Raw genomic sequence first — 112,300 nt, forward strand, 5'->3', positions numbered from 1 at the left:
GAGCAGCAGCAGGCCCCAGCGAAGTAGCGTTGATTTCATGAAATCAGGGAGTGAAAGCGTGAAAGATGCCGTGCGTAAAGTGCCTAAAAGGACCCGATGCCGCCCTGGTTGCCGCCGCGCTCCAACTGCTGGCCCACGTTGCGGGAGCTGGCCAGAAAATCGGTGGCTACGCCGATGGCGTAGGTGGCGGTTTCTTCAATTATCTCGGCTTTGGGCTGCAGCGGTAGCTCCAATAGCTCATTCTCATTCACCTCTACCGAAATAAGGGTGCTGGTGCCGCGGGCCGGCTTTTCGCGGATGATGATGGTAAAATCGCCCACGCCGGGCGGGGCTTCCCACTGGCTGTAGAATACATCGTAGAAATCGTGGCCTACTTTCGTGATGGTCTGATCCATCACCAGCCCTTCTATCTCGGTGGGGCGGAAGCGGCGACGCTGGCCGTTCTGGGTGGTGTCGCGGGTGGCTTTGATGAGCAGCTGCAGGGCCTCTTCCAGCTTTTTAGCGGGCAGCGGCGAAGCTTCCGATTCCTTTTCAGGCTTCGGGGCTGCTTCTTTGGCCGACGTCGGCTTACGGCCTGCTTGCTGGGCCCGGCCCGGCGCGGCGGCCAGTAGCAGTAGCAGCAGGCAGCCCAGCCCCATCATCCAGGGTCGCCACCACAGCACCAGCACCGGCGCGGGCACAGGCCGTACCGGACGAGCAGCATTGTTTTTGGTCGAAGAAGCCATAGAAGAGCAGCCCAGGGCCAGCTTTAGCTTTTGAAAAGAATCGATTAAACTATAGTAAGCTGTCATTTTCAGACGAACCACCACTATATGGCATAAAAGTAATTATTTAAAAGAATAATGCAAGCTATAAAACACCTATCAAGTAAAATATTTAACAAAATGTTTATATAAAATGGGATTACTAGCACGCGTTGACGCTTAGCAGACAACTACTTACCGCAAACTGGTTTAAGCATAGCATGAGTGGTTAGTGCCCATTATGGCCGTTTAGCCGGCCGGGGCGTAGTCTTCGTGGCCCTGACATGTAAGAGCGGGCAGGCGTGAGTCGGGCAGTGCCTTGGCTCGGCGGTGTGGCTTCACCCTAACGGGTAGGAACTCGCTTTGCTCGTCGCGAAACGGATTTCCGCACTGCTAGCGAATGATATGGGGCACAAATTCGGATAGGTTTGTAATCAGGCCCTGGGCGCGGCGGAAGCTGATGGCGCAGCCGGTGCCGGCCCAGAACACGCCGGCCTGGTACTGGCGCTGCTGCGCATCGGTGGGCAGCTGGGCCCAGCGCTGCCGCACCTGGGGCTGGTGCGCGAAGCCACCGGGCTGCTGCTCCCGCGCCTGGCCGGCCTGCATTTCTACCACGTTCTGGCCTTCGCGCCCCAGCAGCGGCTTGCGCACATAATGGCCGCTCAGGTCTTCCAAGGCGGCTTCCAGCAGCAGCGGGTGGTGCGGATAAACCTGCCAGAGCCAGGCCAGCATGCCTTTGCTTTGGAAGATCAGCGAATACGCGGGGTTAGCGATAATCACGTCGCGGCTGAGCAGCAGCTGAGTCAGGTCGGCGGTCAGCTCCGGCTCCTCTTCGGCCAGTATTTCCCAGGGCACCAGCTTAAATACGAAGCTGAAGCGCTGCCACTGGCCGGCCGCCACCTCGGCCCACACGCCCCGCTCCTCGCCCACCACCGATACCTGCATGGCATCGACCGGACAAACATGAATGCTGGTAAAGCCGCTGAGCCGGGCCGCCTCACCGATTACGGCGCAGTTGGCGGCATCCTCGGCGCTGTCGGGCAGGCTCACGAGCAGCAGGCTGGGGTCGAGGTCGGAGTTGAGCTGCCGCCATTGGGTGAGCTGAGCTTCTAGGCCTTCAAACAAGCCGTTGGCCTGCCGCTCGTCTTCGGCCTGCTGGGCGGCCACCAGGCTGGCCCACTGCACCACCGCCGTTTCCGGGATGCTGGTGGCGGTGTCGGCATTAAACTCAATCAGCTTGGGGCCTTCCGGGGTGCTGGCTAGGTCGAAGCGGCCGTAAAGGTGCCAGTGCCGGTCGTCGTTCCAGGAGTGGCGCACGGCGGCCCACAGGTTGGGCGGAATGGCCAGCAGCGTGAGCAGCTCGTCGGGAATGGGGTCCGGAATCGACTCAACGAACAGGCTGTAGAGCGTGTCGGCGGCGGCCAGCAGGGTATCGGCTTCGGCTTCCGGCAACAGCACGGCTTCGCGGGCCACGTAGTTTTCGCAGGCCTCTTCTACGGCCCACTCCCAGCCCAGCGCCCGCACGGCGGGAGCCACATCCCCGGTCAGGGGCAATAGTTGAATCGTATTCATAGCCTGCCGGACCGCTTAGCCGCCAAACCCACGCCCACCGCCGCCACTACGGCTGCCAAAGCCGCTGCTGCGGCCAAACCGCGGCGCACTGCTGCGCACGGCCGCACGCGACACCGCCGCAGCGGGCCGGATGCCGGCCGTGGGCGACGTGCGCGGCCCCGTGAAGCCCCGCCCGAAAAAGCCCCGCCCCTGCTGCCGCTCCCGATCTACGCCCTGCCGCCAAGCCCCGGTGCGCTGCATGATGCCGGGGTTGGCGTAGTAGCCGGCGTTGGGCATCAGAAAGCGGCCGGCCATGTAGCCGATGCCGCTCCACATGAGCACGTCCATCATGCCGGTGCCGGCCACGCGGTTTTCGGGGTGCTGGCGGCTGTAGTTTTGCATTTGCTGCTGCAACGCCGCGCCCTGCAGCGTGTCGGTTTTGCCATCGAAGTGGTGCAGAATGGCGGCCACTTCTTCCTTGCCAGCGGGCTTCTCGGCCGTTATTTTCCACTGACCGGGCTGGGTTTCGGTCATTTCCGTAATCACGCCCTGCGAGTAGCTTTCGCCGTTGCCGCTGGTCCATTCCTGGTCGGCGGAGTCGTTGGTTCCGTTGGTGGCGCGGTCCGAATCGGAGGTGCAGGCGGGCAGCGCGAGGCCCAGGCTGGTGGCGGCGGCGGCCAGCAGCAGATTGCGCCGCCAGTCGCCCAGCATGTAGTACTTCTTATTCATGGCAGAGAGACGAACCAGGTGGGTAAGATGTTGCAAACGCGCCCTTGGGGTGGGCCAATGGGAAAGATAGGGTTTTCCCGGAGCACATGATCCGGCCTTACTCCCAGAGCGGATAATGCTCCAGATGCACCTCCTGCCCGAAGAAAATGCGGGTGCTTTCCTCGAAGGAGCGGGTGAAATCGGAGACGTAGAACTGATGCGTGGGGGCCGTTTTGCTGGCTTTGGCGGCCAGCGCATTGGCTTCCAGATACTGCTTTACGTGGCTGGCTACCACATCGGAAGCATCCAGCACGGCCACGCCGCCATCGTAAAAATCCTTGATCTGGCGCTGAATAAGCGGGTAGTGCGTGCAGGCCAGCACCAGCGCCTCGATGCCATGCAACGCGGGGTTCGAAAGGTAGGTGCGGATGATGTTGTCGCTGATGGTGTTGTTGAAGAATCCTTCTTCCACCATCGGGGCCAGCAGCGGCGTGGCCAGTGATTTCAGCTCCACGCCCGCATCCAGGTCGTCAATCTTCTTTTTATAGACGTTGGAATTGACTGTTTGCTTGGTCCCGATCAGGCCCACCGTGCGGTTAGCGTAGGCCTCGCCGATGTGGGCCACGATGGGGTCGATGACGTTGAGCACGCGGGCTTTGGAGCCCACGTATTCGCGCACCAGCTCATAGGCCGCGGCCGAGGCCGAGTTGCAGGCAATGAGAATGACTTTGCAGTGCTGGCGCAGCAGCAGGTCGCAGATTTTGATGCTGTAGGCCTGAATAGCAGCCGTGGATTTGTCGCCGTAGGGCAGGTGGGCCGTGTCACCGAAGTACACGAGCTGCTCGTGGGGCAGCACCCGGTTCACGGCCCTGGCCACGGTGAGCCCACCGATGCCGCTGTCGAATACGCCGATGGGACGGCGGGTAATATCTGCGGGAGAAGATGCCATACGGAAGCGAAGGTAAGGGCTTTTGCGGCACCTGAGCGGCCGGCAAAGAAAGTCGGACTATGCTATATTATTTCTGTAAAATTCTATATTACGCCTCGTCTATGTATCCTCCATTCCTGCCCATGAGTGAGATTCTGGAAGAAATTGACCGTGCCCTCCTGTCCTTCGATTCCGGCCGGGGCCGCCCCGTCGCCATCGAGCTGGGCGAGCGAAAATACACCCAGCTGGTGCTCGACGTGGCCCACCAGCACAGCGCCGGTGGCGAGCTAACCACCAACACCGGCCGCCCGCTGGCCTACCGGGGCCTCGAAATCCTGCGCGACGACCGCAACATGGACCGCGTACGGGTGATATAGGTTAGGAGTTAGGAGTTAGGAGTTAGGAGTTAGGAGATAGGAGCTGGGAGATAGAAGTTGGAAGTGGATTTGTCGCTACCAACGATTCTAACTCCTAGCTCCCAGCTCCTGACTCCTAGCTCCTATCTTTGCCCCATGAATCTGCTTTCCGGAGAAAACCTCTCAAAAAATTACGCCGACCGCTGGCTGTTCCGCGAGTTGAGCTTTGGTCTGAACTTAGGGCAGCGCGTGGCGCTGGTCGGCATCAATGGCACCGGCAAAACCACCCTGCTCAAAATTCTGGCCGGCCTGGAGCAGCCCGATACGGGCTCGGTGAGCGTGCGCAAGGGCATTCGGGTGGCCTTTCTGGGCCAGCAGCCGGTGTTCGATGAGAACCTGACGGTGGAAGAAACCATCTTCGCCAGCCAGAACGACACGCTGGCCGCCATCCGCGACTACGAGCACGTGGTGAACGATGCGAACCACAAATCCGACGATCTGCAGCGGGTGATGGAGCAGATGGATGCCCTGAACGCCTGGGACTACGAGGCGCAGGTGAAGCAGATTCTGGGCCGCCTGGGCATTCTGGGCGAGCTTTTGGAGCGCAAGGTGAGCATGCTCTCGGGCGGGCAGCGCAAGCGCGTGGCCCTGGCCCGCGTGCTCATCGAGGAGCCCGAAGTGCTGATTCTGGACGAGCCCACCAACCACCTCGACCTCGACACCATTGAGTGGCTCGAAAGCCGGCTGGCCTCGCCCTCGCTCACGCTGCTGATGGTAACCCACGACCGGTATTTCCTGGATAAAGTCGCCAATGAGATTGTGGAGATGGACCAGGGCAAGGTGCACCGCTACCAGGGCAACTACTCCTACTTTGTGGAGAAAAAGGCCGAGCGCGAGCAGATAGAAGTGGCCGAAGTGGAAAAAGCCCGCAACCTGCTGCGCAAGGAGCTGGACTGGATGCGCCGCCAGCCCCAGGCCCGCGGCACCAAGCAGAAAGCCCGCATCGACGCCTTCTACGAAACCCAGGAGAAGGCCAAAACCAAGATCAGTGGCCCGCAGATGGAGCTGAGCGTGAAAACGACGCGTCAGGGCGGCAAAATCATTGAGGTGGAGCACCTGCACAAGCAGTTCGGCGACCATGTGGTGCTCGATGATTTCAGCTATGTGTTCAAGAAGAAGGACCGCATCGGCCTGATCGGGCCCAACGGCGCGGGCAAATCGACGTTGCTGAACATGCTCACCGGCAAGCTCCAGCCCGACTCGGGCACCGTGGATGCCGGCCAGACCACCGTATTCGGCTACTACACCCAGACTGAGCTGGAATTCGACGAGAGCCAGCGCGTAATTGACATTGTGAAAGAAGTGGCCGAGGTGGTGGAAATGGCCAACGGCGAGGTGGTCACGGCCTCGCAGTTTCTGCAGCACTTCCAGTTTCCGCCGGCCCAGCAATACACGATGGTCAGCAAGCTGAGCGGGGGCGAAAAGCGCCGCCTGCAGCTGCTGCGCGTGCTGATTAAGAACCCCAACTTCCTGATTCTGGACGAGCCCACCAACGATCTGGACATCATCACGCTGAATATTCTGGAGGATTTCCTGCTGAATTTCGCCGGCTGCATCCTCATCGTGTCGCACGACCGCTACTTTATGGATGCGCTGGTAGAGCACGTATTCGTGCTGGAGCCCGGCGGCCAGATCCGGCAGTTTCCCGGCAACTACACCGACTACCGCGAGTGGCAGAAGGAAAATAACTCGGAGGAGTACGCCCGCGAAAAGGCCAAAACGGCGAAGGCCGCCGCGGGCGTGGCTCCCTCCGCCGCCATAGCGCCCGCCCCAGCCGCCCCGTCCGCTGCCCCCAAGCGCAAAGCCACGTTCGCCGAGAAAAAGGAATACGAAACGCTGGAAAAGGAGATTGAGCAGCTCGAAACCCGGAAGCTGCAACTCATCGAAAAGCTCAACGCCGGCACCGGCTCCCACCAAGAGCTGGCCGACTGGGCCGCCGAGCTAAAGCGCACGGACGCCGCGCTGGACAGTAAAGGCGAGCGGTGGCTGGAGCTGGCCGATTTCATGTAAGCAGCGCCTGGAGACAGGCTGGCCGCAATAGGTTAATCCAGGTTGCGAAGTAGCCGCAGCGCGGCGGCAGGTTTGTAGCATTGAACGCAGTAGCAAGACAAAGCCGCGTAGCGGTGACAGAAACGCCCGAACGGCTCTGTCACCGCTACGCGGCTTTGTCTTTTAGCTTATTCGGATTCTACAAACCTGCCGCCGCTACGCGGCTGTATAGATTAGGGTAATTGACTGCAACGAAGCGGTAGAGATGCTTCGACAAGCAGACGCCAGATGGAGCATGACCGTTCGTTTGCCTGTTTTATCCCTTTGGGGCCGGCTGATGCCTCAATACTGCTTCCGCTGCTGCTCGAAGTCGAAGGTAAAATTGTGGGGGCCAATGGGCGTGCTCAAGCGCAATAAAGCCGATTGGTCGAGGGCGGGGAATACGATGTAGCCATGCATCAGCTCGCCCGGCTGGAGCAGGTAGCGGCGCAGCATCTTGCGTTGCCACAGCTCCAGCTCCAGAGCCGTGCGGTCGGCGGTTTCGGCGTGGCGGGCGCGGGTGTCGTCGAAGCTCTGCATACTTTGGTCATACTGAACTTTGCGCTCATACTCCTGCTTCGGCGTTTCCTTGCGCTTGGTAGCGGTTACGTCGGCCGTCACGTCGCTCAGCATCGTCAGCCATTCCCAGACGCTGGTGCCGGTGGCTTTGCGGTCGGCGGTGCTGAGCTTGGTGGCGAGCTGCTCCACTTTTAACTCAGGGTCGAAGGCGGCTATTCGGCTGGGGCCATAGGCCGCATTGGCGGTGGAAGCCACGCCCTGCGCTAGTGCGGGCTGGTAGTAGAACTGCGCCGGATCGACCAAAACCGCCCGCCCGGAGCCATTCCGGATTTCGGCTTCAAACAGCAGCTCCTTATCCCGCTGATGCGCAAAGCGCACCGTCATTTCGATGCTATCCAGCGCGGCGAACAGCGTCTGCGGGCCGTCCGGCCCTTTTTCGGCCGCCTCACTGGGCCGAATAGAAAGATAGTAGGAAGGGGCGCAACCCGTCAGGAGCAAACCCAAAGCTACCGCCGGCCAAGCCGCGCGGCTCATGCAAAAGCCGATTTTCATAGCACACCCGTTAGCCTATATACCCAGGAGCCGATACTGGCCAAAAGGTTGCACGTTGCGTCCGGCGTGGTGTATTTCTCAGGCCAGCTCGTCCAACTCCGGCGGCAGCGCGTGGCCGCCCTCTTCGGCCAAGGCGAAGGGCAGCGCCCGCACCACGGCGGCCAGCGGAATGGGGGCTAGGATATGCGGAAAATAGTCGTCGTGCTCTGCGGCGTACTCGCGCTGCACGGGCACGGCCGCCACCCACAGCTCCGCCTCATCCAGCTCCAGCAGCACAATATCTTGGCGACCAGCATAGTAGCGGTTGGCGGTGCCGAGCACCTGGTACAGCTCGGAAGCATGAATGAAGCCTTCCGTTTTGAGGTCGGCGCTGGCGAAAAAGCCGGTTTGCTGGGCGGCAGTCCAGTCGGCCAATTCGGCAATGCGGTAAATCATTCGGGCAGCGTTATGATTTTCGGGAGTGGGCCGGCGGCAGCCAGTATTTCTTCTCCAACTCCTGCACGCGGCGAATAGCTTTTTCCGAGTACACGTATGGCCGGGCCTTGTCGCGCTTCGCGGCTTTATTGTAGAGATACACGAACTCGAACGGGTTCTGGATGCTTTTCAGCAGCTGCTGGCTAAAACCATTGCGCACGATAATATCGGCCATGTAATAGCCCGGGCAGTGGCCGCTCGTCCACCTGATCAGATTGCGGTAGTATTTTTCATCCTGATAGCCCGCCTGGCTTTTATCCGCCATCAGCTCAAGGTTCTCCCCTATCTTACCCACAATGCTATCTGCCTTGTTCAGTAGAAAGTCCTCGTACTGGAACTCAAACGGCATTTTATCCTTATTGATGAGGCTGTACTTTTTATCAATCATATCGGCGCTGCCTTCATTCAGAATGCAGCTCAGCGTGTAGAGGATGCCCTGGTCGCCTTGCGCCACGTTGCGAAATGTAACGGGCCGGCGCAGGATGTGGTGCATTTCGTGGGCGGCCAAGATGCCCGGCTTGAGCTTGTCCTGGTTGTAAGCGCTCCACAGCGTGAAGATCATCACGTCGCCGCCGGCTATGGCGTCATTTTCAATTCCGAGCAGGTAGATGGTGGTCGTGGTATCCCGCTGCTGCAGCCGGCCGGGCAGCCACTCCCAGGTGGCCTTGTATAGAGCAGTAAGATACTCCGGCCGGGTGAGCTGCTGCTGGTATTGCTTTAATTCTGCCTCGTGGGCTTTGTACTGGTTCACCTTGTAGGTTTTCCAGTTTTTCACCGGCTCCTTCAGGCGCTCCTGCAGCTCCGCCGCGTGCTGGGGCATATACACCACCTCAACCGCCTTGCGCAGGTTGGCCAGGTACCGGGCATCGAAGCCCTGATTCTCGATGTAGATTTTGTTCGCTTCAATAGCCAAAAACGCCTGCCAGTCTTTCACCCGCAGCGAATCACCCTGCTTCAGGCGGTCCACTAGTTGCCAATAGGCATTCAGGGGCGTGGCATCTATTTTCTGCGCCTGGGCCTTTGGAGTAGCAGCGCCCAGCAACAGTAGCAGCAGGATAATTTTCGGCAGTATTCTCACGGCTATGCATTAGTAATAAGCCTTTTTTTACCAGCTGGGTTCCGGCTGGCAAAGCTGCCATGCCGCAACGGGCGTTGCGGCATGGCAGTTGCACTGGTTAGCTCAGGTAGGCGAAGGCCCGGACCAGCCTACGCCTTCCACACTTCCTTGCGCACGCTCTTGCCCACAGACAGGATCAGGCGCGTAGGGTTGGGCACGAGCACTAGGCGGGCTTCCTTGCCGGGAAATTCGTCCGAATCGACCCAGACGCCTTCCTTGTGCGAGGGCAGGTAGCCGGTGTCGCCGCCGAGGTCGTTGGGCAGGTAGGCGGTGGGCAGCAGCACATCGGTATCGGGGCAGAGCTTCTCGTGGACTTTCTCCAGCATTTCCTCCAGATACGTGCCGTATTCCTCGTTGAAGCTGTCTTCCAGGTCGTGCAGCTCTTCCTCCACGTCGTCGTAGCGGGTGTCGTCGTAGGATAGCTTGTGCAGTTCCTGCTTCTTCTCAATCAGCGAGACGAGGGCGCGGTTCAGGTCCTCTTTATTCATAGCCACGGGGTGCAAATGGTTAAGGCGCAAAGGTGCGTAGGATTCTGCAATTGTACGAAACCGCCGCCCGCAAATCCCCATCCCGGCCCCGGAATCGGAAGGGCCGCGCCGGGTGGCGGAACGATTTGGTGCAAACCCGTATTTTTACCCTCACATTCCCATTTCCACCCGTCATCCTATTCTTTCCGCCATGCAAACCATGACTTCGCCCGCGGTGCAGGCCCACCCCGCCCACGATTTCCTCCCCCTGAAAGGCACGGACTTCGTGGAGTTTTACGTCGGCAATGCCAAGCAGGCGGCCTACTTCTACCAAGCCGCGTTCGGCTTCGAGCTGGTGGCCTACGCCGGCCCCGAAACCGGCCTGCGCGACCGGGCCAGCTACGTGCTGCAGCAGGGCAAAATCCGCTTCGTGCTCACCACCTCCCTCCTGCCCGACTCCGACATCACCCGCCACGTAGCCACGCACGGCGACGGCGTGAAGGTGATGGCCCTGTGGGTCGACGACGCCCGTAAGTCGTGGGAGGAAACCACCAAGCGCGGCGCGAAGTCGGCTTTCGAGCCCTACACCATCGAGGATGAGTTCGGCAGCGTCACGCTGTCGGGCATTTATACCTACGGCGAGAGCGTGCATACCTTCGTGGAGCGCACCAACTACACCGGCCCGTTTATGCCGGGCTTCGTGGCCAAACGCGGCCTGGTGCCGCAGGACAAGCCCGTCGGCCTGATGCACGTGGACCACTGCGTGGGCAACGTGGGCTGGGGCGAGATGAATCAGTGGGTGAAGTTCTACGAAGATGTGATGGGCTTCAAGCTCCTGCTCACCTTCGACGACGAGGATATCAGCACCGAGTATTCGGCCCTGATGAGCAAGGTGGTCAGCAATGGCAACGGCTACGTGAAGTTCCCCATCAACGAGCCGGCCGAGGGCAAGAAGAAGTCGCAGATTGAGGAGTACCTCGACTACTACCACTCGCCCGGCGTGCAGCACATCGCCATTGCCACCAACGACATCCGCACCACCGTCACCGAACTGCGCCGCCGCGGCGTGGAGTTTCTCTCGGTGCCCGGCACCTACTACGAAGACCTGCTGGACCGCATCGGCGCCATCGACGAGGATCTGGAATCATTGAAAGCCCTGAACCTGCTCGTGGACCGCGACGAGGAAGGCTACCTGCTTCAGATTTTCACCAAGCCCGTGGAAGACCGACCTACGGTGTTCTTCGAAATCATTCAGCGCAAGGGCGCTAAAAGCTTCGGCAAAGGCAACTTCAAGGCCCTGTTCGAGAGCATCGAGCGGGAGCAGGCGCTGCGCGGGAATCTGTAATACCCTGTCATTGCGAGGAGGCACGACGAAGCAATCCGTCCTCTGAAATGTAAAAAGCCCTGTTTTATCACAAAGCCCTGACGCATGCACACGTCAGGGCTTTGTGTTTAATCAGGGCTCAACTCATTGTTCAGGACGGATTGCTTCGCTCTGCTCGCAATGACAGCCGACAGGCTTTTTGCTTAATCAAGGTTTCGCTCATTGTCCAGGACGGATTGTTTCGTCCTTCGTCCTCGCAATGACAGGCGGGTGCGCAAGTCCAGCCAAAACCTCTTTTCTTTACGCCCGTTCTTTACCCCTTTCCTCTCCTATCCCGCCCTTTCGCATGGCCCTGACCCCCGAAATCCAGACCCGCGTTACCTCCTGGCTCACCGGCAACTACGACGCCGACACTAAGGCCGCCATTCAGCAATTGGTGGATGCCGACCACGAAGAAGCTTTGAGCGACGCCTTCTACCGCACCCTCGAATTCGGCACCGGCGGCCTGCGCGGCATCATGGGCGCGGGCTCCAACCGCATGAACCGCTACACGCTGGGCATGGCCACCCAGGGCCTGTGCAACTACCTGCTAAAGTGCTTCCCCGGCCAGGAAATCAAGGTGACCCTGGCCCACGACTCGCGCAACAACAGCCGCGAGTTTGCCCAGATTGCGGCTGACATCTTCTCGGCCAACGGTATCACGGCCTACCTGTTCGAGGCCCTGCGGCCCACGCCGGAGCTGTCCTTTGCCATCCGCCACCTGGGCTGCCAGAGCGGCTGCGTGATTACCGCCTCCCACAACCCTAAGGAATACAACGGCTACAAAGTGTACTGGCAGGATGGCTCGCAGGTAGTAGCCCCCCACGACAAGAACATCATTGCCGAAGTCGAGGCCATCCAGAGCCCCGACGAGGTAAAGTTCACCGCCAACCCGGCCCTGATTCACTCCCTGGGCGCGGATATGGACGAGGCCTACCTCACGGAAGTCCACAAGCTCAGCATCAACCCCGCCGCCATCCAGCGCCAGCACGATCTGAAAATCGTGTACACGCCCCTGCACGGCACCGGCATTACGATGGTGCCCAAGGCGCTGGCCAAATTCGGCTTCACCAACGTGAGCATCGTGGAGGCCCAGGCCACCCCCGACGGCAATTTCCCCACCGTGCTGTCGCCCAATCCCGAGGAGAAAGTAGCCATGCAGATGGCCCTCGACCAGGCCAAAGCTCAGGATGCCGACCTCGTGCTGGCTACCGACCCGGATGCCGACCGCATCGGCATCGGGGTGAAGAACACGGCCGGCGAGTGGGTGCTGCTCAACGGCAACCAAACCGCCGCCCTGCTCACCCAGTACCTGCTCTCGGCCCGCAAGGAAGCCGGCAAGATGACCCCGAAAGACTACATCGTCTACACCATCGTGACCAGCGACGTGCTCGGCGACATTGCCCGCCACTACGGCGTGAAGGCCTACCAGACGCTGACCGGCTTTAAGTACATTGCCGGCATCATCCGCGACCTGGAAGGCCAAGAAAATTACATCGGCGGCGGCGAGGAAAGCTACGGCTACATGATCGGCGACTTCGTGCGCGACAAGGACTCCATCTCGGCCTGCGCCATCATTGCCGAAATGGCGGCCGTGGCCAAGGACCGCGGCCAGTCGCTCTACGAGGCGATGGTGCAGATGTACACCGAGTATGGCCTATACAAGGAAGACCTGATTTCGCTCACCAAAAAGGGCCAGCGCGGCGCTGAGGAGATTCAGGAGATGATGCGCAGCCTGCGGGCCAATCCGCCCAAAACCATTGCCCAGCAGCAGGTAGTGGAGCTGCGCGATTATAAAACCGGCCTCATCAAAAACCTGCAAACGGGCCAGGAAACGCCCACCGGCCTGGAAAGCTCCAACGTGCTCCAGTTCATCCTCGCCGACGGCAGCAAGGTATCGGCCCGCCCTTCGGGCACCGAGCCCAAAATCAAGTTCTACTTCAGCGTGCGCAACCCGCTCAAGTCCGCCGTGGACTTCGACCAGGTGAACGCCAAGCTCGGCGACTACATCAACCTCATTATTGAGGATATGCAGCTGAAATAGGCAGTTTTGTACTTCAAGAAAAAGCCTGGTTTGCGCAAGCCAGGCTTTTTCTTTGGAATATACCCAGGCTAAAAGCTTACTCAATCTGAAGGTGCGGAATACGGACCAGTAGCCCCGGAGGGGCGACATATCGGTAGTAAAACGGGCCGGAGGTCGTACCAAAGCCCCCGCGGGGCGACACCTCTTCAACGATTGGTGCCGCCCCTCGGGGGCTCCGGCTGGGTTGTGCCGGTTATGACTACCGACATCTCACCCCGCTGGGGCTGTGGTTCCATACCATACGCTGCAATATGATCTACTTCCGCTCCCGCTGCGTCCCCAGAATCAGCAGGATCAGCAGCAGAAAGCCCGTGATGCCCAGGCTCCACCAGGTGAGCACCGGAATGCCCTGCACGTAGCGCATTTCCGGGGAGTAGCGCCCGAGCAGGCTCAGGCCCGAAAACAGCAGAAACGCCACCGCCAGCGCCGCGATGATGGAGCGCGACACGAGCTGGTCGGCTTTGCGCAGCAGGCCCTGATAGCCGCCGTGCTCGATCTTGAGCCGCAGGTCGCCGCGCGAGATTTTGCGCATAATCTGGCGCACGTCGGTGGGCAGCGTGGTGAGCAGGGCCAGCAGCTGGGAGCCGGTGTACTGGGCCTCGCTGAGGATATTCTCGGTGGAATACTGCTCGGCGATGATGCGGGCTCCGTAGGGCCGCACGAACTCGAACGTATTGAAGTGCGGGTGCAGCACCTTGCCGATGCCCTCCAGAATCACCAGCGCCCGGAGAATCAGGAACACCGCGCCGGGCACTTGCAGCTTGTAGTTGTAGATAATCACTTGGAGGCGGTCGGCCAGGTCGCCCATACTCATTTCCTTCACGTCGAGGGTCGTGAAGTCTTCGATGAGGTCGTTCAGGTCGGCCTCGAAGCGGCGCATGTCGGGGATGTCGGCCGTGACGGCGAGGCGGCGGAAGTTCAGGGCCATGCTGCGGGCATCCTGCCGGGCCATGCCAATGAACACGCCCGCAAACGCATATTTCTGCTGCTTGGTGAGCTTGCCCACCATGCCGAAGTCGATGAGCACTAGCGTGCCGTCGGGGCGCACCAGCACGTTACCGGGGTGCGGGTCGGCGTGGAATATCCCGAACTCGAAAATCTGGGTCAGGTAGATGTCCATGCCCGTTTCGGCCACCGTGGCGGGGCTTAGGCCCCATTCCAGCAGTTTTTCCTTGTCGGAAATCTTGCAGCCGCTCACGAATTCGATGACCAGGATTTTGGCCGTAGACAGCTCCCGATAGGGCTTCGGAATGTAGAAGGTTTCGTAGTTCTCGTAGAGCTTGCGAAACTGGTCCATGCTGCGGGCCTCGGACGTGTAATCCAACTCCTTCATCATGCTGCGCTCGAAGGCATCCACAATGTCTTCGGGGTTGCCCAGGCCGTGGTTGCGCAGAAAGCCGGCCGTGAGGCGCACCAGCTCGTGCAGCAAACTCAGGTCGGTGCGCACCTTTTCCTGCACGTCGGGGCGCTGCACCTTCACCACCACCAGCTCGCCGGTGAGCAGCCGCGCCTTGTGCACCTGCCCGATACTGGCCGAGCCCAGCGGCACGTCGTCAAACTCGGTGAACACCTCGGAAATAGGCCGGCCCAGCTCCCGCTCAATGATCTGCTTGGCCAGCACCACGTCGAAGGGTGGCACGTCGCTCTGCAGCTTCTCAAACTCGTCGATGAGCGGTTGCGGGAGCAGGTCGGCGCGGTTGCTCAGGGCCTGGGCCAGCTTGATGAACGTGGGACCCAGCTCCTCAATCACCATCCGGATTCGCTCCCAGCGCGTGGTTTCAAACACGGTTTTTTCGGCGTGCTGCCACGAAACCCGCCGCTTCTGCGTGATGAGGCGGCGCAGAGCCGTGTTGGTCACCACATCCTCAAACCCGTAGCGCGCCAGCACTTCCGCCACCTGCCGGATGCGGTTCAGATTGGAAATCGTATTCTTGAACATAGCGGGCGCGAAAGCGGGAACGGTGGAGGAAACGCTGCAAAATAAGCAGTTTCAGGGCGCGGCCGGCATCTGCCGCCGCACGCACAAAAAAGCCAGTGCCCGCGCAATCGGGGCACTGGCTTTTCGGGCCGAAACCGGCTGCTTACGAGGCGCTGCCGCCGCCGTTGCTGCCGCTGTCCGAAGCCTTGGGAGCCGCGGGCTTCGCCGCCGACGAAGAGGATTTGGACGACGAAGACTTGGCCGCGCCAGCCTTGGCCGCCGCCGATTTCTGGGCCGTGCCCGCGGCGCTACTCACCTTGTCAGCCGCCTTTTTGGTGGCACCGGCGGCTTTGGCCGTGGCGCTCGAAGCGGGCTTGGCGCTGCTTTTGGAAGCGCTGCCTTTGCTGGCCGACGAAGACGAAGATGACGAGGCCGACTTGGAGCCGCCTTTCACGCTACGCTTCAGGTCTTCCACATCGGAGTTAGAGGCCACGCCCACGCTCTTCATGAGCTTGGAGGCGATGCCGCTGAACTGCTTTTCCAGCTCTTTGCGCTTGGTTTCGGAGTTCTTTTTCAAGTCGTCCATAATCTTCTTCCCCTCCTGCTCCGACAGCTTGCTCTCCTTCACCAGCGCATCAATGGCGCTCTGCACCCGGTCACTGGTCAGCGACGCGAAACCGACGCCGGCATTGATGAATTTCTTAAACAAATCTTCCATGGCGTTGACTGATTAAAAGGGTTAGAGAGAAACGAAAATGAGGGTTGAGACGCTGCTGATGGCCTAAAGTAGTATGCAAGCCGAGTAATTTCGACAAACCTACAAAAACATAGCTATATAGTTGGTGGTGAGGAAAGAAATTTTCGTGCTCGTCCGTTTCACCGCAGGTTTCATGGCTTAAAACAATAGAAAAAATCCTTGTCGCTCCCCGGCCAGCGCCGCTTTGCGGGCCGCTGCTACAGCCGGGCCCGCAGCCGGGGGGCGGCGGCTTTTGGTGGGCGGGTGCTTCCAAGAATGCGGGCTGCTTCGGCCTGCGCCGCCCAGATGCCGTGGGTGAAGGCGGCTACTTTATCCAGGGCCAGCCGGGCCTCGGGCACCAATCGCCAGAACAGATGCCACCAATGAATGAGGCCCTCAAACGTCTGGAGTGTGACGGGCACGCCGGCCAACTGCGCCTTGCCGGCAAAGCTGAGCACGTCGTCGCAGAGCACTTCGGCATCGGAAACCTGGAGCAGCAGCGGCGGCAGCTCGTGCAAATCGGCCTGAACGGGCGACAGCAGCGGGTGCGCCAGCGGCACTGCATTGGCGTAGTGGCCGCCCCAGCCCCGAATGGTAAGGGCTTCGAGCAGCTGCAGCTCCTCGTGGGCTACGCGGCGGATGGTGGCCGTGGAGAGCACCAGATCGGTCCAGGGCGAGAGGCCGATGGCGGCGGCGGGCAGCGGCTCCCGGTTGTCGCGCAGGGCAATGAGCAGCGCCAGGGCCAGCCCGCCACCGGCCGAGTCGCCGGCCACGATGATATCGTGGGGCTGATAGCCCTGGGTTAGCAGCCAGCGGTAGGCCAGCCGGGCATCGTCGAGGGCGGCCGGGAACGGAAAATCGGGTGCCTTGCGGTAGTCGATGGCCAGCGCCTGCAGACCGCAGCGCCGGGCCAGCTCGCCAATGAAGCTGCGGTGCGTATTGAGCGAGCCCAGCACGTAGCCGCCGCCGTGCAGATACAGCAGCACGCGGCCGACCGGGGCATTCTGCGGCCGAATCCACTCGGCGGCCATGCCCTCGATGCGCACACTTTCGAGGTGCACGCCCCAGGGCAGAAACTGAAACAGACTGCCCACTTCCAGCCCCAGGCGCAGGCCGTTCAGGCTGGGCCGGCGGCGGGCCAGCGGACCGGTAGCGGCCGTCAGAAATTGTTTGAGAAGTAAATGCTGGGGGGAAGGCATTGGGGTGGGAAACAGAGCGCGGAAATTGGAAGAAAAAGTGGCCGACCAGGAGCTACAGGACAGCTTGACGGCGAGCCTCACGTGCAGCAGAAGTCTGGCTACACGGGCTTCGACTCCTTTTACTGCCTGAAACAGTATGGGTTACGACGTTGGGGCAGAAATTATAGTTTCCGAAGAGCCCTACCGTTTGTTCTCGCTCAGCCGATGGCCTTTGTAGCCGCGGATGGCAATCGGAATCCAGCCCAGAATCGGAATGAAAAAGCTCAGCGTGAAGGGGTTGCGCCAGATCATGCGCAGCCACGCGCCGGGGCGGGCCAACTGCAGGTCGATGGGGCCGCCGGGGCTTTTGGTGTATTGCTGCTCAAACTCGGTGAACAGGGCCGGCCAGGAAAAGGGCAGGAAAAAGGGGAAATAGCGCCAGTTGGCGCGGATGCGCTGCCACATTTCCTTCCAGCGGTACGGGTGGCGGCCGTAGCGGTGCACGGCGGCATCCATCTCGGCCTGCATCTGCTGGCGCACCTGGTTGGAAAGCGCCTCGTATTCGGCGCGGGTCAGCTCGTCGTGGGCTTTGTCGGTCAGCTCGTAGGGCTTGATGCGGGTGCCCAGCACGAAGGTGAGCTTGGCCGGATAGGCCATGTAGAAAAACCACGGCTGCAGCAGCACCATGATGACGATGGGGCCGAACGGAATGAACGGAATGCCGATTTTCTTGCTCAGATTGTTGAGCCAGTCCCAGCTGTAGGCGTAGGGGTTCAGGTATTCGCCGTTGATGGTGTAGAATGGCACAATATCGGTGCGGTGCTGGATGCCGAGACGGATGATGCTGGTGGCCAGGCGCTGCAGCTGGTACTTACGGTTGAACCCCTTGCCAATGCCGGGCACGCCCTCGGGGTACAGCATCAGGTTGTGGTCGTTGTAGTACATCATCGTCTCGAAATTCAGCGTGGTGGCATCCACGCAGCCGCAGCGCTTCCAGAAGTCGCGGATCAGAAACGGATTCATCAGGGCCGACTGCGAGAGCATGGGCGCGGAAAGCGGGCGGGGCAGGTCGCGCAGGTCGGGCAGCTTGCGCCACAGGTGCGAGAGGGCCACCATAGCATCCCAGGGGAAAGCCATGCCCGAGTGGTTGGAGGCAAAAATCAGTGGCTTGTCGGGGTCATTGCGCTGCGGATAGTCGTCGAAGCCCACCAGCTCGGAGCGAAACCAGACCCGGTCGAGCAGCTGCAGAATGTGCTCATCGAGCTTCCAGACGAAGTTTTCGTCGAAATAATCGGAGTAGATGTGCTGATTGGCCCGGATTTCGGGCGGCGGGGTGGGCAGCGCGGGCGAAGGGGCCGTGGGCATCGGAGAGAAGGGGCGCGGGAGGTGGAAGCTCGGCTAAGACGGGCTCCTAATGTAGGAAAAATATCAGGCGGTTGATTGAATAGAGGGCACTTTGGGCCAAAAACCCGGCTATAAATACGGGCTTGGCCGACGGCCCCGGGCCTGCCGGCCGCGCTGGGGCTAAATCTGGCGTTTCAGCTGGATCTTAGCTATATATAGCTCCCCATCGGCGCGGCGCACTACCAGCATAATCTGGCGGCCGTCGGCGGAGTGAAAAACACGGCTTACCTGCGTGAGGGTGAGGCTGTTGCTGGGTGCCATGTTGATAAACACCAGCTCATCGTCGGAGCGCAGGCCGGCCAGGGCGGCCGGCGAGCCGGGCTGCACCTGCACAATAACATAGCGCCGGTAGTCGGGGCCGGTGGCCAGCAGCTCGAAGCCGCACATATCATGCTCGAAGGGCTCCCGAAAAAGGGCGTTGGGCCGCAGCAGCAGGTAGTTTTTATCGTAGTTAATCACCATGTCGAACCGTTTCAGCAGCTCGAAGCCGATGTTGCCGTTGCGGGGCACGCCGGCCCGGAGCGCCACGTTGTCGGCATCTGGAAACGAGGTGAGCAGCGTTTTGAGCCGGTAGCGGCCCAGCTGAATGGCCGCCACGCGGCCCAGGTAGCCATTGATGAAGCCGTTCAGCCCCCGGCCGAGCTGGGTGCGCAACCGCTGGGGCGGCAACACCAGCCGCGGGTCGGAAGTGGTTTCGATGGAGAGGGCATGGCCCGCGCCGGTATCCAGAATCAGCTTGAGCGGCAGCGTGAGCGAGTCGGACAGGGATACCGGGGTCGTGATGTAGGTTTTGCTGCCTTCCAGCTCCAGCGGCAGATGGGCCCAGCGCTGGCTGAGGGGCTTGCGGTAGTGCGCAGGGTCGGAGAAGATAAGGGAGGCCTCGGCCGGCCGCACGGTCACCACGAAGCTGCGAAACAGATCGTACCCGAGTATGCCGTGAATGGTCGTACCCACGTAGTTCGACAGATTCAGCACATCTTCGGAGAGTACCAGAAACGGAATATTGGGCCCCACAACGCCCGGCAGCTCTACCCGCACGCTGTCGGTGTGAAAAGCTTCCAGCGCCGCCTCGCTGCCCGCCCCCGCCACCCGGAAGCGCTGCCCCACGCGCAGCTTCAGCTCGTCGCGCAGGCTGGGGTCGGTGATCAGCGATATGCCCACGCCCGTATCGAGCAGAAAGTTATACGGCCCTTTGCCGTTCAGGCTGGCCGTGAGCACAATAAGGTTGCGCTGCAGCACAAAGGGCCTTTTTAGCCGATGGAGGCGTTCATTGGTGAACCGAAAAGGCAGCGACTGCGCCGGCCCGGCCAGCGCCGACAGCACCAGCACCAGGCACACGAGGCCGCGGGCGTACCAGCGCCGGGCTGGCTGAGCAACGTTCAAGGAGGGGCAGAGCAGCATATTGGGAGGGCGGGCAGGCAGGTAAGATAGACAAAATTCTATTTTACCGGATGCACCGCCCCGCCCCTTATTCGCCCACTATTCCCCAGATTTCCCCCGGCTCGTAGTGCAGCGTCCCGCGGCGGATGTGCAGCGGGGCCGTCACGTTATTGTGATAAAGCTGCCCCGTGCCCAGCCCCTGCGGAAAGCCCGGCCGGGCATAGCTGCCCGCAAACTGGCTGATGGCATTCAGCCCTACGTTCGACTCCAGCGCCGACGTGAGCCACCAGCCGATGCCCCGCGCCTCCGCCGCCTCAATCCAGCGCAGCGCGGCCCCCAGGCCGCCAACCAGCGTGGGTTTCAGAATAACGTAGGCGGGCTGAATCTGCGCCAGCAGCGCGGTCTGCCGGTCAGATTCGGTTACGCCAATCAGCTCCTCATCCAGCGCCACCGGAATGGGCGAGGCCCGGCAGAGCGCGGCCATTGCCGGCCCTTGTCCGGCCGCAATGGGCTGCTCGATGGAATGCAAGTCGAAGCGGGCCAGTTGGTTGAGCTTGCCCAATGCTTCGGCCAGGCCGAAAGCGCCGTTGGCATCTACGCGCAGCGTAAGCTGGTCCGGCCCGGCCACGGCCCTTATTTCGGCCAGCAGCTTTAACTCAGTGGCAAAATCGAGGCTGCCGATTTTGAGCTTCAGGCAGGAGTAGCCTTCGGCCAGCTTTTTCTCGATTTGTGCGCGCATGAAGGCCGCGTCGCCCATCCAGACCAGCCCGTTGATGGGAATGCCGGCTTGGCCCCGGCTGAAGTCGTTGTCGTAGATACAGTGCCGGCCGCCGTGGTGCCAGTCGAGGGCGGCGGTTTCGAGGGCGAAGCGTAGCGCGGGCCACTCGGGGCCGACCAGCGTAGCAGCTTCGTCGGCCGGCAGTTCCTTGATTTTAAGACTATTGAACTCGGCGCAGAACCCGGCGACTTTGGCCTCGAAGCCGGGCCCGAAGTCGGGGCTGAGGCCGGCCAGCGGCGCGGCTTCGCCCAGGCCCTGGCGGCCGGGCTGCCCGGTATGGGTGAGGTGCAGGTAGTAGGCGGCGTGCTCGGCCAGCGCCCCGCGCGAGGTGCGGGCCGGAAAGTTGAAGCGCAGCACGCGCCGCGACCAGGTGAGCTGAAGCATAGGGAGAAAAACCAGTTGGACTGGCAAGTAACAGGCAAACCCTGAATTTGGCCGCGACCCCGGCCAAGAGCAGTGATTTTAGCTTGCCGCTTTGTTGAGCTGCGCAAAGCGGCTTAGCGGGCAGGCTAATCAGTTCTGCCGCCAAATCGCCACTAAAAAAACAAGCCCCCATGCGTTGCATGGAGGCTTGGCGGCAATAGGTGTAAAAGCTATCAGATTGGCGGGCAGGGGCTAGCGAACGGCGTTGGCTGAGCCAGTGCGGCGGCTGGCCTGGCCGCCTTTGCGGCCTGCGGCGCGGGCTTCTTCGGAAGTGAACCGATGCCCACGGCCGCTTTCGTGCGAGGCCCGGCCGCCTTCACTGGCAATGCGCCGCTGCTCGGCGGGGTCCATGGCGGCGAAGCCCCGAACGCTTTTCCCATTTACGCTCGTAGCCTTGCCCTGGCTGGCTAGCCGGCTGCCTTCAGCAGAACGGGGGGCAGTGGTTTTCTGGGCCTGATTGTGTGTGATCATAGCGTTTTTGTGTTGGAGGTTGGAAAAAATGCAGAGCGTGTCGCAGCAAGCCCGCTGCTAAGTAATGATAGGCATAATCGACTGAAAAACAGGCCAAAAAGGCCAAAATACCAACTTTTACGGAGGTAGTCTACGTAGTTAAACGCAGACTGCGCGACAAATACGGATGAGCTTTGTCAGCCACTGCACTTGCTTAAGCGGCCGCCCGCCGGGCGGGCCCGTTACCTGGGATCCGCGGAACCTGAAAACCCGCTCAGTGCTTTTCCAGTTACCTTGGTGCCCCTTGCTTTTCCGCCCATGCTCGCTCCACAACCCTATCCGCTGAATGCTGTGCTGCCCGGTCTGCAGCAGCGCTACCAGGCCGTGCGTCGCCAAACCGCCGATCTGTGCCGCCCGCTGCTGCCCGAAGACACCGTGGTGCAGCCCATCATTGATGTGAGCCCGCCCAAGTGGCATCTGGCGCACACCACCTGGTTTTTCGAGACGTTTATCCTGAAGGAATACCAACCTGGCTACCAGGTTTTTCACCCCGACTACGCCTTTCTGTTCAACTCGTACTACAACTCGCTGGGCAGCCGCGTGAACCGCGCCGACCGAGGCACCCTTTCGCGCCCGCCGCTGGCCGACGTGTATGCCTACCGCGCCCACGTAGACGAGCACATGGCCGCGCTGCTGCACACGCTGCACGAGGCCGAAACGGAGCTGCCAGCCGCCTTTGCCGGGGTGTTTGAGCTGGGCCTGCAGCATGAGCAGCAGCACCAGGAATTGTTAGTAACAGATATAAAGTACATTCTGAGTACCAGCCCGCTGGCGCCGGCTTATATAAATGAGCAATCAGCAGTGAGCAAGGAGCAGGAGTTTCGTAGCTCATTGCCCCCAGCCACCTGGCTGCCCGTGCCCGGCGGCATTCACCGCATTGGTCACCAGGAAGAAGGCTTCTGCTTCGACAACGAACAGTCCCCGCACGATACCTACGTGGCCGATTTCAGCCTACAAAACCGCCTCGTGACCAATGCCGACTACCTGCAGTTTATGGCGGCGGGCGGCTACCAGGATTTCCGCTACTGGCTGGGCGAGGGCTGGGACCTGGCGCAGCAGGCCGGGTGGGAAGCGCCGCTGTATTGGGTGCGTCGGGGCGAAGCATGGTTTCGCTTCACCCACCACGGGCTGCAGCCGCTGAATATGGCCGCACCCGTCACGCACGTCAGCTTTTACGAGGCCGATGCCTACGCCCATTGGGCCGGGGCGCGGCTGCCCACCGAACAGGAATGGGAAATTGCGGCCCGCCACTTCGAAGCCGAGGCCACTGGCACTTTCCTGGAAAGCCAGCGCTTCGACCCGCAGCCTTTGGCCCCGGATGCTGCTCCCGACCAGTGCCATCAGCTGCTCGGCGAAGCCTGGGAATGGACGTATTCGGCCTACCACCCCTACCCCGGCTACCAGCGGGCCGCCGGGGCGCTGGGCGAATACAACGGCAAGTTCATGCTGAACCAGCTGGTGCTGCGCGGCGGCTCCTGCGCCACGCCGGCCAGCCACATCCGCCTCACCTACCGCAATTTCTTCCACCCCGATAAGCGCTGGCAGTTCACCGGCATCCGGCTGGCCCGCTAGCGGCTGCGGAGCCGCGTTGTTCTGTCGGGCTGCTTCGGCGGGCCCTTTTTCTCTCCCTCATTTGCTCTATGGCTGCTCTTTCGCCTTCTGCCGCTGATACCTCCGTTTTGCCTCCGAAGCCCGCTGCCCCGGCGGCCGACGCTACCGATGCCCTGGCCCGCCATGTGGCCCAGGGCCTGAGCCGACCCCAGAAAACCTTGTCGTCGATGTATTTTTATGACGACGAGGGCAGCCGGCTTTTTCAGCAGATTATGGCGCTGCCGGAGTATTATCCTACCCGCACCGAGTTTGGCCTGCTCACCACGCACCGCGCGGCCATTGCCGCGGCGCTGTGCCCGGAGAGAGCCGATGAAGAGTTTTTCCTGCTGGAGCTGGGAGCCGGCGACGGCCTGAAAACCAAGATTCTGCTGCGCGAGCTGCTGGCCGGCGGGGCCAATTTCACCTACGTACCGGTCGATATTTCGGCGGCAGCGGTAGAAGGGCTGGCGGCCAGCCTGCGCCAGGAGCTGCCGGCGCTGCGTGTGGAGGGCCTGGTGGCCGAATACGCGCAGGCGCTGGCCCTGATGGCCGCCCGGCCCGGCCGCAAGGCGGTGCTGTTTTTGGGCTCTACCATCGGCAACTTCCTGCCCACCGACCGTCTGGAGTTTTTGCGGGCCCTGGTGCGCCCCCTCACCCCCCACGACCGGCTGCTCATCGGCTTCGACCTGCAGAAGGACCCGCGCCTGATCCGGGCCGCCTATGACGACAGCCAGGGCGTGACGGCCGCCTTCAACCTGAACCTGCTGCGCCGCCTGAACCGGGAGCTGGGCACCGATTTCGACCTCGCCCGCTGGCAGCACTACACCGACTACGACCCGCTTAGCGGGGCCGTGCGCTCTTTTCTGGTGAGCACCCAACCGCAAAGCGTGACGGTGGCAGCCTTGGGCCAAACCTTCGATTTCGCGGCCTGGGAAGCGATTCATACCGAAAACTCCTACAAATTCACGCCGTCGCTTATCACCAGTATTGCGGCGGAAGCGGGGTTGGAAGCGCAGCGGTTTTTCACGGATGAGCAGCAGTATTTCGCCGACGTGATTTTGAGCCCGCAAGGTTAAGCACTGCCGTGCTGCTCGTTGAACGGTGTAGAGACGCATACCTGCGTCTCGTCGTCCGCGCCATTCAACGGGTTCGTTCAACGACGAGACGCAAGTATGCTTCTCTACACCATTCGGCCAGCCCACCTTCGCTTTTCCGCATGAGCACCGCTTTTCCCGCTCTCATCAGCCTAGCCTCGGGCTATGGCGACTTTCCAACGCCGGCCGTAGCCTCGGTGCGGGCGGCGCAGGCGCTGTCGGGGCAGCTGCCCATCAGCCCGATTCAGGGCCTGCCGGAACTGCGGGAGGCGCTGGCCCACCGCTTCCGCGCCCAGGGTGCCACGGTGGCCGCCGAGCAAATCGTGGTAACGCCGGGGGCCAAAGCTGCCTTATTCGCGGTGCTGAAAACACTGCTAGAGTCCGGCGACGAGGTGTTGATGCCCATGCCCAACTGGTTCGGCTTCGCGGCTTTGGTAGAAAAGGCCGGCGGCACGCTTCGCCCTTTGCCTCTCGACCCCGCCGATAACTACGCCCTGACGCCGGAAACGCTGCGCGCCGCCCTCACGCCCGCCACCCGCGTGCTGCTGCTCAGCAACCCCAACAACCCCACCGGCCGCGTTTACCACCGGGCCGAGCTGGCCCAGCTGCTGGCCGTGACGGGCGAGTTTCCGCGCCTGAAAGTACTTTCGGATGAGATTTACGACCACATCAACTTTGGGCCGGTGCCGGTGCCCTCACTGTTGGAATGGCCTGATCCGTTGGGGCAGCACATTGTGGTAAATGGCTTTTCCAAGTCGCTGGCGCTTATTGGCTGGGGCGTGGGCTACTTAGTGGCCCCGGCAGCAGTGGCTGAAGCCAGCGCCGCGTGGCAGTTTGCGACCAGTGCGGCCGTGCCCGTGCCCAACCAGCTGGCCGCGCTAGCCGCTACCGAAGCTACTGCCGGCATCACGGCGGAGCTGCGCACGCGCCTGGCCCCGGCCAGGGCCCTGCTGCTGCAGGCGCTAGCGGACCTGCTCCAAGTGCGCTGCTCCGTGCCAGAAGGCACCTACTACGCCTTCCCTGACTTCACCGCCTACCTCGACCCCACTTTACCTCCCGTTCAGGCTTCCGCCCGCCTTTTCTACCAGCTGCGGGCTGCGGGCGTTGAGCTGGTGGATGGCGCTACATGTGGAGCGGCGGGCTTTGCCCGCATCTCGTGCGCCGTGCCGGAACCACTGCTGCGCGAGGCCCTGCGGCGGCTAGCGGCGGGACTGGCGGCGCTGGGGCCTATTGAGACACTGCAAGTCAAATAGTTAGTTAACTAACCGCAACGCGGCGACAGGTTTGTAGTAATTGGCAAGAATGACGAACAAAGGCGCGTAGCGGTGACAGAATAGCCCGAACGGCTCTGTCACCGCTACGCGGCTTTAATTCTTTCTGCAATTGGACGCTACAAACCTGCCGCCGCGTTGCGGCTTGTTTGTCACTTGCAATGGCTGCTATTTGCCCAAGTAGCGGGTAGGACGTTTGGCGGCTAACTTTTACCCCCGCCCCGCGCCGGAGCATCGTACCTTTGCGGCTTCATTTTGCTTTTCCGTCATGCCGCTCAATGCCATTCGCCCCCATATCAAGCCCATGCTGCTGCTGGCCTATCCGGTAGTGCTGAGCCAGTTAGGCCACGTATTGGTAAACGTGTGCGACAGTGTGATGGTGGGCCAGCTGGGCAAAGTGCCGCTGGCGGCCGTGTCGTTGGGGGTGAGCGTGAATACGGTGGTGCTGGTGCTGGGCCTGGGGATGTCGATGGGCATCACGCCGCTGGTGGCCGCCGCTAACGGCAAGCGCGACGTGCCGGCGCTGGGCAGCCTGCTGGTGAACGGCGTGTGGTTGAGCGTGCTGGCGGGCGTGGTGCTGGCGGCGGGCGGCCTGCTCATTGCCCCGCTGCTGGGCTACCTCAACCAGCCCGCCGAAGTAGTGGCGCTGGCCGCGCCGTGGGTGCGGGTGCTGTTTTTGTCCTTGCTGCCGCTGATGGTGTTTCAGGGCTTCAAGCAGTTTGCCGAAGGGCTGGGCCTCACCCGGCAAGCCATGGTGCTGTCCATTCTGGCCAACGTCATCAACGCGCTGCTGTGCTACGTGCTCATTTTCGGGCGCTTCGGGCTGCCGGCGCTGGGGCTGATGGGCTCGGCCTGGGCCACGCTCATCGCCCGCGTGCTGATGGCCGCCCTGATGGCGGCCTACGTGCTGCGGGCCCGGCGGCTGCAGCCCTACCGCGCGGCGGCCGGCTCGTGGCTGCAGCCCGCCCGCGCCACGCTGGGCCGCATTTTCGACCTCGGCGCGCCCATCGGGGTGCAGATGATGTTTGAAATGGGCGCGTTCAGCTTCTCGGCCATCATGATTGGCTGGCTCGGGGCCACTTCGCTGGCCGCCCACCAGATTGCCATCAACGTGGCTTCCGTCACCTACATGGCGGCCAGCGGCATTGCGGCGGCGGCTACCATCCGGGTGGGCTACTTCCGCGGCACCGGCGATGCGCAGGGCGCCCGGCAGGCCGGTTTCACGGCCTATGGCCTCACGTTCGTGTTTATGGGCACTATGGCCCTTATCCTGATTATGGCCCGGCACGCGGTGCCGCACTTCTACAACCACGACCCGGAAGTGGTGGCGCAGGCGGCCACGCTGCTGCTCATCGCGGCCCTGTTTCAGGTGTCCGATGGCCTGCAGGTGGTGGGGCTGGGGGCGCTACGGGGGCTGGAAGATGTGAAAGTACCCTCGGTGGTGGCGCTGCTGGCGTATTGGGCCGTGGCCTTGCCTTTCGGCTACTGGCTGGGGTTCAAGCTGGATCTGGGCGCTATCGGGGTGTGGGTGGGGCTGCTCACGGGCCTCACGCTGGTGGCGGGCGTGCTGCTGTGGCGCTTTCGCCAGCATAGCGCCGTGCCGACCGTGGTGCCGGAAGCCGCCGTTAGTCGCTAAGCGGGGCCATTTGCGTAGCGCCCCGCGGTTTGGGGAACCAAGCCGGGCGTTGCGGCCTTTGCTGAGGCAGAACCGTCCATTCGTATCGTTTCCGCTGTAGCCTTCATGCACTTTTTCTCCTTTCTGCTTCCGCTGCTGGCCTGGCTGCCGGCCCAGGGTCCGGCCGGCCAGACGGCTCCCGCCGCCGCCGCTCCCGCCGACAAAATAGCCTGGACGGCCAACCGGCCGCTGGCCTGGGCCGATTTCAAGGGCCGCCCCCTGCCCGCCGATCAGCTCGCCGCCCTCACTTCCGCCACCATCGATGTGCAGGTGGGCTGCCAGGACTACGTGTTTTCGTCGCAGGTGAAAGCCGTGTTCATTCCGTCCGAGTCGTGGGTGCGCGATGCCAAAAAGGCGTCGCCCGGCCTGCTGCGCCACGAGCAGCTACACTTCGACATCACGGAGCTGCACGCCCGCATGTTGCGCCAGAAGCTCACCATCGTAAAGCTGGACTGTGAGCATCTGCAGCCGGCCTTCAAAAATCTCTCGAACGCAGCCTTTTCGGCCTGGAAGCGCGAAGAAGCACGCTACGACAGCGAAACCAATAACGGCCTGAACGAAGCGAAGCAGAAATTCTGGGAAACTCAGGTGCAGCAGCGTCTGGCATTGCTCGATAAATTTGCCGCGGTGCCGTAGGGTTGGGGAGCTGGTGTTTACCTGTCATCCTGAGCTTGCGAAGGACCTTATGGGATGAGAATGAGTCGTTGGTACGAATATCATTCTCATCCCATAAGGTCCTTCGCAAGCTCAGGATGACAGTCCCATTTCACAACTTCAACCACCTCAAATGCCCCCCTCTTCCCCCATTACCTGGGCCGATTTTGAGCGCATCGACCTGCGCGTGGGCACCATTCTGGAAGCCCGCGACTTTCCGCAGGCCCGCAAGCCCGCCTACCAGCTGCTGATTGACTTCGGCCCCGAAATCGGGACTAAGCGCTCCAGCGCCCAGATTACGCATCACTACACGCCCGCCAGCCTGGTAGGCCGGCAGGTGCTGGCCGTGGTCAACTTTCCGCCCAAGCAGATTGGGCCTTTCCGGTCGGAAGTGCTGGTGACGGGCACTCCGGATGCCGCGGGCCACATTGTGCTGGCTGCGCTGGCCGCGCCAGTGCCCAACGGCAGCCGGCTGGCGTAGCCGGTTTTCGGGCAACTACTCCGGGGTGCTTCCTACCACTTGGGAATCTCCTTTTCGGCCGCCGCGGCTGCCGGGTTGGTGAGGCGCAGCTGCCGGAAGGCCAGGCTGTCAATCACGGTGCCGTAGATTTCGTCCAGGTCTTTTTCGTGGGCGGCGTAGTAGCGGTAGCTGTGCACGAAAAGCGAGTCCGATACATCGTGGCGCCACAAAATATCGTTGTGCAGGCGCAGATACAGCGCACGGGCCGAGTCCGGGGGCAGGGCCGCGCCTTCCACCCGCGACTCGGTCAGGTGCAGCTCCACCAGCAGGCGCACCATTTTCTCTTTGGGCAGCAGCGGCTGGGGCGGCTGCGCTTCTTCCGGCCGCTGACACTGGGTCAGCAACCCGGTCAGCAACAGCAGCAAAGGCACACGCAGGAAGGCAGGGAGCTTTTTCACGCCGCAAAGTTAGGAGGAAGCCGTAGTTTAGCTGAAATGAATTCGCCCACCGCTACCCCGTTCCAACAAATCGTGCGCAAGCTGCGGCAGCTGGAGATACGCATTCTGAAGGCGGCGGATGCGCAGCTGCAGGGCGATTTTCACTCCGTTTTCAAGGGTACGGGCCTCGAATTCGACGATGTGCGCCTGTATCAGTACGGCGACGAGGTGCGGGCCATCGACTGGGCCGTATCGAGCAAAGGCCACGGCACCTTCGTAAAAACCTACAAGGAAGAGCGTGAGCAGTCGGTGCTGCTGCTGCTCGATGTGAGCGCCTCGCAGCAGGTAGGGGCCGCCGGCCGCCGCAAGCTCGACGTGGGCCGCGAAATCTGCGGTATTCTGGCCCTGGCCGCCGCCCGCCAGGACGCGCAGCTCGGCATTATGGCCTTTTCGGACCAGAAGGAGCTGTATCTGGCCCCTGGCAAAGGCATCCGCCACGCCTACACGCTCATCAAGCGGCTGTTTGAATTGGAGCCCAAATCGAGGCAGACGGCCGTGGGGGCGGGCATCAAGCAGGCGCTGGGCGTGCTGAAGCGGCGCAGCATTATCCTGCTGATTTCTGACTTTATCGACCAGAACTACGAGCGCGAATTGACGATGCTGGCCCGCAAGCACGACCTGGTCGTGATTCAGCTGCTGGACCAGCGCGAGCGGGAATTTCCGCCGCTGGGCATCATTCCGCTGCTCGATCAGGAGTCGGGGCGCACGGTGTGGGTCAATACTTCGGCCGAGGCGTTTCGGGCGCGCTACCGCGCCACCTACGAGCAGAATCGCGAGCAGATCGGCCGGATTTGCCGCCGCCACCGCACCGAATATCTTTCCATTGCCACCGATGCCGACTATGTGCCTCAGCTGGTGAAGCTGTTCCGCCAGCGTAATCAGCGGGGCGGCCGTGCGTAAGCGGGGGCTGCTGCTGGCCGTGCTGCTGCTGACCGGCGTTGCGCAGGCCCAGGTGCCGGCCACGGAGCTGACCAGCCGCTTCCGTCGCTCCACTACGCGCGTCGGCCAGCCCATCGACTACGAGCTGAGCTACCGCCACGCGCCGGCCCAGGAAGTCATCTTCCCCGACTCCACGGCCGACTTCGCGCCCTTCGAGTTCGTGGGCAAAACCTACGTCCCTACCCGCACCCGCCACGGCCGCAGCCTCGACCGCACGGTGTACCACTTGCGCACTTTCGCGCTGGATTCGGTGCAGCGGCTGCGCCTCTCCATTACGGTGTTGCAGGGCCGCGACACGCTGCTGCTGCCCGCTCCGGAAGCCACGGTGCGCCTGCTCCGCACGGCCCCGACGCCGGAAGGCCCGGAGCCGCCCGCGCTGCGCCAGAATACGGCTCTGGTTCCCGTGCAACCCGAATTTAACTGGCCGTATTGGGTGGCCGGCGCGGGGCTGCTGGGGTTGCTGGGGCTGGCCCTGGTGGTGGGTTTCGGCAGCCGGCTGCGCCGCCGCTACCAGCGCTACAAGCTGCGTAAAAACCACGCGTATTTCCTGGCCCAGTACGCCCGCCACGTGGAGCGCTTCACGCTTTCCCGCTCGCTGGCCAACATGGAGCGGGCCATTACGCTCTGGAAAAACTACCTCTCCGTGCTGGAAAACAACATTATCAACAGCCTGACTACCAAAGAGGTAGTGGCCCACTTTCAGAACGATGCCGACGTGAGTATGGCCCTGCAGATTGCCGACAAGGTGATTTATGGCAACCAGCTCAGCGAGGAAGAAGCCGAAACCGATCTGGCCTTCGTGCTGCTGCGTAACTTTGCCGAACGCCGCTACGCGCTGGTAGCCGAGCAGCCTGTGGAGTAGACTGTGAATCGGTGCTGTCCTGCTGAGCGAAGTCGAAGCATCTCTACCGCTTCGTTGCAATAGTGAGCCAATCAAAGCGGTAGAGATGCTTCGACAAGCTCAGCATGACAATACTGTTGCAGTAGAGGTCCTTCGCAAGCGTACCCCAGATGAAGGATGACAGAACGAAAAACTCACCATTTCACCATCTCACCATTTCACCAATGCTGGCCCCGATTGCGGAAAGTTTGCGCTATGCTACGCTGGCCAGCTACACCTGGGAGCAGCCGCGCCTGCTGCTGCTGATTCCGCTGATTCCGCTGCTGTTTGGGCTGCGCTGGGCGCTGGCGCAGCGGCGGCGGGCGCGGCTGGGCGTGGCGTTCGTGGCCGGGCAGGTGCGCCGCGACTGGACGGCCCTGCTGCGCTTCGTGCCCGATGTGGTGCTGGCTCTGAGCCTGGCCTTTGGCGTGGTAGCCCTGGCCCGGCCGCAGCGCACCGACGAGCGGGTAGTGCAGTCGGGTGAGGGCATTGATATTCTGCTGCTGCTGGATGTATCGGGCTCGATGGAGCTGCAGGATCTGCGCCCCAACCGCCTTGAAGCGGCCAAGCGCGTGGCCCGCGGCTTCATCGACGGCCGTGCCGGCGACCGGATCGGGCTGGTGGTATTTGCCGGCGACGCGTATTCGCTGGCCCCGCTCACCACGGACTACGATTTGCTGCGCGAAAACATCGAAAGCCTGAAGCTGGGCATGATTGCCAACGACGGCACGGCCATTGGCACGGCCTTAGGCGTGGCCACCAACCGCCTGCGCGAGTCGCGCAGCCGCACCAAAGTCTGCATTCTGATTTCGGACGGCGAAAACACAGCTGGCAGCCTCGACCCGGTGACGGCCGCCCGCTTGGCCCACGCCTACGGCCTGAAAATCTACACCATCGGGCTGGGGCAGGATGGCTACGTGCCCCATTTCACCGACGCGGCCGGCCAGATCCATTACGTAGAAACCCGCCTCGACGAAACCACCATGCGCGAGCTGGCCCAGGCCGGCGACGGCCAGTTTTTCCGCGCCACCGACAACGAAAGCCTGCGCCGCGTGTTTCAGCGCATCGACCAGTACGAGAAGTCCGAAATCAAGCAGACGCGCTACCGCAACACCAAAGACTACTACCGCATCTACCTGCTGTGGTCCGTGGGGTTGTGGCTGCTGTGGCTGGCGCTGAAAAATACGTTTCTGACCAACGCGCTGGAAGACTGATTTCTTAATGTGCTGATGTGCTAATGTGGAAATGTGCTGATGCATCAATTAAATTTTCCACATCAGCACATTTCCACATTAGCACATTAACCTCACATTTTCACATTAGAAATGGCTATTGCCGATAACCTTCACTTCTTCCAGCAGCAGCTGGCGGGCACCGGCTGCCGCCTTGTCACGGTGACCAAAACGCACCCCGTAGAAAAGCTGCGGGAAGCCTACGATGCCGGGGCGCGGCTGTTCGGCGAAAACCGGGTGCAGGAAATGACCGCCAAGCAGCCCCTGCTGCCCCCCGACGTGGAGTGGCACCTCATCGGGCAGCTGCAGACCAACAAGGTCAAGTACATTGCGCCGTTCGTGCACACCATTCAGAGCATCGACAGCCTGAAGCTGCTGCTGGAAATTGAGAAGCAGGCCGCCAAGCACGGCCGCGTGGTGCGCGGCCTGCTCCAGTTTCACATTGCCGATGAAGAAACCAAATCGGGCCTGAGCCTGGCCGAGGCGCACGAAATCCTGCAGTCGGAGGCTTTCCGGGCGCTGCGCCACGTGCGGCTCACCGGCGTGATGGGCGTGGCCACCAACACCCCCGACCAGGAGCAGCTGCGCCGGGAGTTCCGCGAGCTGCGCGGCTACTTCGACCAGATCAAAGCCCAGTACTTCGCCGACCAGCCCGAGTTCCGCGAAATTTCAATGGGCATGAGCGCCGACTACAAGCTGGCCATCGAAGAAGGCAGCACGCTGATTCGGGTGGGCAGCGCTATTTTTGGGACCCGCCAGTAGCCACTGGCCGTCATCCTTCATCTGGCGTACGCTTGCCAAGGACCTCTCCCGCCACAGTATTATCATGCTGAGCTTGCCGAAGCATCTCTCCCGCTTCGCCTGAGTAGCATCACAACGAAGCGGGAGAGATGCTTCGGCAAGCTCAGCATGACAGTTCTTCTCACCACTTAAAAACTCACCATTTCCAAAAATGAACGCGCGCTTAATTATTCAGATTGCGGCCCTGCTGGGCGGTTTGGGCGTGGCCATCGGCGCTTTTGGGGCGCACGGGCTGCGGGCCATGCTGGAGGCATCCGGCCGCTTCGATACGTTTGAAACCGCCGTGCGCTACCAGTTCTATCACACGCTGGCGCTGCTGGGCATTGGGGTGCTGCTGGCTGTGCGGCCCGAGCTGCGGGCGCTGCACCTCACGGCCTGGCTGTGGTTGGGCGGCGTTATCGTGTTCAGCGGCTCGCTCTACACGCTGTGCTTCACGGGCATCACCAAAATGGGCGCCGTGGCTCCTATCGGCGGCCTGCTGCTCATCGCCGGCTGGATCAGCCTGCTACTGGCCGTACGCAAGCTGTAACGGCACCGGCTGTCATTGCGAGGACGAAGGACGAAGCAATCCGTCCTGGACATTGAGCTAAACCTTGATTCAGCAGAAAGCCCTGACGTAATGGATACGTCAGGGCTTTTTAGGTTAACAGAGCTTTCTGCATTTCAGAGGACGGATTGCTTCGTTCCTCGCAATGACAGGGCCGCAACGTCGTTTATTACGACTTCTTCTTGGCTTTCATCTTGCTGTCGCCGAGCTTCATTTTCTGCTTGCCGTTGGCGTCCATCGGGGTTTCGGTTTTCGATTCCACCGTCATGGTCGGAGTGGCGGTGCTGGCGGCGGTGGCGTCTTTCACCTCGCCTACCAACGATACCATGGCGTTGCCGGAGGCCGAATTCGACTCTACGGTCAGCACTTTGTTCTGCATGCCCATTTTGCCGGTGCTGTTGAATTTGGCCGAGATGGTGCCGGTTTTGCCGGGCATCACGGGGTCTTTGGTCCACTCCGGGGTGGTGCAGCCGCAGCTCACGCCAATGTTGGAAATCACGAGCGGCTGGGTGCCTACATTCTTGAATTTGAAGGTATGGTCTACCACGTCGCCCTGCTTGATGGAGCCGAAGTCGTACTTCATTTCCTCAAACTGGATTTGGGGACCAACCACTTTTTCCTGGGCGTTGGCGGGCTTCACGGCCGCTGACTGCGCCTGCGCAGCAAAGCCGGCCAGCGTGAGCGACAAGGCCAGAACGAGTGCTTTTTTCATGATGCTGATTCGTTAAAAAAGTTGAGGTAAACAAATTTAAGGCTTTTGCGCTGGCAGCCAACTATCCTGCCAGTTTTCGGCGGAAAGGCCGGTTTGGGGGCGCACTAGTCGCGCTCTACCGGCGCATCGCCCACCAGCTTCTGGTTGAAGTTGAGCAGGAAAAGCCGCTCCGAGGCCCGCGTGACGGCCGTGTAGAGCCAGCGCGCAAACTCGGAGTTCACCATCTCGTCCTTCAGAAAGCCGTGGTCCACGAACACGGCCTGCCACTGGCCGCCCTGGGCTTTGTGGCAGGTGAGGGCGTAGGCAAACTTCACCTGCAACGCATTGAGGTACGGGTCTTTGCGCATGGCGGCCGTTTTGTCCTTCTTGGTGGTGAGGTGGGCGTAGTCGGCCATTACGGCCTGGTACAGTTCGTTGCTGCGGTCGGCGGGCAGGGCGGGGCTTTCGGTGTGCAGCGTGTCGAGCAGCAGCTTTACTTCCTGCTCCTCCTCGTCGGGGTAGTCCACGAAGCGCACGCGGGCATCGGCGAAGCGGAAGCCAAACTCTTCCTGCCGCCGCACGATTTTGGTTACCTGCACGAAGTCGCCGTTGGCCAGAAAGCCCATTTCCGAGTCTTTGGGCAGCCAGAAATAGTTGTTGCGCACCACCATCAGGTAGTCGCCGGCCTCAATTTCCTCCTCGGCATCAAACAGGGTGCGCCGGATCATCTGGTTGTAGAGATTGGCGTTTTTGTTGGAGCGGCAGATGATGGTCGTGTTTTCGTGGCCGAAGTTCTTGTAGGCCCAGCGCAGGCCGTCTTCGAGCTTATCGCCGCCCACGCGGAAAATATCGGGGTAGCCTTTGGTAAAAAACTGGATGTGGGGCGCTTCCTGCCGCAGCTCCTCACGCAGGGCCGTGGCATTCATCAGAATGCCCGATTCTTCGGCCTGGCGCATCACCTGGCGCAACTCCACGCCGCCCACTTTGGCCCGGAAGCGGTGCATGAGCAGCTCCGGATCAAGCGCCGGCGAGAGCAGCTGGCCCACGGGCGGCAACTGGGCTGTGTCGCCGATGAGCAGCAGGCGGTTGGTGGGCTTCTCGAACACGTAGCCCATCAGGTCATCAAGCAGGCCGTTTTCGCCGAAGGCTTTCTCGTCCGAAATCATGGACGCCTCGTCCACGATGTAGAGCATGTCGGCGGTGCGGTTGGGCTGGCGCTGAAACGAGAGGCCCGCGGCCGGCGTGCCGGAAGTCTGGCGGTAGATTTTCTTGTGAATGGTACTGGCCGCCACGCCCGAGTAGGCGCTCATTACTTTGGCGGCGCGGCCGGTGGGGGCCATCAGGGTGTATTTGCGCTGCATGCGGTGCAGCCACTGCACCAGCGCACTCACCACGGTGGTTTTGCCCGTGCCCGCGTAGCCGCGCAGCACAAACACCTTGCGCCCCGGCAGGTCATCTTCCAGAAACTCATCCAGCTTACGAAACAGCGTAGCCTGGTCCTGGGTGGGGTCAAAAGGGAAATAGTCGCGGACGGACGGGGTTTTCAGAGAAAGCACAGCGGGATATTTTAGAAGGCTAAAGCTAGCAAACTAGCTCCCCTCCTTTTTTCAAGGAGGGGTTGGGGGTGGTTCAATCGTTGGAGTTGGCAGAACTAACTAGCAGAAGTGAAACTATGATCCGATTCCATATCCAGCAGGCCGACGCAATTCGGCAGAACTAACTAGCAGAAGTGAAACGCCGGATGCTGGCTATTCAAACACCATTTTGTCCGCAAAGCGCACCAAACGAAGAAAGTGATTTTCGTCAGGAGCTGTAAAACTATTGCGTCGCAAGACCAACGACTGCAACGACAGGGCGCTTTTAGCCTTAGTTATCCTAACGACTGCAACGACGGAACCACCCCCAACCCCTCCTTGAAAAAAGGAGGGGAGCTTAGACCTAACTCCTAGTTGTAGTTACTGCGGCTCCACCACGGCCATCGTGGCCGAGGCTTTGGCTATCAACTTATCATCGCACCACACCTCCGACTCGCAGAAAAACAGCCGCTTGCCGCCTTTCAATACCCAGCCCACGGCCCGCAGCTTTTCGCCCACGCCGGGGTGCAGGTAGGAGGTTTTCAGCTCCACCGTCACCACGCCCACGCCGTCGGGCACGAGGGTGACGGCGGCAAAACCGGCCACCAGGTCGGCCATGGTGGCGACCAGGCCGCCGTGGGCAAAGCCACGGTGCTGCTGGTGGCGCTGCTCCAGCGTCAGCTCGGCTTCCACGCGGCCGGGCTCGATGGTGGTCAGGTCGGCCCCGATGAGGTGCATGAAGTGCTGGCGGGTGAGCTTGCGGCGGATGCGGACCTCCAAAGATTCGGGGGCGGCGGCGGGGTTGGGCACGGTAGTCATTGGCCCAAAGGTACGCACGCGGCCGGCCCCTACCCTACTGCCCGGCATTGCGTATCTTCCCCGCCGGACGTGTTTCGGCCCTCTTTTCCCTGATTCCGATGACGACAACCCTGACGACGATGAACTACCTGGTGGCCGGCGGCCTGGGCCTGGCGCTGGCCGCGTGCAGCGGCTTTCGGGTGTTTGTGCCGCTGCTGGCCGCCAACCTGGCTTACCTCACCGGCTTCATGGCCCCGTCGCCGGGCTTTGCGTGGCTGGGCACCTGGGCCGCGTTTGGGGTGCTGGCCACGGCCACGGTGGCCGAAATGCTGGCCTACTACGTGCCGGTGGTCGACAATCTGCTGGATACCATCACCACGCCCGCTTCGTTCATAGCCGGCACGCTGCTGATGACCTCGGCCCTGCCCAACCTCGACCCCATGGTGCGCTGGGGGCTGGGCATTCTGGTGGGCGGCGGCACGGCGGGGCTGGTGCAGTCGGGCACGGCGTTGCTGCGGGCGGGCTCCACGGCCACCACCGGCGGTCTGGCTAATCCCGTGCTGGCCACCGTGGAAAACATGCTGGCCATCGTGGGCTCGGTGCTGGGCCTGCTGCTGCCGCTGGTGATGGCCGGCCTGGTAGTGGTGCTGCTGGTGTATCTTGGCCGCCGCGTACGGACCCTGGCGCGGCGCCGACCCCGCACGCCAGCCAGCTCTCCCGAAGCGTGAGGTCGTTTCTCTTTGCCTGATTATTTTTTTCTATGTCCGAAGCTACTTCGTCTACTGCTGAGCTGCTGGCTCCTTATCTGGGCCAGGTTCGGGTGCGCGTGTGCGGGCTGCTGGTGCGGCAGGGAGGCCTGCTGCTGGTGGCCCACCGCGGCCTGCTGCCCGCCGATGTGCCGTTCTGGTCGCCGCCGGGCGGGGGCTGGGAGTTCGGTGAAACCCTGAAAGAGTGCCTGATGCGCGAGTACCGCGAAGAAACCGGCCTCGCCATTTCGGTAGGCCGCTTCCTGCACGTGCACGAGTTCAAAACCGACGACCTGCAGGCGCTGGAGCTGTTTTTTGAGGTGAAAGCCGTGGATGCCGCGGCCCTGCCCCGCCTGGGCACCGACCCCGAGCACCCCACCAACCCGCTGCTGACCGAAATGGCCTTTCGCACGCCCCGCGAGCTGTCGTTGCTGCCGCCCGCGCAGGTGCACCCGGTGCTGCGCCACCTCATCAGTCCCGACGATATCTACATTCCCTACAACATCTTTCGCTGAGCCGGCGGGCTGCCTTTCGTACCTTTAGCGGCCCTAACAGTGCCTATTGCCCCTTCTGCCGTGTCCGTCTCTGCTTCTGCCTCCGTTGTTTCTTCCGTAGCGCCGCCCCTTGCCCAACAAGTCCTGCGCGACGAAACGCTGACCCCCGAAAATCCGGCGGCCTACAACCTCTACCTCACGGCCGGCCCCGCCGGCCTGCGCGTGGGCGTAGCCGATGTGCGCCGCAATAAATTCGTGGTGCTGGAAGACTACGCCGCCACGCCCGCCACGTCGTTGGCGGGGCAGTTTCGGGCCCTGGCCGCCCAGCACGACCTGGTGGGCCAGCCCGGCTGGAACAGCGTGCGGCTGGCCGTGCAGAACCGCGCTTTCACGCTGCTGCCGGCCCCTCTGTTCCGTGCCGGCGATGAGGCCGCCTACCTGCGCCTGCACCACCGCCTCGACAGCGCCCACGAAACCGTGCAGCACTACCGGCACTCCACTTTGGAAACGGTGAGCGTTTTCGCGGCCGAAAAGGCCCTCACTGACTGGTTTCTGGCCCTCTACCCCGCCGGCAAGCTGGTGCACCAGACCAGCGCTCTGCTCGAAGGCGTGATGCACCAAAGCGAGCAGGCCGCGGCCCGGCGCGTTTACCTCAGCATCAGCCAGCAGGATCTGACCATCGTGGCCGTGCGCGACAAGCGGGTGGAGTTCTGCAATGTTTTCGCCTTCACCTCGGCCGAAGACCTGATTTACTACACCATCCTGGTAATGCAGGAGCTGCAGCTCAACCCCGATCAGGACCCGGTTATCGTGTGGGGCGACCTGACCCACGACTCCGAGTTGTTCACCATTCTGCGCAAGTACATCCGCCACATCCGCTTCGGCAACCGTCCCTTCGACCTGGCCTACAGCTACCGCCTGAACGAGGTATTCGAGTACCGCTACTTCGAGCTATACGCGTTGCATTTGTGTGAATGAGGTGGATTTGTGGAGTTGTGACAAGTCGTCTGTCATCCTGAGCTTGCGAAGGACCTTCCTCTTCGCCAGTGCAAAGTTCATTTAAATGAGCAAAGCCCTTCACTAAAGCGCTGTAGAGCACTGAAAAGCATTTTTCAGGACGAAAAGAGGCAGGTCCTTCGCAAGCTCAGGATGACAGTTCCGTTGCACAACTTCACCCTTCACAATTCCACACTTCACCGCCTCACCAATGAAAACCGCGCTTTTCCCCGGCTCCTTCGACCCTTTTACCAATGGGCACCTCGATGTGGTGCGGCGCGGGGTGGGACTGTTTGATAAGATTATCATTGCCATCGGCACCAATACCAGCAAAACCCGCTACCTGCCCGTGGAGCAGATGGTGGGTCTGATTGAAGAGGTTTTCCGGGACGAGCCGCGCGTGTCGGTGCAGACTTACAAGGGCCTCACCGCCGATTTTGCCCGGCAGGTAGGCGCGAACTTCCTATTGCGCGGCCTGCGCAACACCACCGACTTCGAGTACGAAAACACCATTGCCCAGGCCAACCGCCACGTAAATCCGGCGCTGGAAACCGTGTTTCTGATTACCGCGCCCGCGCTGGCCGCCATCAGCAGCACCATCATCCGCGAGATTCACCGCTTCGGCGGCAACGTCGATGACTTCGTGCCTTTCGCGCTGCCGCCCTACGATACTACCTCGTAGGTCATTACCGGCTGGGCCTTGTTTTTCAGGGTTATTTCCCCGATCGGCTTGCACGCAAACGACTCCTTCACTTTCTGGTACGTGGCTTCGCTGATGACGATCTGGCCGGCCTGGGCCACCGACTGCAGCCGCTGGCTCATGTTTACCGTGTCGCCGATAACGGTGTAGTCGAGGCGGCGCAGCGAGGCCGAGCCGATATTGCCCGATACCATCTCGCCGGTGTTGATGCCAATGGATACGTTGGGCTTGTAGTCCAGGCCGGGCGGCAAATCGTGGTTGGCCTGCAGCGTGGTGCGCACGGCCAAGGCCGCGTCGATGGCGCGGTCGAGGTGATATTCGCCCCGGAACACAGCCATCACGGCATCGCCCATAAACTTATCTACGTGCCCGCCCTGGGCAATGACGCTCTTCACGATCTGGTCGAAGTACGAGTTGAGCATCTGCACCACCGTGGCTGGCGGCAGCTTCTCCGACAGCGAAGTGAAGCCGCAAATGTCGATGAAGGCCACCGTGGCATCCACGGTTTCGCTCACCAGCAGCGTATTCTCGAAGCCGGGCCGGGCCATGAAGTTGATGACCGTCTCATCCACGTACATCTTCAGGATGTTGTTTTCCTGAATGGCCCGCAGCGTGTCGCGCAGCATGCGCACCTGCTGAATGGTTTTTTCCATCGTCACCTCCAGGTCGGTGAAGTCCACGGGCTTGCACACAAAGTCGAAGGCCCCGCGGTTCATGGCCGTGCGGATGTTCGTCATATCGCCGTAGGCCGATACGATTACGGTTTTGATGGTCGGATTGCTTTCGTGCACCTTCGAGAGCAGCGTGAGCCCATCCATCACGGGCATGTTGATGTCGGTGAGGATAATGTCGGTATCGGCGTGCTCGGCCACGCGCTTCAGCGCCTCCTGGCCGTTGCTGGCAAAGGTGAACTCATATTCGCCCTCGCGAATCTTGCGGCGGAATTTCTGCTTGATCAGCAGCTCCAGGTCCGCTTCGTCGTCGACGACCAGTATTTTCGTTTTCATGCGTTGTTCAGCAAGTGAAGCTTTTCTTTCAGCGCCGCAAAGTCTACGGGCTTGGTGAGCAGGTCGTCGGCCCCGAGCCGCAGCGCTTCCTCGTAGCTGTGCTGGCCGCCGTAGGCCGTTATCATCATCACGGTGGGCGGCGGGGGCGGCGGGTTCACCGGGTAGTCCTGCCGGATGTGGCGCAGCAGCTCCAGCCCGCTCATGCCGGGCATGTTAATATCGGACAGAATCAGGACCACTTCCGAGAAATGCTCGCGCAGGTAGGCCAGCGCCTCCTCGCCCGAATAAGCGAATGAAAACGCCACTTCGCCGTTGCGGATTTCGCGCCGAAAACGCTGCTCAAATAGCACCCGCACGTCTTTTTCGTCGTCAACAACCAGTATTTTCATCATGGCAAAGCTACTATAATCGACAGGGAACCGCGCCTTTTAGATGGGCAGGGTAATGATAAATTCCGTGTATTGGCCCAGGCAGCTATCCACCTGCAGCGTGCCGCCGTGGCCTTTCACGATGATGTCGTGGCTGAGCGAGAGGCCCAGGCCGGTGCCCTCGCCGGTGGGCTTGGTGGTAAAAAACGGCTGGAATACCTTGGCCTTCACGCTGTCCGGCATGCCGGTGCCGTTGTCGCGCACCCTTATTTCCACTTCCTCCGCCCGCTGGTGGGTACTCACGCGCACTTCCGGCGCGTAGCCGGGCTGCCCCAGCTTCTGGCGCTGCTGCACGGCATAAAAAGCGTTGGTGAACATATTCAGCAGCACCCGCCCCACTTCCTGCGATACCACCGAAACCGGACTCAGGCCAGGGTCGAAGTCGGTGGTGAGCGTGGCGTTGAAGCTCTTGTCTTTGGCCCGCAGGCCGTGGTAGCTCAGGCGCAGGTATTCGTCGGCCAGGGCGTTCAGGTCGGTGGGGCGCCGCTCGCCGCTGCTGGCGCGGCTGTGCTCCAGCATGCCTTTCACAATGCTGTCGGCGCGCTTGCCGTGGGTGGTTATCTTCTGCAGGTTCTGCACCAGGTCAGTCAGCAGCTCGTTGGCGTACGTTTTTTCCGCGTCGGGCAGCTGTTGCAGCGGGCCTTCCTGCAGTTCGTGCAGCAGCTCCACGCTCACCTCCGAGAAGTTGTTCACGAAGTTGAGCGGGTTCTGAATCTCGTGGGCGATGCCGGCCGTCAGCTCGCCTAGGGAGGCCATTTTCTCGCTCTGCACCAGCTGGGCCTGGGTGGTTTTCAGCTCGGTGAGGGTTTCGCGCAGCTCCTCCGCCTGCCGGGTCAGGGCCGAGGTGCGCTCGGCCACCAGCCGCTCCAGCTCCACGTTTTGGGCCGCGATGCGCTGCCGCTCCTGCTCTTCAGCCTCGCGCTCCAGCCGCTCTTTTTCCAGCGTTTTCTTCTGGCTGCGGGCAATGAGAAAAAACGTGAATAGCCAGAGCAGCGCAAAGCCCTCCGAGTTGTTCACTATATCATCATACTTCTTACCCAGCTTAATACCGCCGGCCGTGAGCATCAGCTCAATGGCCAGGTAGAGCACATAGGGCAGCGCCGCCAGCAGCACCGTGCGGGCCGGCCGGTAGTGGCGCAGCGCGGCCAGCACCAGCACCCCTACCGTGTAGGCGAAGAGGCGGTAGCCATCGTCGAGCAGCTTAGTGTGAAACCGAAAAATCTGGTCGGCCACAAACAGCACCGCCATCGGCACCCAAATCCACCCCAGCGCCTGGCTCACGCGCGGCAGGCGGGTGGGCAAATCAAGAAAACGGCGCAGCACTCGCACCATAATCAGCGCGGGCACCACGCTGAACAGCAGCTCTCCGTCGATATCCATAAAGGGCGCGTACTTGGACTTCAGCCCCCGGGCGTCCACGTCCACTATAATCGACTTGCCTTTGTTGGCTTTCTGCGCAACGATGGAGTCGTTGCCCTCGCGGATAGTGAAGGTACGGGTCGGCTGCTTTTCCATAATCAGCCCCAATATCGGAGCTTTTAGCTGGTATCAAACAGAGACGGGGCGGGCTGAGGCGGCCCTGGCCAATAAGCCGAACGGGCAGAGCCAGCCCGCCCAGGGGCAGGTGCAGCTCTGCCCGTTGGCCAGAGAATAGCGGAGGGAGCAGGCTATCAGCGGCGCGACACTACGCGCAGGCCGGAAATCTTGTTGGCATTTTTGGGGTCGGCCACGGGCAGCACCAGGTAGTCCGGGGCCGTCAGGCTGAGGTTGCCGCGGCGCATCAGCTCGTCCTCTTCCGCGCCGATGAGCACCATGTCTAGCACTTTGCGGGTGCGGGCATTGAAGGTAACCACCACCGTAGAGCCGTTTTTCTCGAACGTGTTGATCCAGTCTTCGCCCTTCGTGGAGCGCATCTGCTCGGGCGTGGGCTCTATGCCGATGGCCTGGGTTTTGGTTTCGGTGGGCGGCCCCAGCGCCCGACGCACCTGGTCGATGTTGCGGCCCATTAGGGCGGGCATATCCAGCATGGCGGGCCGCATGGCGCTGGGCTGCGAGGCGTTGGGCGCACTCTTTTCAACGGCGGTCTGGGTGCCGGTGCAGGCGGCCAGGCCGCTCAGCAACAACATAAAAGGCAGGTAGCGGTACGGGCGCATAAGCAACTCGAAAGGGGAAAAAGTAGGTTTATTTGGCAGGCTCCTTGGCCGATTCCTTACCGGCTGCCTCACCCAGATAATGGCGCACCACCAGGGCAATGGAGGCGTACGAATCGTCGAGTACGGCCAGGGCTTCCTGCGGATTCATCCAGCGCACTTCTTCGATGTACTCTTCGGCCTGGGGCTTCATGAGTGAATCGTCGAGGCAGCGCATAATGTACCAGTTCGTTTTTTTCAGGATTTTGTTGCCGTTGTAGGCGTAGGAGTGCCAGGTGCTGGGCAGCTTGTCGCCCAGCTCAATCTTGATGTTGCACTCCTCCTCCACTTCGCGCAGCGAGCCAATGGCCGGATCTTCGTCCTTCTTGAGCTTGCCCTTGGGCAAATCCCACTTGCCCAGGCGGTAAATCATCAGAATCAGCCCGTCTTTCACCACCAGCCCGCCCGCGGCCTTCACAATGCGGAACTGATCTTTGAGGTGCAGGATGAGGCGCGGCTTCTTGCGGGCCAGCATGGTCAGCGACTTCAGCTTTTTGAGCTTCTTCACCTCCATCAGGCGCAGCAGCCGGTCCACGAATACGTCCGTCACGTCGCGCACCAGCACATCGCCGATCAGGTCTTTGGACGTAAACTCGTCCTCGGCGCTTAGCACCAGGTCGTAGCGGTGCTTGTACACTTTGTCGCTGGTCTTCTTGATGATCAGCGGTATATCGTTGATGAACACATTCATCGCAGGGTAATCAGGAGGGGCAAATGGAAGAAACCTGTGCCGGGGCACGCCGCAAAACACAATATAAATATTGGCAAACGGAAATCGGCAGAAGACGGGCAAGATACGGGATGTAGCCGGTTCCGTTGCCGGTTTAAGCTGAACGATATATTTTAAAGCCAGCGAACGGGCCCCTAGCCCGCGCGGCCCGCTACCTTTGCCCGAATATGAAAAAAATCGGCCTGCTTTCCGATACCCACGGCTACCTCGACGACCGGATTCTGCACCACCTGCGCGGCTGCGACGAAATCTGGCACGCCGGCGACTTCGGCACTGCCGCCGTAGCCGAGCAGTTGGCCCAGGTAGCGCCTCTGCGCGGCGTATACGGCAACATCGATGGCCGCGACGTGCGCCTGACCCAGCCCCTGGTGCAAAGCTTCGAGCTGGAGGGCCTGCGGGTGCTTATCACGCATATTGGCGGCTACCCTGGCCACTACGCCCCCGCCGCCCGCCCGCTGCTGATGCAGGAGCGCCCCGGTCTGTTCATCACCGGCCACTCCCACATTCTGAAAGTGATGCCCGACCCGAAGCTGCACCTGCTGCACCTCAACCCCGGTGCCGCCGGCCGCCACGGCTTCCACCAGGTGCGCACGCTGCTGCGCTTCGAGATAGAAAATGGCAAGGTGCAGCAGCTGCAGGCCATTGAGCTGGGGCTGCGGGGTGGGGAAAGGTGAAGTTGTGAAATTGTGAATCGGCTGTCATCCTGAGCAAAGCGAAGGACCTTCCTCGTAATTTACTGCAAACCTCTTTCAACGCACAAAGCCCTTGACCATGCAAATGGTAAAAGGGCTTCACTCGTTTTAAAAGGCTTGTCGCTTAACCGAGGAAGGTCCTTCGCAAGCTCAGGATGACAGAACGATTCACAATTCCACCTTTCACAACTCCACAAACCAAAAAAGCGCCTCTCCCAGCCGGGAGAGGCGCTTTTTTGATTCTATCTGAAGCCAACCGACTCGGATGGCAAGCTATTTAGAGGGCAATTTCCGGCTTGGGATGCTCGCCTTCCTGACCGTCTTCGTTTACGGGCTTGGTTACGGCCTCCGCCTCATCGAAGGCAGCGGCGTTGTCCTTGGCAGTGTTGGCGTCAGCCTGCTTTTGCGAGCGGGCGGCGGCTTTCTCAGCCTTGGTTTCAGATGGGGCGGGGGCAGCACCGCCGTTGAAGCTGGCCTTCAGCTCTTCAATATCCACGTTCTTCAGAACGGGCGTGAGGAGCAGTTGCTTGATGATGCGCTGCTTGTTGTTGGCGCGCGCAATGTTCTTGCGATGCTTGCGCTTCAGTCGGGTGACACTCATATCCGGGTCGGTTAAGTCTTTTTGTAAAGGAGGGGCAAAAGTAAGTCTTATTTTTGAAACCCAAAATAGTCCTGCCGTCTTCCTTACCTTCCCGCTCCCTTAAGTGCCCCCAGTTATGTCAGAACCCCTGATTGATTTACGCTCCGATACCGTTACCCGGCCCACGCCGGCCATGTTGGAGGCCATGTTCCGCGCCCCCGTCGGCGACGACGTGTATGAGGAAGACCCCACCGTGCGGGCCCTGGAGCAGGAAGCTGCCGCTCGTTTCGGGCTCGAAGCCGGCCTGTTCTGCCCCTCCGGCACCATGACCAACCAGATTGCCATCAAGGCCCACACCGAGCCGCTGAGCGAGGTCGTCTGCGAGCAGACTTCGCACATTTACCTCTGGGAAGTGGGCGGTATTGCGTTCCACTCCGGGGCTTCGGTGGCGCTGCTGCCCGGCGAGCGGGGCCGCCTCACGGCCCCGCAGGTGGAGGCCGCCATCCGGCCCGTCAATGTACACTACCCCATTACCAGCCTCATTTCGCTCGAAAACACCCACAACCGCGGCGGCGGCAGCTGCTACGAGCTGGCCGAAATCGAAGCCATTGCCGAAGTAGCCCGCCGCCACCAGATTCCGCTGCACCTCGATGGGGCCCGCATTTTCAACGCGCTGGTGGCCACCGGCCAGGAATCCACGGAATACGGCCGGCTGTTCGACTCCATTTCGGTGTGTCTGTCGAAAGGGCTGGGGGCGCCGGTGGGCTCGGTGCTGCTGGGCAGCCGGGCGTTCATTCAGAAAACCAAGCGCATCCGCAAGGTGATGGGCGGCGGCATGCGCCAGGCCGGCTACCTGGCCGCCGCCGGCCTGTATGCGCTGCAGCACAACGTGGAGCGCCTCGCCGACGACCACCGCCGCGCCCGGCAGTTGGCCGCCACGCTGGCCGCGCAGCCCTACGTCGATTTTGTGCTGCCCGCCGATACCAACCTGGTTATTTTCCGCCTCCGCGACGAGATGCCAGCCGCGCAGTTTCTGGCCCGGCTGGAAGCCCAGGGCATCAAAGCCTCCGCCTTCGGCCCGCAGATGATCCGCTTCGTGACGCACCTCGACGTGGATGATGCCATGATCGGGCGCATTGAGGCGGCGCTGGCTGCCGTGCGGAGCTAGGCTTCTATTTCTTCCAAAACCGGCCCCATGCCTGCTCCTCTCCCACTTCCTGACCCGTATACCGCGGCCCGGCACCACTTGAGCCAGGCCGATCCGGTGCTGGCGGCCATTATGGCCACGGGCCGGCCGGTAGAGCCCTCAGCACACGAAGACCTCTACCTGGCGCTGCTCCGCGCCATCGTCAGCCAGCAGATTTCGACCAAGGCGGCGGCAGCCATCTGGCGGCGGGTGCAGGCGCTGTTTCCACCCGATGGCTACCCTGAGCCGGCCGCCCTGCTGGCCCTTACCGAGGATGATCTGCGCACGGCCGGCATCTCGCGCCAGAAAGCCGGCTACCTGCACGACATTGCCCGCTTTGCCCAGCGCGACCAGCTCGACCACGCCCACCTCAGCCAGCTCTCCGAAGACGCTTTCACCCAGCATCTTACCCAGATAAAAGGCGTCGGCCGCTGGACGGCCCAAATGCTGCAAATGTTCAGCCTGGACCAGCCCGACGTGTTTCCCGAAGGCGACCTGGGCATTCAGAACGCCATGCGCCGGCACTACGGCCTCGAAGAAACCGGCCGCGCCCTGCTGCGCCGTATGACGGAAATAGCCGAATCTTGGCGCCCTTATCGCACCATCGCCAGCAAATACCTCTGGCAGTCGCTGGATGGCTGAGTTGTTGGTTATTTAGTTGTCAGTCCATAGTATTTCGAAGAACGAACTGACAACTGACAACCAGCAACTGACAACTAATAACAACTAGCGGTAGGGCTCCGGCACGTAGGCCAACTGGGGCTCGGGCTGCCAGTCGGCGGGGCGTAGCTTGGGGTAAAACCACGCGGCCCCGCTTTGCAGCCAGTTCAGGCGGTAGCGGCGCACGCTGGCGGGCGTATAGTCGTCGTAGCCGAACTCGGCACCGCAGCACTCGCAGATGGTATAGTCGGGCGTGCGGTCGTCCAGGCCCCACGGCGATTCTTCATAATCCAGGCCGCAGACGCGGCAATGCCAGATAGTCATTGTTTGATAAGCTTCCAGTGTTTCCATAATCGAATTAAGTTTAATTACCGCTGCGCAAATGCCGCTGGCTAACGCACCTTGCGGCGCTTTACTAGGTAGGCATACAGCACTTTGTCAAACGGCTCGCGGATATCGACGGGCACGAAATCAATCTTGAACTGGCCGCAGCGGAGTGCCAGCTCGTGCTCATACTTCTGCATGGCCGCGCGGTATTGCTCCCGCACCTGCCCCGGCTGCAGCTTGATCTGCTCGCCGGTTTCCGCGTCTTCAAACAGGTAGGGCCGCTCGGCAAACTCGAAATCCGCCTCCGTGGCGCGGTCCATGATGTGAAACAGCAGCACCTCGTGGTGCTGGTGGCGCAGGTGCTGCAGGGCCGCCAGACTTTGGGTCTGCTCTTCGGGGCTACGGCCCAGCATATCCGAAAACAGCACCACCAGCGAGCGTTTGGGAATTTGCTGGGCAATTTGGTGGATGACGCCGGCCACATCGGTGGTGGCGCGGCGCGGCGCGGGCGGGCGCTCCAGCAGCTGCTGGAGCGTGAGCAGCAGCGTGTGGCGGTGGGCCGTGGTAGAGCGCACCGGCGTTTGCAGCTCCACCTGGTCGGCGAAGGTGACGAGGCCCACCGCGTCGCGCTGCTTCTGCAGCAGCGTGGTGAGGGCCGCCGCGCACAGCACGGCAAAGCGCAGCTTGTCGTGGCCGGGGGCGGGGTAGTACATGCTGGGGCTTACATCCAGCAGCAGGTGGCAGCGCAGGTTGGTTTCCTCCTCGTAGCGCTTCACGAAGAGCTTATCGGTGCGGGCAAACACCTTCCAGTCGAGGTGGCGGGTGCTCTCGCCGGGGTTGTAGAGGCGATGCTCCGAAAACTCCACCGAAAAGCCGTGGTAGGGCGACTGGTGCAGGCCCGTGATAAAGCCTTCGACCAGCTGGCGGGCCAGAAACTCCAGGTTCTCAAACGAGCGAACGGCAGCCAGATCGAGCGGTTGGGCCATGCGTCAGATACCAGAAAAAATGAATACAAGCCCGCGCCGTTGGGACGGAACCGGCCAGCTAAACGATAGAATTGACAGGCAAAACCAGCCGCCGGAAAACAGCCCGATTTCGGACGGCGCGCTGCCAGTATAATTAGCCCACCGTCTAACAAATATAGTCAGGCCGGGGGCAAAAAAATGAGACCTTAAAATTTTTATATCTGATTGGAACGGTTTACTTTAGCAGGCAATTCAATCATCTTGGAATAACTCAACCATTTGAAGGCCCGTGGAAGACCGTCACGATCAGGAAGAAATTTACTCCCAACGCATTAAAGCTGGCAAGCGCACGTACTTTTTCGACGTGAAAGCAACGCGCGGCCAGGACTACTATCTTACCATCACGGAAAGCAAGCGTAAGCTGCGTGATGACGACACTTTCTCGTACGAGAAACACAAAATATTCCTGTACAAGGAAGACTTCATCAAGTTCGTAGATGCCCTGCAGGATGCTGTGGAATATGTGCGCGAAGAGCTGCTGAGCGAAGAGGAAGTAGCCGAGTTGGACCGCCCCCGCGTGCCCTACGACGACCAGCCTTATAACGGCAACGGTCATGTGAACGGCAACGTGAGCGACGACAACTACTAACCCGCCTCGCCTAGCGAAAACAACCCCTACTTTTCTCCCTCTGCTCTTTCTCAATGTTGTGCGCGGCACGCTCTGGTTTCAGGCCAGGGCGTGCCGCTGCCGTTTTCTCCCGGCGCGAAGCTTGGCAGAACTGCTGTTTTCCCCAAAAATCGGCCGTACCTTTGCCCCTCGAATTGCGCCACTAGGTCGCAACTCACCATTTCACCAACTCACCATTTCACTATTATGGGTCTCCGCTGCGGAATCGTCGGTTTGCCGAACGTGGGTAAGTCCACGCTGTTCAACGCCCTTTCGAACGCCAAGGCCGAATCGGCCAACTATCCGTTCTGCACCATTGAGCCCAACGTGGGCGTGATTACCGTGCCCGACGAGCGGCTCCAGATTCTGGAGGCGCTGGTGAACCCCAAGCGGGTGCTGCCTACTATCATCGAGTTCGTCGACATTGCCGGCTTGGTGAAAGGGGCTTCGAAGGGTGAAGGCCTGGGCAACAAGTTTCTGGCCAACATCCGGGAAGTGGATGCCATCATTCACGTGGTGCGCTGCTTTGATGACCCCAACATCGTGCACGTAGCCGGCGGCGTCGATCCGGTGTTTGATAAGGACGTGATTGACACCGAGCTGCAGCTCAAGGACCTGGAAAGCATTGACAAGAAGCTGCAGAAGTCGGAGCGCTCGGCGAAGGCGGGCGACGCGGCTGCCAAGAAGGAAGTGACGGTGCTGCAGCGCTTTAAGGCGGCGCTAGAAGCCGGTCAGAACGCCCGCGCCGTAGTGGCCGACGAGCTGGAACTGGAAGCCGTGGCCGATTTGCAGCTGCTCACCATCAAGCCCGTGATTTATGTGGCCAATGTGGATGAGGCCAGCATCAAGACCGACGGCAACCACCACGTGGCGGCCCTGCGCGAGCATGTGAAAGCGGAAGGAGCCGGCGTGGTGCTGGTTTCGGCTGCCATCGAGGAGCAGATTGCCGACATGGAAGACCCCGAGGAAAAGGAAATGTTCCTGGGCGAGTACGGCCTCACCGAGTCGGGCCTGAACAAGCTGATCCGGGCCAGCTACGAGCTGCTGAACCTGATTACCTACTTCACCGCCGGCGTGCAGGAAGTACGTGCCTGGACCATTCATAAGGGCGACAAGGCGCCCGCCGCCGCCGGCGTCATTCACTCCGACTTTGAGAAGGGCTTCATCCGCGCCGAAGTCATTAAGCTGCCGGATTACCAAGAGTATAAGACCGAGGTAAAGATTAAGGAAGCCGGCAAGATGGCCGTGGAAGGCAAGGACTATGTGGTGCAGGATGGCGACATCATGCACTTCCGGTTTAATGTGTAAAGCTACCTAGTCCCCATCTTTTTTTGGTACTTCAAAGGTTTGGGGCAAACGTAAAAAGGCCACCTGTGCAGGTGGCCTTTTTACGTTTATGGCTCTGGACCCAGCTTTGGGTAGCTACTGCCCTACTACTTTAAACAGCTGCCCAGTGGTTAGCTTATCACTAAGCTGCATTCCGTTCAGAATGGCCATTTCTTCGCGGCGGGCGCTGGGCACGCCGTTGGCGGCCAAGGCCGAGGCCAGCGTCTGGCCGGCTTTGGCGGTTTTGATGCGGATGCGCTCGGGCTGGCGGTTTAGTTTGCTGGCTTCCGTGAGGCGGGCGAAGCCTTGGGCGGTGCGCTGGAACTGCGGCGCGTAGGTATCGAAGGTGGAGGGCGCAGTGAGCCCCACCAAGGCGTAAATGGACTGCCCGTCCTGGATTAGGTAGGTGAGCGTGCGGGCCGTGACGCCCTGCTGCCCCTGCTGATCCTGCCCGATTTGGTCGCCCTGGATGGCGATGGCGGGGAAGCTGTTGATGGTGGTGCGGCTGGCCTGCGGCGACTGCAGATTCAGCTGCTTGGCCAGGGCCTCGGCGGCGGCATCGAGGGAGCCCCCGCCGGCGGGCACCAGTACGATAACGGCTTTGCCATTAGGCTCGGCCATCTGAAACTGCGACGGGGAGTTCTGCGACTTCCAGCCCGCGGGAATTGGGAAGCGGAATTTCAGGTCGGGGTGGTAGAACACGCCGCCTTCCACGTAGCCCTCGCGCGGGTTGTCGCCGTAGGCCAGGCCGTCGATAAGGCGCAGGTACTGGTCGCGGTTCACGGCTAGCTGACGGCCGGCCTGCTGCTCAGCCTGCACGGCCATCTTTTTCACGTTCTGGTAGCGGTCGGCGGAGTTGGGGTGCGACGACAGGAACGTGGGAATGGTGGCGGCCCCGCTGCTCTGCTGGGTGCGCTGCAGCGTCAGGAAGAAGTCGGCCATGGAGGCCGGGTCGTAACCAATTTTAGAAGAATACTTCACGCCCAGCTGATCGGACTCATTCTCGTCGTCGCGGCCATATTTGAGCAGGCCCAGCCCCACCACCTGCGAGGCCGGCTGAGCCAGGGAAGCCACGCGCTTGGAAAGGATGGAGCCCAACAGAATAGCGCCGTTGGCAATGGTGGAGCGGGTTTGCTGCTTCTGGCCATGCCGGGCCGTAATGTGGCCTATTTCATGCCCCAGTACGCCGGAAAACTGCGCCTCATTGTTGAAATACGCCATAATGCCGCGAGTGAAGTACACATGGCCGTCGGGGGTGGCAAAGGCATTGATAATGGGCGAATCGACGATGGTGAAGCCTTTCACGTCGGCCGGGCGGTCGGAGGCGCGGCCCATCTGCATGCCTTTCTCATCGATGAAGCGCTGCAGAGTGGGACTATTGAGCAACCCAAACTGAGCAATGACCTGCGGATCGGGCTGGGCACCCTGCACTGGTAGCGCAACAGTGGTTTTGGCTTTTTTAGGGGGTGCTTCCGCCAGAGGCGTCGCACTGGCCAGGGGCAAGAGCAGCAGCGCTAGCGCGCCGGTTTGCAAAGGACGAAAACGGGGAAAATTCATGGCAGTGGAAGGCGGCAGAAGCCACGTAGAATGAAAAGGATGAGCTTGCAACGGCCCGGCCCCTGGGCAGGTTGCACCTGGCTACGCCGAAGCCCGTGGGTAGCGGATGCCGGCCGGGCCGTGGGCAACAGTCCAAAAAACCGGCCAATCTGGCGTCAGAGCAATGCGCCGCATTTGGTTTCTATTTGCCCACTATCTTAATCAGGGAGCCCGCATTTACTTGCTCGTTGAGCTGCATTCCGTTCAGAATGGCCATTTCCTCCAGCCGCTTCTCGGGCACGCCTTGGCTTTTCAGGGCCTGACCCAGGTTGCTGCGCAGCTTCAGGGTTTTGACGCGTACATGCTCGGGCTGGCGGCCCAGCTTGTCGGGGTCGGTGAGGCGGGCGAAGCCTTCCATAGTACTGCTGAAGGTGGGCTGGTAGCCGGGAAAATCGGCTGGGGCGGCGGCCCCGAGCAGCGCGTAGATGGTTTTGCCGTCCTGAATGAGGTAGACCAGCGTGCGGATGCCGGCCACCTGCTGGCCGGTTTGCGGGTCCTGCTGCACTTGGTCGGCCACGAAGGCGACAGCCGGAAAGCCGTTGACGGTGAGGCGGCGCGAGTCGGTGGGCTGCAGACTGAACTGCTTCACCAGCGCCTGGGCGGCCTCATCCAGCGAAGCGCCGGGAGCCAGGGCCAGCATCATGAGGGCCTTGCCGGCGGGGTCGGCCATCTGAAACTGCTGGGGCGTATTCTGGTGCTTCCAGCCGGCCGGCACCGGAAAGCTGAACTTCAGCTCGGGATGGTAAAACGCGTTGTTTTCCACGAAGCCCTGGCGCGGATCTTCGCCGTACACGATGCCGTCGATGAGGCGCAAGTACTGGTCGCGGTTGATTTTGAGGTCTTTGGGGTTGCCGTTCTGCTGCTTCCATTGGTCGGCCAGCTCGTGCACGCGGTTGTAGCGGTCGGCGGGGTTGGGATGGGTGGAGAGGAAATCGGGGATGGCGGGGGTGCCGCTCTGCTGCTGCTGGCGCTCCAGGGTGCGGAAGAAATCGGCCATCTGCGAAGCGTCGTAGCCGATTTTGGAGGAATACTGCACGCCCAGCTCATCCGACTGGCTTTCGTCGTCGCGGCCGAATTTGAGAAACAGCAGCTGCAAGCCCTGCGAAGCCTGCTCGCCGAACTCGGCCAGGCGCGGCGAGGCAATCATGGCCCCCATCAGCCCCACCTGCCCGATGATGGCATTGGTCTGCTGCTTGGCCGAGTGCCGGGCCGTGACGTGGCCGATTTCGTGGCCCAGTACGCCCGCAAACTGTGCCTCATTGTTGAAATGGGCCATAATGCCGCGGGTAAAGTACACGTAGCCGCCGGGAATGGCAAAGGCATTTATCACCGGCGAATCGACGACCCGGAACTGGTAGCTCAGCTCGGGGCGGTGCGAAACGGCCCCCATAGCCTTGCCCTTGTCGTTGATAAACTTCTGGATTTTGGGGTCGGCATACAGCCCGAACTGCGCCGTCACGGCCGGGTCGGACTGCTGGCCCATGGCCAGCTCCTGCCCTTTCGAAACGAGCATAACTTCTTTTTTTCCCGTTACGGGGTTCACGGAGCAGGAAGCGGCCAAAAGCAGCGCGGCCAGCGGCAGAATGGATTTCATGAGTCGGAATGAGGAGGGCAAGTGGTTTCCTGCAACGCTCCACCGGGGCTTTGGTTGCGGCGCTTCCTCGGGTAGTTTTCAGGCGGGTTTTCGCGCAGGGTTTCGCAGGGTCAAACCGCAGGGTTTCGCAGTGGTCGTGGTAGCGCCTCCTGGCTGCTCGAACCAACCAAACGGTGCGCACGACCAGACGCAATTATGCGTCTCTACATCGTGCATTGGCGCTCCCAAACCCGCTCAACCTGCCGGCTCAGGGGCGGCGGCCGTTGACGGTGACGGTCTGGTAGCCGATGAGCAGGTCGGCGCGGGTGCCGGGCGGGCGGTAGTACACCAGCAGATCATACTGGTTTTCGGTTTCGCGGTGGCTGCCTTCAAAGTACACGTTATCCGGGGCCGCGCCGGGCTTGGCCACCACGTACTGATAGTTGTAGTAGCCCTGCTTGAGCAGCACGCGGGTGCTGTACTGCCGGGTTTCCGGGTCGTAATTCAGCTTAAACTCGTCTTTAAGCTGCCAGTCGGTGAGGGCCCCGAGTACATACACGGGGCCGGGGGCCTGCTGCTCGGCCTGCAGCTGAAACAGGACGCTGGCGTAGTCGCCGTTGGTGGCCCCGTTGCCGAATTCGCGGTTTTCAAACACGCGCTGCCCGTTGATGTCGTCGTACTGCGAGTAGTTTTGCCCGGTGCGGGTTATCTCGGGCGTGAGCGTTACGGTGCGGGGCGAGGCGTTGGGGTCGAGCAGGGCCATGCCGGCGCCCATCACGCGCAGGGAGCGCAGATCGAAGAAGCGGAACTCGTTGCTGGCTGCGAAGGCGTTTTCGAAGTTGAAGTACTGGTATTCGAGCCGGCGGTCGGCATCGCGCACGAAGGTAGGGCGCAGGTTGTAGCGGGCATTGTCCCAGCGGAAATTCTGGCGCAGCACCACCTTCACCTCCTGCACCGGGTTCACCAGGTTTAGGCCGCCGTAGCCAATGCTGAAATCGACCTGCTGCAGGGTGTAGCGCTCGGCACCGGCCACCGGAATTCCCTGACGCAGATCTATTTCCACCTGATTCTCATACACCAGCACGCGGCGGCTGAGCACCGGCACGCCGCCCGCGCTTTGCACCAGCAACAGGTAGTTGCCGCTGATCTTCACGCGCGGCATCTGCATTCTGTAATGATAGTAGGGCACTTTGGTGCCCACGCCGGTGCGGTAGTCGGTGAGCAGAAACTCATTTATCTCGCTCAGAAACTGCATATCCGTCAGCACCGAGGGCTGCCAGCCGGCATCGCAGTGCACCAGCTTGGCGGTGAGGCGCTGGGAAGCCGCGCCCAGCACATCAAACTCCAGCGTGACGGGCTGACCCTGCGAAAGCGGCACTACCGGCGGCTGAAACACCTCCGTAGGCTGCCCCGTGGCTACGTAGCACTGCACCGAGCGCACATCGGGGTTGTAGATATAGTCCTCGTAGCGGATGGTTTTGTCGGCGTAGTACTCCGGCGCGCGCTGCTGGCCGGCGGGGCGGCGAGCGGCGTTGGGGTCGGTGATGGGCGTGCCCAGCGGAACGCAGCCGGTGGTTAGCAGAAGCAGGAAGGCCGGGGCCAGACGGTAGAGCATAAGCACGAATGTAGGCGGTAGCGCGAACTTTCGCGTGGGCAGTGGCGGCTGGTGGCGGCCGGCCGCAAGCGGCCGGACCGCGGCACAATTAGAGTTGGCGGCGGGAAGGCAAGCGGAAATAATCCCACATATAATTATATTATTTAAATATTTTTTATAGTTTTATTTATTCATTTCAATTTCACCATTTTTCCACTTTTACCAGACACCTTATGAAAAATCCTATCAAAATTGTCCTGGGGGCCAGCCTGTTGCTGCTGGGAGCCGGTAACTCGTATGCGCAGAGCAACATCAGTACACTGCAGCAGATCGGCGACGCCAACCGCGCCCAGATTTTGCAGCCCGGCACCCGCAACACGTCGGCCGGCACCCAGACGGGCAACGAAAATGTGCTGGATGTGCAGCAGCTGGGAGCCAACAATACCGCCACGGCCGATCAGCTGGGCAACCGCAACGACATTACGCAGCTGCAGGATGCCAGCGCGAGCAAGGTAGTAGCTACGCAAACCGGCAACCGCAACAGCATCAGCCAAACCCAGGAGCTGGGGCCATTCAACAACGCCACGGCCACCCAAACCGGCAACGACAACGACATCACCCAAGCCCAGCGCGGCACCAACACCGCCACCGCCACCCAGACCGGCGCGCGCAACACGGGCTATCAGGAGCAGGTGGGCCGGGCCAATTCGGCTATCATCGCGCAGGTTGGCAACGATAATGATGCTTACCAGAAGCAGTCGGGGCTGGGCAATAGTGCCCTCATTACCACTACGGGCAACAACAACAACTCGCGCCAGACGCAGGGCGGCACGGGCCTGAACGGGGCTACCGGCACGCAGATGGGCAACGGCAACAGTCTGCTGCAGAACCAGGACGGCTCCCAGAACATGGCCACGGCCACGCAGAACGGCAACCGGAACGAGGCCGTGCAGCGCCAGCAGGAAGGCGGGCTTTTTATCGTTAATCAGAACACGGCCACCATCGAGCAGGACGGCGACGACAACGAGGCGCGGCAGTATCAGGGCGGCGGGCTCACGGCCAACAACACGGCCTACATCGACCAGGACGGCGACGACCATGTGGCGCGGCAACGGCAGACGGGCATTGGCAACAACGCGCAGACGTACCAGGGGGCAGATTCGCAGTTCAGCAGCGTGATTCAGGATGGCATGAGCAACCGGGCAGTAGTGCGTCAGAATCATCCGTAGCGCCGGCATTCTGGCTTTGTTAAATGCCAAAAAGCCTTCCGGCATCCCGTTTTGGGCGTGCCGGAAGGCTTTTTGGCTGAAAGTATACCGGCGGAAGTCGTATTCCGCTACGCTCCATTTCAGACTTCCGCCAGTTACTCGGAGCCTTACCGCGCCGCCGGATGCAGCAGGGAGTAGTAAGCGGTGTCCAGAAATTTGCCGTCGAAGAACTCATTTTGCCGGAAATGGCCTTCCCGCACGAAGCGGTTGCGCTCCAGCAGCCGGATGGAGGCCGCGTTTTCCGGGTCCACGACGGCCTCCACGGAGTGCAGGTTCATTGTTCCGAAGCCGTAGTCCAGCACGGCCGCTACGGCTTCCTGCATCAGCCCGGTGCCGTGGTGGCCGGGGTGCAGCAGGTAGCCGATTTCGGCCCGGAAATGCTCGGGCTTGAGTCGGAAGTAGCCGATGGTGCCAATCACCCGGTCATCGGAGCGTAGCGTCAGGCCCCAGTTGAGCAACTGGCCCTCGGCCATTCGCTCGTTGCTTTGCACAATGTATTCTTCTGCATCGGCCACCGTTTGCGCCAGCGGGCGCGGAATAAACCGCATCACCTGCGGATCGGCGCGGAGCACGAACAGATCGGGCGCATCAGCAGGCCGCAGGGGCCGGAGCATGAGGCGCGCGGTGGTGAGAGTAGGCAAGACTCTGGGCAGGTTGATGGGCAACATGGCGGGAGTTTTGGGGAGCGGAAATGGCAAAGCTTGCCGGCAAATGACTGAAACCGCAGCCGGAGCCTTCGTCAGGGGCGCGCAAGCACCAAGGCATGGCGGTAAATGTAGCATACGCTTTAACTTTACCAGCTCACGCCGCTATTCCTGCCCGTTTTGTCAAAATTATCCTCGCTGCTGCCCCTGCTGGCCCTGCTCGCGCCAACCGCCGCCCGCGCCCAGACCGCCTGCCCCACCCTGCCCACCGACCACATCAGCCGCTTCACCTCGGTAGCGCCCGGCCCCCAGACCCAGCAGCTGCGCCTGCCCGCCACGCACACGTTTCAGCTGCTGGCCCAGGGTGGCGATGCCTATTCCAACCCCGCCGACGGCCAGCTGCGCGACAGCTTCGACTTCACCGGCTTCGTGGCGGCGGGCGGCAGCGCCAGCAATGGCTACATCGCGCTCAACCACGAAGGCACTACCGCGGCGGCCTCCGGAGTCAGCATTCTGGATTTGAATTTCAGCGCCGGCAGCCGCCTTTGGAGCGTTGTGGCCCGCAATCCGGTGAATTTCGCGCCGGTGGTGGGGGCTTTCAACAACTGCTCCGGCGGCCTCACACCCTGGAACACGGTGGTAACGTGCGAGGAAAACACGCCCACCTCCCCCACCGATTCCAACGGCGACGGCTACTACGATTTCGGCTGGGCCACCGAAATTGACCCCGCCACCCGCACGATAAAAGACCAGGACGGCGACGGCCGCCCCGACAAGCTCTGGCACCTGGGCCGCTTCAAGCACGAAAACGTGACCGTGGCCGCCGACCAGCGCACCGTGTACCAGGGGGCCGACGAGGGCGCGACGTACAGCTTCGTATATAAGTTTGTGGCCACCACCGCCGGGCAGCTCGGCGCGGGCCGCCTTTACGTGCTCAAGCTAGATGGCGCCATCGGCACGGCCACCACCGGCACCTGGCTGCCGGTGCCCAACACTACGCCCGCCGAGTGCAACAGCACCGCCACCGCAGCCCTGGCCCTGGGCGCCACCAGCTTCAACGGCGTGGAAGACACCGACATCAGCCCCCTCACCGGGCAGGTGTACTTCGCCGCCAAGGGCCCCGGCACCGTTTACCGCTTCACCGACGCGGGCAGCACCGTCAGCGGCTTCGAGGTGTTCGTGGGCAACTCTGCCGCCACCCCCGGCCAGAGCTACCCCATCACTACCGGCTCCGGCACCGTACCGGAGCTTTGGGGCCTGGGCAACGACAACCTGACTTTTGATGCCTACGGCAACCTCTACGTGCTCCAGGACGGTGGCCGCAACCACATCTGGCTGGTGCGGGCCTGCCACACCCAGGCGGCCCCCGCCGTGGAGGTTTTCGCCCTCACGCCCGCCGGCGGCGAGCCTACGGGCATGACGTTCTCCCCGGATCAGCGGTTTCTGTTTCTCTCCTTCCAGCACCCCAGCGCCGCAAACACGCTGGCAGCTCCCGATGCCGCCGGGCAGTCCGTGGTGTTCAATAAAGCATCGGCGGTGGTGATTGGCCGCAAAGGCACGCTGGGCGCACTGGCCACGGCCGCCACGCCCGGCCGCCCCACCCCGGCCCGCCCGGAGGTGTACCCCAACCCCGCCACCGGCCCCACGCTGACCGTAGCCTTACCCCACGACCGCACGGAAACCGCCACGCTGCTGGTCTACAATAGCCTCGGGACGCTGATGCTCAGCCAGCCCGCCGCCCTGCGGCCCGGCCCTAATCAGTTGTCAGTAGCCGTGGCGCAATTGGGTCGTGGGGTGTACCAGCTGGTAGTTCGCACCGAGGCCAGCACGGCTTGGCGGGCGTTCAGCCGGATGTAGCGATGAAAGCCTATCGTTTGAGATGCTGCAAATATTGCGCTAATTCGTATAAATATAATTCCCACTATCAACAACATTTATATGGAAAACGCACTAAAGGATTGGTCTGAAATAGCAAAAAACTTTTTAGAAGGAACTGCAATCCTCGTAGCGGCAATCTGGACTATTTTTCGTTTTGGAATATTTCGAGAACGATTCGCGAAAATTGAGTTTAATCTTGATTGCCGATATATAGGACAAACAGAAGAAAATCATATAATTGAGCTAATAGCAGTTATTGAAAACAAAGGATTAGTTAGGCAAAATATAAAAGAATGGACATTTGATTTATTAGTATTCAAAAAAGGAGACAAAATCGATGAAACCGAATCCTCAATCAACTATCAAGTTAAATTTTTCGATAAAAAAATTTCTAAGAGGCCTTGGGTTCCCACCATTTGGTATACAACTTTTATCGACGCCGGCACAAAACAGGTGTATACTTATTTAACTTCTGTTCCGAATGAAACGAAATTCATAACAATATATTCAAGATTCATCTATCCCAATACTGATGATTTTCATTCATCTCAAAGAACATTTGAATTAGAAAGCATAGCTCAACATAACATTGCAAAGAGCAATGTTTAACTGCATCTACAAGACCAGCGAATATTTTGCGCTTCATTAAATAAAACACCGTAACTCCCACTTTCGACAGTACATGTCTGCCCCAAACAAAAAAGCGGCGCGGCCTCCCCTCGGAAGCAGCGCCGCTTTCATTCCTAAAAACCGGGCTAGTTACAGCATTTCCTCCCAGCGCTTCGTCTGGGCAGTCAGCTCCTTTTTCACCTGCTCAAATTTTAGCGTTGCGTCCTTGAGCTGGGCGGCGTTGTTGTAGATGCCGGGGTCGGCGAGCTGGGCTTCGTACTGGGCCAGCTCCTTTTCCAGGGCTTCGATGCGGGCCTCCACTTCGGCCAGCTCCTTCTTCTGCTTCGAGCTGCTGGGGGCCGTTTCCTTCACCGGCTCGGGCTTGGGCTGCGGCTTGGGAGCTGAGGGCGAGGGCAGACCGGCTTTCTTGGCGGCCTTTTCGCGGTCTTCCTGCCACTGCTCGTATTCGGCGTAGGTGCCGGGGTATTCCTTGAGCTGGTAATCCTCGATAAACCAGATCTTGGTGGCCACGTTTTCCACGAAAAACCGGTCGTGGCTGATGACGATGAACGTGCCCTGGTACTGCTCCAGGGCCTGAATCAGGATGTTTACCGACACCATGTCGAGGTGGTTGGTCGGTTCGTCGAGCAGCAGGAAGTTGGCTTCCGAAATCAGGGTTTTGGCCAGCGCCACCCGGCTTTTCTCGCCCCCGCTGAGCACCTTGATCTTCTTGTAGACCTGGTCGCCGGTGAACAGGAACGAGCCCAGTACCGAGCGCAGCTCCATGTCGTTGCGCTTCGAGCCGGCCTCGCTCATCTCCTGCAGAATCTCGTTTTCCACGTTCAGGCTCTCCAGCTGGTGCTGGGCGTAGAACGACATGATGACGTTGTGGCCCAGCTGGTGGTTGCCGGCGGTGGGGGCTTCCTGCCCGGCCACCAGCCGCATCAGCGTCGATTTGCCCTTGCCGTTGGCCCCGATCAGGGCAATCTTGTCGCCCCGCTCGATGTGCACGTGCGTGTCGCGGAAGATGAGCTTCTCGCCGTACTTCTTGCTCACGTGCTCCATGCGCAGAATGTGGCGGCCGGGCTCAATCTTGAAGGTGAACTTGATGTTGACCTTGGCCGCGTCGCCGGCCACGTCCTCGATGCGCTCCAGCTTGTCGAGGGCTTTCACGCGGCTCTGGGCCTGCTTGGCCTTGCTGGCCTTGGCCTTGAAGCGCTCAATGAAGCGCTCAGCCTGCCGGATCTGGGCCTGCTGATTTTCAAAAGCGCCTTTCTGAATGGCGTTGCGCTCCTCCTTTTCTTCGAGGTAGTAGGAGTAGTTGCCGGCGTAGGGCACCAGCTTGCCGCCGGTCACTTCCACGATGGTATTGGTGGTGCGGTCCAGGAACTCCCGGTCGTGCGAGACGATGATAACCGCGCCCTCGTAGCCGGCCAGGTAGTTTTCAATCCACTTGATACTGGGCAGGTCCAGGTGGTTGGTGGGTTCGTCGAGCAGCAGCAGCGAGGGTTTCTGCAGCAGAATCTTGGCCAGCATCACGCGCATGCGCCAGCCGCCGGAGAAGGTTTTCAGCGGCTTCTGCAGCTCCTCGGTGGTGAAGCCCAAGCCTTCCAGAATCTCTTCGGCCTGGGCCTGCATGGTGTAGCCACCCAGCGCCTCGAAGCGCTCCTGGGCATCGGCCAGCTTCTCCACCAGGTCGTCGGTGTAGTTGTTCTCAAACTCGACGAGGATTTCGTCGATGCGCTTCTGCAGGTTCAGAGCCTCCTCGAAGGCCTGCATGGCCACGGTGAGGATGCTTTCGTGGGTGTCGTAGCTGAGCAAATCCTGGTTCAGAAAGCCCAGGCTCACTTCCTTGGCCATCGAAATGCTACCGCCGTCGGGCTTGTACTCGCCCACCAGCACGCGCAGCAGCGTCGATTTGCCCGTGCCGTTCAGCCCGATCAGGCCGATTTTGTCTTTGGGCTTTATGTGGAGGCTGGCTTTGTCGTAGAGCGTACGGGAGCCGAAATGGAAATCGAGGTCGTTGATGGAAATCATCCTGCTTTGCTATGAAGTTGCAAAGGTAAGGCATTCGGGTGAGGCCATAAGGTTGGGGTTTGAATTGCCTGCGTCATTTCCCACTGAGGAACGCGGAGGTGGGCGCAGAGGGCCGCACCGGAACCGCCCGCGCCGGCCCCCGTACACGCTGCCATGAAGCACGCACTTCTTGCCGCCGGCCTTTTTCTGGGAATAACAGCCTGCCGCTCCGAGCAGGAAACCGCCAACGGCGGCGCAGCAGAGCGCATTCCGGCCGCCGTGCAGGGCGAAGTATCGACTACCGAAGCCGTGGGCGAAAACGGCCGCAGCCACGCTTACCTGCGCCGCCTCAGCCAGCAGCAGGGCCGCTCCTACGCCACCGTCGACTACATCCAGTTTTTGAACGGCCCGGCCGCCGTAACCGCCGCCCGCCGCCGCGGCGACGCCCTGGCCGAGGTTGTGAAGGGCGACACGGTCTACTCCGTATTCAACGACTACTATATCATCAACGACAGCCCGCGCCGGCGCACGCTGCCGCTCAGCGGCGGGGCCGTCATCCGGCTGTGGCGCATGGGCGGTGAGCTGAGCCAGTACGTAGCCACGCCCGCCCAGCTGCTGGCCAAAGGCCCGGATTTCCTTCGCGCCACGCCCTTCATCGTGGAAACCAAGGACGGCGTAATTATCAGTTTGACTCAGCAATTCATTCCCTAAGCCGAGGGCAGAGGACACCCAGGTTATTGGCGAGAGTTGGTTTACGGCAGCAGGGTGTAGAGACGCATACTTGCGTCTCGTCGTTGAACGACTTAATAGAACAAACCCGTTGAACGGCGCGAACGACGAGACGCAAGTATGCGTCTCTACACCCTGCTGTAACTTCAATCTCCTACCCTACAAACGGCCCCCGAAACTCCGGCTTCACCCGCTTTTTCGAGGCCTGCTCATACGCATACGCCAGCCCCAGCAGCGGCCCTTCGGCATACGGGCCGCCCACGAATGACAGACCCACCGGCAGGCCGTGCGCCTGGCCCATCGGCACCGTTACGTGCGGGTAGCCGGCCATAGCGGCGGGTGATGAAAACCCCGGGCCGCCGCCCCCGTCGCCGTTTATCAGGTCGATGCAGCGGGCGGGGCCAGTGGTGATGGCCACGATGGCAGCAAGCTGATTTTTGCGCAGCACGCCATCCAGCAGCTGCCGCGCCCCCTCGTGCGACTTGCGTCGGGCGGCCTGGAATTTCGGGCTACTCAGGCCCTCCAGCTTGTTGGAGGCTTCCAGAATTTCCTGTTGGAAAAACGGCATGGCCTTGGCCTTATTTTCGGTGTTGAAGGTCATCACGTCGGCCAGGGTTTTCACCGGGGCGTTGGCCGTGGCCAGGTACTTGTTCACGCCGTCTTTGAACTCGTAGAGCAGCACATCGTATTCGGCCTCGCCGAAGGCATCGGCCTGCTTGTCTACATCCACTTCCACGATTGTCGCGCCCTGGGCTTTGAGCACTTCCAGCGCCGCCAGCAGCAGCGCCACAGCCTCCGACGAGCCTTGCAGATGGTTTTTCTCCACGCCCAGCCGCTTGCCGCGCAGCGCATCGGCTTTAAGGAAAACGGTGTAATCGGGCTGGATTTTACCGGCACTTTCCTTGGTCACGGCATCGGCGGGGTCTTCGCCCGTGAGGGCTCCGAGCAGCACAGCCGCGTCGCGCACGGTGCGGGCCATGGGGCCGGCCGTGTCCTGGGTGGCCGAAATGGGGATGATGCCGCTACGGCTGAGCAGGCCCACCGTCGGCTTCACGCCCACAATGCCGCAGCACGACGACGGCGACACCACCGAGCCGTCGGTTTCGGTGCCGATAGCCACGGCGCACAGGTTGGCGGCCACGGCCGTGCCCGAGCCGGCACTGCTGCCGCTGGGCGTGCGGTCCAGGATGTAGGGGTTTTTGGTCTGGCCGCCGCGGCTGCTCCAGCCGCTGGTGCTGCGCGTAGAGCGAAAATTAGCCCACTCGCTCAGGTTGGTTTTGCCCAGCAGCACGGCTCCGGCCTCGCGCAGCCGCTTGATAATGAAGGCATCCTGCGCGGCCCGGTGCCCGGCCAGCGCCAGCGAGCCGGCGGTGGTATGCATCTGGTCGGCGGTGTCGATGTTGTCTTTGATGAGCACCGGAATGCCGTGTAGGGGCCCGCGCACCTTGCCGGCCTTGCGCTCCTGGTCCAGCGCGTCGGCTAGGCGCAGCGCGTCGGGGTTCAGCTCGATGACGGAGTTTAGCTTTGGGCCGCTTTTATCCAGGGCCGCGATGCGCTTTTGGTACAGCTCGGTGAGGCTGCGGGCCGTGTGCTGGCCGCTTGTCATCTTTTCCTGGAGCTGCGCAATGGTGGCCTCGTCCAGCTCGAAAGCGGCGGCGGCCGCTTCGTTTTCGTTGGGGCCGGCGGCGGCCGTTTTGGGGTCTTTAGCGTTGGGGGCGCAGGCACTGAGCGAGAGAGTGGTGAGGGCCACGCCCGCCAGGCTGCCGTTGCGGAGGAAAAGTCTACGGTTCATACTCGGAGTTTAGGCGAGTAAGATAGGCTGCCGCCGTCATTTTTCCGGCCGGCCGGGGGCGGCGGGGCGGTTGCGCTGACACTTTTCGCCACAGTACTTCACCTCGTCCCAGCAGTTGCACCACTTCTTGCGGTACTCGAAGGGCCGGCCGCAGGTAGCGCACAGCTTGGTGGGCAGGTTGCCTTTGGTGAGTTTGGCGGGGAGCGGCATAAGCAGAAAAGTATGCTGCAACAACGCTCGGCAACTCGGAAAGTTATTGCCGTTTCCAGCAAGAGCCCGTTTGATGAATAAAAAAAGCCGCCCGTGGCCGGGCGGCTTCTTCATATGATATGGCTGCTACCTACTCGCCCAAGCGCTGGCGCAGCTCGCGCACTTCGTGCTCCAGGGCCAGGTTGCGGAAGGTCACTTTCACCTCCAAGTCGGCGTAGGCGCGCTCCAGCTCCTGCTCGCGGCGGCGCAGCTCCAGCTCGGTTTCCTTCTGCTCCTGAATGTCGGTGCAGGTGCCGAACCACTGCTTGATGTGGCCCTGCTCGTCGTATTGGGGACTGGCCTGGCCCAGAAACCAGCGGTAAGACCCGTCTTTGCTTTTGAAGCGGTACTCAATCTCGTAGAATTCGCCGGTAGCCAACGAGTGACCCCACACCTGCCGGGCGCGGGCCTGGTCGTCGGGGTGCAGCAGGTTGTTCCACATATCCGGGCCTATGCTGTCGGCCAGGGTGTAGCCGGTGAAGTCGATCCAGCGCTTATTGAAAAACGTGTGGTAGCCGGTGGGGTCGGTAAACCAGACGAGCTGGGGGATAAAATCGGCGAGGAAGTGAAACTGCTCTTCGCCCTGTCGGCGCAGGGATTCCTCGTTGGGAACGGTATCAGCGGATAAATTCATGAGCGTACGCGGGGGTCAACAGGGGCAAATGAGCTGCAGCTCCATCCCCGACTGAAAGTAAAGACTAAGGTGGCTTTGCAGGCCATCGGCCGAGCGGCGCAGGCGCGTGATAAGGGCGCGGGCATCTTCCTGCACCAGCTGCAGCTCCAGGTAGGGCCGGTTCAGCAGCTCGTCGCGCTGCACCAGCCACTGGCCGGAGTCCTGCTCGGCGGGCGTATGCACCTGCACCGCGCCCGGCTGCAACGACAGGCGCGTAGCCAGCGCCAACGCACTGTCCGGATTGCTCCGGTTCAGCACCCGATTGGTGATGCACCATTCCCCGTTGAGATACTCATCGGGCAATTGCTGAAGATTAACGTCGAATAGTGGTTCAGACATAGAAGCGGCGGGAGCGCACCGACCAAGCAGGTCTTTTTACTTTCAGAAGTAAATCGTCGGCAGCGCAAATTTATCAAGCTGACGAACAACCACAAACTCGCAAAGTTCCGGCCAGATGCTAATTTGGTTTGAAACGGCGCGGCGTGGCCGAAGCAATCGGGCGGATCAGAAGCAGTTGGCCGCTACTATCCGCCGCCTAGGCTGCCACGCCGGGCACTGCGTTTTTTGTGCGCCGGATGCGGATGACGCCCACTTTGTCCAGCGTCCAGATGACGGGGTACGTGGGGTCCAGCTCCCACCATTTCACCCCGAAATTCACGCGCAGGGGCAGCTTGTGGTGGTTGTTCTGAAACAGCTCGCCGCCGGTGAGGAAGTCAAAAAACAGCGAGTTGCGCGACTTATCGTGGTTGTCGAAGTTTTGGTAGCCGTATTTGTGGCCGCTCCAGTTCACGATGGCCCCGTGCACGGCCCCCATCGAAAAATGAATGGGCAGCAGCAGGAACTGCCACCACACGGTGGCAAACTGCACGTAGAACAGCACGTAGAACAGGCCCCACCCCACCCGCGAATACCACTGGTTGCCAAAGGTTTCCAGCGCCGGCCACTCGGGGTAGTCGCCCTCGAAGCGAGCGGCCTCAGTGGAGCGACCGTAGAGCACATCCTGGTAGATGCCGCGGGTTTTCCACATCATGGTGAAGGCATTAGAAGAATAGTGCGGCGAGTGCGGGTCGCGGGCCGTGTCAGAGTAAGCATGGTGCATACGATGCAGTAGCGCATACCCCCGCGGCGACATGAACGACGAACCTTGCCATAGATAGGTCAGGCTGAAGAAAATCAGCTCCCATAAGCGGCTCATCGTGAACATCTTGTGGGCGGCGTAGCGGTGCTGAAAAAACGACTGCGTGAACAGCGACAGATACCAGTGCGCCAGGAAGAAAACCAGAATAGCCATAGGCCGAGCGAGCAAAGGGGATTTTTAAAAGGGAAGCCGAGCCGAGTAAAGTCCCGTACAGACATCCGGATTAAGCCCCGGGCTCCGGATGGAAGGTAAGCAATAAGCACAAGGATAAGTTTGGGTTATAACCGCACCGGCGAAGCAGCTACACGTTGGAAACCCGATATTTTTCTTACTTTTAACTAACGATTGTTAGTTAAACTTTGTTGAACGCGCATGGAAACCGTAGAAATCAACCTCGAAGAGCAGTTTCAGGCCCGCATCGACGCGGACATTCGCATTGAGCCCAAAGACTGGATGCCCGATGCGTACCGCAAAACGCTGATCCGGCAGATTTCCCAGCACGCGCACTCCGAGCTGGTGGGCATGCTGCCCGAAGGCAACTGGATTACCCGCGCCCCTTCGCTGAAGCGCAAGTCCATTCTGCTCTCCAAAGTGCAGGACGAAGCCGGCCACGGCCTCTACCTCTACTCGGCCGCCGAAACCCTGGGCACCACGCGCGACCAGATGCTGGCCGACCTGCACTCAGGCAAGGCCAAGTATTCGAGCATCTTCAACTACCCTACCCTCTCGTGGGCCGACATGGGCTGCGTGGGCTGGCTGGTAGACGGTGCTGCCATTTTGAACCAGGTGCCGCTGTGCCGCACTTCCTACGGCCCCTACGCCCGCGCCATGGTGCGGGTGTGCAAAGAGGAAAGCTTCCACCAGCGCCAGGGTTTCGAAATAATGCAGACCCTGTGCGCGGGCGCGCCGGTGCAGAAGGAAATGGCCCAGGAGGCCCTGAACCGCTGGTGGTGGCCCACGCTGATGATGTTCGGTCCCAAGGACGCGGACTCGCCGAACACGGCCCAGAGCATGAACTGGCGCATCAAGCGCTTCACCAACGACGAGCTGCGCCAGAAATTCGTGGATATGATGGTGCCCCAGGCCGAATTCCTGGGCCTGACTGTGCCCGACCCTACCGTGAAGTGGAACGAGGAACGCCAGGCCTACGATTTCGGCGAGGTGAACTGGGAGGAATTCTGGAACGTGGTGAAGGGCAACGGCATGTGCAACCAAGACCGCCTCGGCGCCCGCGTGAAAGCCCACGAGGAAGGGGCCTGGGTACGCGAAGCGGCTTTGGCCCACGCTAAGAAGCGGGCGCAGAAAGCGGCGGCGTAGAGACCTCACCCCTAACCCCTCTCCTTGGGGAGAGGGGGACTAGCTTTTAGTTTTCTAACTATTAAAATCAGTCCTACCCCTACTCGAAATTAGTTTCTAGATTTTCTAGAGCTAGTTCCCCCTCTCCCCAAGGAGAGGGGCTAGGGGTGAGGTCTGCACCAGCACAATGACACAATCCGAATGGCCGCTGTGGGAAGTTTTTATCCGCAGCAAGCAGGGCCTCGATCATAAGCACGTGGGCAGCCTGCACGCCGCCGACGCCACCATGGCCATCCAGAACGCCCGCGACGTGTACACGCGCCGCATGGAAGGCGTCAGCATTTGGGTGGTCGAGTCGAAGCACGTGCACGCGTCCAACCCAGATGATGCCGAGGCGTTTTTCGACCCGGCCAACGACAAAGTATACCGGCATCCCACGTTCTACGACGTGCCGGACTCCATCAAGCACATGTAATTCTGCGTCTTATGCAAATTACCCCTTCCGATGCGTCGGCCCTGGATACTTACTCCGCCGAGGTGCGGCATCAGCTGTTTCACTACGTGCTGCAGCTGGCCGATACGAGCCTGATTCTGGGCCACCGCCTCTCGGAGTGGTGCGGGCACGGGCCGGTACTGGAGCAGGATCTGGCCATGGCCAACATCGGGCTGGACCTGCTGGGCGAAACCCGCAGCCTCTACCAGTATGCCGCCGAGCTAGAAGGCCGGGGCCAGACTGAGGACGACCTAGCTTTTCTGCGCAGCGCCACTGAGTACCGCAACCCCCTGCTGGTGGAGCAGCCCAATGGCGACTTCGCCGCCACCATCACCCGGCAGTTCCTGTTTGATAACTTCCACTACCATTGCCTGCGCCAGCTCCTGACCAGCCCCGATACCCGGCTGGCTGGCATTGCTGAGAAGGCCGTGAAGGAAGCCGCGTATCATCTCAAGTGGAGTTCCGAGTGGGTTATTCGCCTCGGCGACGGCACGGAGGAAAGCCGGCAGCGCCTGGAAAAAGCCCTGGCTCACCTCTGGCGCTACTCCGGCGAGCTGACCACCCCCACGGCCAATGAAAAGGCTTTGCAGAGTGCCGGCCTCATCCCCGACTACGCCGCGCTGCTGCCGCAGATGGAGGCCCACCTGGCCCACGTGTTCAGCGAAGCCACCGTGCCCTTGCCCCAGGGCGTGTTCATGATGACTGGCGGCAAGGAAGGCCGGCACACCGAGCACCTGGGCTACATTCTGGCCGAGCTGCAGTACATGCAGCGCACCTACCCGGGCCTGACATGGTAGCCACCGTGCCCACCGAGGAGCGCATCTGGCAGCTGCTGGAAGAGGTGTCGGACCCCGAGGTGCCGGTGCTCAGCATCCTGGACCTGGGCATTGTGCGCGGCGTGACGGTGGACGGGGAGCAGGTGACGGTCAGTATCACGCCCACGTACTCGGGCTGCCCGGCCATGAACACCATTGCCACCGACATCCGCCTGCGCCTGCTGGCCGAGGGCATCACCCACGTGACCATCCACAACCAGCTCAGCCCGGCCTGGACCACCGACTGGATGAGCCCGGCCGGCCGCCAGAAGCTGGAAGCCTACGGCATCGCGCCGCCCGTGGATGGCACGGCCACCGGCCACGTGCTCAACCTGTTTGGCCAGGACACGGCCGTGCGCTGTCCGCTGTGCAAGTCGGAGCACACCCACCTGGTCAGCCAGTTCGGCTCCACGGCCTGCAAAGCCCATTACCAGTGCGACGCCTGCCATGAGCCCTTCGACTACTTCAAGTGCCACGCATAGGTGAGATAGTGAGATGGTGAAATGGTGAGTTGTCGTTCTAGTTGCGCCAGGGGCGCAGTTAGCGCATTAAACGCCGCCAAAACATCAAACTCACTATCTCACCATTTCACTATCTCACCATATGACAATTGGAATAATCGGCAGCGGCGCGATGGGCGCGGGCATTGCGCAGGTGGTGGCCACGGCCAGCCATACGGTGCGCTTACTCGACCAGAACGCCGAGGCCCTGCAGCGGGCCGGGGCCGGCATTCAGGGCAGCCTCACCAAGCTGGCCGAAAAGGGCAAGCTGACGGCGGAGGCCGCGGCAGCTATTTTCGGGCGGTTGCACCTAACCCAGGATGTAGCAGACTTCGGCGACTGTGAACTGGTGCTCGAAGCCATTGTGGAAGATCTGGCGGTGAAGCAGCAGTTGTTTCGGGAGGTGGAAATGCTGGTTTCCGACACCTGCGTTCTGGCTTCTAACACGTCGTCCCTATCTATTGCCTCCATTGCGGCGGCCTGCCGGAAGCCGGAGCGGTTTATCGGCATTCACTTCTTCAACCCGGCTCCCATTATGCAGCTGGTGGAAATCATTCCGGCGGTGCAGACGCGAACGGGGCTGGCGGAGGAAGTGCGGGATTTGGTGCAGAGCTGGGGCAAGCTGCCGGTGCTGACCAAGGACACCCCGGGCTTTATCGTAAACCGTGTGGCCCGGCCATTCTATGGCGAGGCCATCCGCATCCTGGAAGAAGGTATTGCCGATATGGCCACCATCGACTGGGCGCTGACCGAGCTGGGCGGCTTCCGCATGGGCCCGTTCGCGCTGATGGACTTCATTGGCCACGACGTGAATTATCGGGTGACGGAGTCCGTGTTTGCCTCTTTCTTCTACGACCCGCGCTTCAAGCCCTCCTTCACCCAGAAGCGCCTGTTTGAAGCCGGCTACTACGGCCGTAAGTCGGGCCGGGGCTTCTACAGCTACGCCCCTGACGCCATCCAGCCCGAACCGAACCGCGACGAGCAACTGGGCCGCCTGATTCTAAACCGGGTGCTGGCCATGCTCATCAACGAGGCCGTGGACGCGCTGGCGCTGAACGTGGCTTCGCGGGAAGACCTGGAGCTGGCCATGACCAAAGGTGTCAACTACCCCAAGGGCCTGCTGGCCTGGGCCGACGAGCTGGGCCCCGAAAACGTGCTCCGGACGCTCGACGCGCTGTACGACGAATACCACGAGGACCGCTACCGCGCCAGCCCGCTGCTGCGGCGCATGGTGCGGGCTAAGCAGTCATTCATTTCGCATGAGCCAGCCGCCGTTTAGTCCGGGCGAATTGGCCGAGGCCGTGTTGGCGCGTATGCTCCACCACGACGCCTTCAGCCGGTGGCTGGGGCTGGAAGTGCTGGCCGTGGGGCCGGGTACCTGCCGCCTGCGCTTCGTCGTGCGCCCCGACATGCTCAACGGCTTCGGGGCCCTGCACGGGGGCGTGGTGTTTTCAGCGGCCGACTCGGCCTTCGCTTTTGCCTGCAACAGCCACGGCCGCCTCAGCGTGGGCCTCACCGTCACCATCGACCACCTCGAAGCCGGCCGCGCCGGCGACGTGCTGACCGTGGACGCCCGCGAGGAGCAGCTCAAGCACAAAGTCGGCGTGTACCAGGTGCGCGTCACCAACCAGCATGGCGTGGCTGTGGCCCTGTTCAAGGGCACCGCTTACCGCACCGGCACCGCCATTCTCAGTCTTCCCAACCCCGAACCAACCCCGTGAAACAAGCTTATCTAGTTGACGGCATCCGCACGCCCATCGGCAACTTCGGCGGTACCCTCTCCCCCATCCGCCCCGACGATATGGCCGCTTTGGTCCTGCGCGAGCTGCTGAAGCGCAACCCCACTGCCGAGCCGGCCGCCGTGGCCGACGTAATCATAGGCTGCGCCAACCAGGCCGGCGAGGACAATCGCAACGTGGCCCGCATGGCCCTGCTGCTGGCCGGCCTGCCCCCCACCGTGCCCGGCGAAACCGTGAACCGCCTCTGCGCCTCGGGCCTGTCGGCCGGCCTGGCCGCCGCCCGCGCCATCCAGTGCGGCGACGGCGACCTGCTGCTGGCCGGCGGCGTGGAAAGCATGACCCGCGCGCCCTACGTCACCTCCAAGCCCACCAAGGCCTTCGGTACTGACGCGAAGATGTTCGATTCCAGCTTCGGCTGGCGCTTTGTGAACCCGCGGATGGAGGAGCTCTACGGCACCGACGCCATGGGCGAAACCGCCGAAAACCTGGTGGACCGCGACGCCATCAGCCGCCAGGATCAGGACCAGTTTGCTTTGGCCTCCCAGCAGAAAGCCGCCGCCGCCCAACAGCGCGGCCGGCTGGCCCAGGAAATCGTGGGCGTGCCCATTCCCCAGCGCAAGGGCGAGCCGGTGCTCTTCGACCAGGACGAGTTCATGAAGCCCGACACCACGCTCGACGGCCTGGCCAAGCTCCGCCCCGCCTTCCGCAAAACCGGCTCCGTGACGGCCGGCAACGCCTCGGGCCTGAACGACGGCGCGGCAGCTCTACTTTTTGCCTCCGAAGACGGCCTGAAGCAGCACGGCCTCACGCCCAAAGCCCGCATCGTAAGCATGGGCGTGACGGGCGTGGAGCCGCGCATCATGGGCATCGGCCCGGTGCCGGCCTCGCAGCAAGCTTTGAAAAAGGCCGGCCTGACCCTGGACCAGATGGATATTATCGAGCTGAACGAAGCCTTTGCCGCCCAGAGTCTGGCCTGCATCCGCGCCTTTGGCCTTGCGGACAACGACCCGCGAATCAATCCCAACGGCGGGGCCATTGCCCTGGGCCACCCGCTGGGCATGTCGGGCGCCCGCCTGCTTAACACCGCCGCCCTGGAGCTGCATGAGCAGCAGAAGCGCTACGCCCTGGTTACCATGTGTATTGGCGTGGGGCAGGGCTACGCGGTGATTCTGGAGCGGGTATAGCACGCCTCACCCCCTAGCCCCCTCTCCGTGCCTCACCCCTAACCCCTCTCCGGGGGAGAGGGGGGACTAGCTTTAGCAAGTAGTTTTTAGATTTCGTCCTTCTTTCCACCCAAGTATAACTTCAACTCACGCCCAAAAACCAGCTTCCTGTCTATACTAAAGCTAGTTCCCCTCTCCTCCGGAGAGGGGCTAGGGGTGAGGCACCGACCATGACTACTCTCGAAAACTACACCCTCGGCCGCTGGACGCCCGGCGAGTCCGCCCCCCAGGAGTTGCTCGACGCCAGCACCGGCGAAGTCATTGCCCTGGCCAACACCGAGGGCTTCGACTACGAAGCCATTTTCCACTACGCCCGCACCGTCGGCAACCCGGCCCTGCGCCGGATGACCTTCCACGAGCGAGGCCGCATGCTCAAGGCGCTGGCCCTGCACCTGATGGAAAAGAAGGAGCAGTTCTACGCCCTGAGCGTACGGACCGGCGCCACCCGCGCCGACTCCTGGGTGGACATCGAAGGCGGCATCGGCAACCTGTTCGCCAACGCCTCCCTGCGCCGCAAGTTCCCGGACAAGCCGTTCTACGTGGAGGGCGAGCCGGTGGGGCTGAGCAAGGGCGGCACCTTCATGGCCCAGCACCTGATGGTGCCCCGGGAGGGTGTGGCCGTGCACATCAACGCCTACAACTTCCCGGTCTGGGGCATGCTGGAGAAAGTTGCAGTGAACCTGCTGGCCGGCATGCCGGCCGTGGTAAAGCCCGCCGTGCCCTCGGCCTACCTCACCGAGGCCGTCGTCCGCGAAATCATTGCCTCCGGCATCCTACCCGCCGGGGCCTTGCAATTGGTCGTCGGCTCGGGCCAGGGCATCCTCGACCACGTCAACTACCAGGACGTGGTGACGTTCACCGGCTCGGCTGCCACCGGTCGCAAGCTGCGGGCCCACCCGCGCATCGTGGAGGAGGCTGTGCCCTTTACCATGGAGGCCGACTCGCTGAACGCCGCCGTGCTGGGCCTCGACGCCAAGCCGGGCACGCCGGAGTTTGATTTGTTCGTGAAGGAAGTGCGTAAGGAGATGACCGGCAAGTGCGGGCAGAAGTGTACCGCCATCCGCCGCATCCTGGTGCCCGAAAGCCTGATCGACGACGTGCAGCTGGCCCTGGGCAAGCTGCTGGGGCAGACCACCATCGGCCACCCGCTGGCCGAGGGCGTGCGCATGGGGGCCCTGGCGGGCGTAGAGCAGCGGCAGCGCCTGCGCGAACAGGTGCGGCAGCTGGCCCAAAACACGCCCATCGTGTACGGCGACCTGGACGGCGGCGCGGAAGTGCTGGGCCAGGACCGCGGGGCCCACTTCGAGAAAGGCGCCTTCTTCTCCCCCATCCTGCTGCGCAACGACCAGCCTTTCCGTCACCTCGACTCCCACGAGCTGGAAGCCTTCGGCCCCGTCGCCACGCTGATGCCCTACAAGGACACCGACGAGGCCATCCGGCTCGTGAATATGGGCAAAGGCTCCCTGGTCTGCTCCCTGGCCACCAACGACCCGCGGATGGCCCAGGACTTCGTGCTGGGCGCGGCCACTCACCACGGCCGCATTCTGATTATCAATGAGGAAATGGCTAAGGAAAGCACCGGGCACGGCTCGCCCCTGCCCCTGCTCATCCACGGCGGCCCCGGCCGGGCCGGCGGCGGCCAGGAAATGGGCGGCATGCGCGGCGTGGAGCACTTCATGCAGCGCGTGGCGTTGCAGGGCTCCCCCACGATGATTACGGCCATTACGGAAGTGTATCAGCCCAAGGCAAAGCAGATCGAAAAGGACAAGCACCCCTTCCAGCACTACTTCGAGGAGCTGGAAATCGGGCAGACCTACACCACCCACAAGCACACCGTGACGGAGGCCGACATCAGCGCCTTCGCCCAGGTTTCCGGCGACAATTTCTACGCCCACGTCGATGAGACGTCCCTGGAAGGCACGCTTTTCACCGGCCGGGTGGCCCACGGCTACTACATCCTGAGCAAGGCCGCCGGCATGTTCGTGGACCCGCGCAAGGGCCCGGTGCTGCTCAACTACGGCCTCGACGAGTGCCGCTTCACCAAGCCCGTATACCCCGGCACCACCATCAGCGTGACGCTGACCGTGAAGGAGAAAATCGGCCAGGAGAAGCGCGACGCCGACGATGTGGCCAAGGGCATCGTGCGCTGGTACGTGGAAGTGACGGACCAGACCCAGGAAACCGTGGCCGTGGCTACGATTCTGACCATGGTTAGGAAAAAGAACCAGGAGTAATTTTTCACGCAGGGTTTCGCAGTGGATGGCGCGGTGTCTCGCAGTGTCGTTCAACAATACACTGCGAACCCCTGCGGTTTTACACCCCGAGACACTGCGTGAAATACATATGACCTATACCCTCACCGCCGGCCAGGTTACGACCGCCACCGATGCCCGCGGTATCACCACGGTTTCGTTTTTCCACCCTTCCCACAACTCCCTGCCCGGCGCGCTGCTGACGCAATTGGCCAACACCATTACGGCCGCCGGCCAGGATGTGGCCACCAAGGTCATCATCCTGCGCAGCGAGGGCGAGAAAACCTTCTGCGCCGGAGCCAGCTTCGACGAGCTGATGGCCATCCGCGACGAAGCCCAGGGCCTGGAGTTCTTCTCGGGCTTCGCCAAGGTCATCAACGCCTGCCGCACCTGCCCCAAAGTGATTGTCGGGCGGGTGCAAGGCAAGGCCATCGGCGGCGGCGTGGGCGTGGCCGCGGCCACCGACTACTGCTTCGCCACGGCCCAGGCCTCGGTGAAGCTCAGCGAACTGGTGGTCGGCATCGGGCCCTTCGTGGTGGGACCGGTAGTCGAATTGAAAATCGGCAGGGCCGCCTACGGGCAGCTGGCGCTGGATGCCGGCGAGTTCCGCAGCGCGGCCTGGGCCCAGGAAAAAGGCCTGTACGCCACCGTAGTGGAAACGGCCGCCGAGCTTGATGCCGCCGTAGATGCCTTTGCCGCCCGGCTGGCCACCTACAACCCCGAGGCCCTCACTGACCTGAAGCGCGTTATCTGGACCGGCACCGAAAGCTGGGACACCCTGCTCACCGAGCGCGCCGCCATCAGCGGCCGGCTGGTGCTGTCAGATTTCACCCGCCAGGCCATTCAGCATTTCAAGAGTAAGTAGGATTTGCTGCCGGTCCAGCGAATTTCATTTCGATTTCGACAGCATTTTTCAGGTATATCCAAAAGTAAAAACCCGCTTTACAAGACCGTAAAGCGGGTTTCTCGTGGGCCCAACTGGAATCGAACCAGTGACCTACTGATTATGAGTCAGTTGCTCTAACCAATTGAGCTATAGGCCCTTGTCTTTACCAGCTACTAGGTAGTTGGTTTCAGCTGTGCAAACTTCGACTTTTGCGGTGGAATTTGCAATTGCGCCGGGCAGGAAAAGCATTCTGTTTGCGCTTCAGCCCAACCCTTCCAGCTTATGCCAGACCAGCTGCCCAACCTGCTCTTCGATTTCGGGGGCGTGCTCATCAACATCGATTACGGCCTGACCGTGGAGGCCATGCGCCGGCACGGCAGCCCCATTGCCTTCACCCAGGCGGCCCAGGCTGAGCTGTTCGACCAGCTGGAAACCGGCCGCCTCAGTCCCGCCGAGTTTCGGGCGGGGCTCCGGCAGCACTACGGGCTGACGGCCACCGATGAGGAGCTGGACGCCGCCTGGAACGCCATGTTGCTGGATGTGCCGGCCGAGCGGCTGGCGTTGCTGGCCGACCTGCGGGACCAAGGCTACCAGACGGCCCTGCTATCCAATACCAACCAGATCCACATCCAGGAAATAAACCGCCGGCTCCGGGAGCAATACGGCCTGCGCCACGGCATTGCTGACTGCCTCGACCGGGTGTTTTATTCGCAGGAGGTGGGCCTGCGCAAGCCCGAGGCCGAAATATTCGGGCACGCGCTACGCGAAATGAACTGGCAGGCGGCAGAAACTCTTTTCATCGAGGACAGTTTTCAGCACATCGAAACCGCCCGCCGCCTGGGGCTGCATACGCTGTTTCTGGCCCCGCCCCTCACCCTCACCGACGCCCTTCCTGCTGCCCTCCGTGCCTTCCCCGCTCCTTCCCTTTCCTGACGCCGACGCACCTACAGCCGCCGACCACGACGACCTGACGCCCGAACAGCTGGGCTTCACCCGCTACGAAAAGCCCGAGCCGCCGCGCTGGCGCACGTATTCGCTGCATTTGCTGCTGTTCCTGCTCACTCTCACCACCACTACCCTGGCCGGCGCGGAGTGGATAACGGGCAAGGCCTTTTTCATCCAAGGGGCAGCATTCCGCTTCACGGGCTGGCTTACGGCGGCCGAAATCCGGGCGGGGCTGTGGTTTTCGCTGCCGTTTCTGGGCGTGCTCACGGTGCACGAGTTCGGGCACTACTTCACGGCCCGCCACTACCGGGTGCGGGCCACGCTGCCCTACTACATTCCGTTTTTCACCGGCTTCTTCAACACCATCGGTACGTTCGGGGCCGTTATTCGCATCAAGGACCGGATCTTCTCGCGCAAGGAGTTCTTCGATATCGGGCTGGCCGGGCCGCTGGCGGGCTTTCTGGTGGCCGTGCCGGTACTGATTTATGGCTTCACCCACCTGCCCGAGCCGCTGGAGTACATCTTCCGCATTCACCCCGAGTACCGCGTCTACGGCCCTGATTACGCGCAATATGTCTATCGAAACGGTGAGGCCATGACGCTGGGCCGCCCCCTGCTCTACCGCCTGCTCGAAGCCCTCTTCGCCGACCCCGCCCGCCTGCCCCACCCCAACGAGCTGATGCACTACCCGGTGCTGCTGGCCGGGGCGCTGGCGCTGTTCTTCACCGCCCTCAACCTGCTACCCATCGGCCAGCTCGACGGCGGCCACATTCTCTACAGCCTGCTGGGTTTCCGACGCTTCAACCGCCTGTCCGTCACGCTGTTCATTGGGTTTATTTTCTACGCCGGGCTGGGGCTGTTTTCCCTGCACAGCTCTGCTGATACCTGGCTTTATTGGGGCGTACCGTACTTATTGTACCTGTTTCTGGTGTTCCGTAAAACCCTGCCTACGCCGCGCCGGGGGCTGCTGCTGGCGCTGGGCGTCTTCGCGGCGCAACTGGCCGTGTCGCAGGCGGTGCCGGGCATTCAGGGCAATCCGGGCTGGCTGGTATTCGGGCTGCTGCTGGGCCGCGTGATGGGCATTTTCCACCCCCAGGCCCCTGATGAGCGCCCCTTGAGCCCCGGCCGCAAAGTGCTGGGCTGGCTGATGCTGGTGATTTTCGTGCTCTGCTTCTCGCCTTCGCCGTTCGGGTGAGTGCCTCACCCCCGGCCCTTCTCCCGAGGACAGGGGAGCCGAACGGCGCTAACGAATAAAAGCCACCTGCTTCGCAGCAGGTGGCTTTTACATTCAACGACATCCTGAGTTTACGCTTGGGGCGGGGTCGGAGGCGCAAGCCGACGCCCCCGCGCCGTCCGCGCCATCAGGCTCCCCTCTCCCTTAGGAGAGGGGCCGGGGGTGAGGCCCGCGGGGCCACAAATTACCGCCCCTCCAGCGCCGCCACGCCGGGCAGCTCCTTGCCTTCCATATACTCCAGCAACGCGCCGCCGCCGGTGCTGATGTAGCTCACCTGGTCGGCAAAGCCCATCTGGGTGACGGCCGCGGCCGAGTCGCCGCCGCCGATGAGGCTAAACGCGCCGTTGGTGGTGGCTTCGGCAATGGCGCGGGCCACAAACTCGGTGCCCACCGAGAAGTTGCGCATCTCAAACACGCCCATCGGGCCATTCCACAGAATGGTTTTCGACTGGCGGATGATGGCCGCGAACTGCTCGCGGGCATCGGGGCCGATGTCGAGGCCCATCCAGCCGTCGGGGATGTGGTGGTTGGCGGCCACGTCGATGTCGGCATCGTTGGCAAATTTGTTGGCGATGATGGAGTCGCCGGGCAGCACCAGCTGCACGCCTTTGGCCTTGGCCTTCTCAATGAGGCTGGTGGCCAGATCAATCTTGTCGGCTTCGAGCAGGGAGCTGCCGATGCTGCCGCCCTCGGCCACTGAGAAAGTATAGGACATGCCGCCACCAATAATCAGGTAGTCAACCTTATCCAGCAGCTGCTCAATCAACTCAATCTTATCCGAAATCTTGGCCCCACCCATGATGGCGGTGAAGGGCCGCTCGGCGTTTTCGAGCACGCGCTTGGCGTTTTCCAGCTCGCTCTGCATGAGCAGGCCGGCCACGCGGGTTTCGGGCGTGAAATACTGGGCCATTACGGCGGTGGAGGCGTGCCGGCGGTGGGCCGCGCCGAAGGCATCGTTCACATACACGTCGCCGAGCTTGCTGAGCTTTTCGGCGAAGGCGGCATCGCCTTTTTCCTCTTCGGGATGGAAGCGCAGGTTGTCGAGCAGCAGGATTTCGCCGGGCTGCAGGCCAGCGGCCAGCTGCGCCGCTTCGGCCCCGATTACGTCGTCGGCGAACTTCACTTTCGTGCCGTATTCCTGCTCCAGCCGGACCAGGATATTGCGCAGCGAGTTCTTTTTGTCGGGGCCGCCTTTGGGCCGGCCCATGTGCGAGAGAAGCACCACGGAGCCGCCATCGGCCAGAATCTTTTTGATGGTGGGCGTGGCCATGCGGATGCGCGTGTCGTCGGTGATGCGCAGGTCGGCATCGAGCGGCACGTTGAAATCGACGCGCACCACGGCACGCTTGCCGGCAAAGTTGAACTGGTCCAGGGTTTTCATGGGAAAGAATGAGGGTGGAAAGGCGTATACGGCTTCGGGCCGCGTAGTTCGGCAGATTTGCGCTGCCAAGCAAGACGGAGCATCTGTCATCCCTTATCTGTCATCCTGAGCAGAGCGAAGGACCTTCCTCTGATAAGTGACAAGTCCCTTTAAATGAGCAAAGCCCTTTACCATGCGCTGATAAAGGGCGTTGGGCGTTGAAATATAATTTCAGGGCTCAAAGAGGAAGGTCCTTCGCTCTGCTCAGGATGACAGTTAGTATTGCAGCCATCAACCCAGGAGATGCTTCGGCTTCGCTCGGCATGACGTTCTGCAGCTGTCGGCAACTACCGCCATTCTGTTTTACCCCGTACCTTTGCTGCACGTATGAAAATAGGCATCTTCTTCGGCGGCCCGTCGCGTGAGCGGGAAATTTCTTTCGCGGGCGGCCGCACCGTGTACGACAACCTGGACAAGGCCCTGTTTCAGGCCGTGCCCATCTTTGTCGATAGCCGGGGCAACTTCATCCTGCTCGACTGGCACTACATCTACAAGGGCACCATCCGCGACTTTTACCCACCCGTGGCGGCGCTGCCGGCCTCCGAGCACCAGCTGCAGGTGTACATGGAAAGCCTGGGGGCGCTGGGCACCGCGGAGCAGGATGCCATCATCGCGGAAGTGGGCCGGCGCGTGCTGCCCCACGAGCTGCCCGAGCTGATGGACTTCGCCTTTCTGGCCCTGCACGGGCCCGGCGGCGAAGACGGCGCCATTCAGGGTCTGCTGGAGTGGTACGGCATTCCGTATTCCGGATCGGGCATTCTGGCTTCGGCATTCGGCATCGATAAAATCGCGCAGAAAAAGCTGCTGAAAGCGCTGGGCAAGCCCACGCCCGACTTCCGCACCATCACGGCCGAGGAATGGGACACGGCTGACCGGGGCGCCCTGCTGAACTACCTGACCCGCGAGCTGGGCCTGCCGCTGGTGTTTAAAGCGCCGCGCCAGGGCTCCAGCATCGGCATCAGCATCCTGCGCGAGCCCACGCCGGCGCAGTTTGCGGCGGCTGTGGAGCGCAGCCTGTTCCGCAAAACCGTGACCCGCGACGACTGGCACCGCCTCGGCGCGCAGGACAAAATCGTGTGGGTGCAGCACCTGACGGATATCCGCGAGGGCATCGGCCTGCCGGTAACGCTGTCAATTAGTGATGAGCAGTTAGTAGCTGATCATACTACTGGCATGCGGCAGGAGCCGGGCCTCATCTATCATCCGGAGGCCTTGCTGCAGGCGCTGGACCTGGCTTTCGGGGCCACCGGCTCGGTTTTGCTGACCAACGTGGACGGCGAGGCGCAGGTGCTGGTAGAGTCGTTTGTGGCGGGGCGCGAGTTTTCGTGCATCGTGGTGGAAGACCCCGACGGCAACCCACTGGCGCTGCCGCCGACGGAGATTGTGAAGGGCGAGGAAATGTTCGACTATCGCTCGAAATACCTGCCCGGCCTGGCCCGCAAAATCACCCCGATTGACCTGCCCGAGGCCGAGATTCAGCGCATTCGCGAGGCCTGCGAGGAGATGTTCCGCACGTTCGGCTTCCAGGTATACGCGCGTTTGGATGGGTTTCTATCGAAAGACAATCAGCTGTTTCTGAATGATCCGAACACGACTTCGGGCATGCTGCCGGCGTCGTTTTTCTTCCACCAGGCGGCCGAAATCGGGCTGAATCCGTCGCAGTTCCTCACCTACCTGATTCGCACCTCGCTGGCGGCGCGGCGGCGGGCTGGCATGAAGCCGGTGCAGCTGGGCACGCTCGTGCAGCAGCTGGACGCGGCCGTGGCCGCCCGCCAGCAGCACGAGCAGGAGCGCACCAAAGTAGCCGTGATTATGGGCGGCTATTCCTCGGAGCGCCACATTTCGGTGGAAAGCGGCCGCAATATTTACGAGAAGCTCAGCTCCAGCATCAAGTACGAGCCGGTGCCGGTGTTCCTGACCGGCAACAGCCAGGAGTTTCGCCTCTACGTGCTGCCCATCAACGTGATGCTGAAGGACAACGCCGACGACATTCGGGAGAAAATAGAGCACGCCGAGGCAGGCCATGGCCTGCATCCGGTGCTGGAGCGCATCCGCCGCGAGGCCAGCGCCATTACCAGCACCTACGCCGGCCAGCCCACGGCTCAGCCGCGCCGAATCTCGTTTGAGGAGCTGGCCCAGGAGGTCGATGAGGTGTTTATTGCCCTGCACGGCCGCCCCGGCGAAGATGGGGCCTTGCAACAGGAGCTGGAAAAGCTGGGCCTGCCCTACAACGGCTCGGGCGTGGAAAGCAGCAGCATCACCATCAATAAGTTTGAAACCAACCGCCGCCTGCGCGAAGCCGGCCTGCGCGTGGCCGAGCACCGCATGGCTGCCCGCCTGGAGTGGCAGGCCGATGCAGAAAGCTTCTACCGCAGCCTCGAAACGCAGTTTCCCTACCCCTTCATCGCCAAGCCCGCCGACGATGGCTGCTCCTCGGCGGTGAAGAAAATCAAGAACCGCGCGGAGCTGGCAGCCTTCAGCCAGCTCATTTTCCGCCGGCAGGAAGAACTGATGCCGGAGCCGGCCACGGTGCTGAATCTGGGCTTCAAGGAGGAGTTTCCGCAGAAGGATGCCTTTCTGGTTGAAACCCTGATTTCGCGCGACGGTGCCCGCCATTTTCTCGAAGTCACGGGCGGGCTGCTCACGCACTGGCAGGCGGATGGCACGCTGGGCATCGAAGTATTCGAAGCCTCCGAAGCCCTGGCTACCGGCGAAGTGCTGAGCCTGGAAGAGAAGTTTCTGGCCGGCGAAGGCCAGAACATCACCCCGGCCCGCTATGCTCCAGAGTCTGCTGAGCGTCAGCGCATTTCGGATGAGGTGAAGGCCGAACTGAAGCGCGTGGCCGAAGTGCTTAACATTCAGGGCTACGCCCGCATCGACGCCTTCGTGCGGGTGCGCGGAGAGGCTGAATTTGGCGGCGCAGTGGAGGTCATCATCATCGAGGTAAACTCCCTGCCCGGCATGACGCCCGCCACCTGCATCTTCCACCAAACCGCGCTCAGCGGCTACACGCCCTACGATTTTATTGACCGAATTCTGGAGTTCGGCAAGGAGCGGAACGAGAAGCTCTCTTTAGGAGCTAGGAGTTAGGAGTTAGAAAACTAGCTCCCCTCCTTTTTTCAAGGAGGGGTTGGGGGTGGTTCCGTCGTTGAACGACAGCTAGCTCTAGCAACCACCCTCAACCCCTCCTTGAAAAAAGGAGGAGAGCTTAGCTCCAGCCTTACCTCCAAAATACGTTCCTGCCTCCTACCTTTCCCACCCGATTCCAACTCCTAAGTCCCAGCTCCTAGCTCCTTTTTCAATGTCCTTTCTCAAATCCGACACCCCGGCCGACCTGCTTAAGCACCTGCTGGTTATTGCGGCCATTGGGGCGACGCTGCTGTTTGGCTTCTTCTTCGTGTACTTGCCCATCACCACCAATCACGGCGAAACCATCGTGGTGCCTAAAGTGACCGGCATGCAGCAGGAAGCCTTGGAAGACTACCTCGACGAGCGCAACCTGCGCTTTTTCGTGGACGACAGCAGCTACAACCCCAGCATCCGGCCCGGCACGGTGCTCACCCAAGACCCCGCCCCCGGCGAGCGGGTGAAGGAAGACCGCAAGATTTACGTGTCGGTGAGCATGAAAAACCCGCCCGTCATCAAGATGCCGAAGCTGCTGGATGGCTCGGTGAAAAATGCCCAGATGATTTTGCGCAGCTACGATCTGGTGGTGGGCGAAATCAGGCTGGTGGCGGATGTGCGGCAAAACCAGGTGCTGAAGCAGCTGGTGGGCGGCAAGGAAATTGCGGCCGGAGCCCCCATCACCAAAGGCACCCGCGTGGATCTGGAAGTGGGCGACGGTCTGGGCAACCAGGAGTTTCCGGTGCCTAACGTGGTGAATATGCCCCAGGATGAGGCCACTACCCTGCTGGTAGGCCAGGGTCTGCAGGTGGGCGAAATCTTCTATCAGCCCGCCGAGGAGGGCCAGACTGATGGCAGCGTGGTGAAGCAGCGCCCCGTGGCCGCGCCCGGCGCCACCATTCGCATGGGCCAGCTCGTGGATCTATGGATTGCGGGCCAGGCACCTTTGAAGGCCGTAGAGTAGCATCTTACTTACTAAAAGAACGTCATTCCGAGCGCAGCTGAGGAATATCGTGGGCTGACGTTGGATTACTAATCTGACATCAGCACGCGATATTCCTCGGCTGCGCTCGGAATGACGTTCTTTTAATAACGTACCACATGCTTTGGTAAGTCAAGCCAACTTTTCCGACGCACTTCCGGCCGAATAAGAAATTTTCCCGCTGCCCCACTCGTTGGGTTTGCGTAAACTACCGTCTATGATCTGCCTGAAATCATTACGCAAGCCGCTGTTCATCTTTTCGTTGCTGCTGCCGCTGGCCGGCCGTGCCCAGCTGGTGCAGCCCCTGCCCACCGACCCCGGCCGGGCCGCCGCGCTGGCCGCGCAACCCAACGCCGCCTCGCGCCCCGCCGCTCTGGCCCTACCGTTTTTCGACGATTTCTCGCTGCAGCGCGAAGGTCCGCCGAACAATGCGCGTTGGGTGGCGGGCGGCGGGGTGCTGGTGAATAACCGCTTCGCGCTGGCCCCGCCCTCGCGCGGCGTTGCCTCCTTCGATGGGCTAAACGGCCGGGGCCAGCCCTACGGCACGCTCTACAGCGACACCGACACGCTCACCTCCCAGCCCATCGACCTGAGCACGCTCACGGCCACCGACCGGGTTTTTCTGAGTTTTTTCTACCAGGTGGGCAATATTTACTCGCAGCCCTCAACCAACAGCAGCTCGCGGCCGGTCTTTATCGAGGTGCAGTTTAAGGACAACAACGGGCGCTGGCAGCAGGTATGGGTGCTGCGCAGCCAGGGCCGCCGCACTGACTTTCGGCAGAAGCTGCTGGCCGTGGACCAGGCCCGCTACCTGCACGCCAACTTCCAGTTTCGCTTTCACACCTCCGGCTACCAAAGTACGGCTAACGGCAACGACAGTTGGAGCGTGGACTACGTGAAGCTGGACCGCAACCGCTCCGCCGCCGACTCGTCGTACCGCGACATTGCCACCAGCACCCCGCTTACCAGCCTGCTGAAGCGCTTCACGGCCATGCCAGTGTGGCAATACAACGCCAACCCCACGCCCGCCAACGAGCTGAACGACCAGACCCAAACCACCATCAACAACCTGGATATTGGCCCCCAGCCTATTCCGATTGACTGGCGCGGCACGGTGCAGGTGCTGCCGGCCGGACCGGTGGTGCCATTCCGCACCGTTAGCCAGGGCATCAATGCCTCGGCGCGGCAGGTGGTGCTCAGCGGCAGCGTGCGCAACGCCCCGATTCCGGTGACGCCGGCCGAAAAAACCATCCGGCACACCATTGCGCTGGTGCCGCTGGCCGGCGTCGATCCGCTGACGGTTCCCAACGACAGCATTTCGCGCGTCACGGAGCTGCGCAACTTCTACGCCTACGACGACGGCTCGCCCGAGGGCACCATCGACTTTTTCCCCTTCACCAGCGGGCCGCCGCACTTCTACGCCCTGCGCTACGACCTGAACGCCAACGACCAGGTGCGCAGCCTGCGCATCTACCCCATTTTGCCCGAAGCCGCCGGCCGCACCATCACGGCCAACGTGTGGGACAGCCAGGGCCAGGGCACCGATCTGCGCCCTACCGATACACCCAAGGCCAGCCAGAGCTTCGTTATTCCGGCCACGCTGCCGGCCGGGCAGCGCTTTTTGGAAATTAATTTTGCCGCGCCGGTGCCCGTGAGCGGCACTTTCTTCGTGGGCTACGGCCGCGGGCCGATTGGCGGGCAGTATGCGCCCATGGGCCTCGACCTGAACAACGCGCCGCCCACCGACTACTTTTTTGCCAACGAAACCGGCCAGTGGAAAACCTACACCACCGACCAGTTCAGCGCGGGCAAAACGCCGGCCGGCGCCATTATGATGCGCCCGGTGATGACCAACAACCAAACTACTACCGCCAGCGCCGACCCCACGGTGGCGGCCGCCTTCAGCCTCTACCCCAACCCCAGCACGGGCCGGGTGCGGGTGCAGGGCCACTACGCCCGCGCCGCTGTGCTCGACGCGCTGGGCCGCCCCGTGTGGGCGCAGCCCGCCGCCCAACTGGGCCAGCCGGAGCTGGATTTGCGCCCATTGGCCGCCGGCGTGTATCTGGTGCAGCTCACGTTGCCCACCGGCCTCACCGTCACCAAGCGCCTGGTGCTGGCCCGCTAGGCCGCCGCTTTTACCGGAAATTCTTATTGTTGCGGCACCAATTGCCACCCATTCCAACCCCTCCACCACCAACCATGACCGACATCACCCCCGACGAGCTAAAGCAGCGCCAGGCCCAGGGCCAGCAACCCATCATCATCGACGTGCGCGAAACCTGGGAAAACGAGGAAGGCCGCATCGACGGCAGCCAGAATATTCCGCTGGGCACGCTGCCCGATAAAGTACACGACTTGGAGGAGCTGAAAGACCAGGAAATCATCGTGCATTGCAAGGGCGGCGGCCGCTCGGCTTCAGCCAAGGCGCTGCTGGTGCAGCACGGCTTCAAGAATGTGCGCAACCTGCTCGGCGGCTTTCAGGCCTACCAGAAGGCTTAGCGCTGACCGGTTTTATGATTCCTCCGGCGTCGGAGCCTTGCCCGCGGGCAAGGCTCCGACGTTTTTTTGTGGCCACCGCAGTTTTTCCCAAAAGCTCTGGAACCCAGGCAGCCACACAGCGAAAACCAATTTTCAGCCATATCCATCCTGAAATACAAGGCCGCATAGCGGCGACAGGTTTGTAGATTATTGCGCATCAAGCAATTCAAAAGCCGCGTAGCGGTGACAGAAACGCCTGAACGGCTCTGTCACCGCTACGCGGCTTTGTGCTATATACCGGGTGGGTTACTACAAACCTGCCGCCGCGCTGCGGCTTTGTTGAAAGATAGATTGACGATGATATTTATTTCTGTCAATCAGTAGTTTGACTTGTTTCTTATCTGTTTAGTTGTGCACAATTAAACATTACGCAACCAAACGCCGTTATCCATTCCGAAACCCATGAGCAAGTCCACTCCCGCCCCATCCGATACGCCGTTTCAGAAGTTGGAAAACCAGCTTTGCTTCCCGATTTACGCCGTGTCGAGGATGCTGACCAAAGCCTACCAGCCTTATCTGCAGGCTTTGGATCTTACCTATCCGCAATACTTGGTGTTCATGCTGCTCTGGGAGCATACCGAGCTGACGGTGAAGGAGCTGGGCGAAAAGTTGCTGCTCGATTCGGGCACGCTCACGCCGCTGCTCAAGCGCATGGAGCAGAAGCAGTGGCTCAGCCGCCGCCGCGACCCGCGCGACGAGCGTTCCGTCATTATCAGTCTGCTGCCGGCCGGGCGCGCCATGCAGCAGCAAGCCTGCCATATACCTCAGCAGATGCTGGAAAAGCTGGCCATGACCCCCGCGAAGTTTGAGGCGCTGCGCCTGCAGCTCCAGACCTTACTTACCCAGCTTGCCTAATCCGGGCCGGCTGTTTTTCTCACTTCCTCCTCTTCTTTTTCTTTCTGATGAAAATCAACAAAGTCTTCACGGCCCAGGCCAAAGTTAAAGGTGGCCGCGACGGCCAGGTTACGTCCCACGACCAGGTTATCGATCTGGCCCTGAGCACGCCCCGCGAAATGGGCGGCCCCGGCAAGCCCAACGCTACCAACCCCGAGCAGCTGTTTGCCGCCGCCTATTCTTCCTGCTTCGAAGGTGCGCTGGGCGTAGCTGCCCGCCAGGCCAAAGTGAAGCTCGACGGCGTGACGGTGGAAGCCCTGATCGGCTTCGGCCAGGCCGAAGACGGCGGCTACGGCATCTCCGCCGACTTGCACATCAACATCCCCGGCCTGGAGCAGGCTCAGGCCGAAGAGTTGGTGCAGGCCGCCCACGGCATCTGCCCCTACTCCCGCGCCACCCGCGGCAACATTGAAGTAACCCTCACCACCACAACCAATTGAGGTGAAATGGTGACTTAGCGACTTAGTGAGTTGATGTTCAATCCGCGCATGTGGCGCAAACCGAACATCAACTCACTAAGTCGCTAAGTCACTATTTCACCTTTCCCCCGAGCTATGCAAAACCAAACCATTGTGCTGGCTAGCCGCCCCCAGGGGGTGCCTACCGCCGAGCAGTTCCGATTTGAAACCAGCGAAACACCCCGGCCCGCTGCGGGCCAGGTGCTGCTCAAAACGCGCTACGTATCCGTGGACCCGTATATGCGCGGCCGGATGAGTGCGGCTAAGTCGTATGTGGCGCCGTTTGAGGTGGGCCAGCCGATATCGGGCGGCGTGGTGGCCGAGGTGGTGGAAAGCCAGAATGCGGCCTTTCCGGTGGGCAGCACGGTGGTGGGCAATCTGCCCTGGCAGCGCTACAGCCTCTCCGACGGCCAGGGCCTGAACCGGATTCCGACCGACCAGGCCCCGGTGAGCTATTTTCTGGGCGTGCTGGGAATGCCGGGCCTGACGGCCTATTTCGGCCTGCTCGACATTTGTCAGCCCAAGGCCGGCGAAACGGTGGTAGTATCCGGCGCGGCCGGGGCCGTGGGCATGGTGGTGGGCCAGCTGGCCAAAATTCAGGGCTGCCGCGTCATCGGCACGGCCGGCTCCGACGAGAAAGTGGCGTATCTGAAGCAGCTGGGCTTCGATGAGGCCATTAATTACAAGACCGCCAACATCGCTGAAGCTTTGGCCGCCGCCGCTCCCGCCGGCATCGACTGCTACTTCGACAACGTGGGCGGAGCCATCACGGATGCCGTGTATGACCTGCTCAACAAACACGCCCGCATTGCCCTCTGCGGCCAGATTTCGACCTACAACGCCACCGAAACGCCCGTGGGGCCGCGCCCGGAGGGCAAGCTGCTCAAAACCAGCGCGCGGCTCCAAGGCTTTATCGTGAGCGACTACTACCGCCGCTGGCCTGAGGGCGTGCAGCAGCTCACCGAATGGTACGCCCAGGGCAAGCTACAGGCCGAGGAAACCATTACCGAGGGCTTCGACCAGATTCCGGCGGCTTTCCTGGGTTTGTTCAGCGGCGAGAATACCGGCAAAGCCATCGTGAAAGTGGCCTAACCTCATTTTCACGCAGTGTTTCGGGGTGGATAATCGCAGGGTTTCGCAGTGGACCGTTGAACGACACTGCGAGACACTGCGATTATCCACCCCGAGACACTGCGTGAAACAACTCCTCAACAACATGAATAACCAAGCCGAAATCTACTGCGTGGCCGCCGAGTGGCTGGTGCAGCCCGAGCACGTTGAAACCGTACGCGGCCTGCTGATCGAAGCGGCCGCCGCCGTGCGCCGGCACGAGCCCGGCAACCTGCTCTACATCGCCCACGAGTCGGCGGAGGAGCCCGGACGCTTTTTCGTGTATGAGCAGTATGCCAATCAGGAGGCGCAGATAGCGCACCGCGCCGCGCCGCATTTTCAGGAGCTGGTGCTGGGCCGGATCGTGCCGCTGCTGGCCGAGCGCAAAACCTCTTTTTACCGCCTGCTGCCCACGCAGTAGCCGTTTTTGGCTTTTCCAATTCTTTCCTTTTCCGTTTCTCCTAGCCCCCTTCTCATGAACATTCTAATGGTATTGACCTCCCACGATCAGTTGGGCAACACGGGTCACAAAACTGGTTTCTGGCTGGAAGAATTCGCCGCGCCCTACTACGTGTTCAAGGATGCCGGCGCGACGCTCACCCTGGCTTCTCCCGCCGGTGGTCAGCCGCCCCTCGACCCCAAGAGCGACGATGCCAGTGCCCAAACCGAGGCCACCAAGCGCTTCAAGGCCGATGCCGACGCCCAGAAGGCCCTGGCCAGCACCGTACCGCTCGCCTCGGTTTCCGCCGCTGATTTTGATGCCGTATTCTACCCCGGCGGCCACGGTCCGCTCTGGGATCTGGCCGAAGACAAGAAGTCGATTGAGCTGATCGAAACCATGTATGCCGCCGGCAAGCCCGTGGCGGCCGTGTGCCACGCGCCCGGCGTGCTGCGCCACGCCAAAGCCGCCAACGGCGAGCCGCTGGTGAAAGGCAAATTGGTGGCCGGCTTTACCAACACCGAGGAAGCCGCCGTGCAGCTGACCGATGTAGTGCCATTTTTAGTGGAAGACATGCTGAAGCAAAACGGCGGCGACTATTCGAAAGGGGCCGATTGGGCACCGTACGTCGTGAAAGCCGGCAACCTGATTACGGGTCAGAATCCGGCTTCGTCGGAGCCGGCCGCTGAGGAGCTGCTGAAGAAGTAGTTTCAGCCCCTTTCGGTGCTAAAAAGCCGCCCCGGCCGCACCTGTTTCAGGTGCGGCCGGGGCGGCTTTTTGGTTTGCAGGTCCCGAGCCAGGCCACCGGCATTCAGGCCACGCGGCAGCTCCCGGACGGGGTACTTCCTACCTCCTGATTGAGTACCTTTGATTTCGCGCCTTTTGGGTAGAATTTCCCTTGCGGCTTTGGCCCGAAGGCGCTCTACTTACCCTATGTCTGACCTGTTATTCGACGTGAACCTGCAGCAAGTGCCCGATCAGTACCTCAACGGTACGTGGCGGGTGGCGGAGCGCGTACTGAGTCAGGCCAGCCCGACCACTACGCTGGCCCAGGCCACGCAGTTGCATTTGCAGCCCGGCGTATTGCAGGTGCACACCCCTACCAGTCAGGCCGATGGCAGCTGGAGCGTGAACCGCGACGAGCGGCTGAGCCGCCCCTACCTGGAGTTGCACACCACCGATGAGGCCACCACGGCCCTCATCACCCGCCTGCGCCGCTCCACCGATGGCCTGCAGAGCGCCCTCACACTGTATTTTCAAACCGGGATGGAGCTTCAGCTCGTGCAATCCTGATCATTCAACCAGCTTTTCCCATGCCCGCCTTCACCGACACGATCAGCTACGACCACCTGCAAACCGCGGTAGCCGCCGCCGGCATCGGCACCTGGGATCTGAACGTGACGACCGGCGAGCTGGTGTGGTCGGAGCGCTGCAAAGAGCTGTTTGGGCTGCCCGCCGATGCTCACATCGACTACCCGCGGTTTCTGGAGCGCCTCCACCCCGATGACCGGGCCGCCACCGAGGCGGCCGTGCAGCAGGCGCTGAGCCCCGCCGGCGTGGGTCTGTTCGACATTGAGTACCGCACCGCCCCGCCCACCGCCGGGGCCGCGCAGCCCACGCGCTGGATCCGGGCTACCGGCCGCGCTTTCTTCGATGCCGACCACACGCAGGCCCTGCGCCTCATTGGCACCGTCGCCGACGTGACAACGGCCAAAACCGCGGCGCTGCGCTTCCAGTTGCTGGCCGATAACGTACCCGTCACCATCGTGGTGGCCGACGCGGCCGGGCAGATTCAGTACGCCAACCAGCAGCTGCTCGACTACACGGGCCTCACGCAGCAGGAGCTGGCTCAGCACTGGGCCACGCTCATTCATCCCGACGACCTATCGGCCGCGGCCGGCACCTGGGCCCGCGCCCTGCAAACCGGCGAGCCCTACGAGCTGGAATACCGCCTGCGCCGGGCTGATGGCGAGTACCGCTGGATGCTCAGCATCACCCGCCCCAGCCTGGGCCCCGACGGCCGCCCCAGTCTGTGGGTGAGCAGCAGCCTGGATATTCACGAGCGCCGCGCCACCACGCATAATCTGGCCCAACTGCTGGCTTCCAATCTGATCGGCATCATATTCTGGGATCTGGACAACCCGCTGGTGATGGATGCCAACGACCAGTACCTGAGCATTATCGGCTACTCGCGAGAGGAGCTGCGGGCCGGCCTCATCAACTGGCAGACCATGACACCGCCCGAGTTTGCCGCCCTTGATGAGCAGGCAACAGCCGAGCTGGACCGCACCGGCACGCACCGGCCCTACGAGAAAGAGTATGTTCACAAAGACGGCCGGCGCGTAGCCGTGCTGCTGGGGGGCTCTTTCACCGAGCCCGGCACCACGCGCAAGGGTATTTCCTTCTGCCTCGATATCACGGCCCAAAAGGAAGCCCAGCGCCTGGCCGATGTGCGGGAGCGGGAGTTTTCGGCCATGGCCAACAGCATTTCCCAGCTGGCCTGGATGGCCGAGCCCGATGGCCACATTTTCTGGTACAATGCCCGCTGGTATGAGTATACGGGCACCACGCTGGAGGAAATGGTGGGCTGGGGCTGGTCAAAGGTGCATCACCCCGACCATATCGAGCGGGTACTGACGGCCGTGAAAGAGTGGTGGTCGGTGCCCGAGCCCTTCGAACTGACCTTCCCCCTGCGCGGCCGCGACGGACAGTACCGCTGGTTTCTGACCCGCGCCGTGCCCATTCTGGACGAGCACGGCGCGATTTTGCGCTGGTTCGGCACCAATACCGACGTTACCCAAATGCGCCAGCTCCAGGACCAGCTGGAGCGCTCCTACCAAGATCTGGAGCTGAAAGTGACTTTCCGCACCCTGCAGCTGGAGCAGCAGGTACAGGAGCTGCAGGCTCAGCTGGCAGCGCTGAAAGCAAAGTAGCGCGGAAGTTTGTTCCGCGACGAGCACCGCGAGTTGCCCGCGTTGGGACCATCCACCAACCAGAAAAACGCCCCAAAAACAGTTCCTTCCGATACTCGGCCGCCCTGGGTGCTCCTGTTTTAGGCGCGGCGGGGGCGGCTTTTTGGTTTCACCCCAGCCGCCCATCCGGCGCGTATTTCAGCTCTCCCATTTCCACCAGTTCCCGCAGCTGCTCGGTTACGGCCGTGGCCTGGCCGGGGGCGAAGTGGGTGAGGACTTCGCGGGGCGTTTGGGGCGTGGCCTTGAGCAGCGTAAGCAGCTGCTGGCGCAAATCAGCGGCGGGCGCGGGGGCTTGGCGGGCTTTCTTTTCAGCCAGGCAGAAGTCGCAGACTTTGCAGGCGGGCGCATCCAGTTCGCCGAAGTATTCGAGCAATAATTGCTGGCGGCAGCGCCCCCCGGCGGCATACCGAATCACGGCCTCGGTTTTGTCGCGGGCCAGGTCGCGGGCCTGCAGCAGGCGCTTCTGGTCCAGCGGCAGCTTGTCGGCATCGTAGCGCGGCGTGGTAAACAGCGCCTGCGGCGACTCCTGCCGCGGTTGATACTGAATGATGCCCGAGCGGTGCAGAAACAGCAGCGTTTTGCGCACATCCAGCACGCTCAGCTTCAGGTGCTGGGCCAGGCTGTTTTCCGAAATGCGCTGGAATCCGCTGAACAGTTCTCCGCCATTGAAGCGCAGCAGCGATTTTATCAGCTTGTCGTGCTGCTCGTTGGCCACCTGAAACCGGTACAAATCGTGGTGGTCGATAGGGATGTGCACGCGGGCCGGCGTATTCACGGCCTCGTTCAGCTGCACAAACCCCTCGCGGGCCAGCGTGCGCAGGCTATTATGAGCATCCAGCGCCTTGATGCGGTAGGTTTCGGCAAACTGCTGGATGTCGAAATCAAACGCCACCAGCTCGCCGCCGCCCACGGCCGTGCGCGAGAAGTTGGCCAGGGCCTGATACACGCGGCGCACCGTGTCGAGCGGCGGATAGGTTTGCTGGGTGCGGCGGCGCAGCTCGTCGGCGTCGTTGGGGCCGTGCAGCAGCACCGCAAAGGCATATTTCTCGTCGCGGCCGGCGCGACCGGCTTCCTGGTAGTAGGCTTCCAGATTGTCGGGAGCTTCCAGGTGCACCACCAGCCGCACGTCGGGCTTGTCGATGCCCATGCCGAAAGCGTTGGTCGCCACGATGCAGCGGATGCGGTTTTCCATCCAGTCCTGCTGGGTGCGGGTGCGCTGGTCGCTGGGCAGGCCAGCGTGGTAGGCGGCGGCTTTCAGGCCGTGCTGCTGCAGGTAGGCGGCCGTATCCTCAGTCTGGCGGCGCGTGCGGGCATACACGATGCTGGTTTTGTCGGCCCCTACGCCCCGCACCACTTCCAGCAGGCGGCGCAGCTTATCCTCCGTCGGCAGGGCCGAATACGACAGGTTAGGCCGGGCGAAACTCTGCTGAAAAACCCGGTGGCCGGGCCCGAAACGCAGCTTCTCCACAATATCCAGCTTCACCTGCTCGGTAGCCGTAGCCGTGAGGGCAATGACGGGCACGCCGGGCAGCAACTCACGCAGGGCAGCAATCTGCAGATACGGCGGGCGAAAATCGTAGCCCCACTGCGAGAGGCAGTGCGCCTCATCCACGGCCAGCAGGCTTACCTTCATGCGGCCCACCCGCGCCCGGAACATATCGGTCAGCAGCCGCTCGGGACTCACGTAGAGAAACTTCACCGGCCCGTACACGCAATTATCCAGCGTCTGGTCGATTTCCTGGTGGCTCATCCCCGAATACACCGCCTCGGCCTTAATGCCGCGCTTACGTAGGTTTTCCACCTGGTCCTTCATCAGGGCAATCAGCGGCGACACCACCAGGCACAGCCCCGGCCGGGCCAGCGCCGGCACCTGGAAGCAGATGCTTTTGCCGCCACCAGTAGGCAACAGCGCCAGAGTATCCTGCCCCGCCAGCACCGACCGGATAATATCCTCCTGCATCGGCCGGAAAGCCTGGTGGCCCCAGTTCTGGCGCAATACCAGCAGAATATCGTCGGTGGGCAAAGACACGGGCAGCAGGAGTTTTGACGGGCTGCGAAGGTAGCGCCGTCACCGGGGAAACGGAAGTTTTTGCTGGTGCTGCTATCCTACTCCAACTGTCATCCTGAGCAAAGCGAAGGACCTTCCTCGTAGTTTACTGCAACCGCCTTTCAATGCCCAAAGCCCTTTACTATACGCGGTAAAGGGCTTTGCTCATTTTATAAATCTTTCTACTGACGAAGAGGAAGGTCCTTCGCAAGCTCAGGATGACAGACGAAAACAGATAGCACAAAAAAACCCGACACCAACCGGCACCGGGCTTTTCGAATGGACAACAAATGAATTAAGCGGCAGCCGACTGCCCGTTCTCACGGTCATCAATGGCCTTGCGGAGCTTGGCTACGGCCTGCGTGGCGCGCTCCTCGTCGAGCCGGTTGATGTTGAGCAACATCTTGGTCTTCTCCTGCCGGGTAATCACCGGATGGTTGAGCAACCGGATAATTTCCTCCTTCTGGGCGGCCGTAGCGTAGGTTGGCGCTGCAGTTTCGGCCGCCATCGTCGGTTCGGCGGGCACAGCCTTCATGGCCGCTGCAATGGCTGGCTCAGCAGCAGGCTGCGGAGCCGGAGTGATAGCAACCCCCTTCGCATCGGGCTGATTGCCACCGTACTCCATTTCTTCGGCCGGCGTGGGCTCGTAGCCCGCCGCGCGGATTATCCAGGCCAGAATGTTGCGGTACGCCTTGCCGATGGCGCGGGTCTGGGCCATGCTCATGATGGCAAACTCTTGGTAGAACTTCTTGCCCTGCTCCTTATTGGAGCAGATAGCGAAGCCCGCGCCCACCGTGTGGCCCGACTTCATATCGAAGAGCGTAACCTTGGCCTGGTATTTAATCTCGGTATCGGTGCTCACGTTGATGACGTGGTCCACGATGGGCACGATGCCCAAGCGCGAGCCGGCGTACTGCCAGCCTTCCACGTTCACAAACTCTTTGCCCTGCACCGTAGTGCTGAGCTTATTTTCCTTAATGAACTTGGCCAGATCCGTGGCCAAGTGCAGCGTCTCGTCGGAGCGGGCAATATCGTAGCTCTCGACTTTGGTCTTGGTGACCTGATTCTTGGTGGTTTTGATGGCTTCGTTCATGGCGGTTTCCATAAGTGTCCTGTTACGTTCTGTTGTTCTATATAGCAAACCAAGAAGCCTGCCGATTCGTGCAAAAAATTACGAAATTTTACTATTGATTATCAATGAGTTACAAATTATTTTTCCAACCTTATTAGCCAGCCTAATTTCTTTGGCTTTTTCAGGTCTTTTAGGTCTGATTGTTAAGTCATTAGATCTACGAAAATCATTCCTTGCGCGGATGAATCTGACCCGAGAAAACGCAGAAAGCCCCACCGGGCTATCCGGCGGGGCTTTTCTTGGCCAATCAGGTAAGCTACTCCGAAATGTGGCCGTCCTTCATGGTGATGGTGCGGTCGGCCATTTCGGCCAGCTGGTCGTTGTGGGTCACGATGACGAAGGTCTGGCCCAATTCTTTGCGCAGCAGAAAGAAAATCTGGTGCAGCTCGTGGGCATTCTGCGAGTCGAGGTTGCCGCTGGGCTCGTCGGCAAAGATGATTTCGGGCGAGTTGATGAGGGCGCGGGCTACGGCCGTGCGCTGCTGCTCGCCGCCGCTCATTTCGGAGGGCTTGTGGTCGGCGCGGCGCTCCAGGTTCAGCATACCGAGCAATTCGCGGGCCCGCACCCGGGTCTCCTTCTCCGAGCGGCCCGCCAGGTACGCCGGCAGGCACACGTTTTCGAGGGCCGTGAACTCGGGCAGCAGGTTGTGAAACTGGAAGATGAAGCCGATATGGCGGTTGCGGAACTTGGCCAGATTAGCCCGCCCCAGCGAGCTGACCGACGTGCCATCAAACAGCACCTCGCCCGAATCCGGATTGTCCAGCGTGCCCAGAATGTGCAGCAGCGTGCTTTTGCCGGCCCCCGAGGAGCCCACGATGGACACGATTTCCGACTTCTCAATCGTCAGGTCGATGCCTTTGAGCACTTCCAGCGTATTATATTTCTTCCGAACGTTGATGGCTTGGAGCAAGGGAAACGGGATTGAATGAGCTGGTCTTACGAGACAAAGCTACGCAATGTCGTGCGTTGTCGGGTTTGCCCGACTAATTCAGTAGATTTCGTGGGCCGGCTGGCGGTGGTGGTGGCGCTAAAACCCTTTCTATGCACCTTTTTTGGCCTTTTTTGCTGGCCTTCGTCTCCCAAGATTCCGGTATGCTGACTTCTTTCCGCTGGCGTCGTTGGCTGCTGCTGCCCGTGGTGGCGCTGGTGCTGCTGATGGCCACGGCGGCCGCGTGGTGGCGCACGCCCCGCACGCCGCAAGCGGCCACCACGCTGGTTTTCAGCAACCGGCCGGCCGCCGTGCTGGCCGCCGATGGCCGGTTTCGGGGTGTGAGCTGGGTAGCCGCTGACTCGGCCGCTTCCACCGACCTAGCCCCGCTGCTCCGCGCCCACGTCACCTGGATTGCCCAGACGCCCTTCGGCTGGCAGGCCGGTGCCAACGTGCCCACCGTGCAGCTGCACACCCAGCGCCCGCCCGGCCGCCACGGCTACTGGGGCGAAAGTGACTACGGCCTGGCCCAAACGGCCCTGCAGGCCCGTCGGCAGGGCATTCATACTCTGCTCAAGCCTCACCTCTGGATTCGGGGCAACGGCACCTGGCCCGGCGATATTGAGATGCAAAACCCCGCCGACTGGCAGGCGTGGTTTGCCAGCTACACTGCTTTTATAGTGCACTACGCCCGGCTGGCGGAGGCCGAACACCTGGAAGCGCTGTGCATTGGCACCGAGCTGGAAAAGACCGTGGGCCACGAGGCCGAGTGGCGGGAGTTGATAAAGCAGGTGCGGCAGGTGTACCACGGCCCGCTCACCTACGCCGCCAACTGGAGCGGAGAATTTGAAAAAATCCGCTTCTGGGACGCGCTGGACTTCATTGGCATTCAGGCCTATTTCCCGCTCAGCAAAGCCGACCGCCCAACTAAAAAGGAGCTTTTGGCCAACTGGCAGCCGCATTTAAAAGCTATTGAGCGGGTGCAGAAGCAGTTTAAAAAGCCCGTGGTTTTCACCGAGGCCGGCTACAAAAACACGCCCGACGCCGCCATCGAGCCCTGGAAGTGGCCCGACCGCAGCGCCACCTTCTTTCCCGCCGACGAGGCCACGCAGGCCGCCTGCTACGAGGCAATGTTCGAGACGTTCTGGCCCCGGCCGTGGTTTAAGGGCTTGTTTGTGTGGAAGTGGTATCCCGGCCTGGCCCCCGACGGCCCCGCCCGCCGCCACGCCGACTTCACGCCCCAGCACAAGCCTGCGGAGCAGGTAATGGCGAAGTGGTATGGCCGGTAAGCTGTCATTGCGAAGAAGAAGACTGTCATTGCGAGCAACGCGAAGCAATCCGTCCTCTGAAATGTAAAAAGCTCTGTTAACCCAAAAAGCCCTGACGTATGCCTTGCGTCAGGGCTTTCTGCTGAATCAAGGTTTGGATCAATGTCTAGGACGGATTGCTTCGTCGTGCCTCCTCGCAATGACAGCATGCTTCTTCGCAATGACAGCGGGCATAACGCGGCACAACCGATTATTGTCTACTTTCGTGGCCGCAAACCACCCGTCAACCCCACTGAACTGGACCCTCTATGAACATTCACGAATATCAGGGTAAGGAAATTCTTAAGCGCTACGGCGTCCGCGTGCAGGAAGGCATAGTGGCCGATACCGCCGAGGAGGCCGTTGAAGCCGCCAAAAAGCTGACCGCTGACACCGGCACCAGCTGGTACGTTATCAAGGCCCAGATTCACGCCGGCGGCCGGGGCAAAGGCGGTGGGGTGAAACTCGCCAAAAACCTGGAGCAGGTAAAAGACATTGCCGGCCAGATTATTGGCATGCAGCTCGTGACCAAGCAGACCGGTGCCGAAGGCCGCAAGGTGCACAAGGTGCTCATCGCCCAGGATGTATACTATCCTGGCGAGTCGGAGACGAAGGAATTCTACATGAGCGTGCTGCTGGACCGCGGCACTGGCAAAAACGTCATCATCTATACCACCGAGGGCGGTATGGACATTGAAGAAGTAGCCGAGGCGCATCCCGAGAAGATTCACCGCGAGCATGTAGACCCGCGCGTGGGTCTGCGCCCCTTCCAGGCAGCCAAGATTGCCTTCAACCTGGGCCTGACCGGCCCGGCCCAGAAGGAGATGGTGAAGTTCGTGCAGGCGCTGTACAAGGCATACGACGAGACGGACTCGGCTATGTTCGAAATCAACCCGGTGCTGAAAACTTCGGACAATAAGATCCTGGCCGTAGACGCCAAGGTGACGCTGGACGAAAACGCGCTGTACCGCCACCCCGATTTCGTGGCCCTGCGCGACACCAATGAGGAAGACCCGCTGGAAGTGGAAGCTTCGGCCTCGAACCTGAACTACGTGAAGCTCGACGGCAACGTGGGCTGCATGGTGAACGGGGCCGGCCTGGCCATGGCGACTATGGATATTATCAAGCTTTCGGGCGGCGAGCCGGCCAACTTCCTCGACGTAGGCGGTGGAGCCAACGCGCAGACCGTAGAAGCCGGTTTCCGCATCATCCTGAAGGATCCGAACGTAAAAGCCATTCTGATCAACATCTTCGGCGGCATTGTGCGCTGCGACCGGGTGGCCAACGGCGTGGTGGAAGCCTACAAGAACATCGGCGATATTAAGGTGCCGATCATCGTGCGTCTGCAAGGCACCAACGCCGAAGAAGGGGCCCGCATCATCGACGAAAGCGGCCTGAAAGTTTACTCGGCCGTGCTGCTGAAGGATGCTGCCGAGCGCGTGAAAGAAGTGTTGGCGGCTCAGGTGGCCTAGCGCTTTTGCGGCAACTCCCATTGCCGCTTTAATACCTACTACTGAAGAAAGCCTGTCCGAATTCCGGACGGGCTTTTTTTAGCCTGTCCAGGGAAATAGTATAGTTTCATACTAATATGATATAGGTTAATACAAATAAATTATATAATTTTAACAACACAACCTGTATCAAGTCATTTACGTTAGTAGTCAGCTCAACTGCACTGCTATTGCCCTACTGCACCACCTTCCGCTATGGAGTTTCAGACTTTTACAAAATCGTTAGCCATTACGCTGCTTTTCCTGCTGGGCTACCAGCAGGCTACCATTGCCCAGAGCCGGCTCCGGCCGCTGGCCTTCGACAAGGACTCAGACCCGACGCCGTACACGTTTCAGCGCAGCTCGCCCGATGAGCCCTACCTGATGAACCTCTATACTTCTTATGCTCTGGAAGATATAGTGGCGGGCAAAGACACGGATCTGGCTAAAGTGCGGGCCGTATGCTCGTGGGTGCACAACCGCTGGACGCACGATGGCCGCAACGAAGCCAAGAAAGCTGACCCGATTTCCATCTTGCAGGAGGCCGCCATGGGGCAGCAGTTTCAGTGCGTCGAATACAGCATCGTGATTGTGGGAGCCCTTACGGCCTTGGGCATTCCGGCCCGGCCGCTCAACCTGAAAACGGCCGATGTGGAAATCCGCCGCGATGGGGCCGGCCACGCTGTAGCGGAAGCCTGGCTGCGCGACCAGCAGAAATGGGTGATGGTGGATGGGCAGTGGGATGTAGTTCCCATGCTCAATGACACGCCTCTGAATGCCGTGGAGCTGCAGGCCGCCTTGGCCAGCAAAGCGCCGGGCCTGCGCATCGAAACCAACTCTGAAACCAAGAGCAAGCCGTATTTCTCCTGGCTGGCCGACTACCTGTACTACTTTGATACGGTGCTGGATACCCGTTTCGGCGTTAAGACCGCCCCGAGCGGACTAATGCTGGTGCCGATGGGCGCAAAGAAGCCTACTGTTTTTCAGCACGATACGCCCATCAGTCGGATGCGCTACACGCACTCTGTCTCCACTTTCTACCAACCCGTGCCATCGATGACGGCTCTGAACTAGTTCAGCGGGCTCTTTCCGATGACTCGCAAGCAAAAGGCCCTTCCAACGAATTGGAAGGGCCTTTTGCTTGCGAGCCTGCTATAGCAGCAGCTACTTACCGGCTTCTTCGGGCACTGCGGCGGCAGCTTCGCCGGCCATTTTCAGCTCAACTTCCATGTTGCCTCTGGTGCCGACCGAGTACGGGCATATTTCGTGGGCTTTGTTGACCATCGCCAGCGCCTTTTGCGAGTCCATGCCTTTCAGATCCACGTTCAGCACGGCGCTCAGTCCATACGCTTCGCCTTCCTGAAACAGCGTGACGGAGCATTGCACGGTGCTGGCGGGGTCGAGCCGCTCGTTTTGCTGGCCCGCTACTACCAGCAGCGCCTGCTGGAAGCAGGAGGCATAGCCAGCGGCAAATAGCTGCTCGGGGTTGGTAGCGCCTTTCTTGCCGCCCAGCCCTTCCGGCACCGACATATCCATATCGATGATGCTGTCGGAGGAAAGAACATGGCCGCTGCGGCCGCCGGTAGCCGTTGCGTCGGCCGTGTACAGGGTCTTTTTCATACGGGGTTTATAGATGGTTGTGTGCCTTTATAACTACCCTGACTGCGTTAAGGTTATCCGAATGCGGGCAGCAAAGCGCGATTCAAATGCCGTTCAGGTTTGGCGGCACGTGTTTTTCTCTCTACTTTTGCTCCCATACCGCTCACGACCTGGTCGCGTCGTACAACGGATAGTATAAGAGTTTCCGAAGCTCTTGATCTAGGTTCGATTCCTAGCGCGACCACCAAAAAGGCCCTTCACGATACCGTGAAGGGCCTTTTTACGTTTGCGGGTAGCGGCGGGGCGGATTTGCCAGAGCTGGGGCGCGGTTAGGGGCAAGCCTGCGGCTTCCTGGCTGGGCCTGCGGGCCGGCTGCGGGGCGGGTGGTTTCACTGAAGTTTCTTTACCCACCGGTTGGCCTGCTACCACCTTCACGACCGAATAAGCGTACTCGCTGCTGGTGGTGATGAAGAATGCCGGGGAGGCAGACTAGGCTTCGTGCTGGTTTACCTGCTTACCGGAGCCTTCTTGCGCCCCTTGCCCTGTCCACATGCCTGATCCAACCTCCTTTCCTGCCGATGATGCGCTGAATATGGCCAAGCAGGTGCACCCCGAAAGCGTGGGGACCCTCCGCCGCGAGCAGCTCACGCCTGAAGCCGCCGCCGCGCCTCAGGGCCACGACGTGCCCGGCCATAACCACGGAACGGACGACGGCCACAGCCACGACCACGGCCTATCCGGCGCTAACCGCTACCGCTGGCCCGGCCTCAGTCTGGTGCTGCTGCTGAGCGGTCTGGCGCTGGATTACTACCATGTCGGATTTTTTACGGGCTTTGTGCGCCTGGTTTGGTACGGGGCGGCGTTTTTGCCCGTGGGCTGGCAGGTGCTGAAGGCGGCCGTGCTTAGCATTCCTTCGGGCAACGTCTTCAATGAATTTCTGCTGATGAGCCTGGCCACGCTGGGCGCGTTTGCTATTGGCGAATACCCGGAGGGCGTGGCCGTAATGCTGTTCTATACCGTGGGCGAGCTGTTTCAGGATGCGGCCGTGAACCGGGCCAAACGCAGCATCCGGGCCCTGCTCGAAATTCAGGCCACCGAAGTAACCGTGGTGCGCGACGGCCAAAGCCTGGTGCTCGACCCCAGGCAGGTGCAGCCCGGCGACACTATTGAGGTGCGGCCCGGCGAGAAAGTAGCTTTGGACGGCACCCTCACGCAAGGCCCGGCCTCATTCAACACGGCCGCCCTCACCGGCGAATCGGTGCCGCAGACCAAGCAAACGGGCGAAGTGGTGCTGGCCGGCATGATCAATCAGGATTCGTTGGTGCGGGTGCTGGTCACGGCGGCGTATCAGGATACCAAGCTGGCCCGGATGCTGGCTATGGTGCAGGACGCGGTGGGCCGCAAGGCCAAAACCCAGCAGTTCATCACTAAGTTTGCTAGGGTGTACACGCCTATTGTGGTGGCGCTGGCCGCGCTGCTCGTGCTGGTGCCCTATTTCGTGGTCGATGACTACGTGTTTCGTACCTGGCTCTACCGGGCGCTGGTATTCCTGGTCATTTCCTGCCCTTGCGCGCTGGTTATCAGCATTCCGCTGGGCTATTTTGGGGGCATCGGTGCGGCTTCCAGGGCGGGCATCTTGTTCAAGGGCTCCAACTTTCTGGATGTGATGCGGGAGCTGGATACGGTGGTGCTGGACAAGACCGGGACGCTCACGCAGGGCGTGTTTGCTGTACAACAGGTGCAACCCGCGCCCGGCCTGGAGGCTGCGTGGCTGCTGCGCCTGGCCGGAGCCCTCGAAACCAAATCGACCCACCCCATTGCCAGAGCCGTGGTGCTGCACGTGGGGGCCGCCGCCGGCGTGCCCGTGGAGAGCGTGGAGGAAATAGCCGGTCACGGCCTGCGCGGCCGCGTGGAGGGCCACGACGTGCTGGCCGGCAATGCCAAGCTGCTCAGCCGGTTCAGCGTGGCCTACCCGCCCGAAGTGGATGAGGTGGACGACAGCATTGTGGTGGTGGCCATCGATGGCCAGTATGCCGGCTACCTCACCGTGGCCGATGCGCCGAAAGCCGACGCCGAGCAGACCGTGCGCGCGCTACGCGCCGACGGCATCACCAAAATCGTGATGCTTTCCGGCGATAAGGACAGCATCACACAACGGGTGGCCACGGAGCTGGGCATTGCGGAAGCTCACGGCGGACTGCTGCCCGAAGACAAGGCCCGCTACGTGCAGCAGTACAAGGAAGCAGGCCACAAGCTGGCCTTCGTAGGCGATGGGGTGAACGACGCGCCTGTGGTGGCCCTGGCCGACGTGGGCATTGCCATGGGCGGCCTGGGCTCCGATGCCACTATCGAAACGGCCGACGTGGTGATTCAGACCGACCAGCCCGGCAAGATTGTTACTGCCCGCCGCATTGCCCGCGCCACGCATACGGTGGTGTGGCAAAATATCTGGCTGGCATTCGTAGTGAAGGCTGTTGTGCTGGTGCTGGGGGCCGGCGGCCTGGCTACCATGTGGGAGGCCGTGTTTGCCGATGTGGGCGTGGCGCTGCTGGCCATTCTGAACGCCGTGCGCATTCAGCGTATGCGGTTTTAGAGCGCACCGGGCCGGCTTTGGTCGGGCTGGCTGCCCAGTACCTTTCGTTGGAGCCCGGCAAGCTGAACTATAGGCGAGCCGGCAATCTTACCCTTGCCTTAATCCTATCGTTTCCTTGTTTTTTATCTTATATTAGGGGCAGTTAAGCGTTTTACCATTTGCACCTGCATCATGGAAAACCCCGAAGAAAGGCGCGCCCGGCTCCTGGTAGAGCAGTGGCTGGCGGCTCACCCCGAGCGAATTCGCAACCGCCGCACCCGGCCCGATACCTTCCTGAACTGGAAGCTGGCCGCCATCCGCTACGTAAAAAACGGCAACCCCCACGATACCAGCAACATTCTGGAATGGTTTGCTACCCAGGCCGAAGGAGCCGCTATGGAAGACTGAGTTCATGCTCATCAGCCGGAGCCAGCCGAGCGGCTTTGCCGGGCGGCCGTGGCCTTTCTGGTTGTGGCTGATAGCGAAGCATAAAGCAGCAAATCGGGCTGGGGGCAAATCCATTGGCGCTGCAGCCCCGTATAGTCCGCCAACAATATTACTTCTCACCTTCTCACTTTTCCGCACATGAACAAGCACCTCCTTTCCACTTTCGCGCTGGCGGCTGTTTTCAGCCTCGGCACCGCTACTGCTTCCCTTGCCCAGAGCAAGATGTCGACGAAGTCGGACGGCGAAAAGACCAAAACCAAGGAAGACGGCATGGCCTCGAAGACCAAGATGGGCGACGACGGCAAGATGAAAATGAAGGGCAAAGCCGATGACGGCGGCAAGATGAAGTCGAAGACCAAGCCCACCACCGACATGGGCAACGGCATGAGCAACGCCAGCATGGGCAGCTCGGAAGGCGTGATGGTAGGCGGCTCGATGATGGTAGCTTCCAAAGACATCGTGGATAATGCCGTGAACTCGACCGACCACACCACGCTGGTTTCGGCCGTGAAGGCTGCCGGACTGGTAGAAACGCTGAAAGGCGCGGGCCCATTCACCGTATTCGCACCCACCAACGCCGCCTTCGACAAGCTGCCCGCCGGCACCGTGAACACGCTGGTGATGCCTGAGAATAAGGCCAAGCTCACCACCATTCTCACCTACCACGTAGTGCCCGGCCGCTACACCGCCGCCGACCTGAAGGATGGCCAGATGCTGACCACCGTGCAGGGCGAAATGCTGACTGTAGTGGCCAAAGGCGGCACCGTGATGCTGCGCGATGCCAAAGGCGGCATGGCTACCGTCACGATTCCGAACATCATCGACAGCAACGGCGTGACCCACGTGGTGGACACGGTGCTGATGCCGAGCAAGTAGCAGCTACCGCGCCCCGGCGCAGAGTATACGCACGAAAGCCGACCCCTAGGGGTCGGCTTTCGTCGTTTGGGGAGGTTGGGCTGCTGGTGCTGCGTGCGGCAGGAACGGAGCCTCTGACAACAGTATGTCAGGGATTTAGCGGAAGAATAATACAGAGCCGGCCTATCTACCCGGTAATTTTCCGACATTTGGAAGCGTTTTTTCATTTCTTCTCCTTCCACCCCACATGAAACACTTTTTCGCCTGGGCCTGCGTGGCCGTTTTGAGCTTTGGCACGGCTGCCACGGCGCAGGTAATGCCGCCCGCGCCGGCCGCCAGCCTCCAGGGTCAGGCCCTGAAAACCTGGCTGGTACAGAACTGGTACGATGGCAAGCGCGTGGAGTTGAGCTACAACTCGGCCCGCGGCAAGATGTACAACTACGTCGATAACTTCCAGGGCCGCGTGACGTGCGTGTACTCGGGCTATCAGGAAACCGTGCGCATCGACTCGGCCAGCACCAACCCCGGCGTGGTGAGCAACATCAACTGCGAGCACAGCATTCCGCAGTCGTGGTTCAACGAGGTGGTGCGGATGCGCTCCGACATCCACCACCTGTTCCCGACCGTCATTCAGTGGAACTCCGACCGGGGCTCCGACCCGTTTGCCGAGATTCCGGACGCGCAGACGCTGAAGTGGATGCGGGGCAACACCAGCCAGACCACCATCCCGACCAGCAACATCGACGAGTACAGCGAGGATACAAACTCTGAGTTTGAGCCCCGCGAAGACCACAAGGGCAACCTAGCCCGGGCGGCATTCTACTTCTACACCATGCACCAGGGCCAGACGTTTGACCCCGGCAAGGATGTAATTACGGCGCTGGCCAACCTGAACACGCTCTACCAATGGCACCTGGCCGACCCGGTGGATGCCCGCGAGCGGGAGCGAAACCGCCGCGTGGCCAAAAGCCAGGGCAACTTCAACCCTTATGTTGCTTACCCCGACCTCGTGGCCCGCGCCTGGGGCTTCCAGGTGGTGCCCACGTTCTCGTTTTCGGCTGCCACCGCCACCATTGCCGAAGGCAATAGCGGTACGAGCACCTACACGGCTACTGTCAGCGTGACCCCCGCCCCCACCACCGCCCTCACGGTGCAGGTGGCGCTGGATGCCACCAGCTCTACGGCCACCAGCGGCCAGGACTTCACCTTCACCTCGCCCCAGACGCTGACCTTCACGGCTGGCCAGACGACGCAGACCGTGACCGTAACCGTGAATGGCGACACCCAGGCGGAAGCCGATGAAACCGTGGTGCTGGCGCTGCGCAACGCCGCCAGCGGCGCGGCCATCGGTGGCCCGGCCACGCAGGAGCTGACCATTACCAACGACGACGGCACACCGCCTTCGGTGCGCTTCGCGGCCGCCACGGCCAGCCTGCCGGAAGGCAACAGCGGCACCACCACCTACACCGTGAACGTAACAGCGGCCAGCATCCCAGTTGGCGGCTTCTCGGTGCCCGTGACCGTAGAAACGGCCGGCACCACCGCCGATGCCGCCGATTACACCCTCAGCACCAGCACGCTCACGTTCGCAGCCGGCCAGAGCAGCCAGGCTGTGACGCTGACCGTGAATGGCGACGTGACTCCGGAGCCCAACGAAACGGTGCGCCTGCGCCTGGGCACGCCTTCCAACGCGGCCGTGCTGGTCGTGACGCCCGCCACGCACACGCTCACCATCCTCAACGACGACCAGGCCCCGGCCGGCTCGCCCTGCTCCGACCTCTATTTTTCGGAGTATGCTGAGTCTTCGACGGGCAACACCAAGTACGTGGAGATTTATAACCCAACCGCCAACGCCATTAGCCTGGCGGGCCTGCGCGTCGATCTGTTCCCTAACGGAGCTACCGCACCCACCGCTACGGCCGCACTGACCGGCACGCTCAACCCCGGCGCGGTGTACGTCATTGCCAACGCTGGCTCGGTGGCCTCGGTGCTGGCCAAGGCCAACATGACATCCAACATCACCTTCTTCAATGGCGACGACGCGCTGGCCCTGTTTGATGGCACCGATACGCTCGACGTTATCGGCGTTATCGGGCAGCAGCCGGCCGCTACGGGCTGGGTGATTCCGGGCGGCGGCACCACCACCAACAACACGCTGGTGCGCAAGCCCACCGCGGGCCGCGGCAACACCCGTTGGGCCCAGGCCGCTGCTGAGTGGCAGACGCTCGGGACGGACGTGTTTACCAACGTGGGCCTCTACACCAGCACGGCCTGCGTAGTAACGGCCACTACCAAAGCCGCGCCGCTGGGCACGGGCTTGGAAGTGTACCCGAACCCGACCGCCGCGGCCTTCCAGGTGCGCGTGCCCGGCCTGCGGGGCCGCCACGAGGCTGAAATAGGCCTTTATAACGCCCTGGGCCAGCAAGTGCTGACTCAGCGCCAGCCGCTGGGCGGGGCGGAGGCCGCTACGCTGCGCGTGCAGCAGCTGCCAGCCGGCCTGTATTCGGTGCGCGTGACGGTAGATGGTGTGCGCTACACCAGCCGCGTGGTGGTGCAGCCATAAGTTGAGCACTAGCTTTGTGAAGAAGGCCCCGGTTCCAGCGTTGGAACCGGGGCCTTTTGCTTTCAGCCTTTATTCCAAGCCCTGATCGGGCTGCTGCTACGCCTGCGTTTCCAGCAAATCATGATACTCCGGGTGCTGCTGCACGAAGCTTTTCATGAAGGAGCAGGTGGTGCGCACGCGCAGGTTTTGCTCGCGGGCGTAGGCTAGGCCGGTGGTGGCCAACAGCTCGCCGATGCCCTTGTTGCGCAGGTGCTCATCGACGAAAGTGTGGGTGAAATCGATGACGTCATCGGCGGGGCGGCTGTAGGTCAGCTCCGATTCGTAGCCCTGCTGCGTGGCGTAGAAGGCCTGCTCGTCGTGGTTGTGGGTGATGGTTGGGTTCATGAGCGGCAAAATAAGAGAGTGGGCCGCGCAAGGGAAAGGCGGCGAACTGCTTATTAACTCCCGCGGCTTCCGTGGGGTTACAGCCGCTCAAGACGCGGTTTTTTTGAGAAGCCGATGCAGCCAATTTGTGCCGGCCTGCGTACACGAAGCCATACCGGCGCATTCCCGCCCTTCCTCTTTTATCCTACTTCCACGCTCATGGCACACAACCCCAACGACGGCAGCAACGACAACCCGGACGAGTTCAGCGAGCTGCGCAAAAACCCCACCGACACCAGCGCCAAGGCCGAAAATCACCGCGAAGGTGAAAAACGGGCCGACTCCGCCCCTACTCCCAACACCACCGGTACTCCCGCCTACGGCGACTTCGGCTACGCGCCCGGCACCGCCCCGGCCCAAGCCGGCACGCCCACTGACCAGAGCGGCAACTTCGAGGGCATTGCCGCACCCAGCACGCCGGCCCCCGAGCAGCGCGGCAGCGCCCCCCAGAACCTCGACACGGCGGCCGTGCAGGCCACGCACAACGCCTCGGAAGAAGAGCGCCGCGAAGCCTACAAAAAGGATGACCCGCGCTACGGCGGCGGCACCCGTAACTGGGAAAGCGAAGAGCCCGCCAACCGCACCCAGCACTCCAACGAAGACCCTAACGACAACACGCTGAGCTAGCCTTTAGCCCCGCCCAGCCCTCAACCAACCACCTGATGGACAAGCCTAAAAAAGATTCTTCTGGCACCGCGCCCCAGTCGGACGGAGCCAAAATGAGCCCGGAGCAGCAGAAGCACCACGACGCGATGTACAATTACAAGCGCGACGAGGAAGGCACGCTCGATACCTCCGCCATGATCGAAGCCGACAGCATTGGCGTGCCCGACGATACCGTGACCAGCGGGGCCAACCCCGGCACCACCGGCGACCCGGTCGATAACATCATCATCGAGTCGAACAACCCTATCGACGACAACAACCGCTAACGGCTATCTTGTCGGAAGCAACAAATAGCCCTTCCAGATTTCGGTCTGGAAGGGCTTTTTGGGTCTGAGGTAGTAGCGCGAAAATCTGTTTCGCGCCACGGCCTACATGCTCTACCACCGCCACCCCACCAACAGGCCGCCGTAGTAATTGCGGCCCGGCGCGGGCTGGAAGAATCGGTTGCCGAAGGCGTTCAGATCATTGCCGAGGCTGTAGTGGCGGTCGGTGGCGTTGTCGAGGCCAGCGAAGAGGTCGGCTTCGAGGTGACGAAACAGGGTGCGCCGCCAGCCGGCGCGGGTGCCGAAGGTCCAGTAGCCGGCGGCGTACTCGGAGTTGGCATCATTGAGCGGCAGGCGGGCCTGGTGGCTCAGGGTGGGGCTGAGGTAGAAGCCGTAGAATTCGCTGAAATCGAGGCCGGCGGTGAGCGTGTGGGGCGCGGTGCCGGTGAGACGGTTGCCGCTGAAATCGTTGCCTCCGGATTCGTAGCGGCCGAAGCGGTAGTGGTTGTAGGCGTAGCTGAAGAAAGCCCGCAGGCCCGCAGGTTGGGGCTGGCCCTGCGGTATTGCAGCCGCGTTTTCACTCTCGCCTCCTGCGGCTTTGGGCTGCCACAGCCAGCCGCTCAGGGCTGCTTCCAGGCCGCGCTGCCGGGTGGTGCCGGCGTTGGAAAACAAGCTACTGCCCGCCGCCGTGGTGCGTGCCACGATGGTTTGGCGCAGCCGAAAATCGTAGGCGGCCACGTCGAATGTGAGCCGATTATTGAACAGCTGCCCGCGCATGCCCACCTCGTAGCTGGTGCCGCGTTCGGCTTGCAAATCCTGGTTCAGGCTGCCATCCGAAGGCCGTATTTCCTCTTCCGTAGGCGGTGAAAAGCCCGTGCTCACGCTGGCATAGGCCGAAATCAGCGGCGTGATTTCCTTCAGCAGCGCCACCCGCGGCGACACTACGGGCCGGAAGGCGCGGCGAAAATCGTAGGTAGCCGGCGCGGGCGCGGCGGCCGATACGCGGGCAATGCGGTAGCTCAGGCGGTTGTAGCTCAAGCCTGCCGTGGCCAGCCAGCCGGCCGGCAGCTCCAGCTCGGCCTGCCCAAACCCAAACCCGGTGCCGGCCCTGATTTCGTCGTCGTAGCGCAGCGGGCCGGGCATGCCGGCGCGGTTCTGGTAGTTGCGCGCGTTTTCGAAGCTGCTCTGCCACTCGCCGCCGGCGCTCAGGCGCAGTGCGCGGCCGGCCACGGCGGCGCGGTAGCCGAAGGCGGTGCGGCCGCCCCAGCCCACGGCCGTGTTGCGCTCATAATCAATCAAAAACGGCGTGCGAATGACTGTACCAGAGGTATAAAGCGTGGTTTTGTTGGAAAAGCGCGGCGTGAAGCGGTATTCGTGCGACACGCCCACCAGCGCCGTGCGCGAGGCGTAGGCCGCCTGTTGGGCCACCGTGCCAAGGCTGACGACTCCGGCGGCATTCACCGTGGTCGGCCGGGCCTGCCGGGGGTTTTGCTCAAACTGGGCGCGGGTGAGGCCGCCGGGAAGTTGGTAACTTAGGTCGGTGTAGAGGATGTGGGCCGCCACGATGCGCTGGGCGGAGGGCCGGAACTCGCCGTCGAGCGTGAGTACCTCGCGCCGCAGGGCGCTGTTTTCGCGGTAGCCGTCGGCGGCTTGGTGCGCGTAGCTGGCCCGCACGGTGCTGGTGGCGGTGCCGCTTTCGGCGGCCACGGTGTAGCGCCGCAGCCCGAAGCTGCCGGCCGTGAAACCGGCCTGTGCCCGCGCCTCACCGGGGGCCGGCTGGCGGTTGCTGAGCAGCACCGCGCCGCCCGTGCCCGCCCCGTACACGCTGGCGGCGGGGCCCTTTACCACTTCAATGCGGCCCAGGCTGGCCACGTCGAGCAGGTTGAGCGACGTGCTGCCGCTGGCCTCGGTGAAAGGAATATCGTGGTAGTACACCTTCACGTTGCGCACCCCGAACGGCGAGCGGAGCGTGCTGCCGCGCACGCTGAGCCGGTAGCTGGCCGTGGCGCGCTCTTCCAGCCGCACGCCGGGCAGCGTGTTTACGGCGGCGGTGAGGGAAACCGGGCTGAAGCGGTCCAGGGTGCGGCCATCGAGCACGGCCACGCCGGCGGCGGTACGGCGCAGCGGCAGGTTTTGGCCGTAGCCCACCACGGTAGCTTCGGGCAGCGCCACGGCGCGGGCGGTATCGGCGGGGGCAGAGGCGGCAGGGGCGGCGGTGGTTTGGGCCAGCGCGGGCAGCCGGCACAATAGGGACAGAGCCGGCAGCAGCAGGAAAATTCGGGGAAGCATGGGGCGGGTTCAGGGCGGTAGGGCTCCGAACGGGAAAGGGGGCGCGGATGTTCGCGGCGCGGGCTAACCCCAGGCCGCCGCGGCTCGTCTTACTAGATATGGCAGCACCCCGGCTTCTGGCTTTCGCACTTCTGTTTATCGGCCCTTGCGCCGCCTTCGGGCAGGCCAAGCGCATCCGCGACGAAAACGCCATCGGCTGGTACGTGTACGAGGGCGACCACAAGCTGGGCCCGCGCTGGCGCATTCATACCGAATACCAGTGGCGGCGCGTCGGCTTCATCCGCGACTGGCAGCAGTCGTTGGCGCGGCTGGGCGCGGGCTACCAGCTGCGGCCCCGCCTCGTGCTGGGCGGCGGCTACACGCACCTGACCACCCACGTCTACGGCGACTACCCCACGGCCGACACCGGCGTGCCCTTTCCTGAGCACCGCGCCTACCAGGACGCGCAGCTCAGCGACACGCTTGGCCGCCTCACGCTGGGGCAGCGCGTGCGCCTGGAGCAGCGCTGGATCGGGCAGCTCCCCGAAACCGGCGGGCGCGCGGTGCAGCATTGGCAATATCAGAGCCGAATCCGCTACCAGCTGGCGGCCACGCTGCCGCTGCAGGGTCCGCGGCTGGATGCCGGCGAATGGTATCTGACGGGCTTCGATGAGGTGTTTCTCAGCTTCGGCCGCCACGTGGGCAGCAGCGTGTTCAACCAGAACCGCCTGGCGGGGGGCGTGGGCTTCCAGGTGCGGGATAATTTTCGGCTGGAGCTGCTCTACCTCAACCAGATTACCCAGCACGCCGCGCCGGAGCCGGTTTCGGGCCTGCCCGTGTTCGAGTTCAACCACGGCTTCCGGCTGGGACTGAATTATGATTTGACCCTGATGAAATGACCACCCCGCCGCGCAACCCTGCGCCGCCGCGCCGGGTACACCCAGCTGCACCCTATTATTTTCAGCTTCTGCCCTATGAAAACCACTTTTCCCCTCGCTTTAACCGCCGCCGTGCTGCTGGGCACGCTCCAGGCCCGTGCCCAGAATGACTATGAGAAAACCGTGAAAGACGGCTTCCAGGTGAACGTCTTCAAGCCCGGCAAAGCGGAGGCCACCGATGCCAACGTGGCCCAGCTGAAAGCCCCGGCCGGCTTCACCGTCAGCAAATTTGCCGAGAAAGCCGGCAACCCGCGGATGCTGGCAGTGGCCCCGAATGGCGACGTGTACGCCTCCGACCGCACCGCCGGCACCATTATGCTGCTGCGCGACACGAACAAAGACGGCAAAGCCGACCTGAACAAGGAAGTGGCCCGCCGCCCCGACCTACACGGCCTGGCTCTGCGCGAGGGCAAGCTCTACATCAGCGCTATCCGGGAGCTGTATGTGGCCGATATTAAGGCTGATGGCACGCTGGGCGAGCTGAAAACGTTGTATAAAGACCTGCCCGATGCCGGCCAGCACCCCAACCGTACCATCAACTTCGGCCCCGACGGCAAGCTCTACCTCTCGGTGGGCAGCACCTGCAACGCCTGCGACGAGCGCAACAAGGAAAGCGCCACCCTGCTCCAGATCAACACCGATGGCTCGGGCCGGCGCGTGTTTGCCAAAGGCCTGCGCAACACCATCGGCTTCGGCTGGCACCCCAGCACCAAGGCCCTGTGGGGCTTCGACCACGGCATCGACTGGCTGGGTGATGAGGACCAGCGTGAGGAGCTGAACGAAATAAAAGAGGGTGCCGACTACGGCTGGCCCTACGTGTACGCCGACGGCAAGATTCCGCCCCACCCCCAGCCCGCCGACATGACGCCCGAGCAGTACGCGGCCAAAACCACCAAGCCCGTGCAGCTGTATGCCGCCCACGCCGCCCCGCTGGGCATGGTGTTCAACACGGGCACGCAGTTTCCGAAGGAGTACCAGCATGATGCCTTCGTGACCATGCACGGCTCCTGGAACCGCGCCGAGCCCTCCGGCTACCGCATCGTGCGGGTGCGCTTCGATGCGCAGGGCCGCGCCACCGGCATCGAGGATTTCGTGACCGGCTGGCTGGTGAACAACAACAAGGAGCAGTTCGGGCGCGTGTGCGGCATCGCCCAGCACCCCGACGGCTCCCTGCTGGTGTCGGATGACGCGGGCGGCGTGATATACCGCGTGGCCTACGCGGGCGGCAGCAAGGGCAAGCCGGCGGAAAAAGTGAAGGTGAAGGCGAAAAAAGGGTAAGCGCTCCGGCCGCCCATTCGCCTCATTCCCAGCCCAAACCCTATGCCCGCCCTCCCGCCCGACCTGCGCAAAGCCCTGCTTACTCTACCTCAGAAGGAAAAAGACCAGCTGCTGACGCGACTCGTGAGCCAGGATGCAGTGCTGATGGAGCAACTCCGCTTCCGCCTGCTCGAAGGCCCCGACGCGCTGGAAGACCGCCGCCAAATGCTGCGCACCCAGATCGATGACCCCGTGCGCGGCTTCCACCAAACCCCCAACGACCTGCTGGTGATTTTGCGGCAGCTGCAGGCTCGCATCGGCTACCACGCCCGCATTACCGATGATGCTTTTGGGGAAGTGGAGCTGACGTTGCGCCTGCTCAACCAGGTTTTTGAGCACCAGCCCGCCGTGGTGAGCCGCCTGCACGGCCCCACCCAGCCGCTGCTGCAGCACTTGGCCAAACGCACCCACGAAGCCCTGCGCCAAACCGCGAAGTTGCACGCCGACTACCACCTGGAGCTGGCCGAAGACCTAAACCTGCTGCTGACGCGGCTGTTTCAGTCGGCCGCCGCGCCGCTGGCGCGGGAGTTGGGTATTCCGCCGGCCTTTTGAGTTGTCGGCACGCCTGCTATTCTAAAGCCCGAAACACGATAGGCAGGGTGTAGGCCACGCGCACGGGTTGGCCCTGAATCTTGCCGGGGTTCCACCAGGGCATAATGCGCACCAGGCGCAGGGCTTCCTCATCCAGCCCAAAACCGAGGCCTTTAACCACTTTGGGGTCGAGGATGTGGCCGG

At 61.7% G+C, this 112,300-nt stretch carries 108 protein-coding genes and 2 tRNA genes (2 of these 110 running past the window's edge); 63 read left to right on the forward strand and 47 right to left on the reverse strand.

Translation table 11 applies throughout. The features are described from left to right. From BUB62_RS07590 to murI, 5 genes are all read right to left on the reverse strand, one after another. A protein-coding gene (locus BUB62_RS07590) for a curli production assembly/transport component CsgF (protein ID WP_073108199.1) crosses the window boundary here: on the reverse strand, positions 1 to 39 show its start. It extends 402 nt beyond the left edge of the window; 39 of the gene's 441 nt are visible here — the first part of the coding sequence; it begins with the start codon at positions 37 to 39; the stop codon falls past the left edge of the window. A gap of 44 nt (positions 40 to 83) precedes the next feature. Next, on the reverse strand, positions 84 to 725 hold the full coding sequence (locus BUB62_RS07595; RefSeq protein ID WP_159437423.1) for a CsgE family curli-type amyloid fiber assembly protein: 642 nt from the start codon (positions 723 to 725) through the stop codon (positions 84 to 86). 411 nt (positions 726 to 1,136) lie between these two features. Next, on the reverse strand, positions 1,137 to 2,315 hold the full coding sequence (locus BUB62_RS07600) for a glutathionylspermidine synthase family protein (RefSeq protein WP_073108204.1): 1,179 nt from the start codon (positions 2,313 to 2,315) through the stop codon (positions 1,137 to 1,139). A gap of 15 nt (positions 2,316 to 2,330) precedes the next feature. Continuing rightward, positions 2,331 to 3,023: a Cj0371 family chemotaxis-regulating polar lipoprotein gene (locus BUB62_RS07605; RefSeq protein WP_073108207.1), complete on the reverse strand. Its 693-nt coding sequence runs from the start codon at positions 3,021 to 3,023 to the stop codon at positions 2,331 to 2,333. A 97-nt stretch (positions 3,024 to 3,120) separates the two neighbouring features. After that, the gene (murI, locus tag BUB62_RS07610; RefSeq protein WP_073108209.1) at positions 3,121 to 3,951 is read right to left on the reverse strand and encodes a glutamate racemase; all 831 of its coding nucleotides are present in this window, start codon (positions 3,949 to 3,951) and stop codon (positions 3,121 to 3,123) included. A 101-nt stretch (positions 3,952 to 4,052) separates the two neighbouring features. On the opposite strand from murI, the gene BUB62_RS07615 reads away from it, so the two are divergent. Both BUB62_RS07615 and BUB62_RS07620 read left to right on the forward strand, forming a co-directional pair. Continuing rightward, a complete protein-coding gene (locus BUB62_RS07615; protein ID WP_073108211.1) occupies positions 4,053 to 4,307 on the forward strand; it encodes a hypothetical protein in 255 nt (84 codons plus the stop codon). A 135-nt stretch (positions 4,308 to 4,442) separates the two neighbouring features. Beyond that, a complete protein-coding gene (locus BUB62_RS07620; protein ID WP_073108214.1) occupies positions 4,443 to 6,356 on the forward strand; it encodes an ABC-F family ATP-binding cassette domain-containing protein in 1,914 nt (637 codons plus the stop codon). Positions 6,357 to 6,677: 321 nt separating this feature from the next. On the opposite strand, the gene BUB62_RS07625 is transcribed toward BUB62_RS07620, so the two are convergent. From BUB62_RS07625 to BUB62_RS07640, 4 genes are all read right to left on the reverse strand, one after another. Continuing rightward, positions 6,678 to 7,445 (reverse strand): hypothetical protein, encoded by a 768-nt coding sequence (locus BUB62_RS07625; protein WP_073108216.1) that lies wholly within the window; start codon positions 7,443 to 7,445, stop codon positions 6,678 to 6,680. Positions 7,446 to 7,523: 78 nt separating this feature from the next. Next, positions 7,524 to 7,880, reverse strand: coding sequence for a DUF952 domain-containing protein (locus BUB62_RS07630; protein ID WP_073108218.1), 357 nt, complete (start codon positions 7,878 to 7,880; stop codon positions 7,524 to 7,526). Between the two features lie 10 nt (positions 7,881 to 7,890). After that, positions 7,891 to 8,997: a DUF5700 domain-containing putative Zn-dependent protease gene (locus BUB62_RS07635; RefSeq protein ID WP_143164079.1), complete on the reverse strand. Its 1,107-nt coding sequence runs from the start codon at positions 8,995 to 8,997 to the stop codon at positions 7,891 to 7,893. Between the two features lie 128 nt (positions 8,998 to 9,125). Next, positions 9,126 to 9,524, reverse strand: a complete 399-nt coding sequence (locus BUB62_RS07640; RefSeq protein WP_073108221.1) for a hypothetical protein — start codon at positions 9,522 to 9,524, stop codon at positions 9,126 to 9,128. Positions 9,525 to 9,714: 190 nt separating this feature from the next. Here BUB62_RS07640 and hppD point away from each other — a divergent pair, with 190 nt between their 5' ends. After that, on the forward strand, positions 9,715 to 10,848 hold the full coding sequence (gene hppD / locus BUB62_RS07645) for a 4-hydroxyphenylpyruvate dioxygenase (protein ID WP_084538907.1): 1,134 nt from the start codon (positions 9,715 to 9,717) through the stop codon (positions 10,846 to 10,848). A 325-nt stretch (positions 10,849 to 11,173) separates the two neighbouring features. Beyond that, entirely contained in the window at positions 11,174 to 12,910 is a 1,737-nt protein-coding gene (locus tag BUB62_RS07650) for a phospho-sugar mutase (protein ID WP_073108224.1), read from the forward strand. A 295-nt stretch (positions 12,911 to 13,205) separates the two neighbouring features. On the opposite strand, the gene BUB62_RS07655 is transcribed toward BUB62_RS07650, so the two are convergent. The 7 genes from BUB62_RS07655 to BUB62_RS18720 form a co-directional block, all read right to left on the reverse strand. Continuing rightward, positions 13,206 to 14,888 (reverse strand): ABC1 kinase family protein, encoded by a 1,683-nt coding sequence (locus tag BUB62_RS07655; protein WP_073108227.1) that lies wholly within the window; start codon positions 14,886 to 14,888, stop codon positions 13,206 to 13,208. A 142-nt stretch (positions 14,889 to 15,030) separates the two neighbouring features. Next, positions 15,031 to 15,585: a phasin family protein gene (locus BUB62_RS07660; RefSeq protein WP_073108231.1), complete on the reverse strand. Its 555-nt coding sequence runs from the start codon at positions 15,583 to 15,585 to the stop codon at positions 15,031 to 15,033. Positions 15,586 to 15,821: 236 nt separating this feature from the next. Continuing rightward, positions 15,822 to 16,802 (reverse strand): alpha/beta hydrolase, encoded by a 981-nt coding sequence (locus tag BUB62_RS07665; RefSeq protein WP_073108234.1) that lies wholly within the window; start codon positions 16,800 to 16,802, stop codon positions 15,822 to 15,824. 180 nt (positions 16,803 to 16,982) lie between these two features. Then, a complete protein-coding gene (locus BUB62_RS07670; RefSeq protein ID WP_073108236.1) occupies positions 16,983 to 18,146 on the reverse strand; it encodes a lysophospholipid acyltransferase family protein in 1,164 nt (387 codons plus the stop codon). A gap of 159 nt (positions 18,147 to 18,305) precedes the next feature. Further along, a complete protein-coding gene (locus tag BUB62_RS07675) occupies positions 18,306 to 19,568 on the reverse strand; it encodes an aspartyl protease family protein (RefSeq protein ID WP_159437424.1) in 1,263 nt (420 codons plus the stop codon). Between the two features lie 85 nt (positions 19,569 to 19,653). Beyond that, complete coding sequence (locus BUB62_RS07680; RefSeq protein WP_073108242.1) at positions 19,654 to 20,727, reverse strand: o-succinylbenzoate synthase; 1,074 nt, start codon at positions 20,725 to 20,727, stop codon at positions 19,654 to 19,656. 231 nt (positions 20,728 to 20,958) lie between these two features. After that, positions 20,959 to 21,237: a KGG domain-containing protein gene (locus tag BUB62_RS18720; RefSeq protein ID WP_084538908.1), complete on the reverse strand. Its 279-nt coding sequence runs from the start codon at positions 21,235 to 21,237 to the stop codon at positions 20,959 to 20,961. Between the two features lie 297 nt (positions 21,238 to 21,534). On the opposite strand from BUB62_RS18720, the gene egtB reads away from it, so the two are divergent. The 6 genes from egtB (at position 21,535) to BUB62_RS07715 (ending at position 28,041) form a co-directional block, all read left to right on the forward strand. Then, the gene (gene egtB / locus BUB62_RS07690; RefSeq protein ID WP_073108246.1) at positions 21,535 to 22,848 is read left to right on the forward strand and encodes an ergothioneine biosynthesis protein EgtB; all 1,314 of its coding nucleotides are present in this window, start codon (positions 21,535 to 21,537) and stop codon (positions 22,846 to 22,848) included. Positions 22,849 to 22,916: 68 nt separating this feature from the next. After that, on the forward strand, positions 22,917 to 23,942 hold the full coding sequence (gene egtD, locus BUB62_RS07695; RefSeq protein ID WP_084538909.1) for an L-histidine N(alpha)-methyltransferase: 1,026 nt from the start codon (positions 22,917 to 22,919) through the stop codon (positions 23,940 to 23,942). 140 nt (positions 23,943 to 24,082) lie between these two features. After that, entirely contained in the window at positions 24,083 to 25,213 is a 1,131-nt protein-coding gene (locus BUB62_RS07700) for a pyridoxal phosphate-dependent aminotransferase (RefSeq protein WP_073108252.1), read from the forward strand. 286 nt (positions 25,214 to 25,499) lie between these two features. Next, positions 25,500 to 26,867: an MATE family efflux transporter gene (locus BUB62_RS07705; RefSeq protein ID WP_073108255.1), complete on the forward strand. Its 1,368-nt coding sequence runs from the start codon at positions 25,500 to 25,502 to the stop codon at positions 26,865 to 26,867. 105 nt (positions 26,868 to 26,972) lie between these two features. Then, positions 26,973 to 27,542: a DUF922 domain-containing protein gene (locus tag BUB62_RS07710; RefSeq protein WP_073108258.1), complete on the forward strand. Its 570-nt coding sequence runs from the start codon at positions 26,973 to 26,975 to the stop codon at positions 27,540 to 27,542. A gap of 151 nt (positions 27,543 to 27,693) precedes the next feature. After that, complete coding sequence (locus BUB62_RS07715) at positions 27,694 to 28,041, forward strand: tRNA-binding protein (protein ID WP_073108261.1); 348 nt, start codon at positions 27,694 to 27,696, stop codon at positions 28,039 to 28,041. 32 nt (positions 28,042 to 28,073) lie between these two features. Here BUB62_RS07715 and BUB62_RS07720 read toward each other — a convergent pair whose 3' ends face one another. Next, positions 28,074 to 28,478, reverse strand: coding sequence for a DUF4296 domain-containing protein (locus BUB62_RS07720; protein ID WP_073108265.1), 405 nt, complete (start codon positions 28,476 to 28,478; stop codon positions 28,074 to 28,076). Between the two features lie 36 nt (positions 28,479 to 28,514). Here BUB62_RS07720 and BUB62_RS07725 point away from each other — a divergent pair, with 36 nt between their 5' ends. The 5 genes from BUB62_RS07725 (at position 28,515) to BUB62_RS07745 (ending at position 32,898) form a co-directional block, all read left to right on the forward strand. Further along, positions 28,515 to 29,417 carry a DUF58 domain-containing protein gene (locus tag BUB62_RS07725; RefSeq protein WP_073108267.1) on the forward strand — a complete coding sequence of 301 codons (903 nt, stop codon included), beginning with the start codon at positions 28,515 to 28,517 and terminating at the stop codon, positions 29,415 to 29,417. Next, complete coding sequence (locus BUB62_RS07730; RefSeq protein WP_073108269.1) at positions 29,410 to 30,318, forward strand: hypothetical protein; 909 nt, start codon at positions 29,410 to 29,412, stop codon at positions 30,316 to 30,318. The genes BUB62_RS07725 and BUB62_RS07730 overlap by 8 nt, the downstream gene beginning before the upstream one ends. Positions 30,319 to 30,521: 203 nt before the next feature. Further along, a complete protein-coding gene (locus BUB62_RS07735) occupies positions 30,522 to 31,550 on the forward strand; it encodes a vWA domain-containing protein (RefSeq protein ID WP_073108272.1) in 1,029 nt (342 codons plus the stop codon). Between the two features lie 111 nt (positions 31,551 to 31,661). Next, entirely contained in the window at positions 31,662 to 32,330 is a 669-nt protein-coding gene (locus BUB62_RS07740) for a YggS family pyridoxal phosphate-dependent enzyme (RefSeq protein ID WP_073108274.1), read from the forward strand. 190 nt (positions 32,331 to 32,520) lie between these two features. Further along, on the forward strand, positions 32,521 to 32,898 hold the full coding sequence (locus tag BUB62_RS07745; protein WP_073108277.1) for a DUF423 domain-containing protein: 378 nt from the start codon (positions 32,521 to 32,523) through the stop codon (positions 32,896 to 32,898). Positions 32,899 to 33,085: 187 nt separating this feature from the next. Here BUB62_RS07745 and BUB62_RS07750 read toward each other — a convergent pair whose 3' ends face one another. From BUB62_RS07750 to BUB62_RS07760, 3 genes are all read right to left on the reverse strand, one after another. Next, positions 33,086 to 33,628 carry a DUF1573 domain-containing protein gene (locus BUB62_RS07750; protein ID WP_073108280.1) on the reverse strand — a complete coding sequence of 181 codons (543 nt, stop codon included), beginning with the start codon at positions 33,626 to 33,628 and terminating at the stop codon, positions 33,086 to 33,088. 104 nt (positions 33,629 to 33,732) lie between these two features. Next, complete coding sequence (locus BUB62_RS07755) at positions 33,733 to 35,163, reverse strand: ATP-dependent DNA helicase (RefSeq protein WP_073108283.1); 1,431 nt, start codon at positions 35,161 to 35,163, stop codon at positions 33,733 to 33,735. Between the two features lie 399 nt (positions 35,164 to 35,562). Continuing rightward, positions 35,563 to 36,000 carry a PaaI family thioesterase gene (locus tag BUB62_RS07760; RefSeq protein WP_084538910.1) on the reverse strand — a complete coding sequence of 146 codons (438 nt, stop codon included), beginning with the start codon at positions 35,998 to 36,000 and terminating at the stop codon, positions 35,563 to 35,565. Between the two features lie 98 nt (positions 36,001 to 36,098). Here BUB62_RS07760 and BUB62_RS07765 point away from each other — a divergent pair, with 98 nt between their 5' ends. The 4 genes from BUB62_RS07765 to coaD all read left to right on the forward strand — a co-directional run bounded on the left by BUB62_RS07765 (position 36,099) and on the right by coaD (position 38,897). After that, positions 36,099 to 36,707 (forward strand): DUF4126 domain-containing protein, encoded by a 609-nt coding sequence (locus BUB62_RS07765; RefSeq protein ID WP_234988649.1) that lies wholly within the window; start codon positions 36,099 to 36,101, stop codon positions 36,705 to 36,707. Positions 36,708 to 36,739: 32 nt separating this feature from the next. Then, positions 36,740 to 37,240, forward strand: coding sequence for an NUDIX domain-containing protein (locus tag BUB62_RS07770; protein WP_073108289.1), 501 nt, complete (start codon positions 36,740 to 36,742; stop codon positions 37,238 to 37,240). 60 nt (positions 37,241 to 37,300) lie between these two features. After that, positions 37,301 to 38,197, forward strand: coding sequence for a DUF3822 family protein (locus BUB62_RS07775; RefSeq protein WP_073108292.1), 897 nt, complete (start codon positions 37,301 to 37,303; stop codon positions 38,195 to 38,197). A 229-nt stretch (positions 38,198 to 38,426) separates the two neighbouring features. Continuing rightward, positions 38,427 to 38,897 carry a pantetheine-phosphate adenylyltransferase gene (coaD, locus tag BUB62_RS07780; protein ID WP_073108294.1) on the forward strand — a complete coding sequence of 157 codons (471 nt, stop codon included), beginning with the start codon at positions 38,427 to 38,429 and terminating at the stop codon, positions 38,895 to 38,897. On the opposite strand, the gene BUB62_RS07785 is transcribed toward coaD, so the two are convergent. The 5 genes from BUB62_RS07785 to BUB62_RS07805 all read right to left on the reverse strand — a co-directional run bounded on the left by BUB62_RS07785 (position 38,879) and on the right by BUB62_RS07805 (position 43,230). Then, on the reverse strand, positions 38,879 to 39,922 hold the full coding sequence (locus tag BUB62_RS07785; protein ID WP_073108297.1) for an adenylate/guanylate cyclase domain-containing protein: 1,044 nt from the start codon (positions 39,920 to 39,922) through the stop codon (positions 38,879 to 38,881). The two genes, coaD and BUB62_RS07785, sit on opposite strands and share 19 nt — an antisense overlap. After that, positions 39,919 to 40,311: a response regulator gene (locus BUB62_RS07790; RefSeq protein WP_200799901.1), complete on the reverse strand. Its 393-nt coding sequence runs from the start codon at positions 40,309 to 40,311 to the stop codon at positions 39,919 to 39,921. The genes BUB62_RS07785 and BUB62_RS07790 overlap by 4 nt, the downstream gene beginning before the upstream one ends. Positions 40,312 to 40,350: 39 nt before the next feature. Then, positions 40,351 to 41,865, reverse strand: a complete 1,515-nt coding sequence (locus BUB62_RS07795; protein ID WP_234988650.1) for an ATP-binding protein — start codon at positions 41,863 to 41,865, stop codon at positions 40,351 to 40,353. 155 nt (positions 41,866 to 42,020) lie between these two features. Then, positions 42,021 to 42,503: a hypothetical protein gene (locus BUB62_RS07800; RefSeq protein ID WP_073108303.1), complete on the reverse strand. Its 483-nt coding sequence runs from the start codon at positions 42,501 to 42,503 to the stop codon at positions 42,021 to 42,023. A 28-nt stretch (positions 42,504 to 42,531) separates the two neighbouring features. After that, on the reverse strand, positions 42,532 to 43,230 hold the full coding sequence (locus tag BUB62_RS07805) for an NUDIX hydrolase (protein ID WP_073108305.1): 699 nt from the start codon (positions 43,228 to 43,230) through the stop codon (positions 42,532 to 42,534). A gap of 206 nt (positions 43,231 to 43,436) precedes the next feature. On the opposite strand from BUB62_RS07805, the gene BUB62_RS07810 reads away from it, so the two are divergent. Beyond that, positions 43,437 to 43,943, forward strand: a complete 507-nt coding sequence (locus BUB62_RS07810) for a metallophosphoesterase family protein (protein WP_073108307.1) — start codon at positions 43,437 to 43,439, stop codon at positions 43,941 to 43,943. Between the two features lie 295 nt (positions 43,944 to 44,238). On the opposite strand, the gene BUB62_RS18725 is transcribed toward BUB62_RS07810, so the two are convergent. After that, the gene (locus tag BUB62_RS18725; protein WP_084538912.1) at positions 44,239 to 44,562 is read right to left on the reverse strand and encodes a hypothetical protein; all 324 of its coding nucleotides are present in this window, start codon (positions 44,560 to 44,562) and stop codon (positions 44,239 to 44,241) included. 115 nt (positions 44,563 to 44,677) lie between these two features. On the opposite strand from BUB62_RS18725, the gene BUB62_RS07820 reads away from it, so the two are divergent. Both BUB62_RS07820 and BUB62_RS07825 read left to right on the forward strand, forming a co-directional pair. Next, positions 44,678 to 45,709: a threonine aldolase family protein gene (locus BUB62_RS07820; protein WP_073108308.1), complete on the forward strand. Its 1,032-nt coding sequence runs from the start codon at positions 44,678 to 44,680 to the stop codon at positions 45,707 to 45,709. 27 nt (positions 45,710 to 45,736) lie between these two features. After that, entirely contained in the window at positions 45,737 to 46,369 is a 633-nt protein-coding gene (locus BUB62_RS07825; protein ID WP_073108311.1) for a DNA-3-methyladenine glycosylase family protein, read from the forward strand. Positions 46,370 to 46,453: 84 nt separating this feature from the next. On the opposite strand, the gene BUB62_RS07830 is transcribed toward BUB62_RS07825, so the two are convergent. Continuing rightward, positions 46,454 to 46,738: a hypothetical protein gene (locus BUB62_RS07830; protein WP_084538913.1), complete on the reverse strand. Its 285-nt coding sequence runs from the start codon at positions 46,736 to 46,738 to the stop codon at positions 46,454 to 46,456. 41 nt (positions 46,739 to 46,779) lie between these two features. Then, positions 46,780 to 47,700 (reverse strand): DUF58 domain-containing protein, encoded by a 921-nt coding sequence (locus tag BUB62_RS07835; protein WP_073108315.1) that lies wholly within the window; start codon positions 47,698 to 47,700, stop codon positions 46,780 to 46,782. A 268-nt stretch (positions 47,701 to 47,968) separates the two neighbouring features. Between BUB62_RS07835 and BUB62_RS07840 the strand changes: the two genes are divergently transcribed. Together BUB62_RS07840 and ychF are read left to right on the forward strand one after the other, a co-directional pair. After that, positions 47,969 to 48,328 carry a DUF3276 family protein gene (locus BUB62_RS07840; RefSeq protein ID WP_073108317.1) on the forward strand — a complete coding sequence of 120 codons (360 nt, stop codon included), beginning with the start codon at positions 47,969 to 47,971 and terminating at the stop codon, positions 48,326 to 48,328. A 225-nt stretch (positions 48,329 to 48,553) separates the two neighbouring features. Beyond that, on the forward strand, positions 48,554 to 49,654 hold the full coding sequence (gene ychF / locus BUB62_RS07845; protein ID WP_073108319.1) for a redox-regulated ATPase YchF: 1,101 nt from the start codon (positions 48,554 to 48,556) through the stop codon (positions 49,652 to 49,654). A 114-nt stretch (positions 49,655 to 49,768) separates the two neighbouring features. On the opposite strand, the gene BUB62_RS07850 is transcribed toward ychF, so the two are convergent. The 3 genes from BUB62_RS07850 to BUB62_RS07860 form a co-directional block, all read right to left on the reverse strand. Further along, a complete protein-coding gene (locus BUB62_RS07850; protein ID WP_084538914.1) occupies positions 49,769 to 51,229 on the reverse strand; it encodes a M48 family metalloprotease in 1,461 nt (486 codons plus the stop codon). Between the two features lie 181 nt (positions 51,230 to 51,410). Beyond that, complete coding sequence (locus BUB62_RS07855; protein ID WP_073108321.1) at positions 51,411 to 52,862, reverse strand: M48 family metalloprotease; 1,452 nt, start codon at positions 52,860 to 52,862, stop codon at positions 51,411 to 51,413. A gap of 247 nt (positions 52,863 to 53,109) precedes the next feature. Next, on the reverse strand, positions 53,110 to 54,456 hold the full coding sequence (locus BUB62_RS07860) for a type IX secretion system plug protein (RefSeq protein WP_073108324.1): 1,347 nt from the start codon (positions 54,454 to 54,456) through the stop codon (positions 53,110 to 53,112). A gap of 212 nt (positions 54,457 to 54,668) precedes the next feature. Here BUB62_RS07860 and BUB62_RS07865 point away from each other — a divergent pair, with 212 nt between their 5' ends. Beyond that, entirely contained in the window at positions 54,669 to 55,664 is a 996-nt protein-coding gene (locus BUB62_RS07865) for a hypothetical protein (RefSeq protein ID WP_073108327.1), read from the forward strand. A gap of 146 nt (positions 55,665 to 55,810) precedes the next feature. Here BUB62_RS07865 and BUB62_RS07870 read toward each other — a convergent pair whose 3' ends face one another. Then, a complete protein-coding gene (locus tag BUB62_RS07870; protein WP_200799902.1) occupies positions 55,811 to 56,344 on the reverse strand; it encodes a GNAT family N-acetyltransferase in 534 nt (177 codons plus the stop codon). Positions 56,345 to 56,527: 183 nt separating this feature from the next. Here BUB62_RS07870 and BUB62_RS07875 point away from each other — a divergent pair, with 183 nt between their 5' ends. Together BUB62_RS07875 and BUB62_RS18965 are read left to right on the forward strand one after the other, a co-directional pair. Then, a complete protein-coding gene (locus tag BUB62_RS07875) occupies positions 56,528 to 58,204 on the forward strand; it encodes an alkaline phosphatase PhoX (RefSeq protein ID WP_073108334.1) in 1,677 nt (558 codons plus the stop codon). An 81-nt stretch (positions 58,205 to 58,285) separates the two neighbouring features. Beyond that, positions 58,286 to 58,834, forward strand: coding sequence for a hypothetical protein (locus tag BUB62_RS18965; protein WP_143164080.1), 549 nt, complete (start codon positions 58,286 to 58,288; stop codon positions 58,832 to 58,834). A 150-nt stretch (positions 58,835 to 58,984) separates the two neighbouring features. Here BUB62_RS18965 and abc-f read toward each other — a convergent pair whose 3' ends face one another. Next, entirely contained in the window at positions 58,985 to 60,871 is a 1,887-nt protein-coding gene (abc-f, locus tag BUB62_RS07880; RefSeq protein ID WP_073108337.1) for a ribosomal protection-like ABC-F family protein, read from the reverse strand. 153 nt (positions 60,872 to 61,024) lie between these two features. On the opposite strand from abc-f, the gene BUB62_RS07885 reads away from it, so the two are divergent. Then, positions 61,025 to 61,561, forward strand: a complete 537-nt coding sequence (locus BUB62_RS07885) for a hypothetical protein (protein WP_073108341.1) — start codon at positions 61,025 to 61,027, stop codon at positions 61,559 to 61,561. A gap of 172 nt (positions 61,562 to 61,733) precedes the next feature. On the opposite strand, the gene BUB62_RS07890 is transcribed toward BUB62_RS07885, so the two are convergent. The 5 genes from BUB62_RS07890 to BUB62_RS07910 form a co-directional block, all read right to left on the reverse strand. Next, positions 61,734 to 63,371, reverse strand: a complete 1,638-nt coding sequence (locus tag BUB62_RS07890; RefSeq protein WP_073108344.1) for an amidase — start codon at positions 63,369 to 63,371, stop codon at positions 61,734 to 61,736. A 36-nt stretch (positions 63,372 to 63,407) separates the two neighbouring features. Further along, positions 63,408 to 63,581: a DUF2256 domain-containing protein gene (locus BUB62_RS07895; RefSeq protein ID WP_073108347.1), complete on the reverse strand. Its 174-nt coding sequence runs from the start codon at positions 63,579 to 63,581 to the stop codon at positions 63,408 to 63,410. A 130-nt stretch (positions 63,582 to 63,711) separates the two neighbouring features. Beyond that, positions 63,712 to 64,254, reverse strand: coding sequence for a PAS domain-containing protein (locus BUB62_RS07900; RefSeq protein WP_073108349.1), 543 nt, complete (start codon positions 64,252 to 64,254; stop codon positions 63,712 to 63,714). Between the two features lie 15 nt (positions 64,255 to 64,269). After that, complete coding sequence (locus BUB62_RS07905; RefSeq protein WP_143164081.1) at positions 64,270 to 64,632, reverse strand: hypothetical protein; 363 nt, start codon at positions 64,630 to 64,632, stop codon at positions 64,270 to 64,272. A 196-nt stretch (positions 64,633 to 64,828) separates the two neighbouring features. Next, complete coding sequence (locus BUB62_RS07910; protein ID WP_073108355.1) at positions 64,829 to 65,584, reverse strand: acyl-CoA desaturase; 756 nt, start codon at positions 65,582 to 65,584, stop codon at positions 64,829 to 64,831. 219 nt (positions 65,585 to 65,803) lie between these two features. Between BUB62_RS07910 and paaA the strand changes: the two genes are divergently transcribed. The 9 genes from paaA to BUB62_RS07955 all read left to right on the forward strand — a co-directional run bounded on the left by paaA (position 65,804) and on the right by BUB62_RS07955 (position 74,614). Then, the gene (gene paaA / locus BUB62_RS07915) at positions 65,804 to 66,748 is read left to right on the forward strand and encodes a 1,2-phenylacetyl-CoA epoxidase subunit PaaA (RefSeq protein ID WP_073108358.1); all 945 of its coding nucleotides are present in this window, start codon (positions 65,804 to 65,806) and stop codon (positions 66,746 to 66,748) included. A gap of 166 nt (positions 66,749 to 66,914) precedes the next feature. Next, positions 66,915 to 67,202 (forward strand): 1,2-phenylacetyl-CoA epoxidase subunit PaaB, encoded by a 288-nt coding sequence (paaB, locus tag BUB62_RS07920; protein ID WP_073108361.1) that lies wholly within the window; start codon positions 66,915 to 66,917, stop codon positions 67,200 to 67,202. Between the two features lie 11 nt (positions 67,203 to 67,213). Continuing rightward, positions 67,214 to 68,017, forward strand: a complete 804-nt coding sequence (gene paaC / locus BUB62_RS07925) for a 1,2-phenylacetyl-CoA epoxidase subunit PaaC (RefSeq protein WP_084538916.1) — start codon at positions 67,214 to 67,216, stop codon at positions 68,015 to 68,017. Continuing rightward, positions 68,011 to 68,517: a 1,2-phenylacetyl-CoA epoxidase subunit PaaD gene (gene paaD, locus BUB62_RS07930; protein WP_073108363.1), complete on the forward strand. Its 507-nt coding sequence runs from the start codon at positions 68,011 to 68,013 to the stop codon at positions 68,515 to 68,517. The genes paaC and paaD overlap by 7 nt, the downstream gene beginning before the upstream one ends. A 121-nt stretch (positions 68,518 to 68,638) precedes the next feature. Continuing rightward, positions 68,639 to 69,814 (forward strand): 3-hydroxyacyl-CoA dehydrogenase NAD-binding domain-containing protein, encoded by a 1,176-nt coding sequence (locus BUB62_RS07935; RefSeq protein WP_073108366.1) that lies wholly within the window; start codon positions 68,639 to 68,641, stop codon positions 69,812 to 69,814. Continuing rightward, entirely contained in the window at positions 69,795 to 70,256 is a 462-nt protein-coding gene (paaI, locus tag BUB62_RS07940; protein ID WP_073108369.1) for a hydroxyphenylacetyl-CoA thioesterase PaaI, read from the forward strand. Before BUB62_RS07935 ends, paaI begins: the two co-directional genes overlap by 20 nt. Continuing rightward, positions 70,253 to 71,458, forward strand: a complete 1,206-nt coding sequence (gene pcaF / locus BUB62_RS07945; protein WP_073108370.1) for a 3-oxoadipyl-CoA thiolase — start codon at positions 70,253 to 70,255, stop codon at positions 71,456 to 71,458. The genes paaI and pcaF overlap by 4 nt, the downstream gene beginning before the upstream one ends. Positions 71,459 to 71,667: 209 nt before the next feature. Further along, positions 71,668 to 73,731, forward strand: coding sequence for a phenylacetic acid degradation bifunctional protein PaaZ (paaZ, locus tag BUB62_RS07950; protein WP_073108373.1), 2,064 nt, complete (start codon positions 71,668 to 71,670; stop codon positions 73,729 to 73,731). Between the two features lie 109 nt (positions 73,732 to 73,840). Beyond that, on the forward strand, positions 73,841 to 74,614 hold the full coding sequence (locus tag BUB62_RS07955) for an enoyl-CoA hydratase/isomerase family protein (protein WP_073108375.1): 774 nt from the start codon (positions 73,841 to 73,843) through the stop codon (positions 74,612 to 74,614). 104 nt (positions 74,615 to 74,718) lie between these two features. Here the strand turns inward: BUB62_RS07955 and BUB62_RS07960 are convergent. Then, positions 74,719 to 74,792, reverse strand: a tRNA-Ile gene (locus BUB62_RS07960). Positions 74,793 to 74,917: 125 nt separating this feature from the next. Between BUB62_RS07960 and BUB62_RS07965 the strand changes: the two genes are divergently transcribed. Both BUB62_RS07965 and BUB62_RS07970 read left to right on the forward strand, forming a co-directional pair. Further along, positions 74,918 to 75,568 carry an HAD family hydrolase gene (locus BUB62_RS07965; RefSeq protein WP_073108378.1) on the forward strand — a complete coding sequence of 217 codons (651 nt, stop codon included), beginning with the start codon at positions 74,918 to 74,920 and terminating at the stop codon, positions 75,566 to 75,568. Beyond that, complete coding sequence (locus BUB62_RS07970; protein WP_234988651.1) at positions 75,540 to 76,775, forward strand: site-2 protease family protein; 1,236 nt, start codon at positions 75,540 to 75,542, stop codon at positions 76,773 to 76,775. The genes BUB62_RS07965 and BUB62_RS07970 overlap by 29 nt, the downstream gene beginning before the upstream one ends. Positions 76,776 to 76,998: 223 nt before the next feature. Here BUB62_RS07970 and BUB62_RS07975 read toward each other — a convergent pair whose 3' ends face one another. Next, a complete protein-coding gene (locus BUB62_RS07975) occupies positions 76,999 to 78,195 on the reverse strand; it encodes a phosphoglycerate kinase (protein ID WP_073108380.1) in 1,197 nt (398 codons plus the stop codon). A 366-nt stretch (positions 78,196 to 78,561) separates the two neighbouring features. Here BUB62_RS07975 and BUB62_RS07980 point away from each other — a divergent pair, with 366 nt between their 5' ends. The 11 genes from BUB62_RS07980 to BUB62_RS08030 all read left to right on the forward strand — a co-directional run bounded on the left by BUB62_RS07980 (position 78,562) and on the right by BUB62_RS08030 (position 90,711). Continuing rightward, positions 78,562 to 81,324 (forward strand): D-alanine--D-alanine ligase family protein, encoded by a 2,763-nt coding sequence (locus BUB62_RS07980; protein WP_073108383.1) that lies wholly within the window; start codon positions 78,562 to 78,564, stop codon positions 81,322 to 81,324. 211 nt (positions 81,325 to 81,535) lie between these two features. Further along, positions 81,536 to 82,321, forward strand: coding sequence for a PASTA domain-containing protein (locus BUB62_RS07985; protein WP_073108385.1), 786 nt, complete (start codon positions 81,536 to 81,538; stop codon positions 82,319 to 82,321). A 235-nt stretch (positions 82,322 to 82,556) separates the two neighbouring features. Continuing rightward, on the forward strand, positions 82,557 to 84,464 hold the full coding sequence (locus BUB62_RS07990; RefSeq protein ID WP_073108388.1) for a T9SS type A sorting domain-containing protein: 1,908 nt from the start codon (positions 82,557 to 82,559) through the stop codon (positions 84,462 to 84,464). Between the two features lie 74 nt (positions 84,465 to 84,538). After that, positions 84,539 to 84,838, forward strand: coding sequence for a rhodanese-like domain-containing protein (locus BUB62_RS07995; RefSeq protein WP_073108390.1), 300 nt, complete (start codon positions 84,539 to 84,541; stop codon positions 84,836 to 84,838). 441 nt (positions 84,839 to 85,279) lie between these two features. Further along, positions 85,280 to 85,732 (forward strand): MarR family winged helix-turn-helix transcriptional regulator, encoded by a 453-nt coding sequence (locus BUB62_RS08000; protein WP_073108393.1) that lies wholly within the window; start codon positions 85,280 to 85,282, stop codon positions 85,730 to 85,732. A gap of 47 nt (positions 85,733 to 85,779) precedes the next feature. Next, complete coding sequence (locus BUB62_RS08005) at positions 85,780 to 86,211, forward strand: organic hydroperoxide resistance protein (RefSeq protein WP_073108396.1); 432 nt, start codon at positions 85,780 to 85,782, stop codon at positions 86,209 to 86,211. A gap of 114 nt (positions 86,212 to 86,325) precedes the next feature. Continuing rightward, complete coding sequence (locus BUB62_RS08010; RefSeq protein WP_073108399.1) at positions 86,326 to 87,321, forward strand: NADP-dependent oxidoreductase; 996 nt, start codon at positions 86,326 to 86,328, stop codon at positions 87,319 to 87,321. A 124-nt stretch (positions 87,322 to 87,445) separates the two neighbouring features. Beyond that, on the forward strand, positions 87,446 to 87,760 hold the full coding sequence (locus BUB62_RS08015) for a putative quinol monooxygenase (protein ID WP_073108402.1): 315 nt from the start codon (positions 87,446 to 87,448) through the stop codon (positions 87,758 to 87,760). Positions 87,761 to 87,814: 54 nt separating this feature from the next. Beyond that, positions 87,815 to 88,486, forward strand: coding sequence for a type 1 glutamine amidotransferase domain-containing protein (locus BUB62_RS08020; RefSeq protein WP_073108405.1), 672 nt, complete (start codon positions 87,815 to 87,817; stop codon positions 88,484 to 88,486). Between the two features lie 225 nt (positions 88,487 to 88,711). Further along, entirely contained in the window at positions 88,712 to 89,071 is a 360-nt protein-coding gene (locus BUB62_RS08025) for a hypothetical protein (protein ID WP_073108408.1), read from the forward strand. 20 nt (positions 89,072 to 89,091) lie between these two features. Then, positions 89,092 to 90,711: a PAS domain-containing protein gene (locus tag BUB62_RS08030; RefSeq protein ID WP_073108411.1), complete on the forward strand. Its 1,620-nt coding sequence runs from the start codon at positions 89,092 to 89,094 to the stop codon at positions 90,709 to 90,711. A 148-nt stretch (positions 90,712 to 90,859) separates the two neighbouring features. Here BUB62_RS08030 and BUB62_RS08035 read toward each other — a convergent pair whose 3' ends face one another. From BUB62_RS08035 to BUB62_RS08045, 3 genes are all read right to left on the reverse strand, one after another. After that, on the reverse strand, positions 90,860 to 92,779 hold the full coding sequence (locus tag BUB62_RS08035) for a RecQ family ATP-dependent DNA helicase (RefSeq protein WP_073108414.1): 1,920 nt from the start codon (positions 92,777 to 92,779) through the stop codon (positions 90,860 to 90,862). 313 nt (positions 92,780 to 93,092) lie between these two features. Next, a complete protein-coding gene (locus BUB62_RS08040; RefSeq protein WP_234988652.1) occupies positions 93,093 to 93,902 on the reverse strand; it encodes a hypothetical protein in 810 nt (269 codons plus the stop codon). Positions 93,903 to 94,185: 283 nt separating this feature from the next. Continuing rightward, a complete protein-coding gene (locus BUB62_RS08045) occupies positions 94,186 to 94,839 on the reverse strand; it encodes an ABC transporter ATP-binding protein (protein ID WP_073108416.1) in 654 nt (217 codons plus the stop codon). 182 nt (positions 94,840 to 95,021) lie between these two features. On the opposite strand from BUB62_RS08045, the gene BUB62_RS08050 reads away from it, so the two are divergent. The 3 genes from BUB62_RS08050 (at position 95,022) to BUB62_RS08060 (ending at position 98,728) form a co-directional block, all read left to right on the forward strand. Beyond that, positions 95,022 to 96,146, forward strand: coding sequence for a glycoside hydrolase family 113 (locus BUB62_RS08050; RefSeq protein ID WP_200799903.1), 1,125 nt, complete (start codon positions 95,022 to 95,024; stop codon positions 96,144 to 96,146). Positions 96,147 to 96,433: 287 nt separating this feature from the next. Further along, positions 96,434 to 97,636, forward strand: coding sequence for an ADP-forming succinate--CoA ligase subunit beta (sucC, locus tag BUB62_RS08055; RefSeq protein ID WP_073108419.1), 1,203 nt, complete (start codon positions 96,434 to 96,436; stop codon positions 97,634 to 97,636). A 234-nt stretch (positions 97,637 to 97,870) separates the two neighbouring features. Next, positions 97,871 to 98,728 carry a transglutaminase-like domain-containing protein gene (locus tag BUB62_RS08060; RefSeq protein WP_073108421.1) on the forward strand — a complete coding sequence of 286 codons (858 nt, stop codon included), beginning with the start codon at positions 97,871 to 97,873 and terminating at the stop codon, positions 98,726 to 98,728. Positions 98,729 to 98,818: 90 nt separating this feature from the next. Here the strand turns inward: BUB62_RS08060 and BUB62_RS08065 are convergent, their stop codons facing one another. After that, positions 98,819 to 99,274, reverse strand: a complete 456-nt coding sequence (locus BUB62_RS08065) for an organic hydroperoxide resistance protein (protein ID WP_073108424.1) — start codon at positions 99,272 to 99,274, stop codon at positions 98,819 to 98,821. Positions 99,275 to 99,425: 151 nt separating this feature from the next. On the opposite strand from BUB62_RS08065, the gene BUB62_RS08070 reads away from it, so the two are divergent. The 5 genes from BUB62_RS08070 (at position 99,426) to BUB62_RS08090 (ending at position 105,690) form a co-directional block, all read left to right on the forward strand. After that, positions 99,426 to 99,500 (forward strand) — tRNA-Arg (locus tag BUB62_RS08070). Between the two features lie 303 nt (positions 99,501 to 99,803). Beyond that, on the forward strand, positions 99,804 to 101,846 hold the full coding sequence (locus BUB62_RS08075) for a heavy metal translocating P-type ATPase (RefSeq protein ID WP_073108427.1): 2,043 nt from the start codon (positions 99,804 to 99,806) through the stop codon (positions 101,844 to 101,846). Between the two features lie 171 nt (positions 101,847 to 102,017). Continuing rightward, a complete protein-coding gene (locus BUB62_RS08080) occupies positions 102,018 to 102,233 on the forward strand; it encodes a hypothetical protein (RefSeq protein ID WP_073108429.1) in 216 nt (71 codons plus the stop codon). A gap of 411 nt (positions 102,234 to 102,644) precedes the next feature. Continuing rightward, a complete protein-coding gene (locus BUB62_RS08085; RefSeq protein WP_234988657.1) occupies positions 102,645 to 103,148 on the forward strand; it encodes a fasciclin domain-containing protein in 504 nt (167 codons plus the stop codon). A 226-nt stretch (positions 103,149 to 103,374) separates the two neighbouring features. Next, a complete protein-coding gene (locus BUB62_RS08090; protein WP_073108432.1) occupies positions 103,375 to 105,690 on the forward strand; it encodes an endonuclease in 2,316 nt (771 codons plus the stop codon). Between the two features lie 96 nt (positions 105,691 to 105,786). On the opposite strand, the gene BUB62_RS08095 is transcribed toward BUB62_RS08090, so the two are convergent. Next, positions 105,787 to 106,074, reverse strand: a complete 288-nt coding sequence (locus tag BUB62_RS08095; protein ID WP_073108434.1) for a GNAT family N-acetyltransferase — start codon at positions 106,072 to 106,074, stop codon at positions 105,787 to 105,789. A gap of 198 nt (positions 106,075 to 106,272) precedes the next feature. Here BUB62_RS08095 and BUB62_RS08100 point away from each other — a divergent pair, with 198 nt between their 5' ends. Next, entirely contained in the window at positions 106,273 to 106,740 is a 468-nt protein-coding gene (locus BUB62_RS08100) for a hypothetical protein (RefSeq protein ID WP_073108436.1), read from the forward strand. A 35-nt stretch (positions 106,741 to 106,775) separates the two neighbouring features. Then, the gene (locus tag BUB62_RS08105) at positions 106,776 to 107,045 is read left to right on the forward strand and encodes a hypothetical protein (RefSeq protein ID WP_073108439.1); all 270 of its coding nucleotides are present in this window, start codon (positions 106,776 to 106,778) and stop codon (positions 107,043 to 107,045) included. Between the two features lie 111 nt (positions 107,046 to 107,156). Here the strand turns inward: BUB62_RS08105 and BUB62_RS08110 are convergent, their stop codons facing one another. Beyond that, positions 107,157 to 109,331, reverse strand: coding sequence for a TonB-dependent receptor family protein (locus BUB62_RS08110; protein ID WP_084538918.1), 2,175 nt, complete (start codon positions 109,329 to 109,331; stop codon positions 107,157 to 107,159). A 98-nt stretch (positions 109,332 to 109,429) separates the two neighbouring features. Between BUB62_RS08110 and BUB62_RS08115 the strand changes: the two genes are divergently transcribed. The 3 genes from BUB62_RS08115 to BUB62_RS08125 all read left to right on the forward strand — a co-directional run bounded on the left by BUB62_RS08115 (position 109,430) and on the right by BUB62_RS08125 (position 112,117). Next, positions 109,430 to 110,209, forward strand: a complete 780-nt coding sequence (locus BUB62_RS08115) for a DUF2490 domain-containing protein (protein ID WP_073108441.1) — start codon at positions 109,430 to 109,432, stop codon at positions 110,207 to 110,209. Positions 110,210 to 110,284: 75 nt separating this feature from the next. Continuing rightward, on the forward strand, positions 110,285 to 111,526 hold the full coding sequence (locus BUB62_RS08120; RefSeq protein ID WP_073108442.1) for a PQQ-dependent sugar dehydrogenase: 1,242 nt from the start codon (positions 110,285 to 110,287) through the stop codon (positions 111,524 to 111,526). Positions 111,527 to 111,568: 42 nt separating this feature from the next. Then, positions 111,569 to 112,117, forward strand: a complete 549-nt coding sequence (locus BUB62_RS08125; RefSeq protein ID WP_073108445.1) for a hypothetical protein — start codon at positions 111,569 to 111,571, stop codon at positions 112,115 to 112,117. A gap of 16 nt (positions 112,118 to 112,133) precedes the next feature. Here BUB62_RS08125 and BUB62_RS08130 read toward each other — a convergent pair whose 3' ends face one another. Continuing rightward, positions 112,134 to 112,300, reverse strand: partial view of an energy transducer TonB gene (locus BUB62_RS08130; protein ID WP_073108447.1) — the final stretch only. It continues 250 nt past the right edge of the window; 167 of the gene's 417 nt are visible here — the last part of the coding sequence; its start codon lies beyond the right edge, outside the window — the gene reads right to left on this strand; its stop codon occupies positions 112,134 to 112,136.

Source organism: Hymenobacter daecheongensis DSM 21074 (genome assembly GCF_900141805.1).
Classification (GTDB): domain Bacteria; phylum Bacteroidota; class Bacteroidia; order Cytophagales; family Hymenobacteraceae; genus Hymenobacter; species Hymenobacter daecheongensis.

Coding starts and splice junctions, on each gene's coding strand:
- BUB62_RS08015 (WP_073108402.1), top strand. CDS start 87,446: ATGAATAACCAAGCCGAAATCTACTGCGTGGCCGCCGAGTGGCTGGTG.
- BUB62_RS07965 (WP_073108378.1), top strand. CDS start 74,918: ATGCCAGACCAGCTGCCCAACCTGCTCTTCGATTTCGGGGGCGTGCTC.
- hppD (WP_084538907.1), top strand. CDS start 9,715: ATGCAAACCATGACTTCGCCCGCGGTGCAGGCCCACCCCGCCCACGAT.
- BUB62_RS07760 (WP_084538910.1), bottom strand. CDS start 36,000: ATGACTACCGTGCCCAACCCCGCCGCCGCCCCCGAATCTTTGGAGGTC.
- BUB62_RS07700 (WP_073108252.1), top strand. CDS start 24,083: ATGAGCACCGCTTTTCCCGCTCTCATCAGCCTAGCCTCGGGCTATGGC.
- BUB62_RS07605 (WP_073108207.1), bottom strand. CDS start 3,023: ATGAATAAGAAGTACTACATGCTGGGCGACTGGCGGCGCAATCTGCTG.
- BUB62_RS07620 (WP_073108214.1), top strand. CDS start 4,443: ATGAATCTGCTTTCCGGAGAAAACCTCTCAAAAAATTACGCCGACCGC.
- BUB62_RS07625 (WP_073108216.1), bottom strand. CDS start 7,445: ATGAAAATCGGCTTTTGCATGAGCCGCGCGGCTTGGCCGGCGGTAGCT.
- BUB62_RS07715 (WP_073108261.1), top strand. CDS start 27,694: ATGCCCCCCTCTTCCCCCATTACCTGGGCCGATTTTGAGCGCATCGAC.
- BUB62_RS18965 (WP_143164080.1), top strand. CDS start 58,286: ATGGAAAACGCACTAAAGGATTGGTCTGAAATAGCAAAAAACTTTTTA.
- BUB62_RS08025 (WP_073108408.1), top strand. CDS start 88,712: ATGTCTGACCTGTTATTCGACGTGAACCTGCAGCAAGTGCCCGATCAG.
- BUB62_RS07650 (WP_073108224.1), top strand. CDS start 11,174: ATGGCCCTGACCCCCGAAATCCAGACCCGCGTTACCTCCTGGCTCACC.
- BUB62_RS07805 (WP_073108305.1), bottom strand. CDS start 43,230: ATGAATGTGTTCATCAACGATATACCGCTGATCATCAAGAAGACCAGC.
- BUB62_RS07975 (WP_073108380.1), bottom strand. CDS start 78,195: ATGAAAACCCTGGACCAGTTCAACTTTGCCGGCAAGCGTGCCGTGGTG.
- paaB (WP_073108361.1), top strand. CDS start 66,915: ATGACACAATCCGAATGGCCGCTGTGGGAAGTTTTTATCCGCAGCAAG.
- BUB62_RS08075 (WP_073108427.1), top strand. CDS start 99,804: ATGCCTGATCCAACCTCCTTTCCTGCCGATGATGCGCTGAATATGGCC.
- paaZ (WP_073108373.1), top strand. CDS start 71,668: ATGACTACTCTCGAAAACTACACCCTCGGCCGCTGGACGCCCGGCGAG.
- paaD (WP_073108363.1), top strand. CDS start 68,011: ATGGTAGCCACCGTGCCCACCGAGGAGCGCATCTGGCAGCTGCTGGAA.
- BUB62_RS07980 (WP_073108383.1), top strand. CDS start 78,562: ATGAAAATAGGCATCTTCTTCGGCGGCCCGTCGCGTGAGCGGGAAATT.
- BUB62_RS07770 (WP_073108289.1), top strand. CDS start 36,740: ATGTCCGAAGCTACTTCGTCTACTGCTGAGCTGCTGGCTCCTTATCTG.
- BUB62_RS08020 (WP_073108405.1), top strand. CDS start 87,815: ATGAACATTCTAATGGTATTGACCTCCCACGATCAGTTGGGCAACACG.
- BUB62_RS08010 (WP_073108399.1), top strand. CDS start 86,326: ATGCAAAACCAAACCATTGTGCTGGCTAGCCGCCCCCAGGGGGTGCCT.
- BUB62_RS07835 (WP_073108315.1), bottom strand. CDS start 47,700: ATGGCCCAACCGCTCGATCTGGCTGCCGTTCGCTCGTTTGAGAACCTG.
- BUB62_RS07740 (WP_073108274.1), top strand. CDS start 31,662: ATGGCTATTGCCGATAACCTTCACTTCTTCCAGCAGCAGCTGGCGGGC.
- BUB62_RS07665 (WP_073108234.1), bottom strand. CDS start 16,802: ATGCCTTCCCCCCAGCATTTACTTCTCAAACAATTTCTGACGGCCGCT.
- BUB62_RS07830 (WP_084538913.1), bottom strand. CDS start 46,738: ATGGAAACACTGGAAGCTTATCAAACAATGACTATCTGGCATTGCCGC.
- coaD (WP_073108294.1), top strand. CDS start 38,427: ATGAAAACCGCGCTTTTCCCCGGCTCCTTCGACCCTTTTACCAATGGG.
- BUB62_RS07900 (WP_073108349.1), bottom strand. CDS start 64,254: ATGAATTTATCCGCTGATACCGTTCCCAACGAGGAATCCCTGCGCCGA.
- abc-f (WP_073108337.1), bottom strand. CDS start 60,871: ATGATTTCCATCAACGACCTCGATTTCCATTTCGGCTCCCGTACGCTC.
- BUB62_RS18725 (WP_084538912.1), bottom strand. CDS start 44,562: ATGAGTGTCACCCGACTGAAGCGCAAGCATCGCAAGAACATTGCGCGC.
- BUB62_RS08040 (WP_234988652.1), bottom strand. CDS start 93,902: ATGGAAACCGCCATGAACGAAGCCATCAAAACCACCAAGAATCAGGTC.
- BUB62_RS07630 (WP_073108218.1), bottom strand. CDS start 7,880: ATGATTTACCGCATTGCCGAATTGGCCGACTGGACTGCCGCCCAGCAA.
- BUB62_RS08005 (WP_073108396.1), top strand. CDS start 85,780: ATGAAAATCAACAAAGTCTTCACGGCCCAGGCCAAAGTTAAAGGTGGC.
- BUB62_RS07820 (WP_073108308.1), top strand. CDS start 44,678: ATGTCAGAACCCCTGATTGATTTACGCTCCGATACCGTTACCCGGCCC.
- BUB62_RS07745 (WP_073108277.1), top strand. CDS start 32,521: ATGAACGCGCGCTTAATTATTCAGATTGCGGCCCTGCTGGGCGGTTTG.
- BUB62_RS08065 (WP_073108424.1), bottom strand. CDS start 99,274: ATGAAAAAGACCCTGTACACGGCCGACGCAACGGCTACCGGCGGCCGC.
- BUB62_RS08095 (WP_073108434.1), bottom strand. CDS start 106,074: ATGAACCCAACCATCACCCACAACCACGACGAGCAGGCCTTCTACGCC.
- BUB62_RS07670 (WP_073108236.1), bottom strand. CDS start 18,146: ATGCCCACGGCCCCTTCGCCCGCGCTGCCCACCCCGCCGCCCGAAATC.
- BUB62_RS07750 (WP_073108280.1), bottom strand. CDS start 33,628: ATGAAAAAAGCACTCGTTCTGGCCTTGTCGCTCACGCTGGCCGGCTTT.
- BUB62_RS08110 (WP_084538918.1), bottom strand. CDS start 109,331: ATGCTTCCCCGAATTTTCCTGCTGCTGCCGGCTCTGTCCCTATTGTGC.
- BUB62_RS08000 (WP_073108393.1), top strand. CDS start 85,280: ATGAGCAAGTCCACTCCCGCCCCATCCGATACGCCGTTTCAGAAGTTG.
- BUB62_RS07600 (WP_073108204.1), bottom strand. CDS start 2,315: ATGAATACGATTCAACTATTGCCCCTGACCGGGGATGTGGCTCCCGCC.
- egtD (WP_084538909.1), top strand. CDS start 22,917: ATGGCTGCTCTTTCGCCTTCTGCCGCTGATACCTCCGTTTTGCCTCCG.
- BUB62_RS08115 (WP_073108441.1), top strand. CDS start 109,430: ATGGCAGCACCCCGGCTTCTGGCTTTCGCACTTCTGTTTATCGGCCCT.
- BUB62_RS07905 (WP_143164081.1), bottom strand. CDS start 64,632: ATGTCTGAACCACTATTCGACGTTAATCTTCAGCAATTGCCCGATGAG.
- BUB62_RS07810 (WP_073108307.1), top strand. CDS start 43,437: ATGAAAAAAATCGGCCTGCTTTCCGATACCCACGGCTACCTCGACGAC.
- BUB62_RS07735 (WP_073108272.1), top strand. CDS start 30,522: ATGCTGGCCCCGATTGCGGAAAGTTTGCGCTATGCTACGCTGGCCAGC.
- BUB62_RS07680 (WP_073108242.1), bottom strand. CDS start 20,727: ATGCTTCAGCTCACCTGGTCGCGGCGCGTGCTGCGCTTCAACTTTCCG.
- BUB62_RS07795 (WP_234988650.1), bottom strand. CDS start 41,865: ATGGAAAAGCAGCCGACCCGTACCTTCACTATCCGCGAGGGCAACGAC.
- BUB62_RS08080 (WP_073108429.1), top strand. CDS start 102,018: ATGGAAAACCCCGAAGAAAGGCGCGCCCGGCTCCTGGTAGAGCAGTGG.
- BUB62_RS07725 (WP_073108267.1), top strand. CDS start 28,515: ATGAATTCGCCCACCGCTACCCCGTTCCAACAAATCGTGCGCAAGCTG.
- BUB62_RS07790 (WP_200799901.1), bottom strand. CDS start 40,311: ATGAAAATACTGGTTGTTGACGACGAAAAAGACGTGCGGGTGCTATTT.
- BUB62_RS07955 (WP_073108375.1), top strand. CDS start 73,841: ATGACCTATACCCTCACCGCCGGCCAGGTTACGACCGCCACCGATGCC.
- BUB62_RS08120 (WP_073108442.1), top strand. CDS start 110,285: ATGAAAACCACTTTTCCCCTCGCTTTAACCGCCGCCGTGCTGCTGGGC.
- sucC (WP_073108419.1), top strand. CDS start 96,434: ATGAACATTCACGAATATCAGGGTAAGGAAATTCTTAAGCGCTACGGC.
- BUB62_RS08100 (WP_073108436.1), top strand. CDS start 106,273: ATGGCACACAACCCCAACGACGGCAGCAACGACAACCCGGACGAGTTC.
- BUB62_RS08125 (WP_073108445.1), top strand. CDS start 111,569: ATGCCCGCCCTCCCGCCCGACCTGCGCAAAGCCCTGCTTACTCTACCT.
- egtB (WP_073108246.1), top strand. CDS start 21,535: ATGCTCGCTCCACAACCCTATCCGCTGAATGCTGTGCTGCCCGGTCTG.
- ychF (WP_073108319.1), top strand. CDS start 48,554: ATGGGTCTCCGCTGCGGAATCGTCGGTTTGCCGAACGTGGGTAAGTCC.
- BUB62_RS08060 (WP_073108421.1), top strand. CDS start 97,871: ATGGAGTTTCAGACTTTTACAAAATCGTTAGCCATTACGCTGCTTTTC.
- BUB62_RS08030 (WP_073108411.1), top strand. CDS start 89,092: ATGCCCGCCTTCACCGACACGATCAGCTACGACCACCTGCAAACCGCG.
- BUB62_RS07860 (WP_073108324.1), bottom strand. CDS start 54,456: ATGCTCTACCGTCTGGCCCCGGCCTTCCTGCTTCTGCTAACCACCGGC.
- BUB62_RS07785 (WP_073108297.1), bottom strand. CDS start 39,922: ATGAAAACGAAAATACTGGTCGTCGACGACGAAGCGGACCTGGAGCTG.
- BUB62_RS07595 (WP_159437423.1), bottom strand. CDS start 725: ATGGCTTCTTCGACCAAAAACAATGCTGCTCGTCCGGTACGGCCTGTG.
- paaI (WP_073108369.1), top strand. CDS start 69,795: ATGAGCCAGCCGCCGTTTAGTCCGGGCGAATTGGCCGAGGCCGTGTTG.
- BUB62_RS07995 (WP_073108390.1), top strand. CDS start 84,539: ATGACCGACATCACCCCCGACGAGCTAAAGCAGCGCCAGGCCCAGGGC.
- BUB62_RS07865 (WP_073108327.1), top strand. CDS start 54,669: ATGAAAAATCCTATCAAAATTGTCCTGGGGGCCAGCCTGTTGCTGCTG.
- paaA (WP_073108358.1), top strand. CDS start 65,804: ATGGAAACCGTAGAAATCAACCTCGAAGAGCAGTTTCAGGCCCGCATC.
- BUB62_RS07660 (WP_073108231.1), bottom strand. CDS start 15,585: ATGGAAGATTTGTTTAAGAAATTCATCAATGCCGGCGTCGGTTTCGCG.
- BUB62_RS07710 (WP_073108258.1), top strand. CDS start 26,973: ATGCACTTTTTCTCCTTTCTGCTTCCGCTGCTGGCCTGGCTGCCGGCC.
- BUB62_RS07890 (WP_073108344.1), bottom strand. CDS start 63,371: ATGAACCGTAGACTTTTCCTCCGCAACGGCAGCCTGGCGGGCGTGGCC.
- BUB62_RS07910 (WP_073108355.1), bottom strand. CDS start 65,584: ATGGCTATTCTGGTTTTCTTCCTGGCGCACTGGTATCTGTCGCTGTTC.
- BUB62_RS07655 (WP_073108227.1), bottom strand. CDS start 14,888: ATGTTCAAGAATACGATTTCCAATCTGAACCGCATCCGGCAGGTGGCG.
- BUB62_RS07855 (WP_073108321.1), bottom strand. CDS start 52,862: ATGAAATCCATTCTGCCGCTGGCCGCGCTGCTTTTGGCCGCTTCCTGC.
- BUB62_RS07765 (WP_234988649.1), top strand. CDS start 36,099: ATGACGACAACCCTGACGACGATGAACTACCTGGTGGCCGGCGGCCTG.
- BUB62_RS07895 (WP_073108347.1), bottom strand. CDS start 63,581: ATGCCGCTCCCCGCCAAACTCACCAAAGGCAACCTGCCCACCAAGCTG.
- BUB62_RS07990 (WP_073108388.1), top strand. CDS start 82,557: ATGATCTGCCTGAAATCATTACGCAAGCCGCTGTTCATCTTTTCGTTG.
- BUB62_RS07640 (WP_073108221.1), bottom strand. CDS start 9,524: ATGAATAAAGAGGACCTGAACCGCGCCCTCGTCTCGCTGATTGAGAAG.
- BUB62_RS07850 (WP_084538914.1), bottom strand. CDS start 51,229: ATGAATTTTCCCCGTTTTCGTCCTTTGCAAACCGGCGCGCTAGCGCTG.
- BUB62_RS08085 (WP_234988657.1), top strand. CDS start 102,645: ATGGGCAACGGCATGAGCAACGCCAGCATGGGCAGCTCGGAAGGCGTG.
- BUB62_RS07935 (WP_073108366.1), top strand. CDS start 68,639: ATGACAATTGGAATAATCGGCAGCGGCGCGATGGGCGCGGGCATTGCG.
- BUB62_RS08105 (WP_073108439.1), top strand. CDS start 106,776: ATGGACAAGCCTAAAAAAGATTCTTCTGGCACCGCGCCCCAGTCGGAC.
- BUB62_RS18720 (WP_084538908.1), bottom strand. CDS start 21,237: ATGATCACACACAATCAGGCCCAGAAAACCACTGCCCCCCGTTCTGCT.
- BUB62_RS07985 (WP_073108385.1), top strand. CDS start 81,536: ATGTCCTTTCTCAAATCCGACACCCCGGCCGACCTGCTTAAGCACCTG.
- BUB62_RS07800 (WP_073108303.1), bottom strand. CDS start 42,503: ATGCGCCCGTACCGCTACCTGCCTTTTATGTTGTTGCTGAGCGGCCTG.
- BUB62_RS07615 (WP_073108211.1), top strand. CDS start 4,053: ATGTATCCTCCATTCCTGCCCATGAGTGAGATTCTGGAAGAAATTGAC.
- murI (WP_073108209.1), bottom strand. CDS start 3,951: ATGGCATCTTCTCCCGCAGATATTACCCGCCGTCCCATCGGCGTATTC.
- BUB62_RS08090 (WP_073108432.1), top strand. CDS start 103,375: ATGAAACACTTTTTCGCCTGGGCCTGCGTGGCCGTTTTGAGCTTTGGC.
- BUB62_RS07885 (WP_073108341.1), top strand. CDS start 61,025: ATGAAGCACGCACTTCTTGCCGCCGGCCTTTTTCTGGGAATAACAGCC.
- BUB62_RS08050 (WP_200799903.1), top strand. CDS start 95,022: ATGCTGACTTCTTTCCGCTGGCGTCGTTGGCTGCTGCTGCCCGTGGTG.
- BUB62_RS07825 (WP_073108311.1), top strand. CDS start 45,737: ATGCCTGCTCCTCTCCCACTTCCTGACCCGTATACCGCGGCCCGGCAC.
- paaC (WP_084538916.1), top strand. CDS start 67,214: ATGCAAATTACCCCTTCCGATGCGTCGGCCCTGGATACTTACTCCGCC.
- BUB62_RS07705 (WP_073108255.1), top strand. CDS start 25,500: ATGCCGCTCAATGCCATTCGCCCCCATATCAAGCCCATGCTGCTGCTG.